The sequence below is a fragment of the Streptomyces sp. NPDC059785 genome (assembly GCF_042732375.1).
Lineage (GTDB): Bacteria > Actinomycetota > Actinomycetes > Streptomycetales > Streptomycetaceae > Streptomyces.
The window spans coordinates 62929-178271 of record NZ_JBHWHV010000002.1; the positions used below are offsets into that span (position 1 = coordinate 62929).

Genomic DNA, 115343 nt, shown 5'->3' on the forward strand with positions numbered 1-115343 from the left:
CCTCCTGCGACGCATCGGCCGCGGCGAACGCATCGAACACTACGAGACCCAGCGCACCACCAGCGACGGCCGCGTCCTCGACGTCGACGTCACCCTCTGGCCCATCCGCCAGGACAACGGCACCGTCATCGGCGCCTGCTCCATCACCCGCGACATCACCGAACGCAAACAGGCCGACGCGGAACTGGCCGCGCTGCACGCGCAGCAGCGCCACATCGCCCTGGCGCTCCATCTGATGGGCATCTCCCAGCAGGTGCCGGGCGTGCTGGCCGCCAGCCGCTATCTGCCCTCGACCCAGGGCCAGGGCGTGGGCGGGGACTGGCTGGACGTGATCGACCTCGGGGCCGGGCGGGTCGGGGTGTTCGTCGGCGACGTGATGGGGCGCGGCCTCGACGCGGCCGTGGTCATGGGGCAGCTCCGTTCGGCGGCCCGCGCCCTGGCCGTGGCGGGGCTGCCGCCGGCCGAGCTGATGAAGGCGCTGAACGCGTTCACGCACAGCCTGCCCGAGCAGTTCGTCACCTGCGTCTATCTGGAGGCCGACCCCGGCAGGGGCGAGGTGACGGTGTGTTCGGCGGGCCATCTGCCCGTGTTCCACATCGCCTCGGACGGGACGGTCGACCGGCTGCCCGTGCCGACCAATGTGCCGCTGGGCGTGGGCGGGGTGCCGCACCAGCAGGTCCGCCTCTCCCTCCCGGCCGACGCGACCCTGGCCCTGTACACCGACGGGCTGGTGGAGACGTCGAGCAGTGACCTCGACACCCAGCTCGAGCTGCTGGCCGCCACCCTGCACACGGCCTTCGCCTCGGGCCAGGGCCTGGAGGCCGCCGCCGACCAGGTGCTGTGCACGCTGCTGCCGGACCAGGTCACCTACGCCGACGACATCACCCTGCTGCTCGTCGGCTTCCCCACCGCCCCGCTGGCCACCGCCGGGACGACGCTGACCACCGAGCCGGCCTCGGTGCCCGCCGGACGGCGCTTCCTCGGCCGGCTGCTGCGGTCGTGGCAGCTCGGCGCGCTGGCCGACACCGCCCTGCTGCTGGCCTCGGAGCTGCTGTCCAACGCGGTCTGCCACGCGCGGGGTCCGCTCGACGTACGGGTGTGGCACAGCGCGAGGGAGCTGGGCGTGGAGATCGGCGACCACAGCATCCCGCGCCCGCAGGCCCGGCTGGCGGACACCGCCGAGGAGAACGGACGCGGGCTGATGCTCGTCGAGACGCTCGCCGACGCCTGGGGCACCCGTCCCACCGCCGTCGGCAAGACCGTCTGGTTCACCCTCCTGAAGCCGCGGGCGAGCGGCGAGCCGTCGCCGCACTACCCCAGGCGCTCGGAGCTGCGCCAGGCGGTCGACGACATCGCGGTGCCGGTTCTGGAGACGGACGAGCACGCGGCGGCGCTCGACAAGCTGATCATCACCGGCGCCACCGACACCTGCTGGGGCGGGCCGGAGACCGGAGCGCCGCCGGTACTCGGCACCGCTGCGGAGAACACCGGTCCTCCTGCCTGAACGTTCGGCCAGGGTGAGTGAGCGCGGGGACTCAGGCCGCCGCGGCCTGCTCGCGCACCTCACGCACCTCGCGCACCTCGCGCACCTCGCGCCGCCAGAAGCCGGAGAAGGTGATGCGCGTCTTGGGGAGCCCGGCCCGGTGCAGATGCCGGCGGCCCTCCGTGGCGAGTCCCGATTCCCCGACGACGAAGGCGTAGCCCGACTCACCGGCGGGGACGTGCCGGCGCAGCTCGGCCAGCGCCGCCGCACCGGGCACCGCCGCGGTGTCCTCGCGCACCACCCAGGTCACGGTGACCCCGGCCGGTGCGTCGAGTTCACGCCGGTCGGCCGCCGTGGGCACCTCCTGGATGACCCGGCCGACGATGTCGCGCGGGAGCGACCTGAGGATGCCGCAGGTGGCCGGCAGTCCGCTCTCGTCGGCCACGACCAGGACGTCGGAGGCGTCGTCCGGACACTCGAACAGCAACCCCTGGTCGAGCAGGGCGAGTTCCTCACCCGGGGCGACCGCGCAGGCCCAGATCGCCGCGGCGCCCTCCGCCTCGCCGTCCGGACCGCAGTGCACGACGAAGTCGATGTCGAGTTCGGCGCTCGCGCGGCGGTAGTCCGCCACGGTGTAGTTGGCGCAGTGCGGCCGCACGTCCTCCGGGATCGCGAGGAAGCCCTTGTACCAGGTCGACCCGGAGATCTCCGGCAGGACGAAGCCCGCCTGGTGGGGTTTGCGCAGGAACAGGCGGAACCAGTGGTCGTAGCCCTGCCACGGGAACGCGGCGAGGTCCGGACCGGTCACCGTGACCCGCTGGATCGACGGTGACAGGCGCTCGCTGCGCACGACCCGGCAGCGGAACAGCTCGGGGTGCTTGGGCATCAGCCTCGGGTTTCTCGACACACAGGAAGGTTAGCCTAAGCTAATTGACTCTCCAACCCTCCATGTGTCTCCGTCTCGCACCTCACGCCACGGTGAGCTTGATGGCACCGGTGCAGGAGACCCCCGGGGTCAGGGCCGTGGCCGTGCCGTCGACCGTGGCCGTCAGCTTCCTTCCGCGCGGGGCCCGTACGGCGGCGTCGGCGGCGAGGGTGAGCGAGGTCAGGTACGAGGTGCCGGTGACGGTCCAGACGGAGCCGCCGTCCAGCCGGACGACCACGCCGTTGTTCACGGCGGCCTCCGCGGTGTTGGTGACGATGCCCAGCTCGGAGAAGAGGGACGCGTCGATGGACGGCACCCGGTGCTCGGCCGTGGACGCCGTGATGACGCCCGTCACCGTGGAGTCCTCGAAGGTGAGCACCATGTTCTTGCCGGTGCGCATGCCGTTGCAGAAGTCGCCGTCGAGGTCGATGGAGGTGAAGGTGGCCGCTCCGTCGGTGGTGTGCGCGGCGGTGACGTCGAAGGAGGTGTCCTTCTCGGGGGCACCGGTGGGCTCGGTGTAGACGCCGGTGTTGAGCATCTTGCCGTCGACGCTGACCGGGCCCGGGTCGTCCAGCTCGATCATCTGGAGGACGATCCCGTCCCGCGGGTTGAGCCGGGCGCCCTTCGAGCCGTAGACGGTGATCGCGGTCTGCTGGCCCTTGTTGAGGAAGGCGGCGCGCTCGGAGTTGACGACCGTGCCGCCGTCCAGGGTGAGCTGCCCCGCGCCGAAGAACATGTAGCCGAAATGGCCCGAGTTCACGACCGTGCTGCGCACCGGCAGCGCCTTCCGCTCGGCCTTGGACAGGCCGAGTTCCAGCTCGGCATCGAGCGCGGCCACGGCGTCGCGGGTGCTGTCGCCGTAGTGCACGACCGCGGCGGGCCCGGCGATGCTGGTGGCGTAGCTGCCGACGTCGAGCCGGGAGCCGAGGACGCGGACGGTGGCGTCGCCGATGGCGTAGGTGCCGTAGCCGTACGCGCCGGTGCTGCCGAAGTGGCTGTTGACCGCCGTCAGCCTCAGCCCGCTGCCGCCCTCCACCGACAGGGCGCCCCAGGTCTTTCGAGAAGACCGTGGAGTTCAGGTAGGTCGCTCTGCTGTTCCTGCCGACGAGGTTGGTGGCGCGCACATTGCCGTCCAGGCCCAGCATCCACGGCACGGACTGCATGTACGGGGTCTCGACGGTGGGCTGGCAGTCGGCGGGCAGGGTGCCGTTGCGGGTGCGGACGACAGAGTTCTTCATCCTCCATGGCGTTCGGCTGGCTGCCGAAGCCGGCCGGCGGGAGGGGGGACGGGGACGCGGGCCACGCGGGTGACATGAACCACGCGGGCCACGCGGGTGGCATGGGCGACGACGTACCCGCGGAGGAGGAGCTCAGCCTCCCAAAAGCCCTTGAGGACCGCACCCGTTCCGGCCCGCGCCGTTCCGGCCCGCCCCGCGACGGTGCGCGCCGCAGCGGTACGCGCCGCAGCGGTACGCGCCACGGCCGCACGCGTCTCGGCCGGGTGCGGGGCGCGGTCCTCTTCGCCCTGAGCACGGTGCTGGCGGCGGCCGCCCTGCCGACCGCCGCCGGCACCGCCACGGCCGCACCGGGCACCGATCTCTCCCCGCTGCCCTGGCCGACCGCCTGGCCGACGCTCACCTGGCCCCGGGAGACGGAGCCGAGCGCCACGCCCGCCCCCGGGCCGAGCCCGGCTCCCGATCCGGACGGCACGGACGACCGGAGCGAGGAGAACGAACAGGAGCGGGAAGCGACCCCCCAGGACGAGGCGGGCGGCAAGGACGAGGCGGGCGGCGGCGCCGAGGCCCCGCAGGTCACCCTCCCCTGCCTCACCGGCGTCGACACCGGGGGACTGCCGAACCCCGAGGAGGCCGAGCCCGGTGAACTGCCCGAGGACCCGGGCGACCTGACGGCGCTGCGCCCGCCGGTCGTCGTGGGCGACCAGCCGGGCCGCCCCCGCGCGACGTACCAGGTCAACACCGTCTACCCGGACGTCGGCGCCGACTCCCTGACCGCCTACGGGGCCGTCGTCCACGGCGCCACCTACCTCAAGACAGCCGGCGGCGGGCGGCTCAAGGTGCTGTGGGTGCACGCGGACCGGCTGGTCGCGGACGACTACGCCTTCCGTCTGGAGACCGGCGGCCAGGCGCAGACGATCGATGTCGACCTGGACATCCCCCAGGTCGACATCGACGTCACCCAGCTCACGGGCTCCATAACCATCCCCTTCATCGGCGTCGGCACCCCGCGCATCTGCATCGGCGCCGACGTCGTGCCGGCCAACCTGCCCATCGCCGTACAGCTCCCCGAACTGTCGGTCACCGCGGTGGAGGCGGGCCAGGTGCTGGTCGACGCGGAGACGGTCGGCTTCAGCGGCCTGAGCGCGCACAGCCGGCCCCGACAGGCAGCCAACAGCCAGCACACAGGAGGCAATCCCATGGGCCGCTACAGCCGGCTCCGCCGGATCGAGCGACTGGACCCGCGACAGGACTACGAGCAGATCTTCCGCTGGCTCACCCAGTACGAGTTCCCCTGGGACTACACGCAGGGCGTGTCGGTGGCCTTCCTGCGCGACTACGGCGTACCCCGCATCTCCCAACTCCGCGGCCGCACAAAGGAGTTCGAGCGCGCGGGCCAGAAGCGGTACGACGACACGGTGCCCGTACTGGCCACCACCGTGGTCGGGCCGAAGCGGTGGATCGACCGGTACGGCTGGCGGCGGCTCTCGGCGGCGGAGACCGAGAGCCTGGCGCTCGTGGGGCGGCGCATGGGCGAGCTGATGGGCATCACCGGACTGCCCGCCGACTACGCGGGCTTCGAACAGCTCCACGACGCCTACGAGAAGGAGATGTTCGCCTACGACCCGGCCAACCGGCGGGTCGCCGCGGCCACTCTGCGCGTGGTCACCGGCTGGTACCCGCGCCCGCTGCGCCCGCACGCCGCGCGGGCGTCACTGGCGGTCCTGGACGAGCCGCTGCTGACCGCGCTCGGCCTGCCGGAGCAGCCGCGCCGGCTGCGCACGGCGGTCCACCGTGCGCTGCGGGCCCGCGCCGCGCTGGTGCGCGCCCTGCCGCCCCGGCCGGACCGGTGGCCGCACCGGCCCAAGCCCCGCAGCTACCCCTTCGGCTGGGCCCTCGACGACCTCGGCCCGCACTGGGCGCACGGCAGACCGCTGGAGCCCCTGACCGAGGAGGTCCCGAACCCGGCCCCGGATCCGGCCTCTTCCTGAGAGCACCGATGACGGACGCCGACGGGCACATCCACCGGACCGGCCGCCCGGCGGGGTCCGGTCAGGCGTCGAGCAGCGGCGCCAGGTAGCGGCGGGCGAAGGCGCGGGCCTGCGCCTCGTCGTCCAGTTCGATGCTGCTGGCCGGGTTGAGCAGGAAGGAGACCGCGACCCGCACCATCAGCTCGGCGACCGGCCGGCAGTCGGAGCCGGGACGGCCCTCGGTCTGCTGAGCCCGGCTCAGATGCGCCGCCAGATAGTCGGTGGCGGCGGCGAGCGCGGGCCCGCCCTGGACGGTGAGGTACGGCAGGACCACTTCGGGTTCGAGCCGCAGCAGCCCCCCGAAGAGCGGATGCGCCCTGGTGTACCTGAGCACGACCACGAAGCCCTCGACGACCCGGTCCTCCATCGTGGGCAGCGACGCGACCGCCGAGTCCAGCTTCTGGAAGAAGCGGCTGCCCTCCCGCAGCAGACACGCCTCGACGAGCCCGTCCTTGGTCTGGAACCGCCGGTACACCGTCACCCGCGAGACGCCGGCCCGCTTGGCCACGTCGTCCACCGAGGACCGGCGCAGCCCGAACGTCGTGAACTGCTCGAGCGCGGCGTCCAGGATCCGCCGGGCCAGCTTTTCCTCCGTCTCGGGCCGGGCGATGGCCCGGGCGAGCAGGGAATCGTTCGCAGAAGTCGTCATGGTGCCTTCAACGGTACCGGCACCCACCCTGAAGCAACGCTGACACGTTATGCGTAAATCTGTATCCCCTTCTGTATCGGCGGACGGCCGCCGAGACGTACCCGGCGCTCAGTCGTCGTACAGGCCCGTCAGTTCGGTCGCGTACTTGTCCGTGATGACGCGGCGGCGCATCTTCAGCGACGGGGTGAGTTCGCCGGTCGCCGGGCCCCACTCCCCGGACAGCAGCCGGTACCGCTTGACCTGTTCGGTGCGATTGAGGCGGCTGTTGGCGTCGGCGACCGCCCGGTCCACCTCGCGCCGCACGTCGGGGTGGCCGGCCAGGGCCGCCGGATCGTCCCCGGTCCGGACGCCGTGCGCGGCGGCCCAGGCGGGCGCCACGTCGGGGTCGAGCACCAGCAGGGCGACCAGGTACGAGTGACCGTCACCGTGCACCAGCGCCTGGCCGATCAGCGGGTGCTCCTTCAGGGCGTTCTCCACCAGGGCCGGGGAGACGTTCTTGCCGGTGGAGGTGACGATCAGCTCTTTCTTGCGGTCCGTGATCCAGACGTAGCCGTCCTCGTCGATCCGGCCGACGTCGCCCGTGCGCAGCCATCCCTCCTCGTCCAGCACGGAACGCACCGAACCGTCCTCCCGGAGGTAACCGGCGAACACGGACTCGCCGCGCACCTCTAGCTCCCCGTCCCCCGCCGTCCGCACGCTCACGGACTTCACCGGCCGCCCGACCGACCCGAGGCGGAAGCCGGCGCGCGGGCTGTTGGTGGTGGCCACGCCCGTCGTCTCGGTCAGCCCCCACGCGTCCATGACGACGATCCCGAACCCGGCCCAGAAGCGCACCACGTCCAGCGGCATCGGCGCGGAGGCGCTGGCCGCCCAGGTGACGCGGTCGAGCCCGCCCGCGGCCAGCAGCGGCAGCAGCACCCGCTCGCGGCACTCCGCGTACGCGGCCGCCAGTTCGGCGGGCGGCTCCTCGCCGCGCTCGCGGAAGCCGACGTGCTCGCGCGCCGTCCGCGCCGCCTCCTCGACGGCCTCCTGCTGCTCCTGCGGCAGCGTGGCGAGCCCGGCGCGGACCGCCGCCGCGAGCTTCTCCCAGATCCTCGGCACACCGAAGAACTGCCGCGGCCGCACCTCGCGCACCACGTCGGCGACGACGGCCGGATCGGCGCACAGATGGACGTGGGAGGCGCGGTGGCAGGGCAGATAGATGCCGAGCATCCGCTCCGCGATGTGCGCGAGCGGCAGGTAGCAGATGTGCTCGACGTGCGGCGGCAGTTCCACCACGTCGTCCAGTGCCAGGGCGTTCGCCAGCACCTGCCGGTGGGTCAGCACCACGCCCTTGGGCTCCCCGGTGGTGCCGGAGGTGTAGACGACGGTCAGCGGGTCGTCGGGGTGCGCCGCGTCCAGCACCTTCGCGAACCGCTCCGGCACCGGCTCGCGGTGCAGCGCCGCGTACGGGAGGTGCGGGCCCTCCTCGCCCGGCTCCACGACCACGAGCCGGGTCAGCGGTGTGCCGGCGTCGTCCAGGAGCGGCGCCCAGACCTCCGCCTGGGCGGCGCCCGCCACCACGGCCAGCGCCGCCCGGCAGTTGCGGGCGATGTGCGCGATCTGGGCCGGCGCGGAGGTGCCGTAGACGCTGACCGGTACGGCGCCGAGCCGCACCAGGGCGAGGTCGGACAGCCAGTGCTCGGGTCTGTTGGGCATCATCAGCAGCACGTGGTCGCCGCGGCCGACGCCGAGCGCCGCGTAGCCCGCCGCGAGACGGGTGGTGTGCTCCCTGACCTGGGACCAGGTGAGAGTGGTGCGGCCGCCGTCGTCGTCGGCACCTTCGCCGTGCGGGTCGCGCCAGGACAGGGCGGGCAGGTCCGGATACCGGCGGGCGTTGCGTTCCAGGAGCAGCGGCAGCGTCTGCTCCGCCGTTCGTTCCCCCTCGGTGCGCGGGGCTGATGTCATGACGCCTCCTGGCGGAATCGGGTGGAGCGGGGTCGGCACACCGGTGGGACACGCAGACATACTTAGCGGTCGCTAAGAAGGTAGGAGGGGTTCCCTTGAGCGGTCAATGGTCGTGACGCGGCCACTTGCCACGGCCGTAACCGAAAACACTGAACGAGCGATAAGTGCCGCGACGGGCGCGCCGCGGGTCCTGCGGGCTTACGATGTCCCCGCCGGACACGCACAGGAGGAGCACGATTGAGCACGCAGCCGAGCCCAGAGGTCACCGCCGCGCCGCACTGGCGCGCCTACGGTCCGCTCGACCTGCACCCGATCCTCCTGCACGCGATGGAGGCGTTCAACGAGCACGGCTACCACGGCACTTCGGTGCGGGACATCGCCGCCCGGGTGGGCGTCACCGTACCCGCGCTCTACTACCACTACGAGAACAAGCAGGCGCTGCTCGCGACGCTCCTCGAGACGTCGATGAAGGACGTCCTCGACCGCTGCCGGGCCGCCGCCGCCGAAGCGGGTGACGATCCGCGGGCCCGCTTCTGCGCCATGATCGAGGCGATCGTGCTCTACATGGCCCACCGCAAGGGCCTGGCCTTCCTGGACACCGAGATCCGCAGCCTGGAACCCGCCAACCGGGCCCGTTACGTGGCGCTGCGCGACTACCTGGAACACATGCTGCTCGACACGGTGCGGGCGGGCACGGCGCGAGGTGTCTTCACCACCCCGATCCCCGCCGACGCGGTGCGCGCGGTGCTCATCATGTGTCAGGGCGTGGCCAACTGGTACCGGACGGAGGGACCGCTGACCGCCGAGGAGATCGCCCGGCGGCACGTCCTGCTGAGCCTCGGCACGGTGGGCCACCCCTCGTGAACGTGGCGGAACGGGGCACGGCGTGACGGCGGAACATGGCGGAGCCCGGGAGTCGTATCCAGCTCCCGGGCCCCTGGGGATGCCACCCAATTGCGCACGCCGGTGGCGTTGAAGAGGACGGATCACCTTCACGCCGTCGCGTTCTGCCTTTGAACTACCGCACCGTGCCAGAGGTGCAGGCGAGAGTCGAACTCGCACTCGACGGCAGTCGTCCGTCCCCGGTCGATCCGGCGATCGGCGGCAATGCTGAGACTGGAGCGAGAGTCTGAGATTGAGACGGCGGCTTTTCGCCGCCGCTGTTTCAGGCTGAACGTCAGCTTCAGCTTGCGCTCCTCACGCGAACCGGTCCTCAATCCGGCCCGCGCCTGTCGCGCACCCCCGCGCTCGCACGCGGGGGCGATCGTGGAGGCTACCCGTGGCGGCGTCAGCCGAACAGGTAGCCGAACACCGCGTCGCCGACCCGCTGGTCGGCGACCTCGGCGCCGTTGGCCTCCTCACGGGCGAACTTCACCGCCCGCTGGAGCTTCTCGACGCGGTCGAGCAGCTCGTTCACCCGGCGCGCGGGGAGCGCCCCGGAGAACTTCACCGTGGTCCAGTATCCGATCGGCACGTCCTCGTAGTACACCTCGACCTGCGCCGGGTGCTTCTCGGTCGCCTCCGCCTTCACATGGTTGCGCGGGACCTTCTTCGTGCGGATCGTGCGGACCGGGTCCGTCTTCCACCAGTCCGTGGACGGGTCGTGGGACCAGGACTCGGCGGCGTCGAGCACGGGGAGCTTCTTGACAAAGGTGTGCAGGTCGGTGAGCTGCTTCTCCAGGAACAGCAGATAGCTCACCGGGACGTCCGCGAGGATCGTCCGCCCGTCGACGGTGACGTCCGCGCTCGCCGTGCGGTTCGCCCAGTCCTTGGTGGCCGTCACGTCGAACAGCCGGGTCAGCGACGCCGACATCTCGCGCAGCACGTCCTCGGCCTGGACCTGGACCCGCGTGGACTCGGGCGGGAGCTGCTCGCCCTCCTCGTCCTTCGGCTGGTACGTACGCGACAGACCGGCCAGCAGCGCCGGCTTCTGCACCTTGTGATGGGCCGCGGTGATGTCCTGGAACGACTTGCTCTTGACACCCTTTTCCACGGCGATGATCTGATTGAGCTTCGCCACTTCGTTCCCCCTTACGAACAGCAGGAACGTAGCAGCCTGCGTCGATCACCCGCACTTCCTTTTTCCTCCTCCACCATCGGGTACACGCGGTGAACCGATGGGCCGGGCTCATCCGATGAACAGAGCAGAACGAGCGGGAGGTGCGCATGACGGTGCTGGCGGTGCCCTTGTGGGACATGGGCAATGGGCAGGGGCCGCGGCAATGGGCCGAACTCGGCCTCGCCCTGCTGCTGTCGACGCTGATCGGCTGGGAGCGCGCGGCACAGCAGAAGAGCGCGGGGCTGCGGACGCACACGCTGGTCGGCATCGCCAGCGCGCTGATGATGGAGGTCTCCCAGCACGGCTTCAGCAACGTGCTCGGTTTGGACAACGTCTCCTTCGACCCCTCGCGGGTGGCCGCCCAGGTCGTCTCCGGCATCGGCTTCATCGGCGGCGGCCTGATCTTCGTACGGCGCGACGCGGTCCGTGGCCTGACCACCGCCGCGACGATCTGGCTGACCTGCGCGGTCGGCATGGCCTGCGGTGGCGGACTGCCCGTCCTCGCCGTCGCCGTCACCGCGCTGCACTTCCTCGTCGTGCGCGGGTACCCCCTGCTGACCGCCCGCCTCGTCCCGGGCACCGCGGCCACCACGGCCGAGCTGCGGCTGACCTACCTCACGGGACAGGCCCTGCTGCCGCAGATGATGGAGACGTGCACCCGGCACGGCTTCCGCATCCTCCAGGTCAGAGCCGACCGGCTGCCCGGCCGCGCCGACAGCGCGGCCCGTGTCCTGCTCGAGCTGGAAGGCAGAGCCGACTCCGGCCTGCTGGTCTCCGAGCTGTTCCGCAACGAGGGCGTCCTGGAGGCGGAGGTGACCACCGCGACCGACGACGAGTGACGCCGACCGGCGGCGACGGGCGGCAGCGAGTGACGACGGCCGACGGCGAGTGACCCACTATTGGGCCGGACTTCATCCCCGTGACGCACGGGGCCTCTTGGCCCGGAAGTGAAAAGCGGGGAAGCTGAAGTCCCATTCCCCCCACAGCCGTTGGGCTGCGCCCGAAATCCGAGGAGGACGCAGTGTCGTCGAACACATCCGGAACCCGCCGCAGGAGATGGCTCATAGGTCTGGCCGGTGCCGCCGGCCTCGTGATCGCCTTCCCCTCGGTCGCCTTCGCCGCCCCGCCGACCGCGCTGCCCGCCAACGCCGAGGCCGCGGAAAACACGTACCAGCCCGCCTTCGACTACGACACGGACGGCTGCTACTCCACGCCCGCCATCGGCCCGGACGGCGCGATCAACGGCGGCCTCAACCCGACCGGCGCCCTCAACGGCAACTGCCGTGACGCATCCGACCTCGACAACACCAACAGCTACTCGCGCTACAAGTGCAACAACGGCTGGTGCGCCTATATGTACGGCCTGTACTTCGAGAAGGACCAGGCCCTCGCCGGCAGCAGCATCGGCGGCCACCGCCACGACTGGGAGCACGTCGTGGTGTGGGTGCAGAACGGCGCCGTGCAGTACGTGTCGACCTCCAACCACGGTTCGTTCACCGTGCACGCGGCGTCCACGGTCCGCTTCGACGGGACGCACGCGAAGATCGTCTACCACAAGGACGGCATCAGCACCCACTGCTTCCGGCTCGCGACCGCGAACGACGAGCCGCCGGAGAATCACAAGGGCACCTGGCAGTACCCGCCCCTGGTCGGCTGGAACGGCTACCCGTCGGGGCTGCGCGACAAGCTCAGCTCGTACGACTTCGGCAGCGCCAACTTCGGCCTGAAGGACGCCAGTTTCGCCTCGCACCTGACGTCGGCCAAGCCGTCCGGGATCACCTTCGACCCGAACGCCTGACCCCACAGGTCCCCTCCCGCCGTCCGGCGGGAGGGGACGCACCGCGCGCGGTCAGCCGCTGAAGTACCAGTGCGTGTCGTCGTCGCTGCCGTCGCTGCACGTGCCGATCTGGAGAGCGGCGTCGTTCCCCGCGTGCGTACCGGCCACGTTCAGGCACAGGTCGCGGCTCTTCTGGTTGCGGATCCAGTACGTGCCGTCGGAGCGCGGGTCGAGCCACCAGAACTGGTTGTCGTTCTTCGTCGCCTGGCAGGGGTACTCGGTGATCCGCGTCCCGGCCGCCGCGGCACCGTAATTGGGCAGGTCCATGCACAGCCCGTCCTTGCTGTTGCGGACCAGGAACAGCACCGAGCCTTCGGGGCCGCTGCCCGCCTCCTTGTGCGCCACCAGGTCCCACAGCTGGTTGTCGCCCGAGGTCCCGTTGCACGGGTACTGGTTGACCGGACCGTCCACCTTGCCGTTGCCGTACGCGGGCACGTCCGCGCACTGGCCCGTCGCCACGTTCTTCAGCAGCACCCGGCTCTGGCTCGACGCGCTGTTCGCCCGGTCCCGGGCGCTCGGAGCGGCGGCCTTCTCCGTCTTCGCCTTGGTGGTCTTCTTCGTCTTCTCGGCCGCCGGTTCGGACGACGCCGGGGCGGTGTCCGGAACCGCCGCGACCTTCCTCGCGGTGTCCTTCTTCTCGGCGGACGGGGACGCGGAGGGGCTCGGCGACGAGGACGGCGACTCGGCCAGGTACCCGGCCACGTCGTTGTCCGACGGACCGGGGGCGAGGGTCATCCCGCCCGCCGCCTCCGTGTGCACCGTGTTGTCCGAGTCGTCGTCCGACGCCATGACCAGGAACGGTACGGCGAGCAGCAGGGCGCCCGCGATGCCCGCGGCGGCGAGCACCGGACCGCGGGGCCGGCCCGGAGCCGCCGCGGCGGCAGCGGCGGCCCGCTCGCCCGCCCCGCCGTCCGCAGCGGCGACGGCGACGGCGGTGGCGGTGGCGACGGCGGGTTCGTCGGCCTCCGCGGCGGCTTTCGCGGTGGCGCCGGGACCGGGACCGTCGGGCTCATCGGTGGCGGGGTCGGCGGCATCGCTTTTACGGGAACCGGTTTTGACGGCGGCGGGCTCGCTGGTGGCGGATTCGCCCGCGGAGGGGACGTCAGCGGCCGGGGCGTCGGGGGCGGGGGCGTCGGGGGCGAGGCCGTCCGCGGCGGACTTGCTGGTGGCCGGCTCGGCCTCGGGGGTTCCGCCGGAGGCCGACTTGCTGGTGGCCGGCTCGGCCTTGGTCGTCTCGCCGGCGGCGGCGCGCTTGCCCGCGGCTGCCTTCTTCTCGCTCGTCGTCGCGGGGCGCGGGGCGTGTTCGGCTGCCGGTTCCGCTGCCAGAAGGTCCAGGTCCGGCTCCGGCTGCACCGCGGGCGCGGGTACGGACACGGCGCGCCGGACGGAGACGGTGGGCTGCGGCGGGTTGGCCGAGGGTTCGTTCGGGCGGGGCATGACTGCTCCTGGTCTGAGTGCGGCGGGGGGAACGGGGGTCAGACGAAAGTGCCGGATCCGGAGTGCGCGCCGTGCACCGAAAGGGTCTGCACAGGCTTGAGGGCCGACTCGGGCTGCGGCTTCTCGGGGGCGGACGGTGCGTTGGGTGCGGTGGTGCTGGGGATGGCGGTGCTGGATGCGGTGGTGCTGGATGCGGTGGTGCTGGGTGCGGTGGTGCTGGGGATGGCGGTGCTGGGTCTGGTGGTGCTGGATGCGGTGGTGCTGGGGGTGGCGGTGCTGAAGGCGGCGGTGCTCAAGGTGGCGGTGGCGGGCTCGGTGGGTTCCGCGGTCGCCGGGGGCAGGTGCGGGTCCGGGGCGCCCGCCACCGCCGGGATCGCTACGGCTCTTCGGACGGATACGGCCCGGGTCCGGCCGGGGGCCCGGTCCGGGGTCCGGTCGGGTATCTGGTGGGGGGACATCGCCCTGCTGCTCCTGTCAGGATCCGTCAATGATCTTCGTTGTATCAGTCGTGGCCGACCGGTCCGGCACAACGGTCCGGCCACTTGCCCGAACCCGGGGCGAGACGCCGGGCCAGGCTGTGTTCGAGACGGGCGAGCGCGGTGTCGTCGGCGTCACCGAGCACCGTCGCGGCACCGGCGGCGTCGGGCAGCTGGCGCAGCAGCACCAGCGGACCGTCCCCGCCGTCGCGGACGTCGAGAACACGGAACGTGGTGCCGGGCGGGAAAACGATGTCGCCCCTTTCGTCCTGCACCTCCCCAACCCGGCGGCCCGTGATCGACCAGATCGCGTACGCCACGCCCGCGATCTGGTCCGTACCCTCCGGGTCGAGCGGCAGCCCGCTCAACGGCCCCGCTTCACGCAGGAGTTGCCCCCGGGTCGGCGCCGCGCAACCATCACCGTCACCGGCGCCGGGGCCGCGTACCACGGTCCCGCGGTAGGCGGGCAGCCGCGCCAGCCCGGACGCCAGGCAGGCGGCGTACGGTACGAGCCGCTCCTCGCCCGCGCGCAACGAACGCATCAGCTCCTCGTACCCGAGACCGCCCTCGTCTCCGAGACCGCCCTCGTCTCCGTCCCCGCCCTGCGCGTACATGCGCACGGCGGTCAGGTCGGCGCGCGCCGCGTCCTGCTCCATGCCGCGCAGTGCGGGCATCCCGGCCAGCACGCGGTCCACGGCGGCGCCGTGGCGTCCCCACACGGGTTCCGCGAGCGCCCGGAAGGCGGCGCGCTCGGACGCGGTGCTGCGGTGCCGCGGCGAGACGGGGCCGGTGCCGAGCCCGGTGCCGAGCCCGGTGCCGGGTTCACCGGACAGCTTCGCTGCCGGGACGCTTCCGGACCGCAGCGCGGACTCCGCCACCGATCCGGTAACCGGTTCCGGATCCGCAGCCGCAGCCGCAGCCGCAGCCGCAGCAGGATCCGAACCCACGGCCTCGATCACCATCGCAGTCGCGCTCGCAGTCGCAGTCGCAGTCGCGGCCTCAGCCTCAGTCGGTCGAGCACCTGACGACGTCTCGGTCCCGGAAGCCGACTCGCCGGCCGCCTCCGCTCCACCGGTCAGGGCCATCTCGATCACCGACGCCGTCCCGGCCGCCGAAGCCTTCTCCGGAGTTGGAACCGGAGCCGGAGCCTTATCCGGAACGGAAGCCGAAGCCTCCCCTGAAGCCGGAGCCGCCCCGGAAGCCGGAGCCTTCCCCGCACCCGGCGCCGGCGGGCGTGGCCGCCGTACAGGTGCCGGTGCCGGGGCGAAGCGGATGACACGGAGGCCGGAGTCGGCTGCCAGGGCGCGCAGGGCGCGGCCGCCGTCGGACGGTGCCGCGTGGACGTGCAGCGTGGTGCGGCCGCGCAGGTCCGGGGAGACTCCGGCGAGCAGCCGGGACAGCTCGGGGAGCAGGGAGGGCGCGAGCCGTTCACCGGGGCGGCCCACCTCCACGACGGGCCCCTCGGGGCTCACCGCCCGTCCGGCGAGCGGCACGGGCGTGCCGTCCCGCGGCCCCACCCACAGCCCGGCCCGGGTGACGCCGGCCCGCCACTCGTCGGAAAGCGCCACCTCGCCGTCCGGGGCGTCGCGGAACTCGCGCAGCGGCGGGTACCAGCGCGTCAGCCGCGGCGGCACGGGCCGTTCGGCGTCCCGCGCCGGCGCGCACCGTACCGAGTCCACGAACGGCACCCAGCTCGGCGTACCGTCCCGGTCGGTCAGCACCGACCGGACCCCGTACTCGCCCAGCGGGCCGTCCGCGGCGAACAGCGGCAGCCCCGTGGCGACCTCGATCTCCGTGTCGAGGGTGGTCGCCAGCGACCGGGCGAGCGGCAGCAGGTCACGGCGTCCGCCGGGGGCCAGCCGTACGCCGCCGCGCACGTCGGCCGGCAACTGTCCGAGCAGCCGCGCGACGTCGCCCGCCGACACGTCCTCGCCCTGGGGCACGCCCACGATCACGGCCGGGCGCCGCGGGTCGACCGGTACGGCGTGGATGAGGTCACCGGTGTCGGGCGGGGTCGCGTCGACCGGGCGGATCAGCAGCCCGGCCGGTACCTGGTGCACCACGCATCCGTCCACCGCCCCGGCCGGCACCTCGCGCAGCGCGGGCTGCCAGCCGGGCGCCGGCGTACGGGGACCGAGCAGCACGGGCACCCGCCCCGGCGCGAACCGCCACCAGCCGCCGCTGCCACGGCCCCCGCCGACGTCGTTGCCGCCTTGGCCGTCGCCGTCGTCGGGCGGTACGAACACCGATCCGCCGGGGACCACGAGCACCGGCCCGTCGGGGGCCTCGATCTCCAGGTCCCGCTGGTCGGCCAACCGGCGGGCGAGGGCGGGCCGTTCCCCGGCGTCGCGGCCGACGCCCGCCATCACCAGCCGTACCGAACGGGTGCCTTCCTCGCGCAGGGAGTCGAGCAGTTCGGCGAGCCGCGGCCACAGCACGCCCGGTGTGTCGCCCTCGGCTCCCACGACGACGGTGACCGTGCCTTCCCGCGACCCCAGGTTGCGCGAGAGATCGGTGACGTCCGACGGGTGCAGGGTTTCGTCGGTGGGCAGCCGCAGCAGCAGAAGGCCGCCGTGATCCTCGACGAGCACCCGGGGTGCGGGGCGCTCGGAGCCACCTGCCGGTTCCTGTGCGGTGGACGGCCGTGCCCGGCCGCCACGGCGCCGGGCGAAGGGGCCGGTGAAGCGGCTCACTCGCGTGCCTCTTTCGTGTCCTGCCGGTACGGGACCGCGTCCCGGACTCCGGCGGTGGTGCTGTCGGTGCGCTGCGGAAACGTCCGTGATCGTCGCAATCGGAATTCAAATCGAAGTCGGGAGCGAAGTCGAGATCGGAAGGGGATTGGAAGCGGGACCGTAACCGGAACGGGGCGCGGAACGACGCCCCCGGCCGTCCCGCACCACAGGTCCATCTCCTTGCCATTCCCGCGCCGTCCACGCGTCACTGCCGGGCCATTGCCGGGCCGGCGCCGCCCGTCCCCCGTCCCCCGCCGCCCGCCATCACACGGCCGCGAGCGAGACCTCGGTGGACTTGATCAGGACGGTGACGGCGGCGCCCGCCGTCAGGTGCAGGTCGGCGACCGCGTCCTTGGTGATCGCGGCCGTCAGTTCGCCGCCCTCGACGGAGACCTTGACCGACGCCATGGCGCCGCCGACGGCGACCTCGCGCACCGTGCCGGGCAGCCGGTTGCGGATGGAGAGGCCCGTCACGGGACCGGTGGCCAGCGCGACCTCCGTGGACTTGGCCAGGGTGCGCACGGCGGAACCCTCGGCGAGACCGAGGTCCTTCACGGCGTCCAGGGTGATGGCGGCGGTGATGTCCTGACCGCCGTCGAGCCGGACCTTGACCGTCGCCATGACCGCGCCCGTGGTGATGGCGGTGACCGTGCCGGGGATCTGGTTGCGGATGCTCAGGCTCATGGTGGAACGCCTCGCAGGTAAGTGGTTGATTTGCCACATTTTGCGTTGCTCTGTGGTCACTGTAGCCCGGCGGCGGCGACGGCGTCCCCGCTCGGCGGACGCCGCGTTCGCCCCGCCGCCGCGCACGCCTCGGCGTCCCACCGCAAATGCGATAGGGATTCCGCCGATCCACTGGCGAGAGCCAGGTCTGCACGTGATCGAGCTGGCAGACGCGTTTGCGCGTGACGTGCGTCCGGGTACGGTTCTGCGGGAGGTGACAGCCCGTGAGCCAGTCCCTCGCGCCCACCGGTCCGGCGGCCGGTCCGGTGGCGGAAGTCGTCCTCACCGGCGACCTGACCCGTCCGGCCCGGCTGACGGTGCCCGCGCTGCTCGCCTGGCCCCAGCACCGCACGCGCGTGAGCTTCGAGTGCGCCACCAGCGGCACCCAGCACCACAGCTTCACCGGGCCGCTCCTGCACGACGTCCTGACGGCCGCCGGGCCCGCCTTCGACCCGGCCCGGCGCAAGGACCGCCTGCGCTTCCTGATCGCCGTACGTGCCGCGGACGGTCACCACGCCCTGCTGTCCTGGGCGGAGATCGACCCGGACTTCGGCCGTGCGCCCGTCCTGCTCGCGGTCACCATCGACGACAGCCCGCTCGACCGCGCGGGCCCCCAGCTCGTCCTGCCCCCGGACCGCTGCGGCGCCCGGCACCTCAGCGGCATCCGGGCGATCCGGGTGGACGGCGGCTACCAGGGCGCAAGCGGCACCTGGTGAACCCGCCTCCCCGGACGGCTCGTCGGCGGGCGGCTCAGCCGTTGCGCAGGAGCGCGTGGGCGAAGGCGAGGCGCCGGTCCAGCCAGGCCGCCCGGCCATTGTCAGTGGTGGGCGGCAAGATGCGTCTCATGACTACTCCTTCAGCAGTGATCGTGGATGCCGCCGCCTACGCGCAGGCGGTCGAGGAGGCCGTGGGCGCGGCCGCCGCCTATTACGCGGGCGGCACCTCGCCGCTGGACGACGACGCCTACGACCGGCTGGTGCGCGGGATCGCCGACTGGGAGGCCGGCCATCCCGGCGAGGTGCTGCCCGACTCACCGACCGGGAAGGTGGCCGGCGGCGCGGTCGAGGGGGATGTGCCGCACACGGTGCCGATGCTGAGCCTGGACAATGTGTTCTCTGCGGAGGAGTTCACCGCCTGGACCGCGTCCCTGGCCAGACGCGTCGGCCATGAGGTCACGCGCTTCAGCGTGGGCCCGAAGCTGGACGGCCTCGCGATAGCCGCCCGGTACCAGGAGGGCCGGCTCACCCGGCTGATCACCCGCGGGGACGGGACGGCCGGGGAGGACGTCTCGCACGCGATCGGCACCGTCGAGGGGCTGCCCGAGTGCCTCGCCGAGCCGGTCACCGTGGAGGTGCGCGGCGAAGTCCTCATGACCACCGCCCAGTTCGAGCACGCCAACGAGGTGCGTACGGGCCACGGCGGCCAGCCGTTCGCCAACCCGCGCAACGCGGCGGCGGGCACCCTGCGGGCGAAGGACCGGGTCTACACGGTCCCCATGACCTTCTTCGGCTACGGGCTGCTGCCGCTGCCCGACACCGATCCGGAGCTCGCCGAGCGGCTGACCGCGTCCGCGCACAGCGACCTGATGGCCCTGGCCGCCGGGCTGGGCGCGGGCACCAGCGCCGCGACCGCGGTCCCGGACATCGTTGCCGAGACCGTCGAGCAGGTCCTCGACCGGGTGCGGGAGATCGCCGCCGTACGCGCGGAGCTGCCGTTCGGCATCGACGGGATCGTCATCAAGGCGGACCTCGCCGCCGACCAGCAGACCGCCGGGAACGGCACGCGGGCGCCGCGCTGGGCGATCGCCTACAAGCTGCCCGCCGTGGAGAAGATCACCAGACTGACGGAGGTGGAGTGGAACGTGGGCCGCACCGGCATCATCGCCCCGCGCGCCGTCCTCGAACCGGTCGTCATCGACGGCTCCACCATCACCTACGCCACCCTGCACAACCCGGCCGACATCACCCGCCGCGACCTGCGCCTGGGCGACCACGTCATGGTGCACCGCGCGGGTGACGTCATCCCGCGCGTCGAGGCCCCGGTCGCCCATCTGCGCACGGGCGACGAACAGCCCATCGGGTTCCCGAAGCAGTGTCCGCGCTGCGGTTCGGACATCGACACCAGCGAGGAGCGCTGGCGGTGCGCGCAGGGCCGCAACTGCCACCTGGTCGCCTCCCTCGCCTACGCCGCGGGCCGCGACCAGCTCGACATCGAGGGGCTCGGCGCGACCCGGGTCGTGCAGCTCGTCGACGCGGGTCTGGTCGCCGACCTCGCCGACCTGTTCGCGCTGGACCGCGAGCAGTTGCTCGGTCTGGACCGGATGGGCGAGACCAGCACCGACAACCTGCTCACCGGGATCGCCAAGGCCAAGGAGCAGCCGCTGGCGCGGGTGCTGTGCGCGCTCGGGGTGCGTGGCACCGGCCGGTCCATGTCCCGGCGCATAGCCCGCCACTTCGCCACCATGGACCACATACGCGCGGCCGACACCGACGCGATGCAGCAGGTCGACGGCGTCGGCACGGAGAAGGCCCGCATGATCGTCGCGGAACTCACCGAACTCGCCCCGCTCATCGACAAGCTCACCGCCGCCGGGGTCAACATGACCGAGCCCGGCGCCACCCCGCCCCCGGCCCCCGCACCCGACGGCGAGGGCGATGGCACGGCGGTCCCGGCAGCGGTGGCGGTGGCGGAAGGTCCGTTGACGGGCATGAAGGTGGTGGTCACCGGCGCGATGACCGGCCCGCTGGAGAAGCTCAGCCGCAACGAGATGAACGAACTCGTCGAGCGGGCCGGCGGGCGCTCCTCCTCCAGCGTCTCCGCGCGAACCTCACTCGTCGTCGCCGGTGAGGGAGCCGGCGCCAAGCGCGCCAAGGCGGAGCAGCTCGGCGTCCGGCTCGCCACCCCCGACGAGTTCGCGGTCCTGGTCGCCGGCTTCCTCGTCTGAGGCCATGGAGCCGGTCGCCGACTTCCTCGTCCGAGGCCGTGAAGCCACGGGCCGGGTAACCGGGCGCGCCCGGTCAGTCGGTCGCGGTCAGGGCCTCCAGTGCACTGGCCTGGGTGCGCCAGTCCGTCTGGTTCGGGCTGGTGCCCGCCCACCGCTGTCCGAGCCGGTTGAGGGAGTCACGGTCGGTGTTCCAGAGGGAGTCGGCCTGTGTCGTCAGGTACGCGGCACAGGCAGCGGACCCGGTGGCGTCCGCGAGGTCGGCGAAGTGCCGTACGAAGATGCCCTTGAACTGTTTCTGGTTGTCGTCGCACGAGGCGGTGCCGGTGTCGCAGGACTCGGTGAGCACGCCGTTACGGGTGAGCTGCGCCGAGGACATCGCGGCGTCCGCCAGCCGCTTCGCGGTGTCCAGGTACCGCGCCTGGCCGGTGGAGCGCCACAGCTCGGTGAACGCGCCGATGGCCAGGCCCTGGTTGTAACTCCACACGGTCTGGCCGTTGTTGGCGCAGGCCCCGGTGAGTCCGTCGTTGACCAGGCCCGCGGAGTTGATCAGCCCGCTGGACAGGTACCAGTCCGCGGCCGTGGCCGCCCGGCCGCCCCACACGGTGTCGCCGGGCAGCCGCTGGTGCAGCGCGGTCGTCAGCCACAGGTACTGCCCGTTGGTGACGGCGTTCTTGTAGGTGCGTTCCCGGTTCCACCAGACGCCTCCGCCGCAGGTACCGGTGTCCCAGTACTGCTGGACGTAGGAGGTGATGGTGACCGCCTCGTCCAGATAGCGCTGCTCGTGCGTGTAGTCGTAGGCCGCGACCCAGGCCATCGCCCACCACGCCGCGTCGTCGATGGCCCGGCTGATGAAGTGGCCCTCCACCGCGTCGGAGCTGCGCCCGCCCGCCGGGAACACCCCGTTGTTCTGCTCGAAGGTGCGCGCGATCGCCCAGTCGTAGTCGTGCCGCCCGGTGCGCCCGGCGAAGTCGATCAGCGCCGTGAGCGCGACCGCCGAGTTCCACCAGCTACTGCGCCACCAGCCCTCCTGGGTCTGGTACGAGGCCATGAGCGCGTCCGCCGCGGCGCGTGCCCGGGTCGGGGCGGGCCTCGCCCACGCCGTGCAGCTGCCTTCCTGGTGCCCGGCCTCCCGGCCGCAGGCGCGGACCGCCCCGCCGTACAGCAGAGCGCGGGCGTCCCGTGTGGCGAACATGACCGTGCGGGTCGAGGCCGCTCCGGCGGGCACGCTTGTACGGCCGAGGGAGGAGCCCTCCGGCCAGGTCGCGCCGCCGTCCCAGGAGCGGTCGAGCCAGATCTCGTCGCCCTGGCCGCCGTTCTCGACGACGCCCCAGGCCGTGCCGTTCTTCTGGTCCATGTGAAGGCTGATGGTGCGCCCGTAGAGGGTGGTGGACGGCACCGGCCGCTCGTCGCCGGCCGCGGTGGCGGGGTCGGCGCCGTCGCACACCGAGCCGTCGCAGACCTTCGGGTAGACCCAGTCGGTGCAGGTGACCGCGTTCGCGTCCCCGCAGGCGCGGACCCAGCCGCGCCGGTGGCCGACGGGATCGCTGATGTTGTACATCAGCGTGCGCGTGCCGGTCCACGTACTGGGGACGGCGGCCTTGCCCAGCAGCGGTTCCCAGGTGGCGCCGCGGTCCCAGGACCGGTCGAGCCACACCGCGTCGCCGGTCGTACCGTTGTCGATGCTCGCCCAGGCCATGTTGTCCGGGTCGGAGACGTGCAGCCGCAGGATCCGGCCGTTGATGTTCCGGTCGGCGACGGGGAAGGTGTCGCGCTGCGCCTTGGAGGGGTCGAGGGTGTCGCAGGCCAGCGCGCACACGGGCGTCGCGGCGTGGGAGACGGCGGGCAGGGCGAGGAGTCCGGTGAGGGCGAGGGCCAGGGCGAGCAACGCCCCGAGAACGCGGTGAACGCGCGGCGCAGTCATGACATATGCATGACATTGCCACCTACTAAAAGTCCATACCTGTGACGAAGGTGGCTCGAAACGACCAGTGGGACGTCTTGGACCAACCGGCGACAGCCGTCCGCCCCCTGCACTCGTGACAGGGGGCGGACGGCTGCGACTACCGGTCCCGCGGGCTACGCCCAGCAGCCGTTCACCGTCGCGGCGAGCCCGTCGAGGGCGTCCTTGATCTTGCCCGCGTCGGCGGTGGAGTCGTTCTCGATGAAGGAGAACACCTTCCAGCGGCCGTCCTCGCCCTTGGTCAGACCGCTGAGGGCGATGGCCCCCGTCAGGGTGCCCGTCTTGGCCTTGACCTTGCCCACGGCGCACTCGGAGTTCTCGGTGTCGAAGCGGCCCCACTCCGGGCCGAGGGTGCTGCCCGCCTCGCCCGCGACCGGAAGGCCGTCCTCGATGGACTTCAGGATGTAGCGGTTCCCGGAGTCGGTGACGTTGTCGAGGATGTCGGCGACGGTCCGGGCCGGGATGCGGTTGTCGCGCGAGAGGCCGCTGCCGTCGTGGATGACGAAGTTCTTCATCGACACGCCGTACTGGTCGCTCAGCACGGTGCGTACGACGTCCACGCCGCCCTCGAAGGTGGCCGGCCGCTCGTAGGCGATCGCGGTCGTCCGCAGCAGCGCCTCGGCGATGGCGTTGTCGCTGGTCTTGAGCATCTTCTTGACGACCTCGGACAGCGCCGCGGACTTGTGCTCGGCGACCGGGACGTTGCCGTCGCCGGCCTGGCCGCGGGTGACGTCGCCGTCGACGGTGATGCCCTGCTCGCCGAGCGCCTTGGCGAAGACGCCACCGGCCTCGAGGGACGTGTCCGCGTTCAGGCTGCCGTCCAGGGACAGCGCCCGTACCGGCGCGATCTGGTCGTCGTAGTAGTCCTCCCGCCAGCCGGTGGCGAGCGAGGGCTCGACGAAGAGACTGTCGTCGACGCGGACCTTCACGGTGTCGAGGCCCGCGTTCTTCAGGCCCGCGACCGCGTCCTTGGCGAGCGCGGCCAGGTCGTCGGCGGTCAGGGTGCGGTCGCCGCCGCCGACGAGGGTGAGCGTGCCGTTGTCGTAGACCACCTTGGTGGAGAACCGGTGGTCGGGGCCGAGCACGGTGAGCGCGGCGGTGGCGGTGGCGAGCTTGGTGTTGGAGGCGGGCATCAGCGCGGTGTCCGCGTTGTGCCCCCAGATCACGCCGTCCGACTGGGCGTCGAGCACGACACCGCTGACGTTCGTGCCGAGGCTCTCGTCGTTGACGCGGGTTTCGAGATTGTCCGCGATCTTCTGCTCGGCCGGGTCCAGCCGGTCGGCCGCGAAGGCGGACGGCCCGGCGAGGAGCAGTCCTGCGACCGGAGTGGCAGCCGCCACGACGAGCGTACGGCGCATCGTCGGGCTCACGGACTTGGACTTGCGGTGGCGGCCCCCGGTCGCGTTCGCGCTGGGCAAGGAGGAACCCCATCTCTCTGTGTGACGGTAATCGTTGGAAACATCAAAAAGCTATAACCCCGTGAAGCGCCGTTTGCGGCTGTCTCGTGAAGACCCTTTGACCATTTGGCCAGTCCCACCGCCCGGTGCGCCTTTTGTCCGTGGTTACTGAGCGGTACCACCCGCAGGGGTGTCAGGACGGCGCCCGCTCGTCCAGGACGTCGGCGGCCCATGCGGTCGATTGCGGCAGGAAACGGTGCTCGGCCGCGTGTGCCGTCATCCGGGCGTCGCGGGCCCGCGCCTCGGGGCCGTCCGGCAGGTGGAAGTCGTCGCCCGCGCGCGCGGAAGCCGCCTGCATGCTCGTGGCCGCCGTGAGCCGCCGGCGTACGTACCGGCCGAGCGCGTCGGGTACCGCCGCGGGCGTCGCCGCCGCGACGACCTCCCCGAGCACCGCCGCGTCGAGGATCGCCTGCGCCGCGCCCTGGGCCTGGAACGGCACCATCGCGTGGGCGCTGTCGCCGAGCAGGGTCACGCGTCCGGTGTGCCAGCGGGTGAGCGGGGTCCGGGTGTGGAGCCCGTAGCGGAACATCCGTCCCGCGCGTTCCAGGACACTGCGGACCCGGGTGTCCCAGCCTGCGAACTCCCCCAGCTGCTCGCCCGGTTCCGCTCGCGCGGTCCACGACTCCCGCCCCGCCGCCGCCTCGAACACGGCCACGACGTTGAGCAGTTCCCGGCGGCGCACCCAGTAGTGGACGAAGTGCCGGCCAGGACCCAGCCAGACGCCGAAGTCCGGCAGGTCCAGGTCGGCGACCTCGCCGGCCGGGAGCAGCGCCCGGTAGGCGGCGAGTCCCGTGAAGACGGCCTCGTCCGCGCCGAAGAGCCACTGCCGGGCCGCGGACCTGATCCCGTCCGCGGCCACGACCAGGTCGGCGCGCAGCCGTTCACCGCTCGCCGTCGTCACGCGGGCGGACGCGTCGTCCTGGTCGATCCCCACGGCGACGGTGTCCAGGCGCACGGAGCCGGACGGCACCCCGGCGGTCAGGGCCCGGTGCAGATCCGCCCGGTGGACCTGGAGGTAGGGCGCCCCGAACTCCTCCTCGACGGCCCGCCCGAGCGCGTAACGGCAGATCTCGGCCCCGTCCGACCAGGTACGGAACTCGGCGTGGGAGGGGCGGGTGGCGTGCGCGGCGACCGCGTCGAGCAGGCCGAGGCGGCGCAGCACGCGGGTCGCGTTGGGCGCGAGCTGGATCCCGGCGCCGATCTCGGTGAAGCGGGGCGACTGCTCGACGAGCGTGACGTCGCAGCCGGCGCGGCGCAGGCTCAGCGCCGCGGCCAGTCCCCCGATGCCCGCTCCTATGACGATCGCTTCCATCAGACGCCCCCCACCGATGCCGCTCACCGATGCCCCTCACCGACGCGGCCGATCGGCGCGGGCGCCGGGCACCCGGTTCCGGACCCCGGGCATCGGGCCCAGCCCTCGGTCCCCAACCCTCGGTGCTCGGTTCCCGGCCCATGCCCGCGCAGTACTCGTCTCCCAGGCACTTCCCAGGCACTGCATACCGCCGACACCGGTGGGCGTCACTCCTGCCCGCGCCGCGAAGACGGGCGCGGAGAGCGGGCGGCGGCAGCGGAGGCCTCTCTTCCGCGCCGCCCCTCACCCGGTCACGCCGACACGCTCAGTGCCCTTCTTCCTCCGGCATCGGCCCGTACACCGGCTGCCACATGGCGTCCTGGACCGCCTGCACCGGGTCGTCCGGTACGTGCGCGGCGACGCCGTCCTCGGCCGCCGCGCGGACCACCGCGACCGCGACGGTCGCCGACGAGACGCGCAGGTTCTCCACCTGCGGCAGCAGCGGTGCGCCCGGCTCGCCGACCTGGACCTGGCCCGCGACGGCTTCGGCGGCGGCCCGCAGCATGCCCGGGGTCACCCGCTCCGCCCGGGACACCACGGCCCCGAGGCCCACACCGGGATAGACGAGCGCGTTGTTGGCCTGCCCGATGACATGGCGGACGCCGTCGTGCTCCACCGGGTCCACCGGGATGCCGATCGCGGTGAGCGCCTTGCCGCCGGTCCACTCCAGCAGGTCGGCGGGCATGGCCTCGGCCTTCTCGGTGGGGTTGGAGAGCGGCAGGATCACCGGACGGCCGACGTGCGCGGCCATCTCCTTCACCACCTCCTCGGTGAAGGCTCCGTGGACGGTGGAGGTGCCGATGAGCAGCGTCGGGCGCACCTCGCGGACGGTCGTCAGCAGGTCGGCCGGGCCGTCCGCCCAGTCCCGCACCTCGTCCGCGGACCTGGCGTAAGCGCTCTGGTAGTCGCGCAGGTCCGGCAGGCCGTCGTCGAGCAGCCCCTGCCTGTCGACGAGCCAGAACCGGCCGGTCGCCTCGGCCTCGTCCAGGCCGTCCCGCACCATGGCGTCCCGGAGCTGGTCGGCGATGCCGACACCGGCGGTGCCCGCGCCGAGGATCACGACGCGCTGGTCCCGCAGCGGCACCCCGCTCACCCGTACCGCCGACAGGACCGCGGCGAGGGTGATGGCTCCGGTGCCCTGCATGTCGTCGTTGAACATGCGGTACCGGTCGCCGTAGCGCTCCAGCAGGCGGCGCGCGTTGTCCGGGCCGAAGTCCTCGAAGTGCAGCAGGGCGTGCGGGTAGAGCGAGGCCGCGGTGTCGAGGAAGCCGGCCACGAAGCGGTCGTAGCGCTCGCCGCGGGTGCGGCTGTGCCGTACGCCCAGGTAGAGCGGGTCGTTGAGCAGGGCCTCGTTGTCCGTGCCGACGTCGAGGACGACGGGCAGGCAGCGCGCGGGGTCGAGGCCCGCGGCCGCGGTGTAGACGGCGAGTTTGCCGACCGCGATCAGGATGCCGTGCACACCCCAGTCGCCGATGCCGAGGATCTGCTCGGCGTCGGTGACCACGAGCAGGTCGACGTCGTCGGCGGACAGCCCGAGGCTCTCGAAGGAGCGCCGTACGTCGTCGGGGCGGTCGACGGACAGGAACACACCCCGGGGGCGCCGGTACTCGTGGCTGTAGTTCTTGATCGCCTCGCCCACGGTCGGGTCGTAGACGATGGGCAGCAGCTCCTTGAGGTGGTCCATCAGCAGCCGGTGGTAGAGCACTTCGTTGCGGTCGTGCAGTTGCTCCAGGCAGATGTTGGCCGCCAGGTCGGTGGGCTGACCGCGCACCTGCTCGTACGCCCGCCGGGCCTGCTGGTCCAGGGTGAGGACGCCGTCGGGCAGCCGTCCCACCAGGCCGAGGCGCTCCCGTTCCGCGGCGGTGAAGGCCGTCCCGTGGTTGGTCAGCGGATCGGCGAGCACCGGGGGCAGCGCGGGACCCTTCTCACCCTTGCCCGCGCCGTTCCTGTCCTTGTCCCCGCTGTTCCCGCCCTTGCCCGCGGTGTCAGCCAATGCGTTCTCCGATCAGGCGGGCCAGTTCCTCGGTCGCCGTGCGGCAGGCGGCGGAGCGGTGGCCGAACTGGGGGAAGCCATGGGTGAGATGGGGGTGGTGCACGTAGGTGAGGTCGTTGCCCGCGGCGGCGAGTGCGCGCGCGTAGGCGTGGCCGACGTCGCGCAGCGGGTCGAACCCGTTGGTGACCAGGATCGCCGGGGGCAGGTCCGCGTGGGAATCGGCGTTGAGCGGCGTGATGCGGGGCTGACGGACGTCGTCGGTGTTCCGCACGAGATTGCGGACCATCTGGAAGATCCCGTTGGATTCGAGATAGAGGCCCGAGCGGTTCTCGCTCGCGGCAGGGGTGTCGGCGGGGAAGGCCGCCTCCGGGAACAGCGGGACCTGGAGGGCGAGCCGCGGTCCGTCCTCGTCGCGGAGCTCCAGGGTGATGACGCAGGTCATGTTCCCGCCCGCCGAGTCACCGCCGAGACCGATCCTGGCCGGGTCGACGCCCTGCTCCTCGGAGTACCGGAACAGCCAGCGGACGACGTACTCGATCTCTTCGAGCTGGGTGGGGAACTTGAACTCGGGGGCGAGCCGGTAGTCCACCGCGTACGTCTTGATGCCGGCCGTCTCCGCGATGATCCGCAGGGGCAGCTCGAACTCGTCCAGGGTGCCGACGGTGAAGCCGCCCCCGTGGAGGTAGACCAGGGCGCCGCACGGGGTCCGGGACAGGGTGCGGGGCGTGTGGACCCGTACCGGCAGCGAGCCGTGCGGGCCGTCGAGCACCAGGTGCTCCACCGCGCCGATCGGGGGCAGCGGGGCCTCGCCGAGGACGTGGTGCGCGCGGCGGGCCTCGGCGACGCTCTCGTCGGCGCCCAGGACGGGAGCGTGCGGCAGCCACGCCGCCAGCTCGGGGTCCAGCGTCCCCCGCCCCACCCGCTCCGGGACACTCCTGCGGTCGTAGACCGGCATGCGCACGCTCCTCGGGCCGTCCCGCCTCTGTCTTTCTGTCTTCTCCTGTCCCTATCCGCCCGCGCCCGGGTCCGAAAAGGAGGGGGAGGCAAAGCAACCCCACCGGCGTACGGCCGCCCCCGGCCCGCCCCGGTCGGTCCCGGTCAGCCCAGGGACAGGTTCACCTCGCGGGTGGGGACGGCGTCCAGCGCGGCGAGCGTCGCGGCGTCGAGGACGATCGCGCCCGTGGCGATGTTCGCCTCCAGGTGGCCGGCGTCCGCGGTACCGGGGATGAGGAGGGTGTTCGGCGCGTGGTGGAGCAGCCATGCGAGGCCGATCTGCGCGGGCGTGCGGCCCAGGAACCCGGCGGCGGCCAGGACGGCCGGTTCGTCGGTGACCTTCGGCAGCCCGGGGAAGGCACCGCCCAGCGGGAAGTACGGCACCCAGGCGATGCCCTCGGCACGGCAGAGGTCGAGCAGGTCCTCGTCGTCGCGGGCGACGAGGCTGTAGGCGTTCTGCACGCAGGCGATGCCCGCCGGGAGCGCCCGGCGCAGTACGTCCAGGGAGACGCTGCTGAGCCCGATCGCGCCGATCTTGCCCTCGTCGCGCAGGGCGGTCAGCACCGCGAGCTGGTCGTCGGGGTCGACCACCTGATCGCCCTCGGCGCGCAGACCGGGGCCGGTGTCCGTACGGCGCAGGTTGACCAGCGGGATCCGGTCGAGGCCGAGGCCGGTGAGGTTGGCCTCGACGCTCGCCCGCAGTTCCTCGGGCCGCTGCGCGAGGCGGAGCGGGACACGGCCGCCGGGGTCGGGAGCCGCGCCGACCTTGCTGACCACCTGGACGCCGTCCTCGGGGCGGATCGCCTCCCGGATCAGCCCGTTGACGAAGCCGTCGCCGTAGAACTGGGCGGTGTCGATGTGGTCGACGCCGAGCTCGACCGCCCGGCGCAGGAGCGCGAGCGCGGCGCCCCGGTCGCCGCGCAGGCGTTCGAGCTGCATCGCCCCATAGCCGACGCGGGAGACGGTACGGCCGGCCAGCGGGTAGACGCCTCCGGGACGCGGCGCGCCGGAGGCGGAGAGGCCGGAAGCGGGAGCGCCGGAGGAGGCGGAATTCGAGGAGGAATGGGAGGAGGAGCTGCTTGAGGGCATGGGAAGTCCGTCCTCGTGAGACGATGAGGGAAACGGAGGAACCTCCGTTACGTCGACTGTAGCACTACCGGAGGTGCCTCCGTTTTGACTCCGCCCGCATCGACACCCGACGCCGCCCCCGCCGGACGGCCGGCCCGCGCCGACGCGCGCCGCAACCGCGAGAAGCTCGTCACGGCCGCCCGCGCCGCCTTCTCGGCCGCCGACGACACCGTGCCGCTGGAAGCCGTCGCCCGCGAGGCCGGCGTCGGCATCGGCACCCTCTACCGGCACTTCCCGACCCGCGAGGCGCTCGTCGAGGCCGTCTACGGCGCCGAACTCGACGACGTCACCGGCAGCGCCGCCGCCCTGCTCGCCGAGGCGCCGCCCCAGGTCGCGCTGCGCGCCTGGATGGACCGCTACGCGGCGTTCGTCGCGACGAAGCGCGGGATGATCGACACCCTGCGCGCCGGCTGGGCGTCGGGGACCATGGCGACGCCGACCACCCGGGAGCGCATCACCGCCGCGATCGCCACGCTGCTCGCCGAGGGGGCCCGTACGGGCACGCTCCGCGCGGACGTCACCCCCGAGGAGGTCACCGCCCTGCTGCTGGGCGTCTTCCTGTCCACGGCGGCCAGCGGCACCCCGGAGCAGACCGGCCGCCTGCTGGACCTCGTCGTCGACGCACTGCGCCCGTAGGACCCGCCCGAGCGAGCCCTGCGGGCGGAGGGCGGGCTACGCCCGATGGATGCGGTCCACCAGGATGTCGATGACCAGCGGCGTGCGCGGGCCGAAGCCGAGCAGGACGCCGTCCTCCATGTCGACGACCCTGCGGTTCATCCCGGCGGGGGTCTGCGCGATGCCCGGGATCCGGACCAGCCCGTCGAGGCCGCCGACCGACTCAAGACCCTTGGTCATCATCAGGATGACGTCGGGCTGCGCCTGCGCCAGCGCCTCGGTGGTGATCGGCGTGAAGGGCTTGTCCAGGCCCGCGGCCGTGCCCGCGTCCACCGCTCCGGCCGCCGCCAGCAGCGAGTCGGCGCCCGAGCCCTTGCCGCCGATCAGATAGACGGCCGCGCTGCCGCGCATGTACAGGAACGCCACCTTGGGCTTGCTGCCCTTGGGTACGCCCGCGCGGGCGGCGGCCAGTTCGCCGTCCATGCGCCGGTTCAGCTTCTTCCCGGCCTCCGGCACCCCGAGCGCCTCGGCGATGCGGGTCGTCCGGGTGGTGACGTCGGACAGTTGCGTCGCCGGGTCGAGTACGACGACGGGGATCCCGGCGTCCCGGATCTGCTGCACGGCCTCCTTGGGCCCGGTGTCGGTGTCGGCGAGCACCACGGTCGGCCGCAGCGACAGCACGCTCTCCGCGCTCACGTCGTGCGCCTTGGTGACCTGGGGGAGCTTCTTCGCCTCCTTGAACGTGGCCGTGATGTCCCGGCCGACGACCCGGTCACCCAGACCGAGCGTGAACACGATCTCCGCCACTCCCCCGTTGAGCGGCAGGATGCGCGAGGCATCCTTCACGGTGACCCGGCGCCCGTCGGAGGAGTCGACGGTGACCGGCAACTCCGGTGCGGGCGCCTTGCCTTCGAGCGGTACGACGGAGTTCTTCGCGAGCTGCTTCTCCGCCGCGGCGGCGCGTGCGCTCGCGGAGACGGGGGTCGGATCCGAGGCCGCGCCGCCTCCCGCGCCGCCGCTCCCGCAGGCCCCTGTCAGCAGGGCGAGGGCGAGTCCGAGAGCGGCGAGACGTCCCCCGGACCGGCGCCCACCGGGCCCGCGAGCCGCCACCGGGCGCCCCCAGGACAGATCCCCCGAGGCCGAGGCCGCCCGCCCGCCGGCGAAAAGCCTGCCGTACCCCCGGCTCCCGGACCCGCCCCTCCCCGACCCGCCTCTTCCGGATGCGCGCATCGCCTTTTCCTTCCGCTCACCTGGCACACAGTTGACGACTAGTTTAGGTTAGGCTTTCCTAAGTTTCGCGTGGTGGGGGTGTTTCCATGACCTCGGCAAGTGGCCTGCGCGGCCGCCGAGTTTGCTGTGTCCTCGCGGTCGCCGGTGCGTCCGTCCTGCTGCTCCCTGCCGCCTCACCGGCGGTCGCGGCGGGCGGTTCGGCGACGGGCCCCGAGGGCCAGAAACTCACCGTGTCCAAGTCCACGGGCCTGGCCGCGGCGGGTGAGACGGTCACCGTGACCGGCTCCGGTTACAACACCGAGAAAGGCATCTACGTCGCCTTCTGCGTCGACAACGGCGCGGGAAAGACGCCCACGCCCTGTGTCGGCGGGGTCGACATGACCGGCGAGTCCGGCGCGTCCGCGTGGATCTCGTCCGACCCGCCCTCGTACGGCGAGGGGCTGGCGAAGCCGTACGGCGGCAGCGGGCACAAGGGCACCTTCAGCGTCAAGCTCAAGGTGCGCGCCAAGGACGCCAACACCGACTGCACCGCCTCAGGTGTGACCTGCGCGGTCATCACGCGCAACGACCACACCCGGGGCGGCGACCAGAGTCAGACGGTCCGCATTCCCGTGACGTTCGGCAAGGCAGGGGCGAGCGGTTCCGACGCGTCGGCGACGCCGGACGCCACAGCCGGTGCGGGCTCGACCGGAGACGGTTCCGCCAAGTCGTCCAAGGCCTCCGACCCGGCGGCGGACGGCTCCATGGCGAGCACCGGGTCGGATCTCGCGCTGCCCGTCGGACTCACCGCCGCCGGACTGGTCGCCGCCGGCACCGGCACCTGGTTCTGGGCGCGCCGACGCCGTTCGGGCGCCTCGCACCCGAGCTGAAGCGACGACGCACACACGAGACGACTCACACACGAACTGACGCGACGACTGGCGAACGAGCTGACGCGGCGCCTCGCACACGCGCTGACGCAACGTCTCGCACATGAGCTGACGCGACCTCTCGTCGCTCAGCGAGCCAAGGGAGAACCGAAGATGGGGAAGAGACCTGGCGCCGTCGTCCTGGCGGCCGGCGCCCTGTTCGCGCTGTGCTGTCCTGGTGTGGCGGCCGCGCAGGACCGGCCCGAGGGGGAAAGCCTGTCCGGCGGCGGCGCGTCCGGGAGTTGGGTCGGCTGGGCCGCGGACGACGGTGAGCCGGCCGCCCGCGGTCTGTCGCTCGGCGTGACCGCGCCCGCCCTCGAACCATCCGCCGACCGGGCCCGTTTCCCGGCCGTGCGTACGGCCGCCGAACCGGGGCGGGGCACGGCCGACATCGAACTGGGCGGAGCCGCGCGCTTCGACACCCCGGCGGCGCAGCCCCTCGTCCTGGCCGGACTGCGGCTGCGGCTGAGCGGCGAGAAGGGCACGCTGTCCGCCCGTACGGCCCTCGGCGGGAAGGCGCGCGAGCTGACCCTCGCCGAGGTGTCGGCCTCCGGCGCGGACTCCGCCGTTCGGGCGGGTGACTGGACCCTGACCGGTCTGGACGCCTCGCTCACCGCGGACGGCGCGGCGCTGCTGTCGTCCTGGAGCGGCACCGGCTTCGCGGCGGGTGACGAACTGGGCGTGTTCGACGTGACGGTGCGTGCCGACGACACCGGCGACGCCGACGGCACCGACGGTTCGAGCCCGGCGGGGACCGGGACCTCACAGACGTCCCCGAACGCGGGCGCAGACACCGACACGGACACGGACGCCGGGATGTCGCAGGCTGTCCGGCAGGGCGGTCCGGCCGCCGCCGTGACCGAAGACATCCTCACCGCGGGCGCCGGACAGACCGTCACCGGCACGGGGTTCGCGCCGGGCTCGGTCGTGCTGGTCGCGATCGACGGTGACACCCGGTACCAGGCCGTGGCCGGCGCCGACGGGAGGATTCAACGGAGCTTCCCGGTGTACGCCACCGCCCTCGCGGGCGAGCACACCGTGGCACTGACCGCCGTGAGCGGCCAACAGGCCGTCGCCGACACGGCGTACGAGGTCCGGACCCCGGACTGATCGCGCAACCGCACATCACCGCGATCACCACAGAACCGCGGAGCCGACAGCACCGCGGAATTCGGTAAGCCCCATCCCATGCCCCATCCCATGCCCCATCCCATGCACCATCCCGTGCACCAGAGAGAAGAGGTCCCCCCGTCATGAGATCCACCGTCGCCCGCGCCGGTCTCGCCGTCGCCGCCTCCGCCGCGCTCACCCTGGGCCTGGCCGGATCCGCCTCCGCCGCCACCTCGACCCGTACGGTCACCGACGGCGGCACCACCTACAACCTGTCGGTGACCGCGCCGGACACCGCGGCCGCCGCCGGACAGGTCATCACCGTCTCCGGTTCCGGTTTCAACACCTCCCAGGGCATCTACGTCGGCCTGTGTGCGGTCGAGGGCAACCAGGGCGACAGCAAGCCCACCCCGTGCCTCGGCGGCCAGGACGAGTCCGGCTCGACCGGCGCCTCGCACTGGGTGAACAACACCTTCGGCGGCATGTTCGCCAACAGCTCCAAGTACGGCACCGGCGGCAGCTTCAACGTGCAGATCTTCGTCAAGGCCACCCTCGACGACGGCCGCGTCTGCGGTGAGGACGTCGACTGCGCCGTGGTGACCCGCGCCGACCACCTCGACAGCGGCGACCGCAACTACGACGTCCACGTCCCGATCGCCTTCCAGTAACCGTTCCACCGGCCGGGCCCGGCACCGGGCCCGGCCGTCCGGCGTCCCCCGGGTGCGGGGCGCACCCACGAGTGAGGAACCTCCCATGATCTCCACGCGCTCCAGGAGAGCCGGGGCCGCCGAGGGCCGGCCCGCGCCGGACGGCCCCGCGAGACCCCGGCACAGACGCGCCGCGGCGCTGCTCGGTGCCACCGTTCTGGTGGCCGCCGCGGCGACCGCCGTCACCACCGGCACGGCCGCGCAGGCCTCCGACACCCCGCGGACCGGGCTCGGCACGAACGGCCAGGAACTCACCGTCTCCGCCACCGCGAACATCGACCCGGACGGCGAGACGCTGCACGTCAGCGGCTCCGGCTACGACACCTCCAAGGCCATCTACGTCGCCCTGTGCAAGGACAACGGCGACGGGCGTGTCCCCACCCCCTGCATCGGCGGCGCCGACCAGACCGGGACCGGCGGCTCCTCCGCGTGGATCGTCCCCAAGGGCGATGTCTACGAGGGCGGCCTCGCCATCAGCTGGGGCGACGGCGGCACCTTCGACGTCGAGATCGAGGCCAAGGCCCAGGACACCGGAATCGACTGCACCCAGGTCGCCTGCTCGGTCGTCACCCGCGTCGACCACCGCAACGCCGGCGACCGCTCCCAGGATGTCCGGGTGCCCGTCACCTTCGAGGGCCAGGACCCGGGCGGGGACGACGGCGGCGACGGCGTGGACGTACCGCCCGGCACCCTCAGCTATGTGAAGTCGGCCGAGTTCACGACGGCGGGCAAGGTGAAGGACCTGCTGCTGCACCCGGACTCCGGCAAGCTGTACGCGGGTGCGGACAACGTCGCCGACACCGGTGACGTCGACGAACGCGGCCTGTACGCCCTGGACCCGGCGGACGGCAAGGTCCTCAGCCACCTCACCCAGGCCCCCGGCGCCGGCGGCACCATGGCCGCCCGGGTCGTCGCCATGCTCGGCGCACCGCTCGCCGGGGACGGCGTGGTCTTCAATTACCCGCTGCGCGGCCTCGGCACCGCCAAGGACGGCGACGAGCAGGCGGCGGGCGTCTGGCTCACCGGCGCCACCGTCACCGGCATCGGCCCGGGTACGAAGGCCGACACGACGCTGGTCGCGCAGGGGGCCACGCTCTCCGAGCTGGACACCGCCACCGGCGCCGCCCGGCGCACCGTCACCCTCGACGGCGGTTCGGTGCTCGGCGTCGACACGGCCCGAGGCGCCGCCTGGTCCGCCGGGTCCGGCGGCGGGCAGCTGCGCCGCGTCGACACCTCCGGCACCGGCTCCTTCACGGTCACCGCCACGGCCGACCTCCCCTCCGGGATCGTCAACTTCGCCAAGGCCGACCCCGCCACGGGCAACGTCTGGGTGGGCAACGGCGAATCCGTGCTCGTCTACGACGAGAACGCCAAGCTCCTGACCACGATCGCGGGTCCCGACCGGGCCTCCGACGTCGCCTTCGACGCCACCACCAGCCACGCCTACGTGGTCTGGCAGGACAACGGCGGCGGCGCCGGCGGTGACAACGTCGGCCACCTCGGCGTGTACGACACCGCGACCTTCGCCGACGCCACGGAGCAGGTCGCGCTGCCGGGCAACAACTCCCAGCTCGGCAAGGCCACCCTCGCCGTCGCCAAGGGCGGCACCTCGGTCTACGTCGCCAGCCCCGCCGAGGCCATTGTCACCAAGCTCGACCTACGGATGTCCCCGAAGGTCACCCAGTCCCCCACGGACCGGACGGTCACCCCGGGTGACGAGGTCTCCCTCGTCGCCGCCGCCGAGGGCACCCCCGAGCCCACCGTGAGCTGGAGCGTCAGCCCCGACGGCGGCCAGACCTGGAGCGCGGTCGACGGCGCGGCGAAGAACACGTACGCCTTCACCGCGCGGGCGTCGCAGGACGGCTACCAGTACCGGGCCGAGTTCGCCAACGCGGCCGGGAAGACCCGTACTTCGCCGGTCACCCTGACGGTCAAGGCGGCCGACGACGGTGGCACCGGCGGGGACGACGGCGACGACGGCAGCCCGTCCGGTCCGTCCGGCACGAAGACCGTCACCGGGCCCGAGGGCCAGAAGCTCACCGTCACCCCGGTCAACGGCCTCGCCACCGAGGGCCAGACCCTGAAGATCACCGGCTCCGGCTACGACGAGGAGAAAGGCATCTACGTCGCCCTCTGCGTCGACAACGGCGACGGCGAACTGCCCACCCCGTGCATCGGCGGCGTCGACATGTCCGGCACCTCGCACAGCTCGGCGTGGATCTCCTCCAACCCGCCGGACTACGGCGAGGGCCTGGCGACCCCGTACGACGACGGCGGCTCCTTCTCGGTCGAGCTGACCGTGGACGCCAAGGACGAGTACACCGACTGCTTCAAGGCCACCTGCGTGCTCGCCACCCGCGCCGACCACACCCTGTCCGGCGACCGCTCCCAGGACGTGAAGGTCCCGGTCAGCTTCATCGGCCAGGACCCGGTCGGCACGGACGACGACGGCGACGGTACGGGCGGCGGCTCGGGCGGCACCGACGGCGGCTCGACCGGCGGCAGCGGCTCCGGGTCCGGGTCCGGTACGAGTGGTGGCTCGGGCACCTCCGCCCTGGGCGGCACCGGCGGCAGTCTCGCCTCCACCGGCGCCGCCATCGGCACGGCGGCCGGCGCGGCGGTCCTGCTCACCGCGGCGGGCTGGTACCTGCACCGCCGCACCCGGGCGGCACGGCAGGGCTAGGGCGGCACGGCAGAACCAGTACGCGCGGCCGTCTCTCAGGGGCGCCAGCGCCTGCGTGCCGTGCGGTCCTCGTACGGCTGCCGGTCGGGGTAGCTGATCAGCTCAAGGGTGCTGCCCCAGGGGGTGCGCGTGTAGACCATGCGGTTGCGTTCTCCCGCCTCGGGTCCCGGCAGGGGGCCCGGGGCGGACAGCGCGTGCCCGCCCGCCTCCTCGACCCGGGTGACGGCCGGGCCGAGGTCGTCGACGTAGACGGCGAGGTGCTGCCAGCCGAGGTCGCAGGCGACGGCGGGGCCCTCCTGCCGCGGACCGGCGTACTCGAAGAGTTCGAGTCCGGGGCCGTGCGGCAGGGCGAGCATGCGGACGGCCCGCTGCTCGGTGCCCGGCGGCACGCCGAGCCGCCGCTCCATGGGCGCCCCGCTGTCCGGTCCGTCGGCGCGGCGCAGCGTGTCGTACAGCACCTCCGCTCCGAGCGCGTGCACGAGGAAGGCGGTCGCCGTCTCGATGTCGGGGACGGTGACCCCGACGTGGTCGATGCCGCGGACGACGGGGCCGGGCTCCGCCTCCTCAGGCACCGGACGGGCGCAGCCGGCGCAGCGGCCGGTCGAGTTCGCGCCGGAAGAAGTCGATGAACCCGTCGGGGTCGGGCCCGGCGTTCTGGAGGACCAGCCGGTCGAACCCGGCGTCCACGTATTTCTGAACGGCCGCCACGTACTTCTCCGGGTCGGGGCCGCACGCGAACTTGCCGAGGATGTCCTCGGTGCGGACCGTGGTGGTGGCGGCCTCGAAGTTGACCGGGTTGGGGAGTTCGCTCATCACCTTCCAGCCCGTCAGCGCCCAGCGCGAGGTGCGCAGTGCCTCCTCGGCGGCGCTCCGTTCGTCCGGCGCCCAGGCCATGGGCACCTCGGCGTAACCGGGTCCCGAGCCGCCGGCGTCCCGGTAGTGCCGGGTGATCGACGCCTTGTCCTCGGTGGCGAACAGACCGTCGCCCAGCTCGGCGGCGATGCGCGCCGACGCGGGTCCGCTGGCGGCGACGGCGATCAGCGGAAGTTCGTCCGGCAGGTCGAAGACCCGGGCGTCCTCCAGCCGCAGGTGCCTGCCCTCGTACGAGCGGTAGCCGCCGCGCCACAGCAGCCGGATGATCTCCAGGGCCTCGCGCAGCAGCTCGTGCCGTTCGCGGACCGAGTCGGGGAAGCCGCGGCCGACGACGTGTTCGTTGAGCCGTTCGCCGGAGCCGACGCCCAGCACGAAGCGGCCGTCGGAGACGAGGGCGAGGGTGGCGGCGGCCTGCGCGATGATCGCCGGGTGGTAGCGGACGGTGGGGCAGGTCACGCCGGTCACCAGGCCGATGCGCTCGGTCCTGGCGGCCATGGCGCCCAGCACCGTCCAGGTGAAGGACGAGTGGCCCTGGACGTCCAGCCAGGGGTGGTAGTGGTCGCTGATCTCGACGAAGTCGAAGCCCGCCGCCTCCGCGCGGACCGCCTGCCGGATCAGCTCCTGCGGGCCGAAGGCCTCCGAGGCCAGTTTGTAACCGATGTCCATGCGGGCACCCTGACACCCGGCGCACCACAGCCGCGCGGACGCCGCCGCCATGACCGCCCACCTCCATCCGAACGGCGGGACGCGGGGTAACCGGGGGAAGGGGTCCGGGGGAGGCGGGATGCCGGTGGGCGGGTGCCGGACGCGGGATTTGGAAGGGGTCCGGGGTACGGGACGCCGATGGGCGGGTGCCGGACCCGGGATCTGGAAGGGGTCCGGGAGGCGGGATACCGGTGGGCGGGTGCCGGACCCGGGATCTGGAAGGGGTCCGGGAGGCGGGATACCGGTGGGCGGGTGCCGGACCCGGGATTTGGAAGGGGTCCGGGAGGCGGATACCGGTGGGCGGGTGCCGGACACGTGAACACGAAGGGCGGCAGGCGCCGGGCGGGGATGTCAGAGGCCGTTGGTAGAAAGGCAGCGCACAGGCCGGAGTTGGCGCGCGCGGTACCGCCTCTTCCCGGCCGCCGTTCGCGTTCGGAAGGTACTCCCCTCGTGCTCGACCACCTGTCGCACTTCCACGGTCTGCCCATCCACGATTTCGCCGATCCCGCCGACCCGGCGAGCGAGCAGGCAGGTCCGCTGCCCGCCGCGGACGAGGTCGCCTGGCGGCTGGCCCGGCACGAACTGTGGGAGCCCGAGGAAGAGTTCGAGGACGCCTGGGAGCGTTTCCTCGACACCGTCGACGTCTCGAAGGTGCGGGCCCTCGTCCTGGGCGCGGGCGCCTACGGCATAGAGGACGACGCCGCCTCCCCTGACGAGACCGCGCAACGGCTCGCCGCCGCGGCCGACCGGTTCACCGGACTGAGGGCCCTCTATCTCGCCGACCTCACCTACGAGGAGTCCGAGCTGTCGTGGATCCTCCAGTCCGATGTGAACCCGATCCTGTCCGCCTACCCACGGCTCGAGGAGCTGGGCGTGCGCGGTTCCGACGGACTGCGGTTCTCGCCGCTGCGCCACGAGCACCTGCGGGTGCTGCGGCTGGAGAACGGCGGTCTGCCCGCCGAGGTGGTGCACGGCCTCACCGCGAGCGACCTGCCCGCGCTTGACCATCTGGACCTGTGGCTCGGCGACGAGAGCTACGGCCGTACCACCACCGTCGGCGACCTGGCCCCGCTGCTGGCCGGCGGTGTCTTCCCCGCCCTGCGGCGGCTGGGCCTCCAGGACTGCGACATACAGGACGAGATCGCCGCGGCCGTCGCCCACGCTCCCGTCGTCTCCCGGCTCAGCTCGCTGCACCTGGGTCTGGGCACCCTGAGCGACGCGGGCGCCCAGGCCCTCCTGGACGGCCGGCCGCTCACCCATCTGGAAGTGCTCGACCTCGAGCACCACTTCCTGTCGGAGCCGATGATGCGGCGCCTCAGAGAGGACCTCGAACCGTCCGGCGTACGCGTCAACCTCGATGACCGGCAGGAGACCCGGGGGTCCGGCGGCCGACGGTACGTGGCAGCGGGCGAGTGAACGCGCCGGCCGCCGGCACCCGCTCCAGCACACCGCCCGCGAACACGTCGTACAGGGGCAGCGTCTCCAGGTGCACATAGCCGATGTGGCAGTCGCACACGGCGAGCGGGCAGGGCCGCGGACGCAACGCCGCCCGGTACGAACCGTCGTACAGGTTCCCCAGTTCGGCGCGGACGAAGTGGCAGCGGCGGACCGTGCCCTCGCCGTCGACGGAGATCACCGACTCGCCGGTGCGGCAGGGCAGGCCCGCGCTGGCGTGCGGATGGCGGCTGTACGGGAAGAGCGGGTCGAGGCCGGTCCACAGACCGGCCTCGGCGTCGTCGTACGTGTGCCCCTCGGCCGCGTTGACCCACAGGTACACCTGATCGGGTAGGTCCGCGCGCAACCGCCGGGCGGCTTCGAGGTGTTCGGGCAGCCCGACGACACCGACACTGAAGCGCACCCCGCGCCCGGCCAGCTCCCGGCACTTGTCCAGGAAACGGTCGTACGGCGTCTGCCCCGGGTGGTACGTGCACCACAGGGCGAGGGTGTCCGGGTCGGCGTCGGCCAGCCAGTCGGTGCGGCAGCTCAGGTTGGTCTGGATCGCCACCCGGCGGATGTGCGGCAGGTGCGACAGCTCGGCCAGGGTGCGCCGGTACCAGGAGCGCACCAGTCCCTCGCCCCAGGGCGTGAACAGCAGCGACAGCCGGTCCCGCGTCTGCTCCGCCGCCCATCCGGCGAACCGCTCCAGGGCGGCCCGGTCGGCGCGCAGTTGCTCCCCGCTGTCGCGCCGCTTGGCGAACGGGCAGTACGGACAGTCGTAGTCGCAGGACGCGAGCGGGCCGCGGTACAGGAGCGTCAGGTCCATGGGCGCGGGCTCACTTGCGCTCATAGGCGGCCATGGCGGCCCGCACGGCCGGGGAGAACAGCTCGGGGCCTATGGCATCGGAGTACGCCAGTCCTTCCGGCGACAGCCGCAGCGTGCGGGGCGGCGACAGCCGCAGCGTGCGGGGCTCCGCGTTCTCCGTGGTCTCGCTCTGCTGGACACTTTCGGTTTCCTCCGGGCTTTCGGCCAGCCAGCCGAGGGCGGCGAACCGGTCGAGTTCCGCGGCGAAGTGCTCCTCGGGGCGGGCGCCGAACCGCTTCTCGTAGTCGTCGCACCGGAGGCCGTCCGCCTGGAGCAGCGACTGGAGCAGATGCCTGCGGCGCGCCTCGCCGGTGTCGATACGGCGGCCGTACTCGGCGTGCGCGAAGTCCGCGGCCGGACGGGACACGTAGTCGTCGATGATGCCGCGTATCTCGTGCATGCCCACGGCGTAGTCGAACGAATAGTGCAGCCCCGAGGTGTAGGAACGGGCACCGCAGCCCAGGCCGATCATCCCGTCCGTCTGGCAGGCGTAGTCGTCCGCGCCCTGCGGCGGGGCGTCCGCGCGACGGAACATCCGCATGGACCGCTGCTCATAGCCGTGGTCGAGAAGGTGATCGCGCCCCAGCCGGTACAGCCGAAGCCGCTGCTCGTCCCAGTCCCGGTCGGCGGGGGCGGCGGGGGCGTTGCTGCGTCTGCCGAGGCCGGTCAGGGGGCGGACGTACAGCGGGTAGAGGTAGAGCTCCTCCGGCCGCCAGGCGAGCGCCGCGTCGAGCGAACGCAGCCAGCTCCGCTCGGTCTGGCCGTCGATACCGTAGATCAGGTCGATGTTCAGCACCGGAATGCGGGCGTCGCGGACACGGCCGAGCGCCGCCTCCACGTCGGCCCGGCGCTGCGGACGTACGGCCGCCCTGGCCTCGGTGTCGTCGAAGCTCTGCACGCCAAGGCTCAGCCGCGTGGCGCCTCGCGCGGCGAGGACTTCGAGCCGGTCGGCGGTGGCCGTGGCCGGTGACGCCTCCACCGACAGGGGGACGGCCCGCAGGTCGGCACCCATGCGTCGCTCGGCTATGTCACAGAGCCGGTCCAGTTCCCCCGCCGTCAGAAAGGTGGGCGTGCCGCCGCCGAACGCGGCGGTGGCGAAGCGGACAGGGCCGTCCTGCCCGAGCGCCTCGCGCACGGCGGTCGCCTGACGGTCCAGCGCGTCCAGGTACGCGCCGGTCAGACCGTCCGGGGCGCCGATGCGGGTGAACAGATTGCAGAACCCGCAGCGCGTTTCGCAGAACGGTATGTGCAGATAGAGCGAGAGGGCGTCCTTGGGCTCCGCCGCCCAGAGCGAGGCCAGCGCCGGCCGGCCGGTGAGCCGCCGGTAAGCGGTCTTGTGCGGGTAGGCGTAGACATAGTTCTGGTACGGGCGCGGGGACACGGCGCGAGGCGACGCGACGCGGGCCCGGCCGGGGCGGCGGACTGCGGCGGTGGTCATCCGGCGGCCTCCGTGGGGGTCGGCGCGGTCTCCGCCGGAGCTGCGGCTGCCGGAGCTGTGACTGCCGGAGCTGTGGCTGCCGGAGCTGTGACTGCCGGAGCTGTGACTGCCGGTTCGGGGCGCGGTGGTAGTGGGGGTGAGGGTGGCGGTGGGGTGTCGAGGGTGAAGTGGGCGTAGGGCACGGTCCATACGGACTCGTGGCCGATGCGGTGCCCGGTGTAGCCGTCGTCGCCGTACGCCGTGCCGTGGTCGGAGCAGACGATCGCGAAGCAGCGGCGGCGGCTGCTCATCGCCGCGAACAGCCGGCCGATGTGCCGGTCGACGTACTCCAGGGCGGCGGCGTGCGTGGCGCGGGTGTCGCCCGCCTCGCGGGTGGCACCGGGCAGGTGGAACCAGTTCGGCTGGTGCAGGGCCGACACATTGACGAAGAGGAACAGCCGCTGCTCGTGCGGCAGCCGGCCCACCAGTCGCTCCGCGCATTCCACCTGCGCCTCGAACGACGTGGGTGACGCGACCCCGAACTCCGGCTGCCAGTGGGACTCCTGAAAGAGGTCTGGCAGCACCGAGCCCAGCGGGCCCTGTTTGTTGAAGAAGCCCACGCCCCCGATGCAGACGGTGCGGTACCCGGCCCGCGCGAGGCCGCCGACGAGGTCCGGGGTGTCGTAGACCCAGGTGCGGTCCGCGGTGGTCTCGCTGCCCGCGAAGCTCGCCGCGAACAGCCGCGGGTGCGGGCCCGGCGCGGCCGGCGTAGGCAGGAAGCCCGCGAAGATCGCCTGGTGGGAGGCGTAGGTGAAGCTGCCGGGGGCGTGCCGCCGCTCCCAGCGGCCACCGGGTAGATGGCGTGCGAGGTTGGGGATCCGGCCGGCTGCGGCCAGCTCGGCGGCGATGTCGTGGCGCAGGGTGTCGAGGGTGACGAGCAGCAGGTCGTGACTGCCGACGACGCTGTTCATGTCGGGGGCGACCGGGGCCGTCGGAGGCGTCGAGTGCGTCAGAGGTGTTGGGTCCGTCGGGTCCGTCACGTGGGTCGGGTAGTCAGTTGATGGCATGGGCGTTCCGGGTGGCGTGGTTGTTCGTCGTTGCGTCGCGGGCGGTGGCGGAGGCGGTAGCGGGAGTGGGAACGGGAGCGGAGGTAGCCGGTGGTGCCGGGTGTGGGTGTGGGTGTGGGGGTCGCGGCCGAAGCTGTGGCCGTAGCCGTAGCCGTACGGCGGCGACCTGTGCCGCGTAGGTGTCCAGGCCCTCGGCCGGGCCGCCCAGCAGTCCGGTGAGGCGCGGCAGCAGGTCGCCAAAGGCGTTCACCTCGCCGACGGCGAAGCGGCGCCAGCCGGTGACCGGCAGCAGGTCGACACCGACGGCCAGGGTGCGCGGGAAGCAGGCGGCGGCCCGCTCACAGACACCGAGTACGTCGGCCCAGCGGGCGCCCGCCGCTTCGACGGAGCGCCGGACCGCGTCGAGGTCACCGCGGTCGCCGCCGAGGTGGAGGTTGGTGAGCGGCCCTCTGCTGGTGCGTACGACGGCGTGGGTGGCCCGCCCGGCGACCACCAGGACCCGCAGGTCGGCGGCGCGCTGCCGCTGGGTCGCCTTCGGCAGCCACCGCTCGACGTGCAGTCCGTCGGGGGCCAGGGTGTCGACGACGGCGGCGATGTCCCGCTCCCGCTCGTACCGCCGGATCTCCAGTGAGTTGAACAGCCGCCCGTCATCGTCGAGTTCGACCGATGTGGTGGCTCTGACGCGGCCCGCTCCGGCCGACTCCACGGCCAGTACTCCGGAGGCCGAGGAGCCGTGCGCGAGCTTGACGAAGAGCCGTGGCATCCGGTGCTCGCGCATCAGCCGCCGTACGTCGTCCCAGCCGCGCACCTGCGCGCCCGCGGCGCCCGAGGTCGGGGAGAACGGCACCGGGACACCCGCCGCGGCCAGGACCGCGTGGCAGCGCCGCTTGTCGAAGAGCACCGCCAGGTCGTCGGGGTCGGCCAGGCGGACGCCGCCCCGCAGCCCCCGCAGTGCGGCCACGAACCCCGCGTACCAGCGGGCCGACCCCTCGACGCGGGTCGGGTCGTCGGTGCCGCGCAGGATGCGGTCCACGTCGGCGTTCTCACCGGGTGAGTCGATACGGACGATCTCCCCCGGTGCGAATGCGGCGCCGCCCTCGCGCAGCACCGTCAGCCACGGCACGACGCGGGGCGCGGACAGGCCCGCCGCGGAGACCGCCGCGGCGAACAGCGAGACGCGACGGTTCTCGGGGTTGCCCACCACGGCGAACCTGGTCGCTGCGTCAGTCATGTCAGTCACGTAAGTCACCTCATCCCTTCCCGCCGTGGTGTGTCGACCTGCCAACAGTTCTACCAACGATCACTGACAACGGGCCGGGCCTGTGGATAACTCCCGTGCCGGTACGCGCCCTATGCCCTATGCCCTACGAGATGGCGCGGAGCCGGGTCTTGGGTGACTGCGCAGCGTGGAGCTGTCGGAGCTGGTCGACGGCGCGGGCCGTGTCGTCGTCCGCCGGGAGGAGGACGACCAGTTGCTGGGCGTCCGCGGCGAGTTCGAGCGTCTCGCGATGCAGCCGCAGCTCATGGCCCGAGGGGTGGCGGAGCCGCAGGACACCACGCCGCGGAACCTCATGACCGTTCAGCCGCCGGGTGAAGTCCGGTCCCGCGACGGGCGCGAGTTCGGCGGTGAACCACTCGTGGTTCTCGACGGAGGGGCCGAGCCAGAGGTCGAACGCCTGCTCGTCCGCCACGTCGTCCCAGTCGACGAAGAACGACCGGGCGCGAGGGTCGGTGAAGACATAGCGGGTGAGGTTCGGGACGTCGGCTGTGTCGGCCATGTCAGTCTTGTTGGCCGTGTCGGTCACGTCGAGGGCGCCGGTGACGGTGGCGGTGGCGGTGCCGGTGGCTCCGGTGTCGAGCAGTCCCGTTCCGCTCGTCACCGCCTCGAACGCGCTGGTGCGGGCGAGGATGTCACCCAGCCGGTTGGTCACGAGGGCGATGCCCGGTTCGAGCAGGCGGAGGGTGCCGAGGACGGTCGGACGTACCCGACGGCGCGGCGGCGCGGGCCCGGTGTGCGCGACACAGACCCCGCCGGTGATCTTCGCGAGGTAGCGCAGGTGGTCGCGCTCGGGGGCGTCGAGGCCGAGCGCGTCGGCGAGCGCGTTGACCACCGAGACCGAGGGGTTGCGGTCACGGCCCTGCTCGATGCGGGTCAGGTACTCGACGCTGATGCCTGCCAGCGCGGCTGGATCCGTCCGCCGTAGCCCCGGTGACCTGCGACGGCCACGGTCCGGCAGCCCCAGCGACGCGGGCTGGACGCTGTCGCGCTTCGCCCGGACGAAATCCCCCAGTGGCGTCCCCATGTCGCGAGCACAAGGCGCCGTGAGCGGCGGGCGCCGCGCTCAGGGTGGCCCTGCGGGGGCCGGCCTGAGGCCGGTCTGGCTGCGGCGCGCGAACGGTCCGATGGTGGCGGACATGAACGAAATTGACACCACCACCGAAGTCACCACTCGAACCCCGCACAAGCTCGCCATCGTCGTCGGCAGCGTCAGGGAGGGACGGTTCGGCCCCGTCGTGGCCTCATGGGTCGCCGAACAGGCCGGCCTCCACGGCGGTTTCGACGTGCACGTCGTCGACCTGGCCGAGTTCGACGTCCCACTGTCGCTGCCCGCGGCGTCACCGAAGTACGCGGGCGACGACTACCCGCGTCCGGCCGGGATGGCCGCGCTGACGTCGGCGCTGGCGGACGCCGACGCGTTCGCCCTGGTCACGCCGGAGTACAACCACAGCTATCCGGCTTCCCTGAAGGCGGCCGTCGACTGGCACTTCACGCAGTGGACGGCCAAGCCCGTCGCCTTCGTGAGCTACGGCGGCGCGGCGGGCGGCCGGCACGCGGTGCTGCACCTGGAGAACGTGCTCACCGAACTGCGCGCGGTGACCGTCCGCGACGGCCTCGCCTTCCCGAACTACTTCACCACCTGGCAGGACGGCCGCCCGCTCGATCCCGAGGCGGCCGGGTACGCCAAGACCCTGCTCTCGCAGCTGGAATGGTGGGCGGGCGCTCTCCGCTCGGCACGCGAGGCGACGCCCTACCCGGGGTGAGACCCGCCGAGGAACAGCCAAGGGCCGGCAGGTGAACCAGCGTCGAACACCGCGCCATTGAGATCTCATCAGGCCACCCCTGACTCGAAACGACCGCACACTCACACCCCATGCACAGCTCACTGCTGCGGGATTCCAAATTGTTGACGAAATTGTCGATGACATGGTCAACTCAACCAACGGACACAAGCCGCGCACCCCGGCTGCCCACCGTTCCCGTCGCTGGTTCATGAACAAGGCCCTGCTCGCGGGCGGCGTCTCGGCCGTCGCGGTCATGGGCGGCTACGCCGCCACCACGGCCGGCGCCGAGGAGACGTCCTCCGCCGACGCGACGGCGAGCGCCTCCCCGTCGGGCCCGCCGTCCGGCGGCGGCTTCGGCCAGACGATCGCGTACGACGACTTCGTCGGTGTCACCACGGACGGCACCGTCGTGAACGACCTGTACGCGATCCACTCCACCGGCGTCTCCACCACCCCGGTGATCCGCGCGGCCAAGTCGTTCGTCGACTCACTCACCGACGACCAGAAGTCGGCCACGCTCTTCGACGTCGACGCCGACCAATGGCTCGACTGGACCAACGTCGACTCCAACGACCGCGATGGCGTCGCCCTGCGCGATCTGACGGAGGCGCAGTACGCCCTCGGCATGAAGCTGCTCAAGGCGTCGCTGTCGGCCCGCGGACTGAAGCAGGCCAACAGCATCCGCAAGCTCAACCACTTCCTCGGTGAGTACTCGGGCGACACCTCCAAGGCGCTCAACGAGGACGCGTACTGGTTCACCGTCATGGGCACGCCGTCGGCGACGGACGCCTGGGGCTTCCAGTTCGAGGGCCACCACCTCGTCATCAACTACTTCGTCCTGGGCGACCAGGTCGTGATGACCCCGACCTTCATGGGCTCCGAGCCGACGAAGATCACGTACGACGGCGTGGACTACCACCTCTTCCGGGAGGAGACCGCCGCGGGCCTCAAGCTGCTGCGCTCGCTCAACAGCACGCAGCTCTCGGCCGCGCTCTCCACCGCGGCGAAGACAGGCACCGACCTGATCGCCGGAGCCGGCCAGGACAACGCCGTGCTTCCGTACGCGGGCGTCAAGGGCTCCGACCTGAACCACCGGCAGCAGCAGCTCCTGCTCGACCTGGCCGAGGTGTACGTCGGCTACCAGGACGAGGGGCACGCGCGCGTGCGCATGCGGGACATCGAGAAGCACCTGGACGACACGTACTTCTACTGGATCGGCGAGTACGAGGACGACTCCGCGTTCTACTACCGGATCCACAGCCCGGTCGTGCTGATCGAGTACGACGCCGAGTCCCCGCTCGCGTACCACGAGGACGACGACAGCGCCTCCGCCTCCGCCTCCGCGACGGCGTCGGCCACGGCCTCCGCGTCCGCGTCCGCGTCCGCGAGCCCGGGTACCGGCGGTCCGGGCGGCGGCGGCCCCACCGGGACGCCCACCCAGCAGCACATCCACACCATCATCCGCACCCCCAACGGCAACGACTACGGCGTGGACCTCCTCAAGCTCCACCTGGAGACCGACCACTGACAACCACAGGGCGCCCCGGCTCACCCGCCTCCCCCCGGGGCGCCCTTCTCGTACTCCTCTGCCCCCGCCAGTAGGCTCGCCCCATGGGGCTGGACATCACCGTCGTGATCGCCGATTGGTCATGGCTGGACGAGCTTCCGCCACCTCAGCGGCTGCCGCGCCTGAGGGATGCCTGGTACGCCGACGAGACGGGGCTGTGGGATCACGACGCGCCGACGGTCGAAGGCGACTGGGTCCAGCCTCGCGGGCGCAATGGGACCTTCTTCACCGTGTACGAGTTCCGGCACACCCTCGGCTCGTACAAGGCGCACTTCTGGGCCGGGCAGCGCTGGGAGGCCGTCCGGGGCCATGTCGGTCCATCGACGCGGACGGAGTTGGACACCTTCCTGTCCGGCCTGATCTGGGACGGGCCGAACGGCGAGGCACAACACATCGACCCGCCTTCCGCCGGCGACGGCAGCGAGGGCAGCGACGGCAGCGACGGCAGCGACGGCCATGGTGCTCGCGGTGTGCTGCTCGCCCGGACGCCGGCGAGCGCACGGGAACTGGCCGCGACGTGGGAGCGGGTACGGCCCCGCCTCACCGGGATCCGCGAAGCCTTCGCCGAACATGCCGCCGTCCCGGAGGGATGGATCGGCGACTTCGACGCGTTCGCGGAGTTGCTGCGCGAGTGGGGCCACGTCGTCACCGAAGCGGCCGGAAGAGGCTGGGGCGTCATCGGACTGAGCGAGTAGAAGTACCAGCCAGGACCGACTCCCCGACCTCCCGGAGCCGTAACCCTGGCCTCGCTGAGCCGCGACCCCGACCTCCCTAGGCGGTGACGAGGTCAGCCCCCGCGACGTCGCCCGCGCCGTCCGCCTCGTCGGCGTCCGTACCGCTGTCACCGTCCTCCGCCTCGTCCGTCACCATGTCGAGGAAGCGCTTTATCGCCTCGACAGGCATGTCGAGCTCCTCGGACGCGGCCTCCGCACCGCCGAACACCTGCACCGCCTCGGCGACGGCCCCGGCGAGTTCCACCTCCGCCTTGCGGACCTTGGCCTCGGCCTTGTCGACGGTGTCGACCACCGCAAGCTGCCGCCGCTGCTTCTCCTGTAGCCGCTGCTTACGGGAAGGCGTCTTGTCAGAGTTCTGCGCAGTCATAACCAAGATCATAAACACCCACACACGCTGCACAGAAATCGCCAACTGGGCCGCCGCAGCGAGCCGTTCGCCGCGCACGCCGTCCACTGAACGAGCGGCCGCCGCGTCCGTACCGCAGACGAGCGGCGAGCCGGGCCCTCCCCCGGGCACACCGGTCAGGACCATGCAGCACAGAAGGGCAGGGGACCGAGGATCGCGATGATCCCGATCGGCCGTCGGGGAGTACCGCTCACGGCGGTCCTGGGGGAGCTTGCCCACAGCGGCCCCCGGCCGGTACCGCACGCCCCGGCAAGGGCCCGTTGTCAGTGGTGTCTTCTACGGTTTGATCAGTGGGACCCGCGGACACGCCGCAGGGCCTGGCCTGGGGAGGGGTCTGTCGTGAGCAAGACGTATCTGGAGCTGTCGCAGGACGGTGGCGGTGCCCACAAGTTCTACGAGGTGGAGGTGCGGGGACTCGAGGTCTCCGTGCGCTACGGCCGGATCGGTGCCGCCGGGCAGAGCCAGACGTCGTCCTTCCCCACCCCCGAGAAGGCCCAGGCCGCAGCCGCCCGGAAGATAGCCGAGAAGGTCCGCAAGGGGTATGCCCCGGCCGTGCAGGGACAGCGCGCACCGCGCTCGGTGAGCCGCCGTCAGGTCGCTTCCACCCCGTCCACGGCGCGCGCGGTCGCCCCGGTGCTGTGGCGGTTCGGTACAGGCTCCGCGGCCTTCGGCATCCACATCGACGACGAGCGCTGCTGGGTGGGCAACCAGTCGGGGGACGTCTACACCCTGGCGCACGGCGGTGAGGTGCTCGCCCACTACCAGCTCCCGGACGGCGTCAAGTGCCTGGTCGCCGACGACTTCTGGATCTACGCGGGCTGTGACGACGGCCGGGTGTACGACCTGTCGTCCAAGCTGCCGTTCGCCGCGTACGACATCGCCGCCGAGGTCGACATCTTCTGGCTGGACATCCACGAGGGCATCCTGAACGTCGCGGACCGCGACGGCCGGCTCACCGTCATCGACCACGAGGACGAGCACCAGTGGGCGAGGGGTGGCCGCGGTGAGCACGCCTGGATGGTGCGGGCCGACGACCGCGCCGTCTACCACGGCCACAGCGGCGGTGTGACGGCCCACACGCCCGACGGCCGCGGCGAGCTGTGGCACACGCCCACGCGGGGCGGCGTGCTCTTCGGCTGGCAGGAGGACCACGCGGTGTACGCCGGGACCGACCGGCGCGTGGTGCAGCGGCTGTCGAAGACGACCGGCGCGATAGAGGCGACGTACCACTGCGACGGTCCCGTCTACTCGTGCGCCACCTCGCCCGGCGGACGCTTCGTCTTCGCCGGCGACTCCGCCTCGTCGGTGTACTGCTTCGACCGGGACGGCACCCGGCTGTGGAAGCTCGCCACCGGCGGCGGTTCCGCCCTGTCCATGCAGTACCGCGAGGAGCGCCTCTACCTGGTCACGACGGACGGTTCCCTGGTCTGCGTCGACGCGAGCGAGGCCGCGGTCACGGCCGCCCAGCAGGGCCACGTGCCGGTCGCCCGGGACGTCAAGCTCGCCGCCGCGCTGCCCACGTACGCGCCGGCCACCGAGGTCGCCGCCATGGCGAGCGTCTCCGTGGCGCCCGCGGGCACGGTGGTCGTCGAGTGCGTGCAGGAGGCCGGCCGCACCCGCATACACGTGGTGTCCGAGGGCTACGACCGGTCGTGGAACGTCCAGTTCCCCAGGTCCATGCGCGAGCCGGGCGCCCGGTACGTGGTGGACGCGGTACACGCCGCGTCGGGTGGCTTCTACCGGGTGCGCGGGGACATCAGGCGACTGCGCTGACCGGCGCGGCGGGCCGGTCGGGCCCCCTTGGGGGCCGGGGTCGGGGCCCCCTGGGGAACCGATGTCGGGACCCCTTGGGGGCCGGTGTGGGGGCCCCTTGGGGGCCGGTGTGGGGGCCGTTCGGCCCTGTCCGCCCGGTGTCCGCGCTGACGATCATGTGTCGGCGACCGGGAGGCTCCATGTGTGCCGCCTTCCGGTCCGTGAGCGACGTGATCGGGAATCGGGAGGACGCCGTCCCATGGACGAGGGTCTGCATGACCAGGTGGAACAGGTGGAGCGGGAGCGACGAGCGGGGCAGGCACCGGTGCGCCCCGCGGCCCGCGAGAAGAGCGGCCCGGCCGCGAGGAGGGCGCACCGGCCGTCATGGGTGGAGTGGCTGACCACCACCGACCACAAGAGGATCGGGACGCTCTACCTGGTCACCGCGTTCGTGTTCTTCATCGTCGGCGGCGTCATGGCGCTGCTGATGCGTGCCGAGATGGCGCGCCCCGGGTTGCAGATCATGTCGAACGAGCAGTTCAACCAGGCGTTCACCATGCACGGTTCGATCATGCTGCTGATGTTCGCGATGCCGCTGTTCACCGGTTTCGCCAACTGGATCATGCCGCTCCAGATCGGCGCCCCCGACGTGGCGTTCCCCCGGCTGAACATGCTGGCCTACTGGCTGTTCCTGTTCGGCTCCTCGATCGCGGCGGCCGGTTTCCTCACCCCGGGCGGCGCCGCGGACTTCGGCTGGTTCCTGTACGCCCCGCTCTCCGACGCCGTCCACTCACCCGGCCTCGGTGCCGACCTGTGGATCATGGGTGTGGCGCTGTCCGGCTTCGGCAGCATCCTCGGCGCGGTCAACTTCATCACCACCATCGTCTGCATGCGCGCTCCCGGGATGACGATGTTCCGGATGCCGATCTTCGTATGGAACGTGCTGCTGACCGCGTTGCTGGTGCTGATCGTGTTCCCGGTCCTGGCGGCGGCGCTGTTCGCGCTGGAGTGCGACCGCAAGTTCGGCAGCCATGTCTTCGACGCGGCGAACGGCGGCGCGCTGCTGTGGCAGCACCTGTTCTGGTTCTTCGGGCATCCGGAGGTGTACATCCTGGCGCTGCCGTTCTTCGGCATCGTCTCCGAGGTGATCCCGGTCTTCTCGCGCAAGCCGATGTTCGGCTACATGGGCCTGATCGGCGCCACCATAGCCATCGCGGGCCTGTCGGTGACGGTGTGGGCGCACCACATGTACACCACCGGCGGGGTGCTGCTGCCGTTCTTCTCCTTCATGACCTTCCTGATCGCGGTGCCGACGGGCGTGAAGTTCTTCAACTGGATCGGCACCATGTGGAAGGGCTCGCTGTCCTTCGAGACCCCGATGCTGTGGACCACCGGCTTCCTCGTCACCTTCGTCTTCGGCGGCCTGACCGGCGTCATCCTGGCCTCACCCCCGATGGACTTCCACCTGTCCGACTCGTACTTCGTGGTGGCGCACTTCCACTACACGGTCTTCGGTACGGTCGTGTACGCGATGTTCGCCGGATTCCACTTCTGGTGGCCGAAGTTCACCGGCAAGATGCTCGACGAGCGCCTGGGCAAGCTCACCTTCTGGACGCTGACAGCAGGCTTCCACCTCACCTTCCTGGTCCAGCACTGGCTCGGTGCCGAGGGCATGCCCCGCCGCTACGCCGACTACCTCGCCGCCGACGGCTTCACCGCCCTCAACACCCTGTCCTCGATCGGCTCGTTCCTGCTGGGCCTGTCGCTCCTGCCGTTCTTCTACAACGTCTGGAAGACCGCCAAGTACGGCAGGAGAGTCGAGGTCGACGACCCCTGGGGCTACGGCCGCTCCCTGGAGTGGGCGACCTCGTGCCCGCCGCCCCGCCACAACTTCGCCTCGCTCCCGCGCATCCGCTCCGAGTCACCTGCGTTCGACCTCCACCACCCGGAGATCACCGCGACCGGGACGGTGGCCTGAGCCATGACGCAACCCGTCCTGGCCCTGGGCACCGCGCTGGTGACCGCCTCCGGCTGCGTCTGGTACCTGCCGGCCCTCGCGGAGGTGCGCGCGGGGGCCGACCGGCCGGACTCCCTGCGCAGTTCGGCCGCGGCCTGCCTGAGCGGCTGGACCACGGTCGCGGCCCTCGCCGTACTGCTCCTGGTGGCGGAGACATGGTGGCTGCCCGGCACCCTGGCCGGGGCAGGGGCCACCGTCACGGCGGGCCTCCGCCTCCGCGCGACAACGCAGCGCCGACGCGAGACCCGCGAGACGGCCCGGCACTGGTCGGAACTCCCCCGGCCCAGGCCCCAGTCCCGTACCGCCGCACACCGCCCCCACATACTCTTCGCCGCCCTCCTGGCCGCGGGGCTGACCGCCTCCACAGCCGCGGCATTTCTCCTGACGACCGGTCCCCCTGCCGCCGGTCCCACACCGCCCTCGGCACCCTCGGCCCACCCGTGAGGCGCCTCAAGTCACGTCTGTCGGCGCGATATACCGTGTGGTCATGTCCGCGTTCATACAGCAGCTTCCCGCCTTGATCGGCGTGGTGATCGGCGCCCTGGGTTCGTATTTCGCGATCATGCGTGGCGATCAGGCGCGCTTCCGCCGGGAGCAGGCGGCCCGTTGGGAGGAGCGGCGGCTGACGGTCTACACCGACTACGCCAGGTCACTGAAGAAGAGCGTCACCCTGGCGTACCGGATCGCGGCCCATCTCGGCAACGACCCCCACCCGCACCCCCTGTCGCCCGAGGAGGCGGCGCCTCAGCTGGCGGAGGCCACCGATGCCCGGGACCCGGCCGGGGAGGCGCTGCTCATGCTCGGCTCCACGGAGGTGGTGGAGCAGGCCCGCGAGTGGGTCGTCGTGGTGATGGAGATGGAAGCGTTCCTGCGCGACCACACGCACGCCCCCGAGACATGGTCGGCCCTGCTCGCGCGTCAGCGCAGTGCGCGTGAGGGCTACTACACGGCCGTCCGGCGCGACCTGGCGCTACCGCCCGGCCACTCCGGCGCCTGGCAGCTGACTTCGTCCCGGACCTCCTGAGTCCACGTCGCCGGACTGCCGTTACCGGGCGTCGAGCGCTTGGCCGGCGGCGGCGATGCGTTCGACGCGCGGCTCGGCGAGCCGGGTGTAATCGGCGCCGGAGATGACCACCGAACGGTCGAGCCGGGCGGCGTTGAAGTAGAGCTCCGGCCGGTCGACGACGTCGGGGTCGGCGACCAGTTCGAGGCCGGGGTCGAAAGCGAAGGGAAGGACGGTGCCGGGGACGGTGTGGGCCAGCCGCTCGGCGGTGGCGGCGTCGCTGAACCCCACGTAGCGGGCGTCGAACAGGGCGCGGACGGCATCCAGGTCGACGCGCCGGTCCCCGGGGACGACCGCGAGCACGTGGCGCGTGGTCCGCCGGTCCGTCTTGACCCTGAGGATGATGCACTTCGCCGCGTGGGACACGGGGTTCCCGCGCAGCGCGCTCACCGACTCCGTGGTGCCGTCCGGTTCGTGGTCGATGAGCCGGTACGGCGTACCGGTCGAGTCGAGCAGGGTGATCAGGCGCTCGTAGGTGTCCTGGTGGCTGTCCTGCTGGATGTCCTGAGAGCTGTCGTCGCCGGGCACGGTCCGTCCTCTTTCGTCTTCGTCGCCGCGATGGTGCGGTGGGCGGCGGGCATGCCCTTACGCTGCACCACCGCGACGTTGTAGGCCATGACCAACTTCTAAACCTGACCTGTAGCAGCCCTACACTGTCGGCGTGGATGAGCGGCAACTGCGGATCCTGCGCGAGCTGGGTGACCTGGGCAGTGTCAGCGCGGTCGCCGAGGCACTGCGTGTGACGCCGTCCGCGATCTCGCAGCAACTGCGGCTGCTGCAGCGTTCGATCCCCGTCCCGCTCACCGAACGCGCCGGGCGCCGGGTGGTGCTGACCGACGCCGGACAGGCCCTGGCCGCGGCGGCCATCGAGGTGGAGGGCGCCCTGGCCCGGGCCCGTCACGCCGTCACCGAGTTCGCGGAGCAACCCGACGGCAAGGTGTCGGTGGCCGCGTTCCACAGCGCCGCCTCCGCGTTCTTCCCGCTTCTGCTGCTCGACCTCGGCGACCGCGGCGGTCCCCGCCCGGCGCTCGCCGACGAGGACGTCACCCAGGACCGCTTCCCCGCCCTCACCCGCGACTACGATCTCGTACTCGCCCACCGCCTCGACCACGCCCCGCCCTGGCCACCCACGGTGACCGCCACCACGCTGCTGCACGAGCCCCTGGACGTCGCCCTCCCCGCCGGCCACCCCCTGGCCTCGGAACCGGTACTCACCCCACGGGAAGTGGCGGACCAGCCGTGGATCACGGTCCACGACGGCTTCCCGCTGATGGCCACCATCGAGGCGATCGCCGGCGCCGCCAACCGCCGACTCGACATCGTCCACCGCATCAACGAGTTCACGGTGGTCGCCGAGGCCGTGGCGGCCGGCGGCGGTATCGCGCTGATGCCGCGCTGGACCACCCGCGCCCACCCCGGCACCGTCCTCAGACCGCTGAGCGGGGTGCACGCGCGACGCCACATCGACGTCCTCCACCGCCCCGAGCGCACCGCCCGCAAGGCCGTCCGTACCGTGATCACCGCACTGCACCACGCCGCCGCGACGATCCAGGGACGCGGCGCCTGAGCCCGTCCTGCCGCCGAAGAAACGCAGAAAAGGGCCCCGACCACAAGGTCGGAGCCCTCAATCAAGATCAAGTGTCCGAGGGGGGACTTGAACCCCCACGCCCGATAAAGGGCACTAGCACCTCAAGCTAGCGCGTCTGCCATTCCGCCACCCGGACCAGGTGTCTGCCGCCTGACCGGGGGTGTTCCCCGCGGCGACATGGACAACAATACCAAGGTTTCAGGGTGCCTCTCACCTGCATATCCGTGCCCTGGCGGCCGACCGGTGAGGGGCGGGGCACGGCCGCGTCCCCGCCTCCACCACCGGTGACCGGACGACTACCCGACGTCCACGCCCGGAGACGCGGAAGGACGGGCGGTGGGGGCACGCCGCCGCACCCCCACCACCGCACGAGCACGGCATCAGCTCACAGCATCGGCTACGGCATCAAGTGGTACTCCGGGAAGTTTCCCGGCAGCCGTTCCTCCGACGGGCCCTGGGTCACGGCGCGCACCAGGAGGTCGCCGCCGACGAAGGCACCGCGCCAGGACGCGCCGAAGCCGCCGAAGAGCTCGTCACGGTCGCCGCGCGAGCGCGGCTTGCCGTGACCGGTCTTGAAGGCCCGGATCTGCGGGGCCAGCCGGTCGTACGTCGCCCGGTCGTCCGTGGACAGGGTGGCGACGAGCGCGCCGTTCGAGGCGTTCATGGCGGCCAGCAGTTCGGCCTCGGTGTCGACCAGGACGATGGTGTCGACCGGGCCGAAGGGTTCGGCGTGGTGAAGGGGTGAGGACGGGGGCGGGTTGAGGAGCGTGACGGGCTGGACGTAGGCCGCCGTGTCCTGTCCGGGCAGGAAACGGGCGTCGGCAAGGCTGCCGCGGTGCAGCGGGACGGCGCCCCGATCGATGGCCTCCGCCACCTGGTCGTGCAGTTCCTTGGCCTTGGCCGCGTTGATGACCGGTCCGAAGTCGAGCGTGGGGCACGGGTCATCGGAATGCTCGACGGCGAGCGGGTGGCCGACGCGCAGGGTGCGGACGGCCGGGAGGTAGGCGGCGAGGAATTCGTCGAACAGGGTGCGCTGGACGACGAAGCGCGGGTAGGCGGTGCAGCGCTGCTTGCCGTAGTCGAAGAGCTTCGGGATCACGGCGGTCAGCGCGTCCCAGTCGGTGTAGTTCCAGATGCCCCAGGTGTTGAGTCCTTCCTGTTCCAGGATGTGCCGCTTGCCGAGGTCGGCGACAGCGGTGGCCACCGCGGCGCCGGTGTCCCGGCCGCCGACGAAGGAGACGCAGCCGATCTCGGGGGCGCGCACGAGCGCCTCCGACAGCGCGCCTCCGCTGCCGCTGACGAGGGTGACGGGAATCCCTTCGCGTGCGGCGAGCGCGCAGGCCAGGGTGAGACAGGCGACGCCACCGTCGGTCGGGGTCTTGGCGATGACCGCGTTGCCTGCCAGTGCCTGTACCAGCAATGCGTGAACGAGCACGCTCATCGGATAGTTCCAGCTCGCGATGTTGGACACGGGGCCGTCCAGCGGGGCCCGGTCCCGGGTCATGGGCTCGATGCCGTCGACGTACCAGCGCACGCCGTCGATGGCCCGGTCGACGTCGGCCTGGGCGAGCCGCCAGGGCTTGCCGATCTCCCAGACGAGCAGCAGGGCGAGGAGTTCGCGGTGCTGGGTGAGGGCATCGAGGGTGGCCGCGACGCGGGCCCGGCGTTCGGCGAGGGATACGTGGCGCCAGGCGCGGTGCTGGTCGAGGGAGGCGCGTACGGCCTGCCGGGCGGTGGCGCCGTCCAGGCGGGGCGGTCCCGCGATGGGGCTGCCGTCGACGGGGCTGATGGCGGGCAGGGCCCGGCCGTCCGCCTGCCAGGCGGCGTTCCAGAGGTTGAGGACGCGGTCGTCCCGGAACGCCTCGGGAGCGACGGCGAGGCAGCGCTGCCAGGCGTCGTTCCAGGACGTGCCGGACTTGAGGGTGAGGGTGGATGCCATTCGGTGTCTCCGCTCTCGGTGCACAGTCGGGGGCGGGTCGTGCATGGCTCGCCTGCGCGGGGCAGGCCGCGCCGGCCGGCCTGCCGGGGCCGGTCGCGCGTAGGGGAAACGCAGGAAGGAACGTAGTGAGGCGGCACGTGTCGTGACAGTCACCTCGCGTCAACTATGAGTGACGTCACGCTCCGTTTCCAGCCGGGCCAGAACCAGCCGTGCCGTTTCGGTGGGCGTGCCTCCCACCGGGACGCCGGCCGCCTCGAGAGCCGTTTTCTTGGCCTGGGCGGTGCCCGAGGAACCGGAGACGATCGCGCCCGCGTGGCCCATCGTCCTGCCCTCGGGCGCGGTGAAACCGGCGATGTAGCCGACGACCGGCTTGGTCACGTGCTCGCGGACGTAGGCCGCGGCCCGCTCCTCCGCGTCACCGCCGATCTCCCCGATCAGGACGACGAGTTCGGTGTCGGGGTCGTCCTCGAAGGCGGCCAGGCAGTCGATGTGCGAGGTGCCGACGACCGGGTCGCCGCCGATGCCGACGCACGTCGAGAAGCCGATGTCACGCAGTTCGTACATGAGCTGGTACGTGAGCGTGCCCGACTTGGACACCAGGCCGATGCGGCCCGGCTTGGTGATGTCGGCGGGGATGATGCCCGCGTTCGACTGTCCGGGGCTGATGAGGCCCGGGCAGTTGGGTCCGATGACGCGTGTGCCCCGGGCCGCCGCGTACGCCTGGAAGACGACGGTGTCGTGGACGGGGATGCCCTCGGTGATGACGACGGCGAGCGCGATACCGGCGTCGGCGGCCTCCAGAACGGCCGCCTTGGCGAAGGCGGGCGGCACGAAGACCACGGTGACGTCGGCGCCGGTCGCGGCCATGCCCTCGCGCACCGTTCCGAAGACGGGCACGGACCTGCGGGTGCCGCCCAGCCCCTCGGGGCTCTGCGGGACGTCGAACTCGACCGTCCGGCCGGCCTTGCGCGGGTTGACTCCGCCGACGACATCGGTGCCCGCCGCCAGCATGCGCCGGGTGTGCTTCATGCCCTCGCCGCCGGTCATGCCCTGGACGAGGACCTTGGAGCCCTTGATCAGATAGATGGCCATGTCCTGCTCCTTCAGCCGGCGTGGGCGAGTTCGGCGGCGCGCCGGGCGGCGCCGTCCATGGTGGTGAGCTGCTCGACCAGCGGGTGCGCGCGGTCGGCGAGGACGGCGCGGCCCCGGGCGGCGTTGTTGCCGTCGAGGCGGACGACGAGCGGCTTGGTGAGCCGGACGGAGTCGAGCGCCTGGACGATGCCCTCGGCGACGGCGTCGCAGGCGGTGATGCCGCCGAAGACGTTGACGAAGACGGACTTCACGGCCGGGTCGGCGAGGATCACGGAGAGTCCGTCGGCCATGATCCGGGCGGAAGCGCCGCCGCCGATGTCGAGGAAGTCGGCGGGGCGGGCGCCGCAGCCGGCGACCACGTCGAGCGTCGACATGACCAGGCCCGCGCCGTTGCCGATGACGCCGACCTCGCCGTCCAGTTTCACGTAGTTGAGTCCCTTGGCGGCGGCCGACGCCTCCAGCGGGTCGTCGTGCGCGGTCTCCTGTTCGCCCCAGCGGGCCTGCCGGAAGCGGGCGTTGTCGTCGAGCGTGACCTTGCCGTCTAGGGCGAGGATGCGGCCCTGGGGCGTCCGCACCAGCGGGTTGACCTCGACCAGGAGGGCGTCCTCGCGAGTCAGCACCTCCCACAGCCTGATGAGGACGTCCACGGTCTGCGCGGGCAGTCCCGCCGCCTGGGCGATCCGGGCCGCGACCGCCGGGGTGACGCCCTCGGCGGGGTCGACGGGCACGCGTGCCACGGCCTGCGGACGGGTTTCGGCGACCTCCTCGATGTCCATGCCGCCCTCCGCGGACGCGATGGCGAGGAAGCGGCCCGCGGCCCGGTCGAGTACATAGGAGACGTAGAACTCGCTCTCTATGTCAACCGGTTGGGCGAGCATCACGGTGCGCACGGTGTGGCCCTTGATGTCCATGCCGAGGATCTGGCGCGCGGTGATCTCGGCGGCGGCCGGGTCGGCGGCGAGCTTCACGCCGCCCGCCTTGCCGCGTCCGCCGGTCTTCACCTGGGCCTTGACCACCGCCCGGCCGCCGAGCCGGCGGGCGATCTCGCGGGCCCCCTTGGCCGTGTCCGTGACCTCGGCGCGTGGCACCGGGATGCCGTGTTCTTCGAAGAGTTCCCTTGCCTGGTGCTCGTACAGGTCCATCTCGGGCTCCTGTCTGACGCGTCGCCCGGGTCGATGCCGGGCCCCGAAAAGTGCCGCACGCCCCCTGGACACCACTGACCAGATGCGGGATAACAAGCTTCATACAGTATTCGTCGACTGTATGCAATGTACTGCGCGGCGAACCGAGCGACGACGAACCAGCACGTCAGCGGCTGCGGAACAGCACGTCCAGCAGCCGGCAATCGGCACTTCAGCAGCTACCGATCGGCACTTCTGCGGCTACGGATCAGCGCGTGAGCAGCAACGGATCAGCGCGTGAGCGCTCCCCATCCCCTACGAAGGGACAGGACTTCGCCATGCCCGACGACAGCAGCGACACCACCACGCCTCTCATCTCCGGCGGGCATCTGGTCGCCAAGGCACTCAAAGCGGAGGGGGTGGAAGTCGTCTACACCCTCTGCGGCGGCCACATCATCGACATCTACGACGGCTGCGTCGACGAGGGCATCGAGGTCGTCGACGTGCGCCACGAGCAGGTCGCGGCCCACGCCGCGGACGGTTACGCGCGCATCACCGGCAAACCGGGATGCGCCGTGGTCACCGCGGGTCCCGGTACGACCGACGCCGTGACGGGCGTCGCCAACGCCTTCCGCGCCGAGTCACCGATGCTGCTGATCGGCGGTCAAGGAGCGCACACCCAGCACAAGATGGGGTCCCTTCAGGACCTGCCGCACGTCGACATGATGACGCCGATCACCAAGTTCGCCGCGACCGTGCCGGACACGGCCCGGGCCGCGGACATGGTGTCGATGGCCTTCCGCGAGTGCTACCACGGGGCACCCGGACCGTCCTTCCTGGAGATCCCGCGCGATGTGCTGGACGCCAAGGTGCCCGTGGACAAGGCACGGGTGCCCAAAGCCGGTCACTACCGGGCCTCGACGCGCTCCGCGGGCGACCCTGAGGCGATCGAGACCCTCGCCGACCTGCTGGTCCACGCCGAGAAACCGGCCGTCCTGCTGGGCAGCCAGGTGTGGACGACGCGCGGCACCGAGTCCGCCATCGAGCTGGTGCGTGCCCTCAACGTCCCGGCGTACATGAACGGCGCGGGCCGCGGCACGCTGCCGCCCGGCGACCCGCACCACTTCCAGCTCTCGCGCCGGTACGCCTTCGCAGGCGCCGACGTCATCGTGATCGTCGGCACGCCCTTCGACTTCCGCATGGGCTACGGCAAGCGGCTGTCGCCGGACGCGACCGTCGTGCAGATCGACCTCGACTACCGCACCGTCGGCAAGAACCGGGACATCGACCTCGGCATCGTCGGCGACGCGGGGCTCGTGCTCAAGTCGGTCACCGAGGCGGCCTCCGGACGCGTCAACGGCGGCGCCGCCAAGCGCAAGGAATGGCTCGACGAACTGCGCGCGGCGGAGCAGAAGGCCATCGAGAAGCGGCTGCCCAGCCTGCGGTCCGACGCCTCCCCGATCCACCCGTACCGGCTGGTCAGCGAGATCAACGACTTCCTCACCGAGGACTCGGTCTACATCGGCGACGGCGGCGACATCGTCACCTTCTCCGGGCAGGTCGTGCAGCCCAAGTCCCCGGGGCACTGGATGGACCCCGGACCGCTGGGCACGCTCGGCGTCGGCGTCCCCTTCGTGCTCGCCGCCAAGCAGGCGCGGCCCGACAAGGAAGTGGTGGCCCTCTTCGGCGACGGCGCCTTCTCCCTCACCGGCTGGGACTTCGAGACCCTCGTCCGCTACGACCTCCCCTTCGTCGGCATCGTCGGCAACAACTCCTCCATGAACCAGATCCGCTACGGCCAGGCCGCCAAGTACGGCAAGGAACGCGAGCGCGTCGGCAACACTCTCGGCGACGTCCACTACGACAAGTTCGCGCAGATGCTGGGCGGTTACGGCGAGGAGGTCCGCGACCCCGCCGACATCGGCCCCGCCCTGCGGCGCGCCCGCGAGTCGGGCAAGCCCTCCCTGATCAACGTCTGGGTCGACCCGGACGCGTACGCCCCCGGAACCATGAACCAGACGATGTACAAGTGAGGTGAGCCGGCCATGACCAAGGCCCTCGAAGGCATCCGCGTCCTCGACATGACGCACGTCCAGTCCGGTCCTTCCGCCACCCAGCTGCTGGCCTGGCTGGGCGCGGACGTCGTCAAACTGGAGGCGCCGACCGGTGACATCACGCGCAAGCAGCTGCGCGATCTTCCGGACGTCGATTCCCTCTACTTCACGATGCTCAACTGCAACAAGCGGAGCATCACCCTCAACACCAAGACCGAGCGCGGCAAGGAACTCCTCACCGAGCTGATCCGGCGCTCGGACGTCATGGTCGAGAACTTCGGCCCGGGCGCGGTCGACCGCATGGGCTTCACCTGGGACCGCATCCAGGAGATCAATCCGCGTATCGTCTATGCCTCCATCAAGGGGTTCGGGGACGGTCCGTACACCAACTTCAAGGCGTACGAAGTCGTCGCTCAGGCCATGGGCGGGTCGATGTCGACCACCGGGTTCGAGGACGGGCCGCCGCTGGCGACGGGGGCCCAGATCGGTGATTCGGGCACGGGCGTCCACGCCGTGGCGGGGATTCTCGCGGCGCTGTTCCAGCGGGAGAACACCGGGCGTGGTCAGCGGGTCAACGTGGCCATGCAGCATGCTGTGCTCAACCTCTGCCGGGTGAAGCTGCGCGATCAGCAGCGCCTGGCCCATGGCCCGCTCGCTGAATATCCGAACGACGACTTCGGCCGGGAAGTTCCCCGTTCGGGCAACGCGTCCGGCGGCGGGCAGCCGGGCTGGGCGGTCAAGTGCGCGCCGGGCGGCCCGAACGACTACGTGTACGTCATCGTGCAGCCCGTCGGCTGGAAGCCGCTCACCGAGCTGATCGGCCGGCCCGAGCTGGCGGACGATCCCGAGTGGGCGACCCCGGAGGCCCGGCTGCCGCAGCTCACCAAGATGTTCCAGCTCATCGAGGAGTGGTCCTCGACGCTGCCCAAGTGGCAGGTCCTCGAGCGACTCAACGCCCACAACATCCCGTGCGGCCCGATCCTGTCCACCGCGGAGATCATCGAGGACGAGTCGCTGGTCGCCAACGAGATGGTCGTCCGGGTGCCGCACCCCGAGCGGGGGGAGTTCGTGACCGTGGGCAGCCCGCTGAAGCTCTCCGACTCCCCCGTGGACGTGACCGGTTCCCCGCTGCTCGGCGAGCACAACGAAGAGGTTTACGTCGGCGAGCTGGGCCTCGGCGACGAGGAGCTGCGCCTGCTCAAGTCGAACGGAGTGATCTGATTGATGGCCGAAGACCGGGCGCTCAGGGTGCGTACACTCCTCGACGCTGTGCGGGCCGAGGGCCGGACCGCGCTCACCGCGCCCGAGGGCAAGGTGATCGCCGACGCGTACGGGATCGCCGTACCCGGCGAGGAACTGGCGGCCGACGTCGACGAGGCGGTGGCGTGCGCGGCACGGTTCGGCGGGCCCGTCGTGATGAAGATCGTCTCCCCCGACATCCTGCACAAGACCGACGCCGGCGGAGTGATCGTCGGCGTGGAGGGCGCGGCCGACGTGCGCGCCGCCTTCCACTCGATCGTCGAGAACGCGCGCACGTACGACCCCCGGGCCCGCATCGACGGTGTGCAGGTCCAGGAACTGCTCCCCCAGGGACAGGAGGTCATCGTCGGCGCCGTGACCGACCCGACCTTCGGGAAGGTCGTCGCCTTCGGGCTCGGCGGTGTGCTGGTCGAGGTCCTCAAGGACGTCACGTTCCGGCTCGCGCCCGTGGACGCCGACGAGGCGCTGTCGATGCTGGACTCGATCCGGGCCGCGGAGATCCTGCGCGGCGTGCGCGGTGCGCCGGCCGTGGACCGCTGGGCGGTCGCCGAGCAGATCCGCCGGGTCTCCGAACTCGTGGCTGACTTCCCGGAGATCGCCGAGGTGGACCTCAACCCGGTGATCGCCACCCCGCAGGGCGCGGTCGCTGCGGACATCAGGGTCATCCTCGCCGACTCGGCGCCCAGGAAACGGCGCACCTACGCGCGCGAGGAGATCCTCGCCTCGATGCGCCGGCTGATGCAGCCCTCCTCCGTGGCCGTGATCGGTGCCTCCAACGAGCAGGGGAAGATCGGCAACTCGGTCATGCGCAACCTCGTCGACGGCGGCTTCCCCGGGGAGATCCACCCGGTGAACCCCAAGGCCGACGACATCCTGGGGCGCAAGGCGTACCGGAGCGTCACCGACGTGCCCGGCGAGGTGGACGTCGCGGTCTTCGCGATCCCCGCCAAGCTCGTGGCCGCCGCCCTGGAGGAAGTGGGACGCAAGAGGATCCCGAACGCCGTGCTCATCCCCTCCGGGTTCGCGGAGACCGGCGAGCAGGCGCTCCAGGACGAGATCGTGGCCGTCGCCGAACGGCACGGGGTGCGGCTGCTCGGGCCCAACATCTACGGCTACTACTCGACGTGGCAGGACCTGTGCGCCACGTTCTGCACGCCCTACGACGTCAAGGGCGGGGTCGCGCTCACCTCGCAGTCCGGTGGCATCGGAATGGCCATCCTGGGCTTCGCGCGCACGACGAAGACGGGCGTGTCGGCGATCGTCGGGCTCGGCAACAAGTCGGACCTGGACGAGGACGACCTGCTGACCTGGTTCGGCGAGGACCCGCACACCGAGTGCATCGCGATGCACCTGGAGGACCTCAAGGACGGGCGCGCCTTCGTGAAGGCCGCTCGGGAGACGGTGCCGAAGAAGCCGGTGGTCGTCCTCAAGGCGGGCCGTACGGCGGCGGGCGCCAAGGCGGCCGGCTCGCACACGGGCGCGCTCGCGGGCGACGACGCCGTCTACGACGACATCCTCAGGCAGGCCGGTGTCATCCGTGCCCCCGGGCTGAACGACATGCTGGAGTACGCGCGCGCGTTGCCCGTGCTTCCCACCCCCCAGGGCGACAACGTCGTGATCATCACCGGGGCGGGCGGCAGCGGAGTCTTGTTGTCCGACGCGGTGACCGACAACGGGCTCTCCCTGATGGAGATACCGCCCGACCTGGACGCGTCCTTCCGGACGTACATCCCGCCCTTCGGGGCGGCGGGCAACCCGGTGGACATCACCGGCGGGGAGCCGCCGTCGACCTACGAGGCGACGATCCGGCTGGGTCTCGAGGACCCGCGGATCCACGCCCTGGTCCTCGGTTACTGGCACACCATCGTCACGCCTCCCATGGTGTTCGCCGAGCTCACCGCGCGCGTGGTGGCCGAGTTCCGCGAACGCGGCATCGAGAAGCCGGTGGTGGCGTCGCTCGCGGGCGACGTCGAGGTCGAGGCGGCGTGCCAGTACCTCTACGAGCGCGGGGTCGTGGCGTACCCGTACACGACCGAGAAGCCGGTGGCGGTGCTCGGCGCGAAGTACCGCTGGGCGCGGTCCGCGGGGCTGTTGGGGGGCGGTTCATGAGCTGACCGACGCAGTGGGCGGCCGACGGTGCGCGTCGGCCGCCCGCCGGACCCGTGCGCACACGAAAGGCATTTGGACAGGGGGCGCTGGCCAGATCTTTCGACGCAAGGGGTGCTTCGCGACATGACAACCACCGACCTATCGACGTCCGTCCCCTACAGGCAGGTGACGGACCGCAACGGCCGCCTGTACCGCATCGGTGAGACCGACCGGGACATCATGGGGCGACCACGCTGGACCATGGTGCTGTTCCCCTGGATGGGCATGCTCGGCATCAGTTCCTCGGAGTACGCGTTCACCTCGGCCGAGGACACCCTGCACGAGGCGCATCTGTGGAGCAGCGGACACATCTTCTGGCTGATGGGTGTCTGGGTGTTCTTCCAGGCGGCCGTCGCCTTCCCGGCCGGGCAACTGCGTGAGAGCGGGCGGCTGCCCGCGCGGTACGCGATGCTGCTCGGCGCGCTGGGCACGTTCCTCGGCTATCTCTCGCTCGCGTTCGCGCCGCACGTGACGGTCGCCTATCTCGGCTTCGGCATGTTCAGCGGCATCGGCGCCGGCCTCGTCTACGCGACCTGCGTGAACATGGTCGGCAAGTGGTATCCGGAGCGCAAGGGCGGCAAGACCGGCCTGGTCAACGGCGGTTTCGCCTATGGCTCAGTGCCCTTCGTGTTCCTGTTCACCTCCTACATGGACCTGGGCAACTACCAGGGCGTCCTGGTGTCGGTCGGGCTGATCTGCTGCCTCGTCGTCGCCGTCGCCGGCTGGTTCTTCAAGGACCCTCCCAAGGGGTGGTGGCCCGCGTACGTGGACCCGCTCAAGGTGTCCGACGACCCGAAGATCCGGCGCGCGCTGGAGAAGAACCCGCCCGCCGTCCGGCAGTACACCCCCAAGGAGGCCGCCCGGACACCCGTCCTGTGGATGATGTGGTTCTGTCTGCTGTGCACGGCCGGCATCAACATCTTCGGCATCGCCTTCCAGGTGCCGTTCGGCAAGGACATGGGATTCGCGGGCGGCATCGTGGCCACCGCGATGTCCCTGAAGGCCATCGTCAACGGCACCGGGCGAGGCGTGATCGGCTGGATCTCCGACCGCTTCGGCCGCCGCAACACGCTGATCATCGTGTGTCTGGTGCTGGGTTCGGCCCAGTTCGGAGTGCTGGTCTCCGGCCAGATGGGCAGCATGCCGTTCTTCCTGTTCTGCTCCATGGTCTCCGGCTTCGGCGGCGGCGCGATCTTCCCGCTGTTCGCGGCCATGACGGCGGACTACTTCGGCGAGAACAACAACGCCTCCAACTACGGAATGGTCTACAGCTCGAAGCTCGTCTCGGGTCTGGTGGGCTCCGGCATGGGGGCGGTCGTGGTCGGCGCCTGGGACTACCAGGGCGCCTTCGTTCTCGCAGGCTCCATCGGCCTCGCGTCGGCCGTGCTGGCTCTGTTCCTGAAGTCACCGGACCGGCCGAAGACGCGCATCGTCCCCAACCCCCAGCCCCTCGGCGAGGAGATGGCGTGATATGACGGCGGACCCCATCGCCACACCCGACGCGTCGACCGGAACCGGCGCCTCGAACCGCTCGTACCGAGAAGTCACCGACTCACACGGCCGCGTCTACCGGATCGGCGAGACGGACCGGGACATCCTGGGCCACTCACGGAAGTTCATGGTGTACCTGCCCTGGATCGCCATGATGGCCATCAGCGTCTTCGAGTACGCGTACGGCTCCGCGGAGGACACCCTGTCCCACGCGCACGGCTGGACGCAGAGCAACACCTTCTGGATCCTCAGCGTCTGGGTCTTCTTCCAGGCGGGCATCGCCTTCCCGGCGGGCTGGCTGCGGGAGAAGGGCGTCCTGACGGCCCGCAGGGCCATGTACACCGGCGCGTTCATGTGTGTGCTGGGCTTCCTGGCCCTGTCGCACCTGAGCAACGTCCTGCTGGCCATCCTCGGCTTCGGGGTGATCGGCGGACTCGGCTCGGGCCTGGTGTACGCGACCTGCATCAACATGGTCGGCAAGTGGTTCCCCGAGCGCCGGGGCGCCAGGACGGGGTTCGTCAACGGCGGCTTCGCCTACGGCTCATTGCCGTTCATCTTCATCTTCAACTACGCGTTCGACACCGGCAATTACCACCGCGTACTGGACCTCATCGGCTGCTACGTGATGATCGTCGTCCTGTCCTGCGCGTTCTTCTTCAAGGACCCGCCCAAGAACTGGTGGCCGGCGGACGTCGACCCGCTCACCCACAACGGTGACAGCAAGGCGTCGGCCGGCCTCGCCAAGAACCCTCCGGCGGTGAAGCAGTACACCCCCAAGGAAGCCATCAGAACGGGAATGCTGCCCCTTATGTGGGTCACTCTCGTGATGACAGCAGGGGTGTCCATCTTCGGGATATCCTTCCAGGTCGACTTCGCCAAGGAGGTCGGTTTTGGTCCCCTGGTCGCGGCGTCCTCCATGGGTGTCATGGCCGTCATCAACGGCATCGGCCGGGCGGTGGTGGGCTGGCTGTCCGACACCTGGGGCCGCAAGCTGACCCTGGTGTTCGTCATCGTCGTCCTGGGGCTCGCCCAGTTCGGCGTGATCTGGGCCGGTGACCTGAAGAACGAATGGCTCTTCCTGTTCTTCGCCTTCCTCTCCGGCTTCGGCGGCGGGGCGTTCTACCCGATGTTCGCGGCGCTGACCCCGGACTACTTCGGCGAGAACTACAACGCCACCAACTACGGCCTCGTCTACAGCGGCAAGCTGATCAGCGGCCTGTTCGGCGGCGGCCTCGGCTCCATGGTGGTCGCGGCCTGGGGCTACAACGGCGCCTACGCGCTGGCCGGCGGCATCTCCATGGTGGCGGCGGCGCTGGCCCTGCTGCTGCGCCAGCCGGGCCGTGACACGGATCCGGCGGCGCAGCCTGCCGTGTGACACGGCTCCGTACGACGCCGGGCTGCCCTCCCCGCGGTGTGCTGTGGGGAGGGCAGCCCGGCGTGCGGACGGGTGAGCCGGGCGTGCGGGCCGGCGAGACGCGCCGGTACGGGGCTCAGTGGCGCTTGCCGCGCAGCGCCGCGAGGTTGTCGTAGCTGGCTTTCGCGACACTGAGGGACTGCGCGGGATCGGTGGCACTCGGCGCGAAGTCGTGTTCGATCATCGGGTTGTGGTAGTTCCGGTCGCCGACACGGGAGAAGAACGTGCGGTAGTCGATGTCGCCGGTGCCGAAGGTGACCATGTCGTACCCCCAGCCGTCGGAGTTGGCCGGGTTGACGGTGCCGTCCTTGGCGTGGAACAGCGGGTAGCGCTTGTTGTTGCGGGCGACGAGCCCGGCCGGGTCGAAGACCTTCTCCCGGGTGGAGCCGTCGTGCGCGGTGTGGGTGTGGAACTTGTACCGGGCCACGTGCGCCCAGAAGATGTCCATCTCCAGCCAGACGTTCTTCGGGTCGGTGACCTTCAGGAAGTACTCCAGCTTGCGGATGCCGGAGCTGCGGGTCGGACGGCCCTGGTCGTCCAGCGGGCCTCCGTCGAGCAGGAAGCCATAGGCCGCGTCGTGGTTGTGCGTGTACAGCTTGATGCCCTCGCGGCGGGCGATCGCGCCCAGCGCGTTCCACTTGTCGGCCGCCACGTCCCAGTCGGACCGGTAGGAGCTGCCGGTGGGGTCACCGCCGGTGCCCATGTGGTCCATGCCGAGGATGTTGGCGATCTCCAGGTGCTTCTTGAAGGTGTCCAGGTCGGCGGTGGTCAGCGGCCAGGAGGACGGTATGAAGCCGTGGTTGCCCTGGGCCCGCAGCCCGTAGTCGTCGAGCCAGGAACGCAGCAGCCTGGCCCCCGCGACGGACTCCAGACTGGCTCCGCCCGGCGCGTTGGCGTGCTGGCCGTAGCCGGCGAACTCCACCTGCCGGTACCCGAAGCGCGACAGTTGCCTGAAGACCTCGCGGAAGCCCGAAGGCAGGTCCGAGCTCAGCGGGTCGCGGCCCGTCGCGTCGCGGACGGTGTAGAGGATGATGCCGCGCCTGGCGGGCGGGACGAGGACGTCCCCGCCGTGTCCGTGACCGTGGTCGTGTCCACGGCCGTGGTCGTGGTCTCTGCCCCGGTCCCCGGCCAGGGCCGGGGCCGCCCCGAAGACCGGTGCGGCGACGGCCCCGGCCGCCACGGCGGTGCAGGTGCTGAGGAAACGGCGGCGGTCGACGCCGAGAGTGCGACGCAGGGCGTCGCCGGTTCCGGATTCGTCGTTGAACGCGGTCACGGTGTCTCTCTTTCGGATAGGTGTTCAGCGGTAACGGGTGCCTGCTGACCTGCGGATTCGATGGTTATCCACAGGCCGGACGCGCTGTCGGCGCTTCGTGCTTCACTGTGCGTAGTCGCTCGACCGGCCCATCGAATCCGGTCATACGCGTCCGGTGGTTCGGGTCCTGTCATCCGAGTCCGGCCAGGTCGAGCAGCAGGGATTTCACGTCGGTGGCCGCGACGCGGCCGGTGATCGCGCGGGGGGTGGAGCAGATGATGAGCGGACCGTCGTCGTCGCTCGATGGCAGGCGACCGTGGCTGCCGCGAATAGGTGAGGGGTCCAGCGGCACGACCGCCATGCGGTAGCGCATGCCGAGCTTCTTGCGGGCCAGCGCCGTCGCCGCCTTGACCTTGACGTAGGGGTCGAGCGGGTCCATGAAGAGTTCGACCGGGTCGTAGCCGGGTTTGCGGTGGATCTCGACGAGCTGCGCGAAGTCGGGCGCGCGGTCGTCGTCGAGCCAGTAGTAGTACGTGAACCAGGCGTCCGGCTCCGCGACGGCGACGAGCTCGCCGGAGCGCGGATGGTCGAGATGGTGGGCCTTCTTCCCCTCGTCGTCGAGGAGTCGCTCGATGCCGGGCAGTCCGGCCAGGGCGGCCCTGGTCGCCGCCAGATCCTCCGGCCGGCGCACGTACACGTGGGCGATCTGGTGGTCGGCGACGGCGAAGGCGCGCGAGGCCATCGGGTCGAGGTACTCCATGCCGTCCTGCGTGTGCACCTCGAGGAGTCCGGCGCGGCGCAGGGCGCGGTTGATGTCGACGGGCCGGTCCGCGCGGGTGATGCCGTACTCGGACAGCGCGACGACGGTACGGCCTTCGGCCCGGGCGTCGTTCAGGAGAGGAGCCATGGCCGCGTCCAGGTCGGCGGCCGCCTTGAGGGAGCGCGGGTCGTCGGGGCCGTAGCGCTGCAAGTCGTAGTCGAGGTGAGGGAGGTAGCACAGGGTGAGGTCCGGCCGTCTGGTCCGGATGATGTGGCGGGTCGCGTCGATGATCCACCGGCTGGAGACCAGGTCGGCGCCCGGTCCCCAGAAGTGGAAGAGGGGGAAGGTGCCGAGGCGGTCGGTGAGTTCGTCGTGCAGGGCCGGGGGCCGGGTGTAGCAGTCGGGTTCCTTGCGGCCGTCGGCGTAGTACACGGGACGGGGGGTGACGGTGATGTCGGTGTCGGCGCCCATGGCGTACCACCAGCAGATGTTGGCCACGGTGTAGCCGGGGTGCGCGCGGCGGGCAGCGTCCCACAGTTTGTCGCCGGACACCAGGCCGTTGTGCTGGCGCCACAGGAGTACGTCGCCGAGCTCGCGGAAGTACCAGCCGTTGCCGACGATGCCGTGCTCGGCGGGGTGGGTGCCGGTGAGGAAGGTGGACTGGGCGGCGCAGGTCACGGCGGGCAGGACGGTGCCGAGCGCGGCATGGGAGCCGGACCGGCCGAGCGACTTGAGGTGGGGCATGTGGTCGAGGAGACGGGGGGTGAGGCCGACGACGTCCAGGACGAGGAGAGGAGTGGGACCGGGGGGTGGCGGCGGCTGGTTCACGGCAGCTCCTTGAGGCCGAGGTCCGTCAGCAGGTCGCGGGCGAGGGTGAGTTCGGCCGCGATGCCGTCGGCGAGCTGGGCACGGGCCCGGGGGCGCAGCTCGGGTGGCAGGGCCTGCCAGGTGTAGGTCTCGACCTCCAGGTGGCGGGTGAGGGGGTGCGGGCCGCCGACGAGGCCGGTGAGCGCGGCGTGGAGTACGGGGAGCGTGGAGGTGAGCGGCGCGGCGGGGGCCGCGTGCAGGGGGACGTGGAAGTGGGCGCGCCAAGGAGTGCCGGTGGGCAGGGCGCCGTCGGCGAGAGCCTGTCCGAGGTCGTCGGTGCCGTGCAGTGCGGTGGACGTCCGGGTGCGGGTCTGGTGCAGGAAGCGGGGTTCGTCGAAGACGGCGAGGGCCGTGCGGACTTCGGGGAGACGGGGGTGTTCGGCGTGCAGGGCGGCGGAGAGCTGGGATTTGACGACGGGGATGCCCGCGCGGGTGAGTGCGTCCAGGGCGGTGTGCGGGTCTTCGAAGGAGGTGGCGAGGTGACAGGTGTCGACGCAGATGCCGATGCGGTCGTGGTCGAGGGCGGTGAGCGGGGCGATGGCGTCCCGCGTGGTCTCGACGGTGCAGCCGGGTTCCGGTTCGAGGCCGATGCGGATGGAGCGGCCGGTCAGCTCTTCCAGGGCGTCCAGGCGGTCGCCGAGTGCGGTCAGCGCGGCGTGGGCTGCGGCGGCCCGCTCGTCGTCGTACGCGGTGCGCCAGGCGAGGGGCAGCGTGGAGATGCTGCCCTCGGTGACGTCGTCGGGGAGGAGCTGGGCGAGGACGCGGGCCAGGGCGGTGGTGTGGTCGAGGCGTTCGGGGTCGGCCCAGTCCGGCTTGTAGACGCGGTACTTGACCTCTTCGGCGCCGAACCCTTCGTAGGGGAAGCCGTTGAGCGTGACGACTTCGAGGCCGCGGCGGTCGAGTTCGGTGCGCAGGCCGCGCAGGGCGGCGGGGTCGGTGACCAGGGCTCGGGCGGCGTCCCTGGCCAGCCAGAGCCCGATGCCGAGGCGGTCGCGGCCGAGCCGCCTGCGGACGGGTTCGCAGTGGTCACGGAGCTGGGCGAGTACGCCGTCGAGCGTCTCGGCGGGGTGCACGTTGGTGCAGTAGGCGAGGTGGACGACGGAGCCGTCGGGGTGCCGGAAGCGCATGGCTCACGCTCCCGTCGCGGGGGCGCCGTCCGGGGCATCGGCGTCGTTGCCCGGTGTGCCGTGGCCGTCCGGGGCGTCGATGCCGTTGTCCCGGGTGCCGTGGTCGTCCGGGGCCGCGGTCCTGGGCGCGCCGCGCAGGATGGAGTTTCCCTCGTGGGTGGCCGCCGTGTCCGCGACGTCGAGGTCCAGGCGTCCGCTGAGTCCGTAGAACGCGACCGGGTTGCGCCAGAGCACCCGGTCCACATCCTCCTCGGTGAAGCCGGCCGCGAGCATCGCCCGGCCCACCTCGCGGGTCTTCAAGGGATCGCTTCTGCCCCAGTCGGCGGCCGAATTGACCAGCACCTTCTCCGGGCCGAACTCCTCGAGGACGGCGACCATGCGCTGCCCGTCCATCTTGGTGTCCGGATAGACGGAGAAGCCCAGCCAGCAGCCGCTGTCCTTCGCCTCCTTGGCGGTCGTCTCGTTGAGGTGGTCGACCAGCACCCGGTTTACCGGCAGCGCGGATTCCCGCACCACGTCCAGAGTGCGGCGCAGCCCGGCCCGCTTGTCGCGGTGCGGGGTGTGGACCAGGGCGGGCAGTGCGTGGTCGGCGGCCAGTTGCAGCTGGGCGGCGAGCGCGGTGTCCTCGGCCGGCGTCATCGAGTCGTAGCCGATCTCGCCCACGGCCACCACCTGGTCCTTGACGAGATACCGCGGCAGTTCGTCCAGTACGGGCACGCAGCGAGGGTCGTTGGCCTCCTTCGGGTTGAGGGCGAGCGTGCAGTGGTGGGCGATGCCGTACTGGGCGGCGCGGAAGGGCTCCCAGCCCAGCAGGGAGTCGAAGTAGTCCAGGAAGGAGGCGGGCGAGGTGCGGGGCTGGCCGAGCCAGAAGGACGGTTCCACCACCGCGCGTACGCCCGCAGCGTGCATGGCCTCGTAGTCGTCGGTGGTCCGCGAGGTCATGTGGATGTGGGGGTCGAAGATGCGCATCAGGACTCCTTGCCGGGCGGGGTGGCTGGTCCGGTGAGGGCGAGCACGCGGTGCAGATCCTCGGGCACGCGGCGGCCCGCGGCGGTGCGCTCCGCCGCGTAGTCGCCGAGCATGCGGGCTAGTTCGGGGTCGGCGTGGGCGCGCTGGGACAGGTCGGCCACCGCGTCGACGGGGACACCGGTGAACAGGCATTTCAGGACGGCATGACGCCAGTTGTGGGGGTCGAGATGGCGGGCGGCGTAGAAGCCGACGGCGGCGGCGACGAGCCGGGTGTCGTTGGTACGGAGGGCGTCCTCGACAAGGGGAAGGGCGTCGGGGCCGGGCACGAGATGGGGCAGGGCCTGGAGGACGGCCCGGCGTTCGGCGGCGGTGCCCTGGCGGTAGACGCGGGTCAGCGCGGCGGCGTCCGCGCGGGCGGCGCACAGGAGGAGGACGCGGGCGGCGTCGGCGTGTTCGGCTCCGCAGCGGCGGCCGGCCTCGGCGATCCGCAGTTCCCAGGCCGAGACTGGCCCGCGTGTGCCGGGATGCGCGGTCGCCTCGTCCAGCGCCTGGTCGAGCCAGGCCCGGGCGTCGGCACCGAGCCGGCTGTTCAGGTCAGTGCGCAGGGCGGTGAGGACGGGTGGCTCGGTGGGGTCCGTCCGGCGTTCGTGGCCGGGGCCGGCGTGCTGTCTCACGGGGTTCTCCCTTCGTCGGGGCCTTCGGGGATCGCCCGGGCCGCGCGGTGGAGGAACGGGAGGGACTGTTCGGCGAACCGGGGGCCCGCATGGGAGTGGCGGGGCAGTTCGACGACGGTGAGCGCCTGGTATCCGGTCTCGGCCAGGGCGCGGAGTACGGGCGGGAAGTCGATCTCCCCGTCCCCGAACGGAAGGTGTTCGTGGACACCGCGGCGCATGTCCTCGATCTGGACGTGGCGCAGCCAGGGCGCGGCGGCGCGCACGCAGTCGGCGGGCGGCAGCGGCTCCAGGCACTGGCAGTGGCCGATGTCCAGGGTCAGGCCGAGGGTGCCGGGGTCGCCGAGTGCCTCGCGCAGCCGGTGGAAGTCGGCGAGAGTGGCGAGCAGATGGCCCGGTTCGGGTTCGACGGCGAGCGGGACACCGGCCTGGGTGGCGGCGTCCAGTACGGGGGCGAACGCTTCGGCGAGGCGTTTGAAGGCGGTGTCCTCGTCGGTACCGGCCGGGGTGGTCCCGCTGAAGCAGTGCACGGCGTGCGCGCCGAGATCGGCGGCCACCTGCACGGCCCGTACCAGCAGAGCGACGCGGCGGGCCCGGTCGTCGGGGTCCGGGTCGAGGAGCGACGGGCCGTGTTTGCGGCGTGGGTCGAGCACGTAGCGGGCGCCGGTCTCGACGGTGACGTCCAGGCCGAGCGCGTCCAGCCTGCGGGCCACCGCACGGGTACGGGCGGCGAGGTCCGGGGCGAGCGGGTCGAGGTGCATGTGGTCGAGGGTGAGTCCCACCCCGTCGTAGCCGAGTTCGGCGAGGAGGGCGAGGGCGTCGTCGAGACGGAGGTCGGTGAGGCCGTTGGTGCCGTAGCCGAAACGGAGGCGTTCGGCTGCTCGAGCGGGGGCCGTGTGCGGGGCGGGGCCGCCGGGTGTGGGGTTCATGGGACGCGCTCACCTTCCTCACGACGAGACGGACTTCTTCGGCCCACCCGGGTTCAGGTGACGCTCACCCGCCGGGCGAACGTGCGGGCCGCCGGGGCGAGGGCGGCGGTCAGCAGGGCCGCGAACGGGGCTCCGGCCCGCGCGGCGAGGGCGGCCTGGAGGGGGATCAGGGCGCGGATGCCGGCGCCGACGGCTCGCTGGGTGAGCGGAGGTGACGGGTTGAGGGCGGCATGGATGAGGGGACCGGCGGATGTGGCGGCGTAGGCGAGAGGCGGTGCGCAGGTGAGCAGGGCACTGAGGGGCGTGGCAATGCTGGGGACGGCGCTGAGGGGCGCGCCAGTCCTGGGGACGGCACTGCTCGGCACGGCATTGCCGGGCCGGGCGGCGAGGGGCAGGGCGTGGATGGAAGGGATGCTGGAGATTTTGCGGAGGGTGTTCGGCCGGGTCGCGGCCGTCGGCCGGGGCGTCAGCAGCCGAGCGGTGAGTGCGCCGGTCACGGCCAGCGCGGCAAGCTGGGCGCCGGAGGAACCGCCCTGTGTCTCGCGGCGTGACACGTGGGTCACGGCGAGGGTGTGCGCGCCCAGCGTCACGGCGGAGGGCAGAGCACCCCGGGTACGGCCGGTGGTGGCGGCCGCGCCCAGGAGCAGGTCGAGGCCGCGGGCCGTGGCCATGGCCGCCGGTCCGGCAGAGGTCCGCTTCAGCGCCAGGTCGTACGCCCAGACCGTGGCCGCGAGCGGTGCCGCGACCGCGAGGGCGGGGCGGCCCGCTCGGGCGGCCAGGGCGAGGCCGGCCGCCGTGAGGCCGGACGCGGCGAGGAGGGCGGACGCCGGACGGACGCGGCCGGAGGGCAGCGGGCGGTGCGGGCGTTCGACGGCGTCCTCCGCCCGGTCGGCCCAGTCGTTCAGGGCCATGCCCGCCTCGTACAGGCAGACGGAGGCGCCGGCGGCGAGCAGGGTGCGTCCGGTCGGACGGGAGCCGGCACAGGCCGCGCCCGCCAGCGCGTCCCCGGGGACGGTGAACAGGGCGGGCAGCCGCAGCAGTTCGGCCCACGCCGCGGCACCCGGCCTCACCGGTTCTCCTCCGGCAGCCGTCGCAGTTGTTCCGCGAGACGGGCCAGGGCCGCGTACTGCTCGCCGAGGGACGCGGGGGCGTCGCCCACGGGGTCCTTGAAGTAGAAGGCGAGTTCGCCGAGCGGGCCGGTGAGGCCGGCCTCGTGGGCGCGGGCCGTCAGACGGGCGAGGTCGAGGACGAGCGGGGCCGCGAGGGCGGAGTCGCAGCCCTGCCAGGTGGTCTGGAGGACCATGCGGGTGCCGAGGAAACCGTCGAAGGCGATGTGGTCCCAGGCGGTCTTCCAGTCGCCGAGGGCGGGCACGTCGTCGATGTGCACCTCGCCCTCGGGCACCGTGCCGAGGGTCTCGGCCAGTACCCGTTCCTTGCCCGCGTTCTTCGCCGCCGCGGCGGCCGGATCGGCGAGGGAGGCGCCGTCGCCGCCGCCCAGCAGGTTGGTGCCGGACCAGGCCCTGACCCGTAGCGCGCGCTGGGCGAACATCGGTCCGAGGACCGACCGCAGCAGGGTCTGTCCGGTCTTGCCGTCGCGGCCCGCGTAGGGCAGACCGCAGGACTCGGCCAGGGGCGCGAGCGCGGGGTGGTGGAGGCCCGTCGACGGGGTGAAGTTCACGTAGGGGCAGCCCGCGCGCAGGGCCGCCGCAGCGTACAGGGAACTGGCGGGCAGCGGGCGGCCTGGCGACGCGGGTCCGGCGGGCGCGGCCTCGCCGAGCCCCGGCGTCGGTGCCCGAGTCGACCCCGGCCCCGGCGGCTCCGGTTCCGTGGACGCCACGTTCACCACCACGGCCCGGGCCAGACCCCGTCGTCGTACGAAGTCACGGATGTCCGCGGCGAAGGTCTCGGTCAGCTCGTCCTGGGCGCGGGAGTCTCCGGGGGCGGGGCCGCCGGGCCTGATCTCGGCGTCGGCGGCGTCGAGTTCGGCGGTGACCGCGGCGGGCAGGCCGGGCGGGAGCACTCCGCCGGCGGCCAGGTGTTCCGCCCGCTTGGACAGCGGGCAGTCCACCGTGTCGTGGCCGCCGAAGACGAGGGACGGCAGGGTCGGCAGGCCGCTGCCGGTGAAGAGGCCGGTCTCGGTGACCAGGCCCGTCGGGGCGTGCAGACCGGCGGTCAGGGCGGCGCAGCCGGCGACGACGGTGGTGGCGACGGAGCCGCGCGCTCCGATCAGCCACACCCCCACCCGGGGGGCGGGCATTCCAGGCACGGAAGGGGACGCGGACATGGACAACCTCCTGGTCGTACGTCGGCCACGGCGGGCAAGCGGCGAGTGTGCGGGGCGTGTCGGGCGCACCCGGAGCGCGGAGGGGTGCGGGACGGCGGGCGGGAGTCCGGCGTCTCCCGCCCGCCGCCGTTCAGCGGCCCGGCGCGGCGGACCGCGCGGGCAGTTCCCTGATCCGGATGTTGCGGAAGGAGACCTGGTCGTCGGCTCCGTGGTTCTGGATGCCGAGGTGGCCGTCGCGCAGGCTCCGGGCCGGATCGGTGTTGGTGAAATCGTTGATCTTCACGCCGTTGAGGAAGACACGCAGCCGCTCGCCCTCCACGCGGATCTCGTACGTGTTCCACTCCCCCGGCGGATTCAGCGCGCGGTCGCGCCTGACGGTGTCGGCGGACTGGAAGCTGTACACGGACCCGGTGGTGCGGTCGGGCGCGTCGGTGGCGTCGATCTGGATCTCGTAGCCGTTGTCGACGGCGGACCACGGGTCGTCCGAGGCCGGGAAGCCCACGAACACGCCGGAGTTGTCGTCGCCGGCCATGCGCCAGTCGAGCTTCAGCGAGTACGAGCCGAAGCCCGAGGCCGCGTACCACAGCATGCCCATGCCGCCCGAGGACGTGAGCGTTCCGTCGTCGGAGCGGGTGAACGTGCCGGGCCCGGCCTGTTTCCACGCCGCAAGCGACTCGGCGGTGCCGTCGAAGAGCGGCCGGTAGCCGTTCTCCGGGCGGCAGTCCGCCTGTGCCTCGCCGACGGCCCAGCGGATCCCGCCCAGCAGGTGCTGCCGGAAGGCGGGGTCCGCGTAGGACTCCTCGGTGTGGCCGCCCCCGGTGTAGAAGGCGCGGCCGCCGCGGTAGTGCTGGCACCAGGCGATGGGGTGGTCCCCGTTCATCGTGCCGCCGCTGTACGACGACTCGTCGAGCGAGGCGAGGACGCGGGCCCGGTCCCGGGGGTCGGAGCGGTAGTTGTACCACTCGTCGGTGCGGTTCCAGACCGGGTCGAGACCCGAGGTGGCCGGGTGCGACCGGTCCTCCACCCGGACCGTCGCGGGCTGGATCGCGGGGTGCGACTGGAAGTACGCGCCCGCGAGCCCGCCGTAGAAGGCCCAGTCGTACTCGGTGTCCGCGGCGGCGTGGACGCCGACGTAGGCGCCGCCGCGGCCGATGTACCGCTCGAAGGCCCGCTGCTGGGCGTCGTCCAGGACGTCGCCGGTGGTCGACATGAAGACCACGGCGTCGTACCGGGCGAGGTTGCGGGCGGTGAAGGCGCCCGCGTCCTCGGTGGCGTCGACACCGAAGCCGTGCACCGCCCCGAGTTCCCGTACGGCGGCGACGCCCTCGGGGATCGAGTCGTGCCGGAAGCCGGCGGTCTTGGAGAAGACCAGGATGCGCTTGCCGTCGTGCCCCTTGTCGCTGACGGCGCCCTGCCCGCCGTTACCGCCGGTGGCGGCGGGGACGGAGGCCGCCGGCCCCGGGACACCGCCGAGGAGCAGGGCTGCCGCGGCGGCCGACGTCAGCACACGTGCTGTTGCGCGCATGACACATCACAGCCTCTCGTGGACTCGGTGTGCTCAGCCGGTGGTGAACGTGAAGTCGTCCACCTCGTACAGGGCTCCGCTCCCCTTGCCCTTGAAGACGAGGTAGAGCGTGGTCGTGCCGCGCGGCGCGTGCGCGAGGTCGGCGGTCACGTCCTGGTAGGTGTCCGCGCCGCCGGTCGCGGTGACGGCGGTCCGGCCGAGCAGCCGGCCCTTGGGCGAGCCCGCCCTGATCTCCAGGGTTCCGGCCGGACCCGCGACCCGGGCCGTGACCGACTCGGCGTTGCTCAGCACGTACGGCTCGAAGGAGATCCAGTCGCCGTTGTGGATGTCGCCGACCGTCTTGCCGCCGTGCGCCGAGTTCCTGCTCACCACCGTGACCCCGGAGGCGTCGCCGTAGTGCTCGGCCTGCCGGTGCCGGGGCTGGAGCACGTTCTGGTCGTGCGAGGTCAGGGCCTCCTGGCCGCCGCCTCCGTTGTCGGTGTACTCGGCGTCGAAGACGCCGAAGATGTTGGCGTTCTCGTCATGGCCGCCGTCGGCGCTGGTCTGGATGGTGCCGGAGCAGCCGTTCGCCGAGGTGAGCGGGTGGCCGTGGCTGTCGTGGCCGAGGATGAAGGTGACCTTGACCTTGGCGCAGTCGATGGTCCGGCCGTCCTCGGGGTCGGTGACCTTCACCTGGAACGGCACCGCGTCGCCGAAGCTGAACAGCGCTCCATCCTGCGGCAGTTGGAGCACGACCGTGGGCGCGGTGTTGCCGACGACGACCTGCACGCTCGCGCTGCCGGTGCGCCCGTCGGGGTCCTTCGCCGTCAGTGTCGCCGTGTAGGTTCCGTTCTTCGTGTAGCGGTGCGACGGGTTCGCCGCCGTCGACGTGGCGCCGTCGCCGAAGTCCCAGCTGTAGGTGAGGGCGTCGCCGTCCGCGTCGATGGTGCCGGCCGAGGAGAAGCGCACCCGCAGCGGGGCCTGGCCCGAGGTGCGGTCGGCCGCGGCCTGTGCGACGGGCGAGTGCCCGTCGGTGGCGTTCTCGATCCGGTAGAGACCCGAGTACTCGTCGCCGCCGAACCAGGCGGTGCCGTAGTCGAGGACGTACAGCGCGCCGTCGGGGCCGAAGGCCATGTCCATCACCTGGGTGCCGGTCCAGGGGACGTCGTTGATCGACTGCACGGCGCCACCGGCGTCCGAGGTGATCCGCTTGATCCAGCGGCGGCCGAACTCCCCGGCGAAGAAGTCGCCGTCGTACGCCTCGGGGAACTTCACGGGCGAGTCGAGCGAGGCGTCGTAGTGGTAGACCGGGCCGCCCATCGGCGACTCGGAGCCGTCGCCGAACTCGGGGACGGACGCGCCGTCGTACGGGATCCACGCGGCCTGCGCGGGAGGCAGGTCGGTCAGTCCGGTGTTGTGCGGCGAGTCGTTCTTCGGCGCGGCGCAGTCGAAGGACGGTCCGGACGTCTGCGTCGCGAAGTCGTAGTCGACGTAGGCGTCGTTGTCGCCGGTGCAGTAGGGCCAGCCGAAGTTCCCGGGAGCCGTCACGCGGGCGAACTCGACCTGGCCCGCCGGGCCCCGGGACGGGTCGGCGGCGCCGGCGTCCGGGCCGTAGTCGCCGACGTAGAGGATGCCGGTCTCCTTGTCGACGCTGAAGCGGAACGGGTTGCGGAAGCCCATGGCGTAGATCTCGGGCCGGGTCCTGTCCGTGCCGGGGGCGAAGAGGTTGCCGTCCGGGATGGTGTACGAGCCGTCCGCGTCGACCTTGATGCGCAGGATCTTGCCGCGCAGGTCGTTGGTGTTGCCGGAGCTGCGCTGGGCGTCGAAGGCGGGGTTGCGGTCGGTGCGCTCGTCGAGCGGGCTGAAGCCGTCGGACTGGAACGGGTTGGAGTCGTCGCCGGTCGACAGGTAGAGGTTGCCGTCCGCGTCGAAGTCGATGTCACCGCCCACGTGACAGCAGATGCCCCGGGAGGTCGGCACGTCGAGGATCTTCGTCTCGCTGGCCGTGTCCAGGGTGCCGTCCGTGTTCAGCACGAAGCGCGAGAGCCGGTTGACGCCGTCGAAGGGGGCGAAGTCGGCGGCGGTGCCGGTTTCGGGGGCGTCGCCCGCGGGGGTGTCCAGGGGCGGCGCGTAGTAGAGGTAGATGAAGCGGTTGTCGGCGAAGCCGGGGTCGATGCCGACGCCCTGGAGGCCCTCCTCGTCGTGGCTGTACACGTCGAGCCTGCCCGCCAGCGTGGTGTTGCCCGCGCTGTCGGTGAGCCGCAGTTCGCCGTCGCGCGAGGTGTGCAGCACGGAGCGGTCGGGCAGTACGGCCAGCGACATCGGCTCGCCGACCTCGGGCTCGCCCTTGGCGAGGGTGACCTGCTGGAAGTCCTCGGCGGCAGCGGCCGCCGGGGCACCGCCCGGATCGGCGACGGCCGCGCCGGCCTGGGGCGCGGTGAGGGTGAGGGAAGCGGCCGCGAGCAGGGCGCCGCTCAGCAGGGCGAGCGCCCTGCGCACTCCGGTGCGTCTGGCGGGACCGTGGGGTTTTCCGTTCCTGCCGGCGTTCCTGCCGGTGTTCATGCCGGTGGGGTGCACGAGATGCCTCCGTGTAGGGGCTGGTCGTACGGGCGGGTACGGTGCGCCGGGGTGCGCCGTCACCCCGGAGTTCGGTGGGGCGGCCCGGTTCCGGCCGCCCTGTGGAGCGTGAACGCGGGCGGTCTAGGGCTGGTCGCCGCCGCCGAACGCCGCGTCGAAGGAGGCCGACGGCGGCTCGAAGTCGAAGGTCTTGAGACGGGCCAGGGCCTCGGGGGCGCCTTGCAGCCGGTCCATGCCGGCGTCCTCCCACTCCACGGACACGGGGCCGGTGTAGTCGATGGAGCGCAGCATCCGGAACACGTCCTCCCAGGGGACGTCGCCGTGGCCCGCGGAGACGAAGTCCCAGCCGCGGCGCGGGTCGCCCCAGGGCAGGTGGGAGCCGAGCCGGCCGTTGCGCCCGTCGAGCCGCTTGCGGGCCTCCTTGCAGTCGACGTGGTAGATCCGGTCGCGGAAGTCCCACAGGAAGCCGACCGGGTCGAGGTCCTGCCAGACGAAATGCGAGGGGTCGAAGTTCAGGCCGAAGGCCGGGCGGTGGTCCACGGCCTCCAGCGCGCGCCGCGTCGTCCAGTAGTCGTAGGCGATCTCGCTGGGGTGGACCTCGTGCGCGAAGCGGACGCCTTCGGCGTCGAAGACGTCGAGAATCGGGTTCCAGCGCGTGGCGAAGTCCTCGTAGCCGCGCTCGATCATCGACTCGGGCGCCGGCGGGAACATGGCGACCAGGTGCCAGATCGCCGAGCCGGTGAAGCCGATGACGGTGTCGACCCCGAAGGCCGCGGCGGCCCGCGCGGTGTCGGCGATCTCGGCGGCGGCCCGCTGCCGTGTGCCCTCGGGCTCGCCGTCGCCCCAGATACGCGCGGGCAGGATCGCCCGGTGGCGCTCGTCGATGATGGCGTCGCAGACGGCCTGGCCGACCAGGTGGTTGGAGACCGCCCAGCACTTGAGACCGTACTTGTCGAGGAGCTGGTGGCGCGACGCGATGTACGCGGGGTCGGCGAGCGCCTTGTCGACCTCGAAGTGGTCGCCCCAGCAAGCGAGTTCGAGCCCGTCGTAACCGAAGTCGCGGGCGAGCCGGCAGACCTCCTCGAGCGGCAGGTCGGCCCACTGGCCGGTGAAGAGCGTGAAGGTGCGGGGCATGCCTCGAAGCCTCCTCGGGCCAAGACGGATCACTCAGGACGAGATGGACGGGATGGACGGAAAGGACTGGACGGACGGGACGGGGGTGTAGACGGAGTTCTTCGCGGCGCTCTCCTCGACGGCCGCCAGGACGCGCTGTACGCGCAGGCCGTCGGCGAAGGACGGCACGGGCGTGCGGCCCCCGGCGATCGCCCGCACCAGGTCGCGGGCCTGGTGCACGAAGGTGTGCTCGTAGCCGAGGCCGTGGCCCGGCGGCCACCAGGCGTCCAGGTAGGGGTGGTCGGGTTCGGTGACGAGGATCCGGCGGAAGCCCGCGTAGGCGCCGGGCTCGGTGTGGTCGTGGTACGAGAGTTCGTTCAGGCGCTCCAGGTCGAAGGCGAGCGAGCCGCGCTCGCCGTTGAGCTCGATGCGCAGCGCGTTCTTGCGTCCGGTGGCGAACCGGGTGGCCTCGAAGGAGGCGAGGGCCCCGGAGGCGAAGCGGCCGGTGAAGAGGGCTGCGTCATCGACGGTCACCGCGCCGACGCCGCCCGTGCCACCCGTGCCGCCTGTGCCACCCGTGCCGCCCGCCGAGACGGCGTCGGCGCCGCCCGGAGCAGCGCCGCCGTCCGGTCCGCCCGGGGAGCCGGTCGCGCTCAGGCCGCTCGACGCGCCCCGGGGCAGCGGGCGTTCGCGGACGAACGTCTCGGTCAGCGCGGAGACGCCGACGACCGGTTCGCCCGCCAGGTACTGCGCCAGGTCGACGATGTGCGCCCCCAGGTCCCCGAGCGCGCCGGAGCCGGCCAGTTCCCTGCGCAGCCGCCAGGTCAGCGGGAACTCGGGATCGACCAGCCAGTCCTGGAGGTACGTCACCCGGACGTGCCGCAGGGCGCCGAGGCGGCCGTCGGCCACCATCGACCGGGCGAGCGCCGTTGCGGGCAGCCGGCGGTAGTTGAAGCCGACCATGGCGAGCTGTCCGCGCTCCGCGGCGGCCTCGGCGGCGGCGGTCATGGCCTCCGCCTCCTCGACCGTGTTCGCCAGGGGTTTCTCGCACAGCACGTGCTTGCCCGCGGCCAGCGCGGCGACGGCGATCTCGGCGTGGCTGTCGCCGGGGGTGCAGATGTCGACGAGGTCAACGTCGTCCCGGGCGATCAGCTCCCGCCAGTCGGTCTCGGCCGCGGCCCAGCCGTGCCGGTCGGCCATCGCCCGGACGGCCGCCCCGTCACGGCCGCAGACGGCGGCGAGCACCGGGCGGAGCGGCAGGTCGAAGACGCGGCCCGCGGTACGCCAGCCCTGCGAGTGGGCGGCGCCCATGAACGCGTAACCGACCATGCCGACGCGCAGCGGCGGCTTGCCGGACTCGCCCCCGGACACCTCGGCTCCGACCCCGGCTCCCCCGGCGCCGAACCCCCCGGCCCCGGTCCCGTCAGCCCCGGGCGTCCCGGCCCCGGCTTCCTCGCCCTGGTGCGGCTGTCCCATGCGGATGTCCTCCTCGTCGTCGTGGCCGTCCTGGCCGTCGCGGCCGTCGCGGCCCTCGTGGCACGGTGGGGGCGGGGCCCGTCACTTGAAGCCGGTGGGCATGTAGCGGCCCACGTTCTCCTTGTCGACGACGGCCGAGTAGCAGGTGACCGACGAGGGGATCTCGAACTCGGCGAGTCCGCCGACCCCCTTGCCCTGGCCGAGCGCGCGGGCGAGGTCGATGGCGGACGCGGCCATGGTCGGCGGATAGAGGACGGTGGCCTTCAGGACGCCGTCGTCCGCCTCGATGGCCTCGAAGGCGGCGAGCGCGCCGGCCCCGCCGACCATCAGGAAGTCGTCCCGGCCCGCCTGCTCTATGGCGCGCAGCGCGCCCACGCCCTGGTCGTCGTCGTGGTTCCACAGCGCGTCGAACTTCGACTGCGCCTGCAACAGCTGGGCCATCTTGGCCTGGCCCGACTCGACGGTGAACTCGGCGGCCTGGCGGGCGACCTTCTCGATGTTCGGGTAGTTCTTCAGGGCCGCGTCGAAGCCCTCGGTGCGCTGCTGGGTCAGCTCCAGGTTGTCCAGTCCCGCCAGTTCGACGACGCGGGCGTTCTTCTTGTCCTTGAGCTTCTCGCCGATGTAGTGCCCAGCGTTCAGGCCCATGCCGTAGTTGTCGCCGCCGACCCAGCAGCGGTAGGCCTGCGGCGAGTTGAAGATGCGGTCGAGGTTGACGACGGGGATGCCGGCGCGCATGGCCTTCAGACCGACCTGGGTGAGCGCCTTGCCGTCGGCCGGCAGCACCACCAGTACGTCGACCTTCTTGTTGATCAGTGTCTCGATCTGGCCGATCTGCGCGGCCGTGTCGTTGGAGCCCTCGGTGCTCTCCAGCGTCACGTCCGAGTACTTCCCGGCGCGGCTCTTGGCGTTGTCGTTGATCGCGTTGAGCCAGCCGTGGTCGGCCTGCGGGCCCGCGAAGCCGATGGTGACGTGCTTGCCCGGCTTGTCGTCGGCGGCCGGCTGGTCGTTCCCGGCCGGCTTCTCGTCTTCGGACTCGTTGCTGGTGCAGCCGGTGAGGAAGGCACCGGCGGACACGGCGGCGGCTCCGAAGAGCAGTCCTCTGCGGCTGGCCTGGAAGTGCTGTGGCATGGCGGGTACCTTTCCTCAGGTCGTGCTCGCGGTACGGCGCTGGACGAGGACGGCGGCGACGATGATCGCGCCCTTGGCGATCTGCTGGACGTCCGTCTGGAGGTTGTTGAGGGCGAAGATGTTGGTGATCGTGGTGAAGATCAGGACGCCGAGCACCGAGCCGGTGATGGTGCCCCGTCCGCCGCTGAGCAGCGTGCCGCCGATGATCGCGGCGGCGATGGCGTCGAGCTCGTAGAGGTTGCCGTTGGTGTTCTGGCCGGAGCCGGAGAGCACGATCAGCAGGAAGGCGGCGATGCCGCAGCACAGTCCGGACAGCAGGTAGAGGTAGAGCCGCTGCCGGCGGACGTCGATGCCCGCGAGGCGCGCCGCCTCGGCGTTGCCGCCGACGGCGACGGTGCGCCGACCGAAGGTGGTGCGGTTGAGGACCAGCCAGCCGATGACGGTGACGACGGCGAAGACCATGACCAGCGGCGGGACGCCCAGGACGTAGGAGTCGCGCTCGCCGAGCTCCAGGATGCCGTCCACACTGACGATCTGCGTCTTGCCGTCGGTGATCTGGAGGGCGAGCCCCCGCGCCGAGGCCAGCATGGCGAGCGTGGCGATGAACGGGACCATCGCGCCGTAGGCGATGAGCAGGCCGTTGACCAGGCCGCAGCCCACGCCGACGAGCACCGCGGTGAACAGGATGCCCGCGAAGCCGTACTCCTGGGTCGCGACCGTCGTCGCCCAGACCGAGGCGAGCGCGACGATGGCGCCGACCGACAGATCGATGCCGCCGGAGGTGATGACGAAGGTCATGCCGACGGTGACGACGCCGATGACCGACGCCTGGGTGAGGACGAGCTGGAGGTTGCGGGTGTCGAGGAACTCGTCGGGCTTGGTGACGCCGCCGATGACGATCAGCGCGGCGAGCACACCGAGCAGCGACAGGGTGCGGACGTCGGCACGGGCGGCGAGCGTCCGCCACGGGACGCGGCCGCCGAACGGCGACACCTTCGAGGTGCCCCTGGCGCCCCTGGCGCCCTTGGTGTCCTTCGGTATGTCGTCCCTGGGCGGGGACACGGGCTGCGTCACGACGCCGGGCTCCCTTCACTGGCCGCCGGGGCACCTTCGCTGGCAGTGGCCACCGGGCTTCCTTCCATGACGAGGTCGAGTACGCGGTGTTCGTCGAGTTCGCGGGCGGGCGCGGTGTGCACCACCCGGCCCTCGCGCAGGACGAGTACGCGGTCCGCGAGCCCGAGCACCTCGGGCACTTCGCTGGAGACCAGCAGGACGGCGAGACCTTCGTCGGCGAGCCGGCGGACGACCGCGTACAGCTCGGCCCGTGCCCCGACGTCCACGCCGCGGGTCGGTTCGTCGAGCAGCAGCACCCGGCAGCCGCGCAGCAGCCAGCGGGCGAGGACGGCCTTCTGCTGGTTGCCGCCGGAGAGGGTGCGTACCGGTACGGCGGGGTTGTCGGGGCGCAGGGACAGTTCGCGGGTCGCGGTCCGCGCCGCGTCGGACTCGGCCCGCCGGTCGAGCCAGCCGCCGCGCGAGAAGCGGGACATGGACGACACCGACACGTTGCGGGTGACGGACTCCAGCATCAGCAGGGCCTGTGCCTTGCGTTCCTCGGGGGCGAGACCCAGCCCGGCGCGGACCGCGGCGCGCACGCTGCCGCCCCGCAGCGGGCGCCCGTCGACCAGGACGCGGCCGCCGCTCGGCCTGCGCGCCCCGTAGATCGTCTCCAGGATCTCGGAGCGTCCGGAGCCGACGAGTCCGGCGAGGCCGACGATCTCGCCGGGCCGCAGGGCGAGGTCGAGCGGCTCGAACTCACCGGTCCGTGACAGCCCTTCGACCCGCAGCACGGGTTCCGCCGACGGGACCGCGGTGGGCCGGTCGGGGAAGACGTACTCGACGTTGCGCCCGGTCATCAGCGCCACGACCTCGCGGGTCGGGGTCGACTTCGCGGGCAGTCCGCCCGCCACCGCGCGGCCGTCCTTGAGCACGGTGACGCGGTCGCCGATGCGGCGGATCTCCTCGAGCCGGTGGGAGATGTAGACGACGGCGACCCCGGCTGCGGTCAGGTCGCCGACGATGCGGAAGAGGTTGTCGACCTCGTCCGGGTCGAGGGCGGCCGACGGCTCGTCCATGACGATGAGGCGTACGTCGTGGGAGAGCGCCCGGGCCATGGAGACGATCTGCTGCTGGGCGGCCGACAGTGCGCCGACGAGCCGTCCGGGCGCGATCTCCGGGTGCCCGAGCCGCGCGAGCAGGGCCGCCGTCGCCGCGCGCGCCGCCTTGCCCCGTACGACGAAGCCCGCGGCGGTGGGTTCGTGCCCGAGGTGGACGTTCTCGGCGACCGACAGACCCTCCACCAGGTCGAGTTCCTGGTAGATGGTGGCGATGCCGAGGCGCATGGCGGCGCTCGGGGAGCGGAGGGTGACGTGTTCGCCGCGCCAGCCGATGGTTCCGTCGTCGGGCTGGTGGGCGCCGGCCAGGACCTTGATGAGCGTGGACTTGCCGGCTCCGTTCTGGCCGAGCAGGCAGTGCACTTCACCGGCCTGCACGTCGAGGTCGACGCCGTCGAGGGCCCGGACACCCGGGAAGGACTTGGTGATGCCGGACATGGTGAGCAGCGGTGGTTCTGGTGCCATGACGGTTCCCCTTGGCGGGCGTGCGGGCCGGTTGCAGGGTGCTTGCGGGCAGGCGCGATCAGGGCAGGGCAGGACAAGGCGAAGCAAGGAGGTACTGGCGGGGCGGAGCGGGGCAGGACAGGGCGGAGCAGGGCGCTGTACTGGACGCGTGGTGCGGGACGGGTACCGGCCGTGGGGCGGCGCGGACCGGCGCCTACGCGGGTGAGAACAGGTGGTCGCTGATGAGCCGGGCCGCGCCGATCACTCCGGCGGTGGGGCCCAGTTCGCCGAGGACGATGGGGAGGTTGCCGGTCGCCAGGGGCAGCGACTGGCGGTAGACCTGGGTGCGGATCGCGGCGAGCAGGGTGTGGCCGAGGCCGGTCACTCCGCCGCCGATCACCACGAGGCCCGGGTTGAAGAAGCTGACCAGGCCGGCGATGACCTGGCCGGTGCGGTTGCCGCCCTCACGGATCAGGTCGAGGGCGGTGGCGTCCCCGGCGGCGGCAGCGGCGGCGACGTCGACGGCGGTCAGGGTGCCCGCCGCCTCCCGGCGCGCCGCGAGTTCCGGCGAGAGTCCCTGCTGGGCGGCCTCCATTGCGTCGCGGGCCAGCGCGGCGCCGCTGAAGTGGGCCTCCAGGCAGCCCCGGTTGCCGCAGGCGCAGGGGCGTCCGTCGGGCACCGCCTGGATGTGCCCGATGTCGCCGGCGCTGCCGGTGGTACCGCGGTGGACCTCGCCGCCGACGACGATGCCGCAGCCGATACCGGTACCGATCTTGACGCAGAGGAAGTCGTTGACGGAGCGGGCGACGCCGGCGTGCTGCTCACCCATGGCCATCAGGTTCACGTCGTTGTCGACCATGACCGGGCAGCCGAGTTCCTGGCTGAGCGCCTCGCGGACCGGGAAGCCGTCCCAGCCGGGCATGATCGGCGGGGCGACGGGCACGCCCTCGGGGAAGCGGACAGGGCCCGGGACACCGATCCCGGCGCCGTCGAACCCCTCGGCGAGTCCGGACGCCCGCAGCTTGGCGGCCATGGACAGGACCTGCTCGAACACGGCGACCGGGCCCTCGCGGACGTCCATGGGCTGGTTGATGTGGCCCAGGACCTCCAGCTCGGCGTTGGTGACGGCCACGTCGATCGAGGTGGCCCCGATGTCGACGCCCAGGAAGCGCAGCGCGGGCGCGAGCCGGATGTTGTGGGAGCGGCGGCCGCCGCGGGAGGCGGCGAGTCCGTCGGCCACCACGAGCCCGGTCTCCAGGAGCCGGTCCACCTCGACGGCCAGTTTCGACCGCGAGAGGTCGACCTGATCGCCGAGTTGAGCGCGGGAGTTGGGGCCGCCGTCCCGCAACAGGCGCAGCAGCCGCGCCTGGTGCGCGTTCGCGGGTCGAGCCGTCATACGTCTCACGTGCCCCTCCCCGCCTCAACCGGCCGTGTCCGTCGGGCTTTCGAGGGGAACGTAGCAGCGGCTGCCGGGAGTGGGAAGAAGTCTCACAGGAATTACCGCAGACTTTCTCCACTCACAGGACAAAGACCGGCTGCGGCGCGACGGAGCAGGGAGGACCGGTCACCTCTCCCGCTCGTGGTACGTCTTGCGGGTGTGCTCCGTGTGGGCCCGCATGACCTCGGTGGCCCGCCGTTCGTCGCGGGCGGTGATGGCGGCGATGAGGTCGCGGTGCTCGATCCAGGACTGGCGGCCGCGCTGCCGGGCGACCGGGGTGTAGTACCAGCGCACCCGGCGGTCGACCTGGGCGGCCAGTTCGGCGAGGACCGTGTTGCCGGCCAGTTCCATCACCTTGCCGTGGAAGCGGGCGTTCGTCGCGACCGCGCCGTCCACGTCGTCGGCGGCGACCGCGCGCTCGCCCTCCGCGCACAGCTCTTCGAGGGCGGCGACGCCGTCGGAGCCCGCGTGGGCGGCGGCCAGCCGGGCCGCCTCGGCCTCCAGGAGCGTGCGCACCGTGAGGAGCTGGTCGGCCTCCTCCTCCGTGGGCTCGTGCACGAACGCGCCCTGGGCGGGCCGCAGATCGACCCAGCCCTCGGTGTTCAGCCGCTGGAGCGCCTCCCGCACGGGCTGGCGGGAGACTCCGAGATGGCCGGCGAGTTCGCTCTCGACAAGGTGCTGTCCGGGCTGGAGGGCGCGGGTGGTGATGAGCTCCAGGAGCGCCTCGTAGACGCGGTCGCGCAGCGGTCCCGGGCGTTCGAGCTTGGGTACCGCCCCCTGCGGCAGGCCTGTCGACAACATCTCGGTCCCCCTCCTGGGCGGCCACGGGAGCGGCAGCCGGGAAGCCAGTATGAATTGTCTTTCGTCTACAGTCTACGGCGCACAATGGCCAGGACGGCGGGGCGTAGGACGCGTCACACCCCGCCGCCGGCCCACCGCACCGACGTACCGTTCGCGCACGTCACGGCCGCGTACGCCGTCCAGGGAAGGCGTCCTCCGCGCCCGTCACGGGCAGCGCACTACCTGCCCCGCGTACGACAGGTTGCCGCCGAAGCCGAAGAGCAGGACCGGGTCGCCCGAGCCGATGGCGCCCTGTTCGACCAGCTTGGAGAAGGCGAGCGGGATGCTGGCCGCGGACGTGTTCCCCGATTCGACGACGTCACGCGCGACGACCGCGTTGACGGCGCCGAGCTTGACGGCGAGCGGTTCGATGATCCGCAGGTTCGCCTGGTGCAGCACCACTCCGGCGAGTTCGGCGGGGGTCAGGCCCGCGCGTTCGCACGCCTTGCGGGCGATGGCCGGGAGCTGGGTGGTGGCCCAGCGGTAGACGCTCTGGCCCTCCTGCGCGAACCGGGGCGGCGTGCCCTCGATCCGTACCGCGTGGCCCATCTCGGGCACCGATCCCCACAGCACCGGGCCGATGCCCGGCTCGCTGCCGGGCGGGGCCGCCTCGACCACGGCGGCGCCCGCGCCGTCCCCCACCAGGACGCAGGTGGTGCGGTCCGTCCAGTCCGTGACCTCGGACATCTTGTCGGCGCCGATGACGAGCGCCCTGGTCGCGGCGCCGGCCCGGACGGCGTGGTCGGCGGTGGCGAGCGCGTGCGTGAAGCCCGCGCAGACCACGTTGACGTCCATCGCCGCCGGGGACGGGATGCCGAGCCGGGCGGCGACGCGGGCCGCCATGTTCGGGGAGCGGTCGACGGCCGTGGAGGTGGCGACCAGCACCAGGTCGATGTCGCCGGGCGTCAGGCCCGCCGCGGCCAGCGCCTTGGCGGCGGCGTGCGCGGCGAGTTCGTCGACCGGTTCGTCGGGGCCCGCGATGTGACGTGTGCGGATGCCCACCCGGGACGTGATCCACTCGTCGCTGGTGTCGACCAGGCCCGCCAGGTCCTCGTTGGTGAGCACCTTGGCGGGCTGATAGTGGCCGACGGCGGCGATCCGTGAGCCGTTCATGGGTGGTCCCCTTTGTTGCTCGGTTAACGGGATCCACCAGTCTGAACAGTGACTCACGGGTACGACGGCAGGTGATGCCACAGGAAACGGGCGCCAGGCTTGTCGGCTTCCGGCAGACCCTAGGACGCCCGAACGATCTTCCTGTGTCCATCCGAACGGTCACCCCGGGTCGCCCCGTGTCACCCCGTGAACAGTTGCGTCGCCTTCTGCACGAGTTCGTACAGCCCGTAGCAGAGCGGGGCGCCCACCCAGACCCAGGAGAGGACGATCAGCCCGCGGCGGTCGGGCGGACTCTGGCTGCTGTCACTCGACATCGGCGGCCTCCTTCGCGGCGGCGGGAGCGGGTACGTGGTGACGGGCGTGGACCGGCCGCACGAACTCGTTGGCGACGAAGCCGACGACGAGCAGGCCGATCATGATCAGGAACGACAGGCCGTACAGCGACGAGCCGTGCTTGCCCGCCTCCTCCTGCCGGTCGGCGATCCAGTTGACGATCAGCGGGCCGAGGACTCCGGCGGTCGACCAGGCGGTGAGCAGCCGGCCGTGGATGGCGCCGACCTGGTAGGTGCCGAAGAGGTCCTTCAGGTACGCCGGGATGGTGGCGAAGCCGCCGCCGTAGAAGGACAGGATGACCAGCGCGCAGAGCACGAACAGCGGCTTCGAGGAGTCGCCGAACCACGCGATGAGCGCGTACATCAGCGCGCCCACGCCGAGGTAGACGCGGTAGATGTTCTTGCGTCCGATCAGGTCGGAGGTGGACGACCAGCCGATGCGGCCCGCCATGTTGGCGGCCGAGAGCAGCGCCACGAAGCCCGCCGCCGCGGAGACGGACACGGGGGTGGAGCTGTCGGCGAAGAAGTCCGTGATCATCGGGGCGGCCTTCTCCAGAATGCCGATGCCCGCGGTCACGTTCATGCAGAGCACGAGCCACAGACACCAGAACTGTGGAGTGCGGATCGCGCTGTTCGCCGAGACCTGGACGCCCTCGACATTGCTCGGCCCGGACGCGACCGGCTTCTCGGCGCGCGGCACTCGCACCAGCAGGACGCCGAGCGACATGAAGACCGCGTACACCAGGCCGTGCACGAGGAACGCCGCCGCGATGCCGGAGGAGTCCTCGCCGAACGACTTCAGCATCTGCGTGGACCAGGGCGAGGCGATCAGCGCGCCGCCGCCGAAGCCCATGATGGCGATGCCGGTGGCCATGCCGGGCCGGTCCGGGAACCACTTGATCAGGGTGGAGACGGGCGAGATGTAGCCGATGCCGAGGCCGATGCCGCCCACGAAGCCGTAGCCGAGGACGATCAGCCAGTACTGCTCGGTGGCGGCGCCCAGCGCGGAGAGCAGGAAGCCGGAGGAGAAGCAGATCAGGGCGACGGTCATCGCCCAGCGCGGTCCGTTGCGCTCGACGAGCGTGCCGCCGAACGCGGCGGACAGGCCGAGCATGACGATGCCGAGCTGGAAGGGCAGCGCGCTCTGGGTGCCGCTGAGGCCGAGCGCGGATTCGAGCGGGGGTTTGAACACGCTCCAGGCATAGGCCTGGCCGATGGAGAGGTGGACCGACAGGGCCGCGGGCGGGACGAGCCAGCGGCTCCAGCCGGGCGGTGCGATGGGGGGACTCATGATCCCGAACGATAGAAAGCGGCCGCACAGTTGGGAAGGCGTTCGGGGCGATTTTGTCGACCGTATGCGGTGAGCGGTATCCACGGTGCGGTGAACGGCACCCCGGCCGGACCGGCCCGACCGCGGTGAACGGCACCCCGCACGGCCCGGCCCGGCCTCACCGTGTCAGCTCCTGCGCAAAGCCTTGCTGGCCCAACTTCCATACTGTACACAATATTTCGTCGACAGAGTTTCGGCAGTTCCTCGGTACCCTCGACCGAACGGAGCTTCCCCGTGAAAGTCGCAGTCCTCGGCGCCGGTGCGATCGGCGCCTATGTCGGCGCCGCGCTCCACCGTGCGGGCGCCGACGTGCATCTCGTCGCCCGTGGACCGCATCTCGCGGCCATGAGGCAGCACGGAGTCCGGGTGCTCAGCCCGCGCGGTGACTTCACCGCACGCGCCCACGCCACGGACGACCCCTCCGACATCGGCCCGGCCGACTTCGTCTTCCTGGGTCTGAAGGCCAACTCGTACGCTACGTGCGGGCCGCTGATCGAGCCGCTGCTGTACGACGGCACGGCGGTGGTGGCCGCCCAGAACGGCATTCCCTGGTGGTACTTCCACCGCCACGGCGGCCCGTACGACGGCCACCGCCTGGAGAGCGTGGACCCGGACGGCGCGGTCAGTGCGGTGCTCGCGCCCGGACGGGCCGTCGGCTGCGTCGTCTACGCCGCCACCGAACTCGCGGGACCGGGCGTCGTCCGGCACCTGGAAGGCACCCGGTTCTCCGTCGGCGAGCCGGACCGTACGGTGTCGGCGCGCTGTTCCGCGTTCAGCGAGGCCATGCGGGCGGGCGGCCTGAAGTGCCCCGTCGAGCCCGATCTGCGCAACGACATCTGGCTCAAGCTGCTCGGCAACATCTCCTTCAACCCGATCAGCGCGCTGGCCCGCGCCACCATGCGGCAGATGTGCCTGCACGGCGGCACCCGCAGGGTCATCGAGATCATGATGGCCGAGACGCTCGCGGTCGCCGAGGCGCTCGGCTGCGAGGTCGGCGTCTCCATCGAACGGCGCCTGGCCGGCGCCGAACGCGTCGGCGACCACCGCACCTCCACCCTCCAGGACCTGGAGCGCGGCAAGCCGCTCGAACTCGACGTGCTGCTCGCGGCCGTCGTCGAACTCGCGGAGATCACCGGCGTCCCGGTGCCCACGCTCCGCACCGTGCACGCCATCTCGGACCTGCTCGCCCTGCGCACCGCCGCATGAGGAGTCCCATGAGGAAACGTCAGCGTCAGGCGAAGACCTACACCCGGCTCACCCACCCCCTGGTCCGTGACTCCCGCGACGAGCCGTTCCGGCGCGCCACCTGGGAGGAGGCGCTGGAGCGCACCGCCCGCGGGCTCGGCGGCGCGCGCGGCGCGTTCGGCATGTTCTCCTGCGCCCGGGCGACCAACGAGATGAACTACGTGGCGCAGAAGTTCGCCCGCGTCGTCATGGGCACCAACAACGTCGACTCCTGCAACCGCACCTGTCACGCGCCCAGCGTCGCCGGACTGTCGGCGGCCTTCGGCTCCGGCGGCGGCACCTCCTCGTACGAGGAGGTCGAGCACACCGACCTGATCGTGATGTGGGGCTCCAACGCCCGCTTCGCGCACCCGATCTTCTTCCAGCACGTGCTGAAGGGCATCAGGAACGGCGCCCGGATGTACGCGGTCGACCCGCGCCGGACGTCGACGGCCGAGTGGGCGGAGGGCTGGCTCGGCCTGAACGTCGGCACCGACATCCCGATGGCACACGCGATCGGCCGCGAGATCATCCACGCGGGCCTCGCCAACGAGGCGTTCATCGAGCGCGCGACCAGCGGTTTCGATGAGTACAGGGCGCTGGTCGAGCCGTGGACCCTCTCCCTCGCCGAGAAGGTGACGGGCGTCCCGGCGGCGGCGATACGGGAGCTGGCGCACGCCTACGCCCGCGCCGAGCGCGCCCAGCTCTGCTGGACGCTGGGCATCACCGAGCACCACAACGGCACCGACAACGTCCGGGCGCTGATCAACCTGTCGCTGCTCACCGGGCACGTCGGCCGCTACGGCTCCGGCTGCCAGCCGCTGCGCGGGCAGAACAACGTGCAGGGCGGCGGCGACATGGGCGCCATCCCCAACCGGCTCCCCGGCTTCCAGGACATCCTCGATCCAAAGACACGCCTGAAGTTCGAGTCCGCGTGGGACACCGTCATCCAGCCGCACTACGGGCTGAACCTGACGGAGATGTTCGAGGCGATGGAGGACCGCTCACTGCGGGCGGTGTACTGCATCGGCGAGAACCCGGCGCAGTCGGAGGCCGACACCGAACAGGCGGTGCGGCGTCTGGAGAGCCTGGACTTCCTGGTCGTGCAGGACATCTTCCTGACCAGGACGGCCGAGCTGGCGCACGTGGTGCTGCCCGCGACCGCCGGGTGGGCGGAGACCGACGGCACCACCACCAACAGCGAGCGCCGGGTGCAGCGGGTCCGCGCCGCCGTCACCCCGCCCGGCGAGGCCCGCGAGGACATCGACATCATCTGCGAACTGGCCGCCCGGCTCGGCCACGACTGGAAGTACGCGGACGCCGAGGCCGTCTGGAACGAGCTGCGGTCGGTGTCCCCGGACCACTACGGGATGACGTACGCGCGGCTGGAGGAACACCAGGGCATCCAGTGGCCCTGCCCGGAGACCGAGCGGCTCGAACCGTCCTACCTGCATGGGCGGTTGTGGGCGGACGACCCGGCGGCGCGCGGCAGGCCCGCGCCGTTCGGGCTCGTCCAGCACGATCCGCCGGTCGACCTCACCGACGAGGAGTACCCGGTCAGGCTGACCACGGGGCGGCGGCTCGACTCGTACAACACCGGGGTGCAGAGCGGCGGTTTCGCCTCGCCGCTGCGGCGCGGGGAGTACGTCGAGCTGTGCCCGGAGGACGCCGAGCGCTACGGCGTCGTGGTCGGCGAGCTGGTGCGGGTGTCCTCGCGGCGCGGCACGGTTCAGGCGCCGGTGTGGGTCGACCCGGCGCTGCGGCCGGGCCTCGCCTTCATGACCATGCACTTCCCCGACGAGGTGGACACCAACGCGCTGACGATCGAGGAGAACTGCCCGATCGCGGGGACGGCGGAGTTCAAGGCGTCGGCGATCCGGATCGAGAAGCTGCCCGTCGCGAACGTCGTGAGGAGCTGAGGCGGGACATGGACCTGCGTTTCGGTGACAGCAAGCCGACGGACGAGGAGCGGGCCGCCGTCGACGCGCTGCTCGGTCCTGCGGAGTCGGCGTGGGAGGGCGCCGACGACCGCACCGACACCGACCTCAGGTGGGCCCGCGGCGGGCGCGCGGCACGGGACCGCCGCGACCTGCTGCTGCCGGGGCTGCACGCGGTCAACGACCGGGTGGGCTGGATCAGCGAGGGCGCCCTCGACTACCTGTGCCGGCGGCTGACGGTGCCGCCCGCGGAGGCGTACGGGGTCGCGACGTTCTACTCGATGTTCTCGGTGCGGCCGCGGCCCGCGACGGTGCTGCACGTCTGCACCGACCTGGCGTGCGCGTCGGCGGGCGCGGCCCCGCTGTGCGCGGGCGTCGAGTCGCGGCTCGGTCCGGGCAGCGGCGTGAGCGTCGAGCGCAGCCCGTGTCTCGGCCTGTGCGAGCGGGCCCCGGCCGCGCTCGCCGTCCGGGCGGGCGATCCGGTGCGTACGGCGGTGGCGGCGCCCGCCACCGCCGAGGGCGCGGTGCTCGCGGCGAGCGCGCCCGACTCGGCGCCCGCGGAGCCGCCGCCCGCCGCGGCGGTGCCGCAGGCGGGCCGGGCCGGCCTGGTCCTGCTGCGCAGGATCGGCGTGGCCGACCCGGCGAGTCTGGACGACTACCGGGCGCACGGCGGGTACGCGGCCCTGCGCCGGGCCTTCGCGCTGGGCCCCGCCGGGGTGATCCGCGAGGTCACCGAGTCGGGCCTGGTCGGGCGTGGCGGCGCCGCCTTCCCCACCGGCCGCAAATGGCAGGCCACCGCGTCCCAGCCCGACCGTCCGCACCACCTGGTGTGCAACGCCGACGAATCCGAGCCCGGCACCTTCAAGGACCGGGTGCTGATGGAGGGCGACCCGTACGCGCTGGTCGAGGCGATGACCGTCGCCGGGTACGCGGTCGGCGCGCGCAAGGGTTACGTCTATCTGCGCGGTGAGTATCCGCGCGCCCTGCGCCGCCTGGAGCACGCCGTCGCCCAGGCACGCGCGCGCGGGCTGCTCGGCGAGGACGTGCTCGGGCAGGGGTACGCCTTCGACATCGAGATCCGGCGGGGCGCGGGCGCGTACATCTGCGGGGAGGAGACCGCGCTGTTCAACTCCATCGAGGGCTACCGGGGCGAGCCGCGCTCGAAGCCGCCCTTCCCCGTGGAGAAGGGCCTGTTCGGCAGACCCACCGCCGAGAACAACGTCGAGACGCTGGTCAACGTCCTGCCGATCCTCACCATGGGCGCCCAGGCGTACGCCGCGATCGGCACGGAGAAGTCCACCGGCCCGAAGCTGTTCTGCGTCTCGGGCAGCGTCGCGCGGCCCGGCGTGTACGAGCTGCCGTTCGGGGCGACGCTGGGCGAGCTGCTCGAGCTGGCCGGGGTGGCGCGCGAGCGGCTGCGGGCGGTGCTGCTCGGCGGCGCGGCCGGCGGTTTCGTACGCCCCGACGAGCTGGACGTGCCGCTCACCTTCGAAGGCACGCGGGAGGCCGGTACGACGCTCGGCTCCGGCGTGGTCATGGCCTTCGACGACACCGTGCCGCTGCCCCGCGTACTGCTGCGCATCGCGGAGTTCTTCCGCGACGAGTCCTGCGGGCAGTGCGTGCCCTGCCGGGTCGGCACCGTCCGCCAGGAGGAGGCGCTGCGCCGGATCGCCGAGCGGACGGGCGCCGACGCCGCTTCCGACATCGCCCTGCTGCGCGAGGTGGGCCGGGCCATGCGGGACGCCTCGATCTGCGGTCTCGGGCAGACCGCGTGGAACGCCGTGGAATCCGCCATCGACCGTCTGGGGGCGTACGAATGACCGCGATACCGCTCGGCGTGCCCCGCAGGCTCGTCGCGTTCACGCTGGACGGGCAGGAGGCCAGGGTCCCGGAGGGTGCGACGATCCTGGACGCCTGCCGGGCCGCGGGCACGGACGTGCCGACGCTCTGCCACGGCGACACCCTCACCCCGAAGAACGCCTGCCGGGTCTGCGTGGTGGAGGTGGCGGGCTCGCGCGCCCTGGTCCCCGCCTGCTCCCGCCGGGCCGAACCCGGCATGGACGTCCGCACGGACACCGAGCGTGCCCGGCACAGCCGCAAGGTGGTCCTCGAACTGCTCGCCTCCTCGGTCGACCTGTCGACCACCCCCCAGGTCGCCGGGTGGCTGAAGGAGTACGAGGCGAAGCCGGACCGCTTCGGCCCCGGCGCGGCCCGCCTGAACGAGTCGCCGAAGATCGACAACGACCTGTACGTCCGCGACTACGACAAGTGCATCCTCTGCTACAAGTGTGTCGACGCCTGCGGCGACCAGTGGCAGAACACCTTCGCCATCGCGGTCGCCGGACGCGGCTTCGACGCCCGGATCGCCGTGGAACAGGACGCGCCCCTGACCGACTCGGCGTGCGTGTACTGCGGCAACTGCATCGAGGTCTGCCCGACCGGCGCCCTGTCCTTCAAGTCGGAGTTCGACATGCGGGCGGCGGGTACGTGGGACGAGTCGGCGCAGACCGAGACGACCACGGTGTGCGCCTACTGCGGAGTGGGCTGCAACCTTACGCTGCATGTACAGGACAACGAGATCGTCAAGGTCACCTCGCCGCACGACAACCCGGTGACCCATGGCAACCTCTGTATCAAGGGCCGTTTCGGCTACCAGCACGTACAGAACCGGGACTGATCAGGCATGGGACGAGTCACGGAACGACGCAAAGTGATCCGCATCCGGGACGGGGCGGTCTCCACCCGCCCGGACACGCTCGTCGCCGAGGAACCACTGGAGATCCGCCTCAACGGCAAGCCCCTCGCGATCACCATGCGCACTCCGGGTGACGACTTCGCGCTCGCGGCGGGCTTCCTGGTCAGCGAGGGGGTGCTCGGCGGCGCCGACGACCTGCGCAACATCGTGTACTGCGCGGGCGCCCTGGTGGACGGCTCGAACACGTACAACATCGTGGACGTGCAGACCGCCCCCGGTGTGGTGATCCCGGACATCACGCTGGAACGCAATGTGTACACGACGTCCTCGTGCGGCCTGTGCGGCAAGGCCAGCCTGGACGCGGTCCGTACGACGGCCCGCTGGGCGATCGACGACACCCGCGGCGGCACCACTCCCCCGGTGCGGCTGGAACCCGGACTGCTCGCGAGCCTCCCCGACCGGTTGCGGGCGGCCCAGCGGGTCTTCGACCGGACCGGGGGCCTGCACGCGGCGGCCCTGTTCAGCGAGGACGGCGAGCTGCTCGACGTCCGGGAGGACGTGGGCCGGCACAACGCGGTGGACAAACTGGTCGGCCGGGCGCTGCAAAGCGGTGCGCTGCCGCTGTCCAGGACCGTGCTGCTGGTCTCCGGGCGGGCCTCCTTCGAGCTGGCGCAGAAGGCGGTGATGGCGGGCATCCCGATGCTGGCGGCGGTCTCGGCACCGTCGTCCCTCGCGGTGGACCTCGCCGCCGAGACCGGGCTGACCCTGGTGGGCTTCCTGCGGGGCGCCTCCATGAACGTGTACGCGGGCGAACACCGCGTCGCCCTGCGGGCCGCGGCCGCCCAGGGCTGACCGGCTCCCCGCTGCACGGCGGCGGGGCCCCGACCGGCGGGGAGCGCCCCCTGCGCCGTAGGGGCTCCGCCTCGAAGGGACCCGGCCGCGGTGGTCAGCGGGGGGCGAGGCGCACCCGGGCGGACGGGAGGACCGTGCCCAGGCGCGGGAAGTTCAGCCGGACCGCGGCCTCGTGCTCGGGCGCCGTCAGGGCGGCCATGGCGTCCTCGGCGAAGAACAGGTCGTAGCCGAGGTCACCGGCGGCACGGGCGGTCGACTCGACGCCGAGGTTGGTGGCGATGCCGCCGAAGAGGAGCGCGGTGACACCGCGCTCGCGCAGCCGCTCGTCCAGACCGGTGCCCTGGAAACCGCCGATCGTCCGCTTCACCACTTCGATGTCGCCGTCCGCGGCGAGCCCGCCGGCCAGTGCGCTGCCGGGCGGCTGCTCGGGAACGCCGGGCCGCTCGACCCGGATGAGGACGACCGGGGCGCCCGCCGCCCGGAAGGACGCGGCGAGTCCGGCGCAGACCTCCAGGACGTCGGTGCCCTTGCGGGGCTCCAGCGGCAGTCCGACGATGCGGTCCATCAGGTCCACGAGCACCAGGGCGGTGCGCGCGGGGTCGAGGGCGGGCGGGTGATCGGTATCGGGTGCGGTCATGACGGAACGTTAGCCCGCGTCAGCCGTCAGTACCGGAAATCCGGATCAACAGCTTCGTGAACCGCTCGCGTTCGGCCGCCGACAGCGGGGCCGCAGAGCGTCGTCGGCGATCAAACCCGCTGACCCGGCCAAGACCGGCCCGGGTGGCGGGCCCCGGCTCCGCAGACGGCGCGGGCGCACGCGGCCGTCGAGTCCCGGAGCGACCTGGGCAAGGTCGTACTGATGTCGTGACCTGCGGCCGCGGGACGGGGCGCACGACGCGGCGGGCGCCGGAGCACCATGGCCTGACACTGCGTCACCACCCGTCCGGTGCAGTCCACGCCCGCACGCACACCCCCCTGGCGCACGGCTCGTTACTCCGGATGAGTTCGACCCGGGCCGTCCCGTGCGGCGGCCCGTCGTCCAGGTAGGAGGCAATTACTTGGATGCCGGCACCACCTTGCTCGGCTCGTTACTGGCCTGCGCGGGCGTGCTGGGCGCGGCCCTCGCGGCGTACTTGGGGAAGCGGGGCGAGAACGCGTTGAACGGCTACTCGAGCCTCACCGAGAAGCTCCAGTCCGAGCGCGACCGGCTGGAGCGGCAGATCGCCGAGCGGGACTCGCGCATCGACGAGCTGTCCCTGCGGCACACCGCCGACCAGTCGGAGATCGCCCGGCTGCGGCTCGACATCCACCGACTCGGAGGTGCGCCGTGACCCGGTTCGAGCGGCTGCTCGCCCCACGCTGGCGCAGCGTCTTCCTGATCTGCGTGCTCATCGCGCTCTCCGGGGTCGCCGTGATCCTGTGGGCGCGCATCGACGCGGGCGACCGCAGGGCCGACCAGATGCGCGCGGAGGCCGACCGCAGGGGCCGCGCGGTCTCGACGCTGGCACAGGACGTACGGGACCTGCGGGCCCAGGTCAGGGCCGACGGCGGTACGCCCGCGGCCCCCGACCCCGCTGTCGCGGTCGACGGTCTCCCCGACCGGGTGCGGGTGCCGGCGGCGCCGCCCGGCGAGCGGGGGGCGAAGGGCGACAAGGGGGCCACCGGCGCGGGCGGCGCGCCGGGCACCGCGGGGGAACGCGGCACCTCGGGCGAGCGCGGGGAGCGCGGTCCTTCGGGGCCGCCGGGGTCCGACGGTTCGCCGGGGCCGTCGGGCGGGCCGGGCACGGACGGTGCGGCCGGGCCCGCGGGCGGCGACGGCTCGGAGGGCGCCCCGGGCGCCGCCGGCCCCCGGGGCGAGAAGGGCGACAGAGGGGAGAAGGGCGAGAGGGGCGACCCCGGGCCCAGGGGCGAGCCGGGGCCCGCCTGCCCGGACGGCTACACGCTCCAGGTGCCGGCCGCCGACCCGGACGCACTGGTGTGCCGCAAGGCGGGCGGCGGCCCCGCTCCCGGGGCGGTGCCGCCGGTCCTGCCGCTGCTGCCGGTCCTGTCCGTGCTGCCCGTGCTCACGCCGCGGCGACGGCGGCGGCGCGCCGCCGTGGCGACATCCGCTGCACGGTTCTTGTGAGGTACCTGACAGGCAAGTAGCGTCTGTGCGGCGAACGTTGGACGTGGGATGTCCAAATGTTCTGACGACGTTGTCCAGTCGACGAAGGGCAGGTCGCACATGCCGTCGAAGCTCCGCGCACGTCTGAGATCCACCCTGACCGCCGTGCTCACCACCGCCGCGCTGCTGGCGCTCCCCGCCCCGGCGGGCGCCAAACCGGCCACGGACACCGGCGAGTTCGCCCAGCAGGTGCTCTTCAAGGCCTCGCAGGACCCCGGCTACGCCTGCTTCCGCATCCCGGCCGTCGTACGCACGACCCACGGCACCCTGCTGGCCTTCGCCGAGGGGCGTGTCCTGAACTGCGGCGACGCCGCCGACATCGACATCGTGGTCAAGCGCTCCACCGACGGCGGCCGCACCTGGGGCCCGCTCCAGGTCGTCAACGAGGGCGGCGGCGACACCCACGGCAACCCGGCGCCGATCGTGGACCGCGAGACCGGCCGCATCGTGCTCGCCGAGACGTGGAACCCGGGCCGTACGGATGCCTCGGGCTGCTCGGTGCCCTGCGCGCGCACCCCGCACCTCCAGTACAGCGACGACGACGGTCTGACCTGGTCGCAGCCGCGCGATCTGAGCGACCAGATCCTGCCCGCGGAGTGGAACTCCTGGTACGCGACCGGACCCTTGCACGGCATCCAGCTCACCCGCGGCAAGCACGCCGGGCGGCTCGTCTTCGGCGTGAACACCGAGACCTGGAACGGCAGCCGGATCAGCGCCAACCACGCCGCCCTGATCACCAGCGACGACGGCGGCGACCACTGGGAGATCGGCGCCACGGACACCTGGCCGACAGCGGACGACGGCACCTTCCGGCAGAAGCCGTCCGAGATGGCGATCGCGGAACGCGCCGACGGATCGATCCTGGTCAGCGGGCGCGAACAGGACGGCACCGACCTCGGCCACCGCGACCAGGCCGTCAGCCGCGACGGCGGCGACAGCTTCACCGCCCCCTTCCACGCGCTGCCCGGCCTCTACACCCCGCAGGTCCAGGGCTCCCTGCTTCGGCTCGGCGACCGGCTGCTGCTCGCCGCCCCCGGCGACCCCGACCGCCGCCGCACGATGATGATCCGGTCCTCCTGGGACGGCGGCCGCACCTGGGACAGCGTGGACCGGGGCACGGTCGTCACCACGGACTGGTCCGGCTACTCGGACCTGGTGCGCGCCGGCGGCGACGCGGTGGGCCTGCTGTACGAGGGCGGCGCGGTCGACGCGCGTGACGAGATCCGCTTCGCCCGGTTCACCGAGGACTGGCTCGTGCCGCGCCGCGGCCCCGACCCGACGACCGCCGACCGCGCCCCGGGCGCCCGGCGGGCCGCCGTGCTCGGCGGCGCGGCGGAGACCGACGGGGTCTTCGGCGGCGCGCTCTCCTTCGACGGCACCGACGACGCCGTACGCCTGCCGTTCCGGGAGGGGCAGCGGCTCGGGGACGGCGACTTCACGGCGTCGCTGTGGTTCCGGTACACGGCCACCAGCGGCGAGCAGCCGATGCTGTGGATGGGCGGGGTCGGCTCCTCGCAGCCGCAGGTGTGGATGCGCGGCGAACCCGCGTCGGGCCGGCTCCAGGCGCTGATGACGACGCGCGAGGGCGCCACCGCGCCACGGACCGCCTCGGTGCGCAGCGTCGGTGCCTACAACGACGGCCAGTGGCACCACTTCGCGCTGCGCCGCGGCGGCGGGAAACTGACGCTGTCCGTCGACGGCACGGCGTTCGAGACCGCGGACGTGCCGGGGTCGGTGAGCCGCAATTCGCCGTTCGGTGTGCACGTCGGCCAGAAGATGGACAGCCGGGCGTTCTTCACCGGCGCGCTCGACGACGTCCGGGTCTACGACCGGGCGCTCAGCGACGAGGAGTTGGCCGGTGTGCGCGCCGGGGACGCCCCCGAGCGCCGGGACACGGTCGTGTGGCTGCCCATGGACCGGGTGAGCGGGGGCCACTAACGTCCCGTGCGTGCCCGACGACGCACGCGTACGACAGCGCACGAGGGCGGCGCTCGGGGTCCTGCTGGCCCTCGTCTGCGCCGCCGTGTTCCTCACCGTCCTCCCGGACGACCGGGAGGACGGCGGCGCGTGCCCGGCCCGTACGGTCGCCTCCTGGGCGGCCGATCCGGGGCTCACGGCCGAGTTCGCGCGGTACGGGGACGACGCGGCGCGCAGCGACGACTGGACGGGCGGCGACGGCACGCACTCGGTGCGGCTGCCGGACGGCCGGGTGCTGTGGCTGTTCTCGGACACCTATCTGGGCCGGGTGTACGGGCCGCCCAATCCGGTGGGCGAGTCCTACGCCTGGCGGGACACCTCGGCACCGCTGGTGCGCAACTCCGCCGTGGTGATGTCGGCGTCGGGCCACCTGGAACGCACCCTGGCCGCGCCGCTCTTCCCCGACCCGGGCGCGGACCGGTGGCGGTGGCCGGTGGCGGCCCGGGTGGAGCGGCGCTCCCCCGGCTCCGCCGAGCGGGTCGTCCGGGTCCTGCTGTGGACCCGGACGGCGGGCGAGGCACCGTGGATCTACGGGGTGCCGACGGCCACCGAGGTCGCCACGCTGTCGCTGCCGGACCTGCGGCTCGACGGGATCGGTACCGTCCTGGACCAGCGGTCCGTGCCGGACGTCTCCCGGCGGGTGCTGTTCGGCACCTCGGCGCTGGACGCGGGCGAGTGGACGTACGTCTTCGGCGGCGACGACCGGCAGGCCGTGAAACACCCCGTCTCACGGGCGTACGTGGCGCGGGTGCCGCACGGCACGCTCGCCGAGCCGGGCGCCTGGGAGTACTGGGACGGAAAGCGGTGGGCGGCGCGGGCCCGCCCGGCGCCGGTGCTCGGGGACGGGCGGCGCACCGGCGTGGGCAGCGCGTTCAGCGTGGTGCGCGAGGGCGGCACGTACGTCCTGTTCACGATGGCGGCCGGGGCCGGGGGGCTGACGTCGGTCACGTCCTACTGGGCGTGCGCGCCGACCGGCCCCTGGCACGGTCCCGCCCGGAGCTTCAGCCCGCCGCTGCCCGGCGGCGGCGGGGTCGCCGCGTACAACCCGCAGGCGCATCCGACGCTGAGCGGCGGCGGCCGGCTGGTGCTCAGTTACGACGTGAACTGGCTGACCGCGTCGGGGGCCGCCGCGCAGGCGCGCCTCAGTCGGAACGTGTCCCTGTACCGACCGAGATTCGTGACGCTACGGCTGGGGCGGGGCCGCTGACCGGCTCCGGGTCGCGGGAGCGGCGCTTGGCGATGACCGCGCACACCATGAGCTGCATCTGGTGGAAGAGCATCAGCGGCAGCACGGCGAGCGAGGCGTGCGCGCCGAACAGCACGCTGGCCATCGGCAGCCCGGACGCCAGGGACTTCTTCGAACCGGCGAACTGGATGGCGACCCGGTCGGCCCGGCCGAAGCGCAGCGCCTTGGCGCCGTACCAGGTGAGCAGCAGCATCACGGCGAGCAGTACGGCCTCGACGGCCAGCAGCGCGGCCAGCCGTACGGCGCTGACCTGGTGCCAGATGCCCTGCACCATGCCCTCGCTGAACGCGGTGTAGACGACGAGCAGGATCGAGCCGCGGTCGACGTAGCCGACGATCCGCTTGTGCCGGGCGATGAAGCCGCCGACCCAGCGGCGCAGCAGCTGTCCGGCGACGAACGGGACGAGGAGCTGGAGCACGATCTTGACCAGTGAGTCGGCGGAGAACCCGCCGCCGCTGTTGCCGAGCAGGGCCGCCGCGAGCAGCGGGGTGATCACGATCCCGGCGAGCGAGGAGAAGGAGCCGGCGCAGATCGCGGCGGGCACGTTGCCGCGCGCGATGGAGGTGAACGCGATCGACGACTGGATGGTCGACGGGACCAGGGTCAGGAACAGCAGCCCCTGGTAGAGCGGGTGGGTCAGGAGCACCGGGACCAGACCGCGGGCGGCGAGTCCGAGCAGCGGGAAGACGACGAAGGTGCAGGCGAGGACGGTGACGTGGAGCCGCCAGTGCCGCAGCCCGTCCATCGCCTCCCGGGTGGACAGGCGCGCCCCGTACAGGAAGAAGAGGAAGGCGATGGCGGCGGTGGAGGCGCCCGAGGCGACGTCGGCGGCCGTGTCCCGCGCGGGCAGCAGGGCCGCGAGCCCCACCGTCCCGAGCAACAGCAGGATGTAGGGGTCTATCGGCATCCAACTCGGCCATTGCAGGCGTTTCACGGTGCTCCACTGCTTCGGTGCGGCGGGGTCCGGCGGGGCTGCCGGTCCGGTTACGGGTACCCCCGCCGGCCGGCCTTTCGGCCGCTGGTTCCGGTCAGGTCGTGCCCTCTCCATCGTCCTCCCCGCGCCCGTCATCGGGAATCCGGTATACCGCTCTTACTGTGATCGCACAGCGCGATAGACTCGTACGCATGTACGATCCCGCGCAGCTCCGCACCTTCCTGGCCGTGGCCCAGACGCTGAGCTTCACCCAGGCGGCCCGGCGGCTCGGGCTGCGCCAGTCGACGGTGAGCCAGCACGTGCGGCGGCTCGAGGACGCCGCCGGGCGGCAGTTCTTCGCACGGGACACCCACTCCGTGGAGCTGACGGAGGACGGCGAGGCCATGCTCGGTTTCGCGCGGCGGATCCTCGCGGTGCACGAGCAGGCGGCGGCGTTCTTCACCGGGACCCGGCTGCGCGGCCGGCTGCGGTTCGGGGCGTCGGAGGACTTCGTGCTGACCCGGCTGCCGGAGATCCTCGAAGGCTTCCGGCACGACCACCCCGAGGTGGACCTGGAGCTGACGGTCGAGCTGTCGGGCACGCTGCACGAGCGGCTGGCGGCGGGACGCCTTGACCTGGTGCTGGCCAAGCGCCGCCCGGAGGATCCGCGCGGCGAGCCGGTCTGGCACGACAGGCTCGTCTGGATCGGCGCCGAGCGGCTCCGCCTGGAACCGGACCGGCCGGTACCGCTGATCGTCTACCCGCCGCCGGGCATCAGCCGCGCCCTCGCGCTGGAGGCGCTGGAGCGCCAGGGCCGGCCGTGGCGCATCGCCTGCACCAGCGGCAGTCTCAACGGGCTGATCGCGGCGGCCCGCGCGGGCCTGGGCGTGATGGCCCACTCGCGGGGCCTGGTCCCTCCGGGGCTGTTCCGGATGCCGGAACGGGCGGGGCTGCCGGAGCTGGGCGAGGTCGACTTCGTGCTGGTGCACGGGCGGCGCGGCACGGCCGCCCAGGGTGCGGCGGACGCCCTGGCGGCGGCGATTCTGAGCGGCGGCGACCGGCTGCACCGGCAGTGACCAGCGCGTACAGATTCGGTGGAGATTACGGCACCGAAACTTACCGAACCGTAGGTAATCTGTCCGGCCCTTCCCGGTGTGGCCGCATTTCCCGGGCGCTCTCCCGGCCGACCCGTGTGTGTGAGGCCCCTGTGGGCCCTTTCGCACGCCTGACGCCCGGCCTCCCCGTGGGGTAGCTTTCACGGCGCTGTGCTGGGCGCCTCAAGGAGCGGGGATTGCGCGAGTTCACCAACCCTCCGTCGGCGTCGGCGCCGCCGGTGGGCGGTCTGGCCGACGTCGTCTTCGAACATGCCCGTCAGGACCCGCTGCGCGTGGCCCTCGGCCGCAAGGACGCCCAGGGGCAGTGGCGCGATGTGACCGCCGCGGAGTTCCGCGACGAGGTCCTCGCCCTGGCCAAGGGGATCCTCGCCCAGGGCATCAGGTTCGGCGACCGGGTCGCCATCATGTGCCGCACCCGTTACGAGTGGACGCTCTTCGACTTCGCGCTGTGGACGATCGGCGCGCAGGTGGTGCCGGTCTACCCGACGTCCTCGGCGGAGCAGGTCTTCTGGATGCTGCACGACGCCCAGGTGTCGGCGGTCATGGTGGAGCACGAGGACCACGCGATGACCATCGCCACGGTCGTCGACCGGCTGCCCCAGCTGCACCGGCTGTGGCAGCTGGACGTGGGCGCCGTGCAGGAGCTGTACGAGGCGGGCGCGCACCTCGACGACGAGGTGGTGCACCGGCACCGGCGCGCGGTCACCCCCGAGTCGGTCGCCACTGTCATCTACACCTCCGGCACCACGGGGCGTCCCAAGGGCTGTGTGATCTCCCACGCGAACCTCATGTGGGAGGCGGACACGGTCATCGAGCGCTACGAGCCGGTGTTCCACTCCAAGCGCGGCGACGAGGCGGCCACCCTGCTGTTCCTGCCGCTCGCGCACGTCTTCGGACGGATGGTGGAGGTCGCCGCGATCCGCGGCCGGGTGCGGTTCGGCCACCAGCCGCAGCTCAACGCCGCCGCGCTGCTGCCCGACCTCGCCGCCTTCCGGCCCACCTTCTTCCTCGCCGTGCCGTACATCTTCGAGAAGGTGTTCAACGCGGCCCGCCGCAAGGCCGAGAAGGAGGGCAGGGCGGGACCGTTCGAGAAGGCCGTCGACGTCGCCGTGCGCTACGCCGACGCGATCGAGGCCAGGGCCTGGGGCGTCGGTCCGGGCCCGTCGGCCGGGCTGCGCATGCAGCACCAGGTCTTCGACAAGCTCGTCTACGCCAAGGTGCGGGCGGCGATGGGCGGCCGGGTCAAGCACGCGATGTCGGGCGGCTCCGCGATGGACCGGCGGCTCGGGCTGTTCTTCGCGGGCGCGGGCGTCACCATCTACGAGGGGTACGGCCTCACCGAGTCGACGGCGGCGGCGACCGCCAACCCGCCGGAGCGCACCCGCTTCGGCACCGTCGGGCAGGCCATCCCCGGCACCACCGTGCACATCGCGGACGACGGCGAGATCTGGCTGAACGGCGGCAACGTCTTCCAGGGCTACCTCAACGACCCCAAGTCCACGGACGCGGCCCTGCACGACGGCTGGCTCGCCACCGGCGACCTCGGCTCCCTCGACGAGGACGGCTTCCTCACGATCACCGGGCGCAAGAAGGAGATCCTGGTGACCTCCGGCGGCAAGAGCGTCTCGCCGGGGATCCTGGAGGAGCGGGTGCGCGACCACCCGCTGATCGCCCAGTGCATCGTCGTCGGCAACGACCGGCCCTACATCGCCGCGCTCGTCACTCTCGACGGGGAGGCCGTCGAGCACTGGCTCCAGATGCGCGGCAAGCCGCGGATGACCCCGGCCGAGCTGGTGCGCGACGCCGATCTGGAGACCGAGGTGCGGCGCGCGGTGGTCGCCGCGAACACGCTGGTCTCCCAGGCCGAGTCGATCCGCACCTTCCGGATCCTGGCCCACCAGTTCACCGAGGAGCACGGGCTCCTGACGCCGTCGCTGAAGCTGAAGCGGAAGGCGATCGAGAACGCCTACGCCAAAGAGGTCGAGGCGCTGTACCGCGCCTGATCCCGGGCCGCGCGCAGCCGCGGTCACGCCCCGCTCACGCCCCGGACCCAGGCGTGCGGAATCGGCCAATCTGCCGTCCCCGGCGACGTTCCGCGGGCAATTCGCCGGTCAGGAATGCACCACGGGCCGTGATCGTTGACGATGGGAGCACCACCCGACGACTGAAGGATCGAGAGCTCGTGAGCAAGGTTCCCCCGATCATCCTGAACAACGGCGCAGAGATGCCGCAGCTGGGCTTCGGTGTCTGGCAGGTCCCGGACGACGAGGCGGAGCGGACCGTCACCGCGGCGTTCGAGGCCGGCTACCGCAGCATCGACACCGCCGCGATCTACGGCAACGAGGAGGGCACCGGCAAGGCGATCGCCGCGTCCGGCATCCCCCGTTCGGACCTCTTCGTCACCACCAAGCTCTGGAACGGCGACCAGGGGTACGACTCGACCCTGCGCGCCTTCGACACCTCCATGGAGAAGCTGGGCCTCGACTACCTGGACCTGTACCTGATCCACTGGCCGATGCCGGCCCGGGGCACGTACATCGACACGTACAAGGCGTTCGAGAAGCTGCTCGCGGACGGGCGTGTGCGGTCCATCGGCGTCTCGAACTTCCTGCCCGAGCACCTGGACAAGCTGATCGAGGCGACGTCGGTGATCCCGGCCGTCAACCAGATCGAGCTGCACCCGCACCTCCAGCAGCGCGCGCTGCGGGAGTACCACGCGGAGCAGGGCATCGCCACGGAGGCGTGGTCCCCGCTCGGCCAGGGCAAGGGCCTGCTCGAGGTCCCGGCGATCGTGGCGATCGCGCAGAAGCACGACCGCACGCCCGCCCAGATCGTGCTGCGCTGGCACCTCCAGCTCGGCAACGTGGTGATCCCGAAGTCCGTGACGCCGTCCCGGATCAAGGAGAACTTCGACGTCTTCGGCTTCGAGCTGGACGCCGAGGACATGGCGGCGATCAGCGCGCTGAACGAGGACCGGCGGCTGGGCGACGACCCGGCGGACGTCAACTAGCGGCGCCGCGTCCCGACGCACAGGAGCGGGCGTCCCGGTTCACCCCGGGGCGCCCGCTCCTCGTTCCACGCGCTCTAGGCGTCCTTGACCGCCACGTACACGGTGTTCGCCAGCAGCAGGAACAGGTCGGGGCGTTGGTGGACGCTCGCCTTGTCGTCCGGGTCGAGGAGCCGGTCGAGGGTGGCGAGGTCGTCGGCGTCGAGGCCGTCGGCGAGTCCCTCGCGGCGGCGGGTCAGGGAGCCGACGACGAAGGACCGCGCCTCGGGGGTCAGCGGGGCGGGCAGGTCGAGCAGGAAGGTGCGGGTCGCGGTGGGCCTCAGGCCCACGGAGGCCAGCAGGGCGGGCCAGTCCTCGGTCTCCGTGACCGCGCCGGGCAGCCCGTCGCGCATCCGCGCGAACCACTCCTCGTGCACCGCGTCCATCCGGGATTGCAGGCCCGGCCGGCCGAAGCCGATGTCGCGCGGCAGGAAGCGGGTGGGCAGTCCGCCCTCCAGGAGGGCGAGGGTCCCGCCGGGGGCCAGGGCGCGGGCGAAGCCGGCGAGCGCGGCCCGCTGGTCGCCCACGTGGTGCAGCGACTTGCTGGCCCACAGCAGGTCGGCCGGGTAGGACAGGTCGCCGAGGCCGTCGGACAGCTCGGCCTCCAGGGTGCTGAAGCGGTCGGCCAGCCCGAGCCGTGCCGCCCGCTCCGCGGCACGGTCGAGCAGCGGCCGCACCCCGTCCACGGCGACCGTGCGGGCGCCTGGGAAGGCACCGGCGAGCAGGCAGGAGACGACGCCGGGGCCGCTGCCCGCGTCAACGATCAGCTCCGGTTCCGGCCGGGTCCGCCGCAGCCAGTCGGCCGCCTCGGCGTACATCGGCGAGAACAGCTCGGCCTCCAGCTCCAGCAGCGGGAGCATCTCGGCGAAGTCGACCTCCGTGTGGTCGTGCCGGTGGAGCCGGCCGTGCTGGTGACCGGGGCCGTGCTGGTGATCGTGGCCGTGTGGCATGGGTCCGCGCCTTCCGTTCGGATGCTGACAGCGTGCGGCATCACTCGCGGAAACGGCCACTCCTGTTGCGTGAACGGCAAATTCCGGGCGGCGGCCCCTGCCCCCTCGTGGAGGGGCAGGGGCCGCCTGTGCGGGGTGGTCAGAGCGCCGGGTAGGCGTTCGCCATGAGCTGCTGGAACTGTGCGGAGAACCAGTGTCCGGACAGCGGCGCGTTCGCCAGTGCCCCGGACATGTTGTTGCCGTTGCGCGCGTTGCCCGTGTACGTCGGGTCGCACATCCGGTCGAAGCCCTTGCCCTCGTCGTTGCTGATGGCCGTGCTGGAGCCGTCGGACTCACCCGGGGGCTTCATCCAGACGTAGGCGTCGATACCGGTCGCCGGGGACGCCTGCGGACGCTCGCCGAGACCCGCACCGGACTGGTTGCACCAGTTGCCGACGTGGATGCGGCGGTCGTAGCGGCCGCCGTCGACGTAGGTGTCCACGGTGGTCGTGGCGCCGGGTCCGGAGGGCCGTGCGCTGCCGCCCCAGCCGTTGCGGGAGGTGTCGATCAGCATGCCGATGCCGGAGTTGAAGCCCGCGGAGACCAGCTGGGTGCGGAACGCCTGGGCGTACGACAGCTCGTCCACGTAGCGGTTCCAGTCGACCCACTTGGACTGGCGCACGGAGGTGCCGTTCACCGAGTCGTTGATGGTGAAGTTGTTCTCCTTCAGGGCGCTGTAGTTCGCCGTGTTGGTGATGAAGCCGTGCACGTCGGCGACGGTCGCGCCCTCGGCGTTGGCGGCCTGCGCGAACAGGGTGGCCGACGGGGCGAAGTTGTCGTCCCAGCCGAGCCAGCCGTGGTGACCGGCGTCGATGTAGTTGTAGACGTTCGGAATCGCGCCCAGCTTGTGCAGCGCGTAGCCGACGCCCTTCACGTAGTTGCCGTTGGCGAGCATCGTGTCGCACGCGGCCGTGGCGGTGGCCCGGCTGCCGGTGTTGGTGACCAGGTTCGGCAGCGAGTCGATCTCGATGGTGGTGACAATGCGCAGGCCCGCGTACTTGGAGTCGGCCAGGATCGCCGCGATCGGGTCGATGAACTCGCTCTTGTAGCGGTCGATCTCCGTCGGGCCGAGCTCGCCGTTGGAGGCGAGGGCCGCGCAGTCACGTCCCGGCAGGTCGTAGACGACGAGCTGGACGACCTCTTCGCCGCTGCCCTTCTGGGCGAGCGCCGCGTCGAGGTGGTCGCGCAGGCCCATGCCGCTGCCCACGCCCTCGATCGCCGCGATCCGGTCCAGCCACACGCCGGTGGGCTGGTTGGAGATGCGGCTGCCGCCGGTCTCCGCGGCGGCCTTCGCCGACCATTCGGGGTTCACGTACACCTTGGCGCCGGAGTACGGGTTGTCGACCCGGGCGGTGGTGCCGGGGTCCTCCGGGTCCGTGGTGCCGCCGCCGTCGTCCACGTTGCAGACCACGCCGTCCAGCGTGAACGTGGTGGGCGCCGCGTTGGTCCCGCTGTAGGTGGCGTTGAACCCGAAGCTGGTCGAACCGCCGCTCGCCAGCGTGCCGTTGTAGCTCTCGTTGGCGGCGGTGACCGCGGTGCCGCTCTGGCTGAGCTTGGCGTTCCAGCCGGAGCTGATCTTCTGGTTGCCGGCGTAGGACCACTTCAGCGACCAGGAGCTCTTCGCGGTCGAGTTGTTGGTGACGGTGACGGCGGCCGTGAAGCCGGTGTCCCACTGGTTCTGCACCTTGTAGTCGACGGTGCACGGGACGGCGGCCACGCCGAGGTCCGGCGGGATGGCCGCGGCTGCGGTGCCCGTGCCCCCTGCGAGCAGGGCGAGCGCCGCGAACAGTGCTGTTCTGGTACGCCTCATGTGCGGGTTTCCTATCCGTTGGTTCCGTTGGTTCCGTTCCGTTGGTTCCGTTGGTGCCGTTGGTTCCGTTCGCTGGTTCAGCCGGTGGTGTCGAGGGTGAGCAGGTGGTCGCGGAGCCCGGCGCCGTACGACGTCGGGGTGCCGCTGTAGTCGGAGATCAGGGACGGTCCCGAGGAGCAGTCCCAGGTGTTCCAGGTCCAGCCGAGGTAGGAGAGCCCGCGCGCGTCGAACCAGTCCATGACCTGGTCCACGAAGGAGTGCGCGCAGGTGTTCTCGCCGATCTCGCCCGCCACGAGCGGGACCTGGGCTGCGACCGGGGCGAGCTGGGAGTTCCAGCAGCTCTCATTGGCACAGGTGTTGAAGTTGTACACGTGGTACGCGGCGGCGAGATTGCCCGCCGGATCGGCCGGCCTGTACGTCAGCCACTGGCTGAGGTCGTTGGAGTACGCGATGCCGCCGGCCAGGATCAGGTTCCGCGCGCCGGTGGAGCGCACCGCGTCCACGAGGTCCTGCATGCCGGCCACCTCGTAGCCGATGCCGGGGCAGGTGCCGCCGTCCCGCCAGCACTGCCACGCCTGGGTGGCCGTGGAAGTGGCGCGGTCCGGGTAGGGCTCGTTGAACAGGTCGAACACCACGGCCGCGTCGCCCTTGAAGGTGCTGGCGACCGACGTCCAGAACGACGGGGTGTACTGCGCGTCCGGCATCGGTTTCTGGCAGCTCGCGTGCACGTCCGAGCAGCCCGCGGAGTTCCCGGTGTACTGCCCGTAGGACCAGTGGAGTTCGACCACCGGCGTCATGCCGTGCGCCTCCACCCGCGCGACCAGGTCCTTGATCGCGGAGATGTAGTCGGCGCCGCCGTACTCCGCCTTGATGTTGGACAGGCCGAGCCAGCACTCCTCGTTCAGCGGGATGCGGACGGTGTTCGCCTTCCAGTCGGCGATCGCCTCGATGGCGGCGTCGTCCACCGGTCCGTCGAAGATTCCGTAGCCCTGCACGCACATGAACTCGCCGCCGGAGCGGTTGACGCCGAGCATGCGGCGGGTGGCGCCGCTCGCGTCGACGAGCCTGTTCCCGGACACGCTGAGCGCGGGCGGCTCACCCGTGGCCGGAGGGTCGCTCGGCGAGGGCGAGGGCGTGGGCGACGGGGAGGGGTCCTCAGCGTCCACGTTGCAGGCCGTGCCGTTGAGCCTGAAGCCCGTCGGTACGGCGTTGCTCCCCGACCACGAGGCGATGAAGCCGGCGCTGACGCTCGCTCCGGAGGCCAGCGGGCCGTTCCAGTTCTCGTTGGCCGCGGTGACGGTGGTGCCGGACTGGGACCACTTGGCGTTCCAGCCCTGGGTGAGCTTCTGGCCGCCGGCGAAGTCGAAGACGAGGCTCCAGCTGTTCACCGCCGCCGTGTTGTTGGTGACCTGCACGGCACCCTGGAAGCCGCTGTCCCACTGGCTGGTGACGGAGTACTCCACCGTGCACGCGGGTGCGGCTCCTGAAGCCGTGACGACCGGCGCTATCGCGGTGCCGATGAGGGCGACCGCGGCGCCGACCGTTAAGAAATATGCCGAACGCGGGGGGTGTCGCATGAGCGACTCCTTGCAGCTCGGGCACGCCGTGTCCGGCGCGTCGACTGAACGGAATCGCTCCCACTGGTGCCGATGAAGCTAGCGCCAAGTCACGGTAAAGAACAGACGAGTAACAGAGTTGATCTATCGAATCATTTCGACTCTTCGAGCACCTTGACCCCTCAGACCCCCCTCATCAATATGGGAGCGCTCCCACTGGTTCAAGGCTTGTTGCTCCTCCCCCATCTCCGAGCCGCAAGGAGGAACCAGCACATGCACCCCCGGCCAAGACGCCGCACCGTGCGGCGATTATGGACAGCCGTGGTGGCGGCGCTCGCACTGCCGCTGACCACGCTGGCGACCGGCACGACGTCCGCTCAGGCGGCGGCCGTCCAGTGCAGCGTCGACTACAAGACCAACGACTGGGGTTCCGGTTTCACCGCGGACCTGACGATCACCAACCGCGGCACGGAGGCCATCAGCGGCTGGACCCTGACGTACGCGTACACGGGCAACCAGACCCTCAGCAACGGCTGGAACGGCACCTGGTCGCAGTCCGGCAAGACGGTCACCGCGAAGAACGTGTCGTGGAACGGGACGATCGCCGCCGGGGCCGCGGTCACCACCGGGGCGCAGTTCACCTACAGCGGCACCAACACCGCGCCCGCCTCGTACGCCGTGAACGGCACCACCTGCACCGGTGCGCACCAGCCGCCGGTCACCGTGCTGACCAGCCCCGCCGCGGGCGCCGTCTACTCCCAGGGCGACGCGGTCCCGCTGGCGGCGACGGCCGCGGCGGCGGACGGCGCGACGATCAGCAAGGTCGAGTTCTACGACGACACGACGCTGCTCGGCACCGACACCAGCTCGCCCTACTCGTACTCGGCCTCTGGCTTGACCGTGGGCAGTCATTCGCTGGTGGCGAAGGCGTACGACAGCCTGGGCGCCTCGGCCGACTCCACCCCGGTCGGCATCACGGTCGCCTCGGGCCCCGCCGTGGTGGCGAGCCCCTCGCAGCTCGGCGTCCAGCAGGGCAAGACCGGCACCTTCGGCGTGAAGCTGTCGACCCAGCCGAGCGCGAACGTCACGGTCTCCGTCGCCCGTACGGCGGGCAACACGGGCCTGTCCGTCACCGGCGGCTCGTCGCTCACGTTCACCCCGTCGAACTGGAACACGGCGCAACAGGTGACCGTCACCGCGGCCGCCTCGGGCACGGGTTCGGCCACCTTCACGGCCTCGGCGAACGGCCATGCCGCCGCCACGGTCACGGTGACCCAGCTGGCCGCGTCGACGGAGTACGACGCCCGCTTCCTGGAGCTCTACGGGAAGATCACCGACCCGGCGAACGGCTACTTCTCCCCCGAGGGTGTGCCGTACCACTCGGTCGAGACGCTGATCGTCGAGGCCCCCGACCAGGGGCACGAGACAACGTCGGAGGCGTACAGCTATCTGCTGTGGCTCCAGGCCATGTACGGGAAGGTCACCGGCGACTGGTCCAAGTTCAACGCCGCGTGGACGACCATGGAGACGTACATGATCCCCACGCACGCCGACCAGCCGACGAACTCCTTCTACACCGCCTCGAAACCGGCCACCTACGCGCCCGAGTACGACACCCCGAACCAGTACCCGGCCGCGCTGGACCCGTCCGTCTCCGTCGGCTCCGACCCGATCGCGGCCGAGCTGAAGAGCGCCTACGGCACGGACGACGTGTACGGCATGCACTGGCTCCAGGACGTCGACAACGTCTACGGCTACGGCAACTCGCCCGGCAAGTGCGAGGCGGGCCCGACGGACACCGGCCCGTCC

Annotated in this window: 91 protein-coding genes, 1 tRNA gene and 1 pseudogene (1 of these 93 running past the window's edge); 39 read left to right on the forward strand and 54 right to left on the reverse strand. The window is 71.9% G+C overall.

Annotation, left to right across the window (positions count from 1 at the left end):
- Window positions 1-1504 (forward strand): SpoIIE family protein phosphatase (locus tag ACFV6E_RS01755; protein WP_385458802.1); only part of this gene is annotated, 1504 nt, incomplete at its 5' end.
- Window positions 1505-1535: 31 nt separating this feature from the next.
- Here ACFV6E_RS01755 and ACFV6E_RS01760 read toward each other — a convergent pair.
- Both ACFV6E_RS01760 and ACFV6E_RS01765 read right to left on the reverse strand, forming a co-directional pair.
- The gene (locus tag ACFV6E_RS01760; protein ID WP_385458804.1) at window positions 1536-2369 is read right to left on the reverse strand and encodes a siderophore-interacting protein; all 834 of its coding nucleotides are present in this window, start codon (window positions 2367-2369) and stop codon (window positions 1536-1538) included.
- An 82-nt stretch (window positions 2370-2451) separates the two neighbouring features.
- Window positions 2452-3444, reverse strand: a complete 993-nt coding sequence (locus ACFV6E_RS01765; RefSeq protein WP_385164885.1) for a hypothetical protein — start codon at window positions 3442-3444, stop codon at window positions 2452-2454.
- Window positions 3445-4842: 1398 nt separating this feature from the next.
- Between ACFV6E_RS01765 and ACFV6E_RS01770 the strand changes: the two genes are divergently transcribed.
- Window positions 4843-5634 carry an oxygenase MpaB family protein gene (locus ACFV6E_RS01770; protein WP_385458936.1) on the forward strand — a complete coding sequence of 264 codons (792 nt, stop codon included), beginning with the start codon at window positions 4843-4845 and terminating at the stop codon, window positions 5632-5634.
- A 61-nt stretch (window positions 5635-5695) separates the two neighbouring features.
- On the opposite strand, the gene ACFV6E_RS01775 is transcribed toward ACFV6E_RS01770, so the two are convergent.
- Together ACFV6E_RS01775 and ACFV6E_RS01780 are read right to left on the reverse strand one after the other, a co-directional pair.
- Entirely contained in the window at window positions 5696-6322 is a 627-nt protein-coding gene (locus ACFV6E_RS01775) for a TetR family transcriptional regulator (protein ID WP_385164894.1), read from the reverse strand.
- 108 nt (window positions 6323-6430) lie between these two features.
- Window positions 6431-8269, reverse strand: coding sequence for an AMP-dependent synthetase/ligase (locus tag ACFV6E_RS01780; RefSeq protein WP_385458806.1), 1839 nt, complete (start codon window positions 8267-8269; stop codon window positions 6431-6433).
- Window positions 8270-8506: 237 nt separating this feature from the next.
- Here ACFV6E_RS01780 and ACFV6E_RS01785 point away from each other — a divergent pair, with 237 nt between their 5' ends.
- Window positions 8507-9133 (forward strand): TetR/AcrR family transcriptional regulator, encoded by a 627-nt coding sequence (locus ACFV6E_RS01785; RefSeq protein WP_385458808.1) that lies wholly within the window; start codon window positions 8507-8509, stop codon window positions 9131-9133.
- Between the two features lie 424 nt (window positions 9134-9557).
- On the opposite strand, the gene ACFV6E_RS01790 is transcribed toward ACFV6E_RS01785, so the two are convergent.
- Window positions 9558-10289, reverse strand: a complete 732-nt coding sequence (locus ACFV6E_RS01790; protein ID WP_385164902.1) for a hypothetical protein — start codon at window positions 10287-10289, stop codon at window positions 9558-9560.
- Window positions 10290-10435: 146 nt separating this feature from the next.
- Here ACFV6E_RS01790 and ACFV6E_RS01795 point away from each other — a divergent pair, with 146 nt between their 5' ends.
- Both ACFV6E_RS01795 and ACFV6E_RS01800 read left to right on the forward strand, forming a co-directional pair.
- The gene (locus ACFV6E_RS01795; RefSeq protein WP_385164905.1) at window positions 10436-11167 is read left to right on the forward strand and encodes an MgtC/SapB family protein; all 732 of its coding nucleotides are present in this window, start codon (window positions 10436-10438) and stop codon (window positions 11165-11167) included.
- A gap of 182 nt (window positions 11168-11349) precedes the next feature.
- Entirely contained in the window at window positions 11350-12126 is a 777-nt protein-coding gene (locus tag ACFV6E_RS01800) for an NPP1 family protein (RefSeq protein ID WP_385164907.1), read from the forward strand.
- Between the two features lie 51 nt (window positions 12127-12177).
- On the opposite strand, the gene ACFV6E_RS01805 is transcribed toward ACFV6E_RS01800, so the two are convergent.
- The 4 genes from ACFV6E_RS01805 to ACFV6E_RS01820 all read right to left on the reverse strand — a co-directional run bounded on the left by ACFV6E_RS01805 (window position 12178) and on the right by ACFV6E_RS01820 (window position 17494).
- Complete coding sequence (locus ACFV6E_RS01805; RefSeq protein ID WP_385458810.1) at window positions 12178-13602, reverse strand: RICIN domain-containing protein; 1425 nt, start codon at window positions 13600-13602, stop codon at window positions 12178-12180.
- Window positions 13603-13640: 38 nt separating this feature from the next.
- Complete coding sequence (locus ACFV6E_RS01810; protein ID WP_385458811.1) at window positions 13641-14060, reverse strand: hypothetical protein; 420 nt, start codon at window positions 14058-14060, stop codon at window positions 13641-13643.
- Window positions 14061-14104: 44 nt separating this feature from the next.
- Complete coding sequence (locus ACFV6E_RS01815) at window positions 14105-16771, reverse strand: hypothetical protein (RefSeq protein ID WP_385458813.1); 2667 nt, start codon at window positions 16769-16771, stop codon at window positions 14105-14107.
- 303 nt (window positions 16772-17074) lie between these two features.
- Window positions 17075-17494 carry a molybdopterin-binding protein gene (locus tag ACFV6E_RS01820; protein ID WP_385164919.1) on the reverse strand — a complete coding sequence of 140 codons (420 nt, stop codon included), beginning with the start codon at window positions 17492-17494 and terminating at the stop codon, window positions 17075-17077.
- A 263-nt stretch (window positions 17495-17757) separates the two neighbouring features.
- On the opposite strand from ACFV6E_RS01820, the gene ACFV6E_RS01825 reads away from it, so the two are divergent.
- Window positions 17758-18249 carry a molybdopterin-dependent oxidoreductase gene (locus ACFV6E_RS01825; protein ID WP_385164922.1) on the forward strand — a complete coding sequence of 164 codons (492 nt, stop codon included), beginning with the start codon at window positions 17758-17760 and terminating at the stop codon, window positions 18247-18249.
- A gap of 128 nt (window positions 18250-18377) precedes the next feature.
- Window positions 18378-20477 carry an NAD-dependent DNA ligase LigA gene (ligA, locus tag ACFV6E_RS01830; RefSeq protein ID WP_385458815.1) on the forward strand — a complete coding sequence of 700 codons (2100 nt, stop codon included), beginning with the start codon at window positions 18378-18380 and terminating at the stop codon, window positions 20475-20477.
- Between the two features lie 73 nt (window positions 20478-20550).
- Here ligA and ACFV6E_RS01835 read toward each other — a convergent pair whose 3' ends face one another.
- From ACFV6E_RS01835 to ACFV6E_RS01860, 6 genes are all read right to left on the reverse strand, one after another.
- Window positions 20551-22398, reverse strand: a complete 1848-nt coding sequence (locus ACFV6E_RS01835; protein ID WP_385458817.1) for a glycoside hydrolase family 76 protein — start codon at window positions 22396-22398, stop codon at window positions 20551-20553.
- A gap of 155 nt (window positions 22399-22553) precedes the next feature.
- A complete protein-coding gene (dacB, locus tag ACFV6E_RS01840) occupies window positions 22554-23795 on the reverse strand; it encodes a D-alanyl-D-alanine carboxypeptidase/D-alanyl-D-alanine-endopeptidase (protein ID WP_385164997.1) in 1242 nt (413 codons plus the stop codon).
- A gap of 232 nt (window positions 23796-24027) precedes the next feature.
- Complete coding sequence (locus tag ACFV6E_RS01845; protein WP_385458819.1) at window positions 24028-25206, reverse strand: FAD-dependent monooxygenase; 1179 nt, start codon at window positions 25204-25206, stop codon at window positions 24028-24030.
- Between the two features lie 304 nt (window positions 25207-25510).
- Window positions 25511-27148 (reverse strand): NAD-dependent malic enzyme, encoded by a 1638-nt coding sequence (locus ACFV6E_RS01850; RefSeq protein ID WP_385458938.1) that lies wholly within the window; start codon window positions 27146-27148, stop codon window positions 25511-25513.
- An 82-nt stretch (window positions 27149-27230) separates the two neighbouring features.
- Complete coding sequence (locus tag ACFV6E_RS01855) at window positions 27231-28193, reverse strand: alpha/beta hydrolase (RefSeq protein ID WP_385164933.1); 963 nt, start codon at window positions 28191-28193, stop codon at window positions 27231-27233.
- 143 nt (window positions 28194-28336) lie between these two features.
- The gene (locus ACFV6E_RS01860) at window positions 28337-29320 is read right to left on the reverse strand and encodes an aldo/keto reductase (RefSeq protein WP_385458821.1); all 984 of its coding nucleotides are present in this window, start codon (window positions 29318-29320) and stop codon (window positions 28337-28339) included.
- An 84-nt stretch (window positions 29321-29404) separates the two neighbouring features.
- On the opposite strand from ACFV6E_RS01860, the gene ACFV6E_RS01865 reads away from it, so the two are divergent.
- Complete coding sequence (locus tag ACFV6E_RS01865) at window positions 29405-29995, forward strand: TetR/AcrR family transcriptional regulator (protein WP_385164938.1); 591 nt, start codon at window positions 29405-29407, stop codon at window positions 29993-29995.
- A gap of 36 nt (window positions 29996-30031) precedes the next feature.
- Here the strand turns inward: ACFV6E_RS01865 and ACFV6E_RS01870 are convergent, their stop codons facing one another.
- Window positions 30032-31084 (reverse strand): hemin ABC transporter substrate-binding protein, encoded by a 1053-nt coding sequence (locus tag ACFV6E_RS01870; RefSeq protein ID WP_385164941.1) that lies wholly within the window; start codon window positions 31082-31084, stop codon window positions 30032-30034.
- 206 nt (window positions 31085-31290) lie between these two features.
- Here ACFV6E_RS01870 and ACFV6E_RS01875 point away from each other — a divergent pair, with 206 nt between their 5' ends.
- The 4 genes from ACFV6E_RS01875 (at window position 31291) to ACFV6E_RS01890 (ending at window position 36612) form a co-directional block, all read left to right on the forward strand.
- A complete protein-coding gene (locus ACFV6E_RS01875; protein ID WP_385164943.1) occupies window positions 31291-32073 on the forward strand; it encodes a hypothetical protein in 783 nt (260 codons plus the stop codon).
- Window positions 32074-32226: 153 nt separating this feature from the next.
- Window positions 32227-33222, forward strand: a complete 996-nt coding sequence (locus ACFV6E_RS01880) for an HtaA domain-containing protein (protein ID WP_385458823.1) — start codon at window positions 32227-32229, stop codon at window positions 33220-33222.
- A gap of 143 nt (window positions 33223-33365) precedes the next feature.
- The gene (locus tag ACFV6E_RS01885) at window positions 33366-33890 is read left to right on the forward strand and encodes a hypothetical protein (RefSeq protein ID WP_385164948.1); all 525 of its coding nucleotides are present in this window, start codon (window positions 33366-33368) and stop codon (window positions 33888-33890) included.
- Between the two features lie 85 nt (window positions 33891-33975).
- On the forward strand, window positions 33976-36612 hold the full coding sequence (locus tag ACFV6E_RS01890; RefSeq protein ID WP_385458825.1) for an immunoglobulin I-set domain protein: 2637 nt from the start codon (window positions 33976-33978) through the stop codon (window positions 36610-36612).
- Window positions 36613-36647: 35 nt separating this feature from the next.
- On the opposite strand, the gene ACFV6E_RS01895 is transcribed toward ACFV6E_RS01890, so the two are convergent.
- Together ACFV6E_RS01895 and ACFV6E_RS01900 are read right to left on the reverse strand one after the other, a co-directional pair.
- Complete coding sequence (locus tag ACFV6E_RS01895; RefSeq protein ID WP_385164954.1) at window positions 36648-37184, reverse strand: VOC family protein; 537 nt, start codon at window positions 37182-37184, stop codon at window positions 36648-36650.
- Window positions 37177-38151: a TIGR03557 family F420-dependent LLM class oxidoreductase gene (locus ACFV6E_RS01900; protein ID WP_385164957.1), complete on the reverse strand. Its 975-nt coding sequence runs from the start codon at window positions 38149-38151 to the stop codon at window positions 37177-37179. The genes ACFV6E_RS01895 and ACFV6E_RS01900 overlap by 8 nt, the downstream gene beginning before the upstream one ends.
- 489 nt (window positions 38152-38640) lie before the next feature.
- Between ACFV6E_RS01900 and ACFV6E_RS01905 the strand changes: the two genes are divergently transcribed.
- A complete protein-coding gene (locus tag ACFV6E_RS01905) occupies window positions 38641-39606 on the forward strand; it encodes an STM4015 family protein (RefSeq protein ID WP_385458827.1) in 966 nt (321 codons plus the stop codon).
- On the opposite strand, the gene ACFV6E_RS01910 is transcribed toward ACFV6E_RS01905, so the two are convergent.
- The 5 genes and pseudogenes from ACFV6E_RS01910 to ACFV6E_RS01930 form a co-directional block, all read right to left on the reverse strand.
- Window positions 39539-40453, reverse strand: a complete 915-nt coding sequence (locus tag ACFV6E_RS01910) for an STM4011 family radical SAM protein (RefSeq protein WP_385164962.1) — start codon at window positions 40451-40453, stop codon at window positions 39539-39541. The genes ACFV6E_RS01905 and ACFV6E_RS01910 overlap by 68 nt on opposite strands.
- 10 nt (window positions 40454-40463) lie before the next feature.
- Window positions 40464-41930 (reverse strand): STM4012 family radical SAM protein, encoded by a 1467-nt coding sequence (locus tag ACFV6E_RS01915; protein ID WP_385458829.1) that lies wholly within the window; start codon window positions 41928-41930, stop codon window positions 40464-40466.
- A gap of 146 nt (window positions 41931-42076) precedes the next feature.
- Window positions 42077-42880 (reverse strand): annotated as a pseudogene (locus ACFV6E_RS01920) (STM4013/SEN3800 family hydrolase); the annotation flags it as partial.
- Between the two features lie 82 nt (window positions 42881-42962).
- Window positions 42963-44207: an STM4014 family protein gene (locus tag ACFV6E_RS01925; protein ID WP_385458831.1), complete on the reverse strand. Its 1245-nt coding sequence runs from the start codon at window positions 44205-44207 to the stop codon at window positions 42963-42965.
- Between the two features lie 133 nt (window positions 44208-44340).
- Complete coding sequence (locus ACFV6E_RS01930; RefSeq protein ID WP_385458833.1) at window positions 44341-45279, reverse strand: helix-turn-helix transcriptional regulator; 939 nt, start codon at window positions 45277-45279, stop codon at window positions 44341-44343.
- Window positions 45280-45391: 112 nt separating this feature from the next.
- Between ACFV6E_RS01930 and ACFV6E_RS01935 the strand changes: the two genes are divergently transcribed.
- From ACFV6E_RS01935 to ACFV6E_RS01945, 3 genes are all read left to right on the forward strand, one after another.
- On the forward strand, window positions 45392-46018 hold the full coding sequence (locus ACFV6E_RS01935) for an NADPH-dependent FMN reductase (protein ID WP_385458835.1): 627 nt from the start codon (window positions 45392-45394) through the stop codon (window positions 46016-46018).
- 163 nt (window positions 46019-46181) lie between these two features.
- Window positions 46182-47567 carry a DUF3500 domain-containing protein gene (locus tag ACFV6E_RS01940; protein WP_385458837.1) on the forward strand — a complete coding sequence of 462 codons (1386 nt, stop codon included), beginning with the start codon at window positions 46182-46184 and terminating at the stop codon, window positions 47565-47567.
- An 83-nt stretch (window positions 47568-47650) separates the two neighbouring features.
- A complete protein-coding gene (locus tag ACFV6E_RS01945) occupies window positions 47651-48301 on the forward strand; it encodes a hypothetical protein (protein ID WP_385458839.1) in 651 nt (216 codons plus the stop codon).
- A 76-nt stretch (window positions 48302-48377) separates the two neighbouring features.
- Here the strand turns inward: ACFV6E_RS01945 and ACFV6E_RS01950 are convergent, their stop codons facing one another.
- Window positions 48378-48707, reverse strand: coding sequence for a hypothetical protein (locus ACFV6E_RS01950; protein WP_385164976.1), 330 nt, complete (start codon window positions 48705-48707; stop codon window positions 48378-48380).
- A gap of 378 nt (window positions 48708-49085) precedes the next feature.
- On the opposite strand from ACFV6E_RS01950, the gene ACFV6E_RS01955 reads away from it, so the two are divergent.
- The 4 genes from ACFV6E_RS01955 to ACFV6E_RS01970 all read left to right on the forward strand — a co-directional run bounded on the left by ACFV6E_RS01955 (window position 49086) and on the right by ACFV6E_RS01970 (window position 53539).
- Complete coding sequence (locus ACFV6E_RS01955) at window positions 49086-50519, forward strand: WGR domain-containing protein (protein WP_385458841.1); 1434 nt, start codon at window positions 49086-49088, stop codon at window positions 50517-50519.
- A 238-nt stretch (window positions 50520-50757) separates the two neighbouring features.
- Entirely contained in the window at window positions 50758-52476 is a 1719-nt protein-coding gene (gene ctaD / locus ACFV6E_RS01960) for a cytochrome c oxidase subunit I (RefSeq protein WP_385458843.1), read from the forward strand.
- Between the two features lie 3 nt (window positions 52477-52479).
- Window positions 52480-52959, forward strand: coding sequence for a hypothetical protein (locus ACFV6E_RS01965; RefSeq protein WP_385164984.1), 480 nt, complete (start codon window positions 52480-52482; stop codon window positions 52957-52959).
- 43 nt (window positions 52960-53002) lie between these two features.
- Window positions 53003-53539: a hypothetical protein gene (locus tag ACFV6E_RS01970; protein ID WP_385164987.1), complete on the forward strand. Its 537-nt coding sequence runs from the start codon at window positions 53003-53005 to the stop codon at window positions 53537-53539.
- Window positions 53540-53560: 21 nt separating this feature from the next.
- On the opposite strand, the gene ACFV6E_RS01975 is transcribed toward ACFV6E_RS01970, so the two are convergent.
- Complete coding sequence (locus ACFV6E_RS01975; RefSeq protein ID WP_385164989.1) at window positions 53561-54106, reverse strand: YbaK/EbsC family protein; 546 nt, start codon at window positions 54104-54106, stop codon at window positions 53561-53563.
- Between the two features lie 133 nt (window positions 54107-54239).
- On the opposite strand from ACFV6E_RS01975, the gene ACFV6E_RS01980 reads away from it, so the two are divergent.
- A complete protein-coding gene (locus ACFV6E_RS01980) occupies window positions 54240-55145 on the forward strand; it encodes a LysR substrate-binding domain-containing protein (RefSeq protein WP_385164992.1) in 906 nt (301 codons plus the stop codon).
- A gap of 72 nt (window positions 55146-55217) precedes the next feature.
- Here the strand turns inward: ACFV6E_RS01980 and ACFV6E_RS01985 are convergent.
- The 4 genes from ACFV6E_RS01985 to sucC all read right to left on the reverse strand — a co-directional run bounded on the left by ACFV6E_RS01985 (window position 55218) and on the right by sucC (window position 59414).
- A tRNA-Leu gene (locus ACFV6E_RS01985) sits at window positions 55218-55302 on the reverse strand.
- 261 nt (window positions 55303-55563) lie between these two features.
- Window positions 55564-57105 (reverse strand): aldehyde dehydrogenase family protein, encoded by a 1542-nt coding sequence (locus ACFV6E_RS01990; protein ID WP_385177013.1) that lies wholly within the window; start codon window positions 57103-57105, stop codon window positions 55564-55566.
- 159 nt (window positions 57106-57264) lie between these two features.
- On the reverse strand, window positions 57265-58197 hold the full coding sequence (sucD, locus tag ACFV6E_RS01995; protein WP_385458845.1) for a succinate--CoA ligase subunit alpha: 933 nt from the start codon (window positions 58195-58197) through the stop codon (window positions 57265-57267).
- An 11-nt stretch (window positions 58198-58208) separates the two neighbouring features.
- Window positions 58209-59414 (reverse strand): ADP-forming succinate--CoA ligase subunit beta, encoded by a 1206-nt coding sequence (gene sucC / locus ACFV6E_RS02000; protein ID WP_385177022.1) that lies wholly within the window; start codon window positions 59412-59414, stop codon window positions 58209-58211.
- 242 nt (window positions 59415-59656) lie between these two features.
- Here sucC and ACFV6E_RS02005 point away from each other — a divergent pair, with 242 nt between their 5' ends.
- The 5 genes from ACFV6E_RS02005 (at window position 59657) to ACFV6E_RS02025 (ending at window position 67646) form a co-directional block, all read left to right on the forward strand.
- The gene (locus ACFV6E_RS02005) at window positions 59657-61351 is read left to right on the forward strand and encodes a thiamine pyrophosphate-binding protein (RefSeq protein ID WP_385458847.1); all 1695 of its coding nucleotides are present in this window, start codon (window positions 59657-59659) and stop codon (window positions 61349-61351) included.
- 12 nt (window positions 61352-61363) lie between these two features.
- Window positions 61364-62593, forward strand: coding sequence for a formyl-CoA transferase (gene frc / locus ACFV6E_RS02010; RefSeq protein ID WP_385177018.1), 1230 nt, complete (start codon window positions 61364-61366; stop codon window positions 62591-62593).
- A gap of 3 nt (window positions 62594-62596) precedes the next feature.
- Window positions 62597-64741 carry an acetate--CoA ligase family protein gene (locus ACFV6E_RS02015; RefSeq protein WP_385458849.1) on the forward strand — a complete coding sequence of 715 codons (2145 nt, stop codon included), beginning with the start codon at window positions 62597-62599 and terminating at the stop codon, window positions 64739-64741.
- 123 nt (window positions 64742-64864) lie between these two features.
- Complete coding sequence (locus ACFV6E_RS02020) at window positions 64865-66250, forward strand: OFA family MFS transporter (RefSeq protein WP_385166552.1); 1386 nt, start codon at window positions 64865-64867, stop codon at window positions 66248-66250.
- A 1-nt stretch (window position 66251) separates the two neighbouring features.
- Complete coding sequence (locus ACFV6E_RS02025) at window positions 66252-67646, forward strand: OFA family MFS transporter (RefSeq protein WP_385166554.1); 1395 nt, start codon at window positions 66252-66254, stop codon at window positions 67644-67646.
- A 115-nt stretch (window positions 67647-67761) separates the two neighbouring features.
- Here ACFV6E_RS02025 and ACFV6E_RS02030 read toward each other — a convergent pair whose 3' ends face one another.
- From ACFV6E_RS02030 to ACFV6E_RS02125, 20 genes are all read right to left on the reverse strand, one after another.
- Window positions 67762-68958 (reverse strand): sugar phosphate isomerase/epimerase family protein, encoded by a 1197-nt coding sequence (locus tag ACFV6E_RS02030; RefSeq protein ID WP_385166556.1) that lies wholly within the window; start codon window positions 68956-68958, stop codon window positions 67762-67764.
- A 169-nt stretch (window positions 68959-69127) separates the two neighbouring features.
- On the reverse strand, window positions 69128-70525 hold the full coding sequence (locus tag ACFV6E_RS02035; protein ID WP_385458851.1) for an alkaline phosphatase family protein: 1398 nt from the start codon (window positions 70523-70525) through the stop codon (window positions 69128-69130).
- Complete coding sequence (gene eboE, locus ACFV6E_RS02040) at window positions 70522-71691, reverse strand: metabolite traffic protein EboE (protein ID WP_385458853.1); 1170 nt, start codon at window positions 71689-71691, stop codon at window positions 70522-70524. Before eboE ends, ACFV6E_RS02035 begins: the two co-directional genes overlap by 4 nt.
- Before the next feature lie 3 nt (window positions 71692-71694).
- A complete protein-coding gene (locus ACFV6E_RS02045) occupies window positions 71695-72660 on the reverse strand; it encodes a TatD family hydrolase (RefSeq protein ID WP_385458855.1) in 966 nt (321 codons plus the stop codon).
- Window positions 72660-73265: an EboA domain-containing protein gene (locus ACFV6E_RS02050; RefSeq protein WP_385166614.1), complete on the reverse strand. Its 606-nt coding sequence runs from the start codon at window positions 73263-73265 to the stop codon at window positions 72660-72662. The genes ACFV6E_RS02045 and ACFV6E_RS02050 overlap by 1 nt, the downstream gene beginning before the upstream one ends.
- Before the next feature lie 65 nt (window positions 73266-73330).
- Window positions 73331-74260 carry a sugar phosphate isomerase/epimerase family protein gene (locus ACFV6E_RS02055; RefSeq protein WP_385166563.1) on the reverse strand — a complete coding sequence of 310 codons (930 nt, stop codon included), beginning with the start codon at window positions 74258-74260 and terminating at the stop codon, window positions 73331-73333.
- Between the two features lie 53 nt (window positions 74261-74313).
- Window positions 74314-75330: an SCO3242 family prenyltransferase gene (locus ACFV6E_RS02060; RefSeq protein ID WP_385166565.1), complete on the reverse strand. Its 1017-nt coding sequence runs from the start codon at window positions 75328-75330 to the stop codon at window positions 74314-74316.
- Window positions 75327-76544 carry an inositol-3-phosphate synthase gene (locus ACFV6E_RS02065; protein ID WP_385166566.1) on the reverse strand — a complete coding sequence of 406 codons (1218 nt, stop codon included), beginning with the start codon at window positions 76542-76544 and terminating at the stop codon, window positions 75327-75329. The genes ACFV6E_RS02060 and ACFV6E_RS02065 overlap by 4 nt, the downstream gene beginning before the upstream one ends.
- Window positions 76545-76674: 130 nt before the next feature.
- Window positions 76675-78069, reverse strand: a complete 1395-nt coding sequence (locus ACFV6E_RS02070; protein WP_385458857.1) for a ThuA domain-containing protein — start codon at window positions 78067-78069, stop codon at window positions 76675-76677.
- A gap of 33 nt (window positions 78070-78102) precedes the next feature.
- Window positions 78103-80610 carry a PQQ-dependent sugar dehydrogenase gene (locus ACFV6E_RS02075; protein ID WP_385458859.1) on the reverse strand — a complete coding sequence of 836 codons (2508 nt, stop codon included), beginning with the start codon at window positions 80608-80610 and terminating at the stop codon, window positions 78103-78105.
- Window positions 80611-80748: 138 nt separating this feature from the next.
- Complete coding sequence (locus ACFV6E_RS02080) at window positions 80749-81759, reverse strand: sugar phosphate isomerase/epimerase family protein (RefSeq protein ID WP_385458861.1); 1011 nt, start codon at window positions 81757-81759, stop codon at window positions 80749-80751.
- 33 nt (window positions 81760-81792) lie between these two features.
- A complete protein-coding gene (locus ACFV6E_RS02085) occupies window positions 81793-83214 on the reverse strand; it encodes a Gfo/Idh/MocA family protein (RefSeq protein WP_385458863.1) in 1422 nt (473 codons plus the stop codon).
- 81 nt (window positions 83215-83295) lie between these two features.
- Complete coding sequence (locus ACFV6E_RS02090; RefSeq protein WP_385458865.1) at window positions 83296-84342, reverse strand: substrate-binding domain-containing protein; 1047 nt, start codon at window positions 84340-84342, stop codon at window positions 83296-83298.
- Between the two features lie 15 nt (window positions 84343-84357).
- The gene (locus ACFV6E_RS02095) at window positions 84358-85416 is read right to left on the reverse strand and encodes an ABC transporter permease (RefSeq protein ID WP_385166578.1); all 1059 of its coding nucleotides are present in this window, start codon (window positions 85414-85416) and stop codon (window positions 84358-84360) included.
- Window positions 85413-86978 carry a sugar ABC transporter ATP-binding protein gene (locus tag ACFV6E_RS02100; RefSeq protein ID WP_385458867.1) on the reverse strand — a complete coding sequence of 522 codons (1566 nt, stop codon included), beginning with the start codon at window positions 86976-86978 and terminating at the stop codon, window positions 85413-85415. Before ACFV6E_RS02100 ends, ACFV6E_RS02095 begins: the two co-directional genes overlap by 4 nt.
- Before the next feature lie 193 nt (window positions 86979-87171).
- Complete coding sequence (locus ACFV6E_RS02105) at window positions 87172-88353, reverse strand: ROK family protein (protein ID WP_385166582.1); 1182 nt, start codon at window positions 88351-88353, stop codon at window positions 87172-87174.
- 168 nt (window positions 88354-88521) lie between these two features.
- Window positions 88522-89196, reverse strand: a complete 675-nt coding sequence (locus ACFV6E_RS02110; RefSeq protein WP_385166584.1) for a GntR family transcriptional regulator — start codon at window positions 89194-89196, stop codon at window positions 88522-88524.
- Between the two features lie 204 nt (window positions 89197-89400).
- Complete coding sequence (locus ACFV6E_RS02115) at window positions 89401-90348, reverse strand: beta-ketoacyl-ACP synthase III (RefSeq protein WP_385166586.1); 948 nt, start codon at window positions 90346-90348, stop codon at window positions 89401-89403.
- A 179-nt stretch (window positions 90349-90527) separates the two neighbouring features.
- Window positions 90528-90662: a hypothetical protein gene (locus tag ACFV6E_RS02120; RefSeq protein WP_385166588.1), complete on the reverse strand. Its 135-nt coding sequence runs from the start codon at window positions 90660-90662 to the stop codon at window positions 90528-90530.
- On the reverse strand, window positions 90652-91971 hold the full coding sequence (locus ACFV6E_RS02125) for an OFA family MFS transporter (protein ID WP_385166590.1): 1320 nt from the start codon (window positions 91969-91971) through the stop codon (window positions 90652-90654). Before ACFV6E_RS02125 ends, ACFV6E_RS02120 begins: the two co-directional genes overlap by 11 nt.
- A 273-nt stretch (window positions 91972-92244) precedes the next feature.
- On the opposite strand from ACFV6E_RS02125, the gene ACFV6E_RS02130 reads away from it, so the two are divergent.
- Genes ACFV6E_RS02130 through fdhD form a run of 5 tightly spaced genes read left to right on the forward strand, consistent with a single transcriptional unit; the run spans window position 92245 to window position 98718 of the window.
- Complete coding sequence (locus ACFV6E_RS02130) at window positions 92245-93216, forward strand: 2-dehydropantoate 2-reductase (RefSeq protein WP_385166592.1); 972 nt, start codon at window positions 92245-92247, stop codon at window positions 93214-93216.
- Between the two features lie 8 nt (window positions 93217-93224).
- On the forward strand, window positions 93225-95153 hold the full coding sequence (locus tag ACFV6E_RS02135) for a molybdopterin oxidoreductase family protein (RefSeq protein WP_385166594.1): 1929 nt from the start codon (window positions 93225-93227) through the stop codon (window positions 95151-95153).
- Window positions 95154-95161: 8 nt separating this feature from the next.
- Window positions 95162-96991: an NAD(P)H-dependent oxidoreductase subunit E gene (locus ACFV6E_RS02140; RefSeq protein ID WP_385166596.1), complete on the forward strand. Its 1830-nt coding sequence runs from the start codon at window positions 95162-95164 to the stop codon at window positions 96989-96991.
- Complete coding sequence (locus ACFV6E_RS02145; protein ID WP_385166597.1) at window positions 96988-97848, forward strand: 2Fe-2S iron-sulfur cluster-binding protein; 861 nt, start codon at window positions 96988-96990, stop codon at window positions 97846-97848. Before ACFV6E_RS02140 ends, ACFV6E_RS02145 begins: the two co-directional genes overlap by 4 nt.
- A gap of 6 nt (window positions 97849-97854) precedes the next feature.
- Window positions 97855-98718, forward strand: coding sequence for a formate dehydrogenase accessory sulfurtransferase FdhD (gene fdhD, locus ACFV6E_RS02150; RefSeq protein ID WP_385166599.1), 864 nt, complete (start codon window positions 97855-97857; stop codon window positions 98716-98718).
- A 94-nt stretch (window positions 98719-98812) separates the two neighbouring features.
- On the opposite strand, the gene ACFV6E_RS02155 is transcribed toward fdhD, so the two are convergent.
- Window positions 98813-99355, reverse strand: a complete 543-nt coding sequence (locus tag ACFV6E_RS02155; protein ID WP_385458869.1) for an isochorismatase family protein — start codon at window positions 99353-99355, stop codon at window positions 98813-98815.
- 421 nt (window positions 99356-99776) lie between these two features.
- On the opposite strand from ACFV6E_RS02155, the gene ACFV6E_RS02160 reads away from it, so the two are divergent.
- From ACFV6E_RS02160 to ACFV6E_RS02175, 4 genes are all read left to right on the forward strand, one after another.
- Window positions 99777-100049, forward strand: a complete 273-nt coding sequence (locus tag ACFV6E_RS02160; protein WP_385166603.1) for a hypothetical protein — start codon at window positions 99777-99779, stop codon at window positions 100047-100049.
- A complete protein-coding gene (locus ACFV6E_RS02165) occupies window positions 100046-100843 on the forward strand; it encodes a collagen-like protein (protein WP_385166605.1) in 798 nt (265 codons plus the stop codon). The genes ACFV6E_RS02160 and ACFV6E_RS02165 overlap by 4 nt, the downstream gene beginning before the upstream one ends.
- Window positions 100844-100942: 99 nt before the next feature.
- Window positions 100943-102820, forward strand: a complete 1878-nt coding sequence (locus tag ACFV6E_RS02170; protein ID WP_385458871.1) for an exo-alpha-sialidase — start codon at window positions 100943-100945, stop codon at window positions 102818-102820.
- A 10-nt stretch (window positions 102821-102830) separates the two neighbouring features.
- On the forward strand, window positions 102831-104066 hold the full coding sequence (locus ACFV6E_RS02175) for a hypothetical protein (RefSeq protein ID WP_385458873.1): 1236 nt from the start codon (window positions 102831-102833) through the stop codon (window positions 104064-104066).
- On the opposite strand, the gene ACFV6E_RS02180 is transcribed toward ACFV6E_RS02175, so the two are convergent.
- On the reverse strand, window positions 104002-105012 hold the full coding sequence (locus ACFV6E_RS02180) for a bile acid:sodium symporter family protein (RefSeq protein ID WP_385458940.1): 1011 nt from the start codon (window positions 105010-105012) through the stop codon (window positions 104002-104004). The two genes, ACFV6E_RS02175 and ACFV6E_RS02180, sit on opposite strands and share 65 nt — an antisense overlap.
- Window positions 105013-105230: 218 nt before the next feature.
- On the opposite strand from ACFV6E_RS02180, the gene ACFV6E_RS02185 reads away from it, so the two are divergent.
- The 3 genes from ACFV6E_RS02185 (at window position 105231) to ACFV6E_RS02195 (ending at window position 109143) form a co-directional block, all read left to right on the forward strand.
- Window positions 105231-106094, forward strand: a complete 864-nt coding sequence (locus ACFV6E_RS02185; RefSeq protein WP_385166610.1) for a LysR substrate-binding domain-containing protein — start codon at window positions 105231-105233, stop codon at window positions 106092-106094.
- Window positions 106095-106309: 215 nt separating this feature from the next.
- Complete coding sequence (locus ACFV6E_RS02190; protein WP_385458875.1) at window positions 106310-108136, forward strand: AMP-dependent synthetase/ligase; 1827 nt, start codon at window positions 106310-106312, stop codon at window positions 108134-108136.
- Between the two features lie 221 nt (window positions 108137-108357).
- On the forward strand, window positions 108358-109143 hold the full coding sequence (locus ACFV6E_RS02195) for an aldo/keto reductase (protein WP_385166617.1): 786 nt from the start codon (window positions 108358-108360) through the stop codon (window positions 109141-109143).
- Window positions 109144-109217: 74 nt separating this feature from the next.
- On the opposite strand, the gene ACFV6E_RS02200 is transcribed toward ACFV6E_RS02195, so the two are convergent.
- The 3 genes from ACFV6E_RS02200 to ACFV6E_RS02210 form a co-directional block, all read right to left on the reverse strand.
- Complete coding sequence (locus tag ACFV6E_RS02200; protein ID WP_385166613.1) at window positions 109218-110129, reverse strand: class I SAM-dependent methyltransferase; 912 nt, start codon at window positions 110127-110129, stop codon at window positions 109218-109220.
- A 139-nt stretch (window positions 110130-110268) separates the two neighbouring features.
- On the reverse strand, window positions 110269-111978 hold the full coding sequence (locus ACFV6E_RS02205; RefSeq protein WP_385173083.1) for a glycoside hydrolase family 6 protein: 1710 nt from the start codon (window positions 111976-111978) through the stop codon (window positions 110269-110271).
- Window positions 111979-112055: 77 nt separating this feature from the next.
- Window positions 112056-113555: a cellulose binding domain-containing protein gene (locus ACFV6E_RS02210; protein ID WP_385458877.1), complete on the reverse strand. Its 1500-nt coding sequence runs from the start codon at window positions 113553-113555 to the stop codon at window positions 112056-112058.
- A gap of 252 nt (window positions 113556-113807) precedes the next feature.
- Here ACFV6E_RS02210 and ACFV6E_RS02215 point away from each other — a divergent pair, with 252 nt between their 5' ends.
- Window positions 113808-115343, forward strand: the 5' portion of a protein-coding gene (locus tag ACFV6E_RS02215) for a glycoside hydrolase family 48 protein (protein ID WP_385458879.1). It continues 1380 nt past the right edge of the window; the window shows 1536 of its 2916 coding nt (coding positions 1-1536); it begins with the start codon at window positions 113808-113810; its stop codon lies beyond the right edge, outside the window.

Excerpts from the sequence above, each read along its gene's own strand:
- ACFV6E_RS01760 (WP_385458804.1), bottom strand. The coding sequence starts at position 2,369 with ATGCCCAAGCACCCCGAGCTGTTCCGCTGCCGGGTCGTGCGCAGCGAG.
- ACFV6E_RS01770 (WP_385458936.1), top strand. The coding sequence starts at position 4,843 with ATGGGCCGCTACAGCCGGCTCCGCCGGATCGAGCGACTGGACCCGCGA.
- ACFV6E_RS01775 (WP_385164894.1), bottom strand. The coding sequence starts at position 6,322 with ATGACGACTTCTGCGAACGATTCCCTGCTCGCCCGGGCCATCGCCCGG.
- ACFV6E_RS01780 (WP_385458806.1), bottom strand. The coding sequence starts at position 8,269 with ATGACATCAGCCCCGCGCACCGAGGGGGAACGAACGGCGGAGCAGACG.
- ACFV6E_RS01795 (WP_385164905.1), top strand. The coding sequence starts at position 10,436 with ATGACGGTGCTGGCGGTGCCCTTGTGGGACATGGGCAATGGGCAGGGG.
- ACFV6E_RS01805 (WP_385458810.1), bottom strand. The coding sequence starts at position 13,602 with ATGCCCCGCCCGAACGAACCCTCGGCCAACCCGCCGCAGCCCACCGTC.
- ACFV6E_RS01810 (WP_385458811.1), bottom strand. The coding sequence starts at position 14,060 with ATGTCCCCCCACCAGATACCCGACCGGACCCCGGACCGGGCCCCCGGC.
- ACFV6E_RS01820 (WP_385164919.1), bottom strand. The coding sequence starts at position 17,494 with ATGAGCCTGAGCATCCGCAACCAGATCCCCGGCACGGTCACCGCCATC.
- ligA (WP_385458815.1), top strand. The coding sequence starts at position 18,378 with ATGACTACTCCTTCAGCAGTGATCGTGGATGCCGCCGCCTACGCGCAG.
- ACFV6E_RS01835 (WP_385458817.1), bottom strand. The coding sequence starts at position 22,398 with ATGACTGCGCCGCGCGTTCACCGCGTTCTCGGGGCGTTGCTCGCCCTG.
- dacB (WP_385164997.1), bottom strand. The coding sequence starts at position 23,795 with ATGCGCCGTACGCTCGTCGTGGCGGCTGCCACTCCGGTCGCAGGACTG.
- ACFV6E_RS01845 (WP_385458819.1), bottom strand. The coding sequence starts at position 25,206 with ATGGAAGCGATCGTCATAGGAGCGGGCATCGGGGGACTGGCCGCGGCG.
- ACFV6E_RS01855 (WP_385164933.1), bottom strand. The coding sequence starts at position 28,193 with ATGCCGGTCTACGACCGCAGGAGTGTCCCGGAGCGGGTGGGGCGGGGG.
- ACFV6E_RS01860 (WP_385458821.1), bottom strand. The coding sequence starts at position 29,320 with ATGCCCTCAAGCAGCTCCTCCTCCCATTCCTCCTCGAATTCCGCCTCC.
- ACFV6E_RS01875 (WP_385164943.1), top strand. The coding sequence starts at position 31,291 with ATGACCTCGGCAAGTGGCCTGCGCGGCCGCCGAGTTTGCTGTGTCCTC.
- ACFV6E_RS01880 (WP_385458823.1), top strand. The coding sequence starts at position 32,227 with ATGGGGAAGAGACCTGGCGCCGTCGTCCTGGCGGCCGGCGCCCTGTTC.
- ACFV6E_RS01885 (WP_385164948.1), top strand. The coding sequence starts at position 33,366 with ATGAGATCCACCGTCGCCCGCGCCGGTCTCGCCGTCGCCGCCTCCGCC.
- ACFV6E_RS01890 (WP_385458825.1), top strand. The coding sequence starts at position 33,976 with ATGATCTCCACGCGCTCCAGGAGAGCCGGGGCCGCCGAGGGCCGGCCC.
- ACFV6E_RS01900 (WP_385164957.1), bottom strand. The coding sequence starts at position 38,151 with ATGGACATCGGTTACAAACTGGCCTCGGAGGCCTTCGGCCCGCAGGAG.
- ACFV6E_RS01910 (WP_385164962.1), bottom strand. The coding sequence starts at position 40,453 with ATGGACCTGACGCTCCTGTACCGCGGCCCGCTCGCGTCCTGCGACTAC.
- ACFV6E_RS01915 (WP_385458829.1), bottom strand. The coding sequence starts at position 41,930 with ATGACCACCGCCGCAGTCCGCCGCCCCGGCCGGGCCCGCGTCGCGTCG.
- ACFV6E_RS01925 (WP_385458831.1), bottom strand. The coding sequence starts at position 44,207 with ATGACTGACGCAGCGACCAGGTTCGCCGTGGTGGGCAACCCCGAGAAC.
- ACFV6E_RS01930 (WP_385458833.1), bottom strand. The coding sequence starts at position 45,279 with ATGGGGACGCCACTGGGGGATTTCGTCCGGGCGAAGCGCGACAGCGTC.
- ACFV6E_RS01935 (WP_385458835.1), top strand. The coding sequence starts at position 45,392 with ATGAACGAAATTGACACCACCACCGAAGTCACCACTCGAACCCCGCAC.
- ACFV6E_RS01940 (WP_385458837.1), top strand. The coding sequence starts at position 46,182 with ATGGTCAACTCAACCAACGGACACAAGCCGCGCACCCCGGCTGCCCAC.
- ACFV6E_RS01945 (WP_385458839.1), top strand. The coding sequence starts at position 47,651 with ATGGGGCTGGACATCACCGTCGTGATCGCCGATTGGTCATGGCTGGAC.
- ACFV6E_RS01950 (WP_385164976.1), bottom strand. The coding sequence starts at position 48,707 with ATGACTGCGCAGAACTCTGACAAGACGCCTTCCCGTAAGCAGCGGCTA.
- ctaD (WP_385458843.1), top strand. The coding sequence starts at position 50,758 with ATGGACGAGGGTCTGCATGACCAGGTGGAACAGGTGGAGCGGGAGCGA.
- ACFV6E_RS01965 (WP_385164984.1), top strand. The coding sequence starts at position 52,480 with ATGACGCAACCCGTCCTGGCCCTGGGCACCGCGCTGGTGACCGCCTCC.
- ACFV6E_RS01970 (WP_385164987.1), top strand. The coding sequence starts at position 53,003 with ATGTCCGCGTTCATACAGCAGCTTCCCGCCTTGATCGGCGTGGTGATC.
- ACFV6E_RS01990 (WP_385177013.1), bottom strand. The coding sequence starts at position 57,105 with ATGGCATCCACCCTCACCCTCAAGTCCGGCACGTCCTGGAACGACGCC.
- sucD (WP_385458845.1), bottom strand. The coding sequence starts at position 58,197 with ATGGCCATCTATCTGATCAAGGGCTCCAAGGTCCTCGTCCAGGGCATG.
- ACFV6E_RS02005 (WP_385458847.1), top strand. The coding sequence starts at position 59,657 with ATGCCCGACGACAGCAGCGACACCACCACGCCTCTCATCTCCGGCGGG.
- frc (WP_385177018.1), top strand. The coding sequence starts at position 61,364 with ATGACCAAGGCCCTCGAAGGCATCCGCGTCCTCGACATGACGCACGTC.
- ACFV6E_RS02015 (WP_385458849.1), top strand. The coding sequence starts at position 62,597 with ATGGCCGAAGACCGGGCGCTCAGGGTGCGTACACTCCTCGACGCTGTG.
- ACFV6E_RS02020 (WP_385166552.1), top strand. The coding sequence starts at position 64,865 with ATGACAACCACCGACCTATCGACGTCCGTCCCCTACAGGCAGGTGACG.
- ACFV6E_RS02025 (WP_385166554.1), top strand. The coding sequence starts at position 66,252 with ATGACGGCGGACCCCATCGCCACACCCGACGCGTCGACCGGAACCGGC.
- eboE (WP_385458853.1), bottom strand. The coding sequence starts at position 71,691 with ATGCGCTTCCGGCACCCCGACGGCTCCGTCGTCCACCTCGCCTACTGC.
- ACFV6E_RS02045 (WP_385458855.1), bottom strand. The coding sequence starts at position 72,660 with ATGCGCATCTTCGACCCCCACATCCACATGACCTCGCGGACCACCGAC.
- ACFV6E_RS02055 (WP_385166563.1), bottom strand. The coding sequence starts at position 74,260 with ATGAACCCCACACCCGGCGGCCCCGCCCCGCACACGGCCCCCGCTCGA.
- ACFV6E_RS02065 (WP_385166566.1), bottom strand. The coding sequence starts at position 76,544 with ATGTCCGCGTCCCCTTCCGTGCCTGGAATGCCCGCCCCCCGGGTGGGG.
- ACFV6E_RS02070 (WP_385458857.1), bottom strand. The coding sequence starts at position 78,069 with ATGCGCGCAACAGCACGTGTGCTGACGTCGGCCGCCGCGGCAGCCCTG.
- ACFV6E_RS02075 (WP_385458859.1), bottom strand. The coding sequence starts at position 80,610 with ATGAACACCGGCAGGAACGCCGGCAGGAACGGAAAACCCCACGGTCCC.
- ACFV6E_RS02080 (WP_385458861.1), bottom strand. The coding sequence starts at position 81,759 with ATGCCCCGCACCTTCACGCTCTTCACCGGCCAGTGGGCCGACCTGCCG.
- ACFV6E_RS02085 (WP_385458863.1), bottom strand. The coding sequence starts at position 83,214 with ATGGGACAGCCGCACCAGGGCGAGGAAGCCGGGGCCGGGACGCCCGGG.
- ACFV6E_RS02090 (WP_385458865.1), bottom strand. The coding sequence starts at position 84,342 with ATGCCACAGCACTTCCAGGCCAGCCGCAGAGGACTGCTCTTCGGAGCC.
- ACFV6E_RS02100 (WP_385458867.1), bottom strand. The coding sequence starts at position 86,978 with ATGGCACCAGAACCACCGCTGCTCACCATGTCCGGCATCACCAAGTCC.
- ACFV6E_RS02105 (WP_385166582.1), bottom strand. The coding sequence starts at position 88,353 with ATGACGGCTCGACCCGCGAACGCGCACCAGGCGCGGCTGCTGCGCCTG.
- ACFV6E_RS02110 (WP_385166584.1), bottom strand. The coding sequence starts at position 89,196 with ATGTTGTCGACAGGCCTGCCGCAGGGGGCGGTACCCAAGCTCGAACGC.
- ACFV6E_RS02115 (WP_385166586.1), bottom strand. The coding sequence starts at position 90,348 with ATGAACGGCTCACGGATCGCCGCCGTCGGCCACTATCAGCCCGCCAAG.
- ACFV6E_RS02120 (WP_385166588.1), bottom strand. The coding sequence starts at position 90,662 with ATGTCGAGTGACAGCAGCCAGAGTCCGCCCGACCGCCGCGGGCTGATC.
- ACFV6E_RS02125 (WP_385166590.1), bottom strand. The coding sequence starts at position 91,971 with ATGAGTCCCCCCATCGCACCGCCCGGCTGGAGCCGCTGGCTCGTCCCG.
- ACFV6E_RS02135 (WP_385166594.1), top strand. The coding sequence starts at position 93,225 with ATGAGGAAACGTCAGCGTCAGGCGAAGACCTACACCCGGCTCACCCAC.
- ACFV6E_RS02140 (WP_385166596.1), top strand. The coding sequence starts at position 95,162 with ATGGACCTGCGTTTCGGTGACAGCAAGCCGACGGACGAGGAGCGGGCC.
- ACFV6E_RS02145 (WP_385166597.1), top strand. The coding sequence starts at position 96,988 with ATGACCGCGATACCGCTCGGCGTGCCCCGCAGGCTCGTCGCGTTCACG.
- fdhD (WP_385166599.1), top strand. The coding sequence starts at position 97,855 with ATGGGACGAGTCACGGAACGACGCAAAGTGATCCGCATCCGGGACGGG.
- ACFV6E_RS02155 (WP_385458869.1), bottom strand. The coding sequence starts at position 99,355 with ATGACCGCACCCGATACCGATCACCCGCCCGCCCTCGACCCCGCGCGC.
- ACFV6E_RS02170 (WP_385458871.1), top strand. The coding sequence starts at position 100,943 with ATGCCGTCGAAGCTCCGCGCACGTCTGAGATCCACCCTGACCGCCGTG.
- ACFV6E_RS02180 (WP_385458940.1), bottom strand. The coding sequence starts at position 105,012 with ATGCCGATAGACCCCTACATCCTGCTGTTGCTCGGGACGGTGGGGCTC.
- ACFV6E_RS02185 (WP_385166610.1), top strand. The coding sequence starts at position 105,231 with ATGTACGATCCCGCGCAGCTCCGCACCTTCCTGGCCGTGGCCCAGACG.
- ACFV6E_RS02195 (WP_385166617.1), top strand. The coding sequence starts at position 108,358 with ATGCCGCAGCTGGGCTTCGGTGTCTGGCAGGTCCCGGACGACGAGGCG.
- ACFV6E_RS02200 (WP_385166613.1), bottom strand. The coding sequence starts at position 110,129 with ATGCCACACGGCCACGATCACCAGCACGGCCCCGGTCACCAGCACGGC.
- ACFV6E_RS02205 (WP_385173083.1), bottom strand. The coding sequence starts at position 111,978 with ATGAGGCGTACCAGAACAGCACTGTTCGCGGCGCTCGCCCTGCTCGCA.
- ACFV6E_RS02210 (WP_385458877.1), bottom strand. The coding sequence starts at position 113,555 with ATGCGACACCCCCCGCGTTCGGCATATTTCTTAACGGTCGGCGCCGCG.